A 114,992-nucleotide genomic window follows, 5' to 3' on the forward strand; every position below is an offset into this window, starting at 1 on the left:
ATATTGATTAGCGTCTCGTTGGGGCGCGGGGGCTCCGGTAAAAAGCATCTCTGGCCAGGGAGGGCCAGAGACTGAGCGGCCATGGATGGCTCGAGCGTCTTTTTACCGGAGACACCGTGAACCAGCGCGACGCTGAGCACCAATCACCCCAGCGCCCACACCCCGAGCCTTCCCCCAACTCTGACGATGCCGCGAGCCTTTGCCTAAGGCTGCAGTAAAGAATTCGCACTTTACGCAGGCACAAAAAAGCCCGCGGCTGCGGGCTTTTTTAGTGAAGGTTTGGCGACAATTTGGGTTAGTCGTTGTCGTTATGTACTTCGAGGTTGGCATCTTCGTGTTGGTCACGTTCGGCCTTGGCGGTATCGTTACGCGCGGCGTCTAGGCGGTCCAAGTATTCTTGGTTCACGTCACCGGTAATGTATTGGCCACTGAATACCGAGGTTTCGAATTGTTGAACGTTTGGGTTTTGTTCTTGCACTGCGGCGATCAGGTCTTCGAGATCTTGGTAAATCAGTCCGTCTGCTTTAATTAAATCGCAAATTTCATTGGCTTCACGGCCATGGCCGATTAATTCGTTAGCACTTGGCATATCTATGCCATAGACATTGGGGAAACGAATTTCTGGTGCGGCGGAAGCAAAATAGACTTTTTTGGCTCCGGCATCCCTCGCCATTTCAATGATTTGTTCTGAGGTTGTACCGCGTACAATAGAGTCATCTACGAGGAGCACATTCTTGCCTTTGAACTCGGCACTGATTGCGTTGAGTTTGCGACGCACGGATTTTCTACGCTGGGTTTGACCCGGCATAATAAAGGTTCGTCCAATATAGCGATTTTTAACGAAACCTTGGCGATACGGCAAGTCTAATACGTTGGCTATTTCTAGGGCGATATCACAACTGGTCTCTGGAATAGGAATCACCACGTCGATATCTAAATCGGCATAATCTCGACGAATCTTTTCGCCCAACTTTTTACCCATATTCACCCGTGACGCATAAACCGAAATGTCGTCAATGGATGAGTCTGGGCGAGCAAAGTACACATACTCGAAAATACATGGGCAGTGCTGGGGTTGGTCGGCGCACTGGCGCGAATAAAGTTGGCCATCATTGGTGATATAAATAGCTTCGCCTGGCTCGACATCGCGCACAAAGGTAAAGCCGGTACCGTCAATTGCGACACTTTCCGATGCCACCATATATTCTGGACCGTCTTCGGTTTCGCGCTTACCCAATGCTAACGGACGAATCCCCCACGGGTCGCGGAATGCCACCAAACCATGGCCAATCACCATTGCGACAACCGCATAGGCGCCTTTAACAAGGCGGTGGACCTGTGTCACGGTATTAAAAATATGGTCATCGGTCAGTTGCATCTCTGGGTGTTTGTCTAATTCGTTAGCAAACACGTTAAGCAAAATTTCTGAATCCGAGGTGGTATTAATATGCCGGCGGGCATTCCGGTACAGGGTGTTCTGTACTTCTTCGGCATTGGTCAGGTTGCCATTGTGCGCCATCGCTATACCGAATGGTGAGTTTACATAAAACGGTTGTGCTTCGGCTGAGCTTGAACTGCCTGCGGTTGGATAGCGCACATGGCCAATCCCGATTTGTCCCGCTAGGCGGTGCATATGGCGCGTATGAAATACGTCGCGCACCAAGCCGTTAGCTTTTCTTAACCGTAAGGTGTTGTTCTCAACCGTCATGATCCCCGCAGCGTCTTGACCGCGATGCTGGAGCATCGTTAAGCCGTCATACAATGCTTGGTTAACCGGTTGTTTACCGACAATCCCCACAATACCGCACATGCAAACTACCTCATTGACTGTTTAGGTCGTTATAAAGCTGGAGTTGCTTTGTAAAAATGTGAAAAACCACTGAATGATCACGCCAAAGTGAGGAATCAATACGGACTGCTTCCACCACAACGACTGCGAAAACGTGGTAAATGAATCTAAGAAAAACAGCACGGCACTTACAATTAGCACGCCGCGCAATGCACCAAACACCAAACCTAGCACGCGGTCGGTACCGGATAAGCCGGTGTGCTCGACGAGTTGTGCAAGAATATAATTGATGATGGCACCCAATATCAGTACGCAAACAAACAATATGGCAATCGCTGCTGCGTTGCGCACCATTGGGTCGTTTAATTGAGTAATGTAGGCGGCCAAGTCCGTGTAGAATTCGCTGGCGATAAAAAACGCCGCTATCCAAATGGCCAGAGAGACAGCTTCCTTGATGAAGCCTCTGACTAAACTGATCAGGCAAGAGATGCCGATTAACGCAATAATTGCGTAGTCAATCCATAGCATAATAGGTGCCGCTACTGTGCAAAAGACGCGCGAATTTTAACAGATGCAGAAATAAAATGCGTAGCTTTTTTGCGGAGTTTTACTGATCACCGGGTTCGAAACTCAATACCTGCCCCTTTAACCCAGTTAACTTTTCCAACTGTGTCAGTTGCTTTTTCAACGCTGCTTCAGAAGTATCCGGACCAACCATCAACTTGGTTAGGTTACCGGCTGGCTCTGCATAAGCGGCAAAACCTTTGTCTTGCAGTTGCTGAACCAATTTATCTACCGAGCCCTTTTGACTGAATGCTCCTAGCTGGATAACCCAAGCGTCGCCGGAGACAGTCGCCTCGGATGGTGTGCGTGGAGGTGCTTGCAGGGTGTTATCTGCGGCTATTGGCTGGGCTTCGTCGGCGGTCTTAGTTACAGTTTCCGTCGTACTTTCCGACGTTGCGCTGTTGTCGTCGCTGATATTCTGTTCACCCGCCAACTGCGGGTTTTGCATGGTTAAATCGGTATTAGGCTTTAACGGTATGGTTTCTTGGCGGTCGTCGTTACGTTGTTTTTTCCCATCCAGCACGTCAGGGACAATAATAATTGCCAACGCGACCAAAATAACGGTTCCCACTAAACGATTCTGAAACGAGCTAGACACCGTGCTGCCTCCGCTGCAATGCTTGAACTGAAGCCACAGTGTAAAACGAGCCGAATACCAATACTAGTGGTGCATGGGAAGAATCTTGTTGGGCTGCAATAACCGCTGCTTGATAAGCCTCTTCAACACCACTAAAGGTGTCAACATGTGCGGCTTTCAAACCGCTGGCGAGCTGCTCTGCCGTGGCACCCCGCGGCATTGCCAAACCGCCTAAATACCAGCGTTCGACCAAGCCAGTCAGTTCGGCAAAGGTGCCAGCAATGTCTTTATCACGCAGCATACCAACCACCGCGTAAATCGGCCTATCCGCTGCAATGGAGCGTAATTGGCTAGCTAAATACGCAGCAGCGTGAGGGTTGTGAGCAACATCGTGGAGTTGGGCCACACCGTCACAATGCAGCCGTTGCATGCGCCCCATTAACTGCGCTTGTTGCAGTCCCTGCTGAATATGCTCGGCACTCACGTTAAGTTCAGAGTGCTCTAGCGCAGCCAGAGCCGTCGCCACATTCAGTTGCGGCAAGCGCGGCAACGGCAATTCGGCGAGCTGCCATCTTTTCCCCTGATAATGGCCGGCGTTTTGCTGCCAACTAATGCTGAAGTCACGACCCAGAGTAAAGAGCTTGGCGCCCTTTTCGGCGGCAACCTTGAGTAATTTGGCGGGCGGCTCGGGATCACCACAAATCGCCACCTTGTCGGCGCGAAATATTCCCGCTTTCTCAGCACCAATGCTCTCGCGATCTGGGCCCAGGTATTCTACATGGTCGATACCGATACTGGTGACCACGGCAACATCTGCAGCAATCATATTCACGGCGTCCAAACGGCCGCCCAGTCCAACTTCCAAGATCACAACATCAAGCGCCTGCTGCTGGAACAATTTGAACGCTGCAAGAGTGCCAAATTCAAAATAGGTAAGGGACGTATCACCGCGCGCTTGTTCAATAAACGCAAATGCTTCGCTATGTTGGCGCTCATTGAGTTGTTTGCCATCAATTCGCACCCGTTCGGTATAATCGACTAAATGTGGCGACGTGTAAACGCCGACCCGATAACCCGCGGCACGTAATATCGCCTCTAGGTAGGCAACTGTGGAGCCTTTGCCATTGGTGCCGCCAACGGTGATCACGGTATCAGCAATATGTTCGAGCCCTGCTTGCCGTTGCACCTGTTGGCAACGTTCTAGGCCCATATCAATTTCGCTAGGATGTATCGCGGTGAGGTAATTTAGCCAATCGTCCAACGGGCTGTCGGACGCTGGTGTTAGCGGTTTTTGTTCACTCATTCGGCAACGATGGCATCATCGCTTGAGCTCACTGACGGTAGGTTCTGCATTTTCGCCAGCAACTGCGCCACGGTATCACGCATATCACGACGATCGATGATCATATCGATGGCACCATGGTCCAACAAAAATTCCGCGCGCTGAAAACCGTCAGGTAAGGTTTGGCGAACAGTTTGTTCAATCACTCGCGGTCCGGCAAAACCAATCAGTGCTTTCGGCTCGGCAATATTGATATCACCCAGCATCGCTAAACTTGCTGAAACACCACCCATGGTTGGATCGGTTAATACCGAGATATACGGCAAGCCCTGCTCACTCATACGCGCCAGAGCCGCAGACGTTTTTGCCATTTGCATCAAAGACATCAACGCTTCTTGCATCCGCGCTCCACCAGATGCCGAGAAGCACACCAGTGGGCAACGCATTTCTAGGCATTGCTCAACCGCTTTTACAAAACGCGCACCAACCACTGAGGCCATGGAGCCACCCATAAAGTTGAAGTCAAATGCCACAGCAACCACCGGGATACCTTTCAGGGTGCCTTTCTGGGCGATCAATGCATCTTTCTCACCGGTGCTCTTTTGTGCCGCGGCAATGCGATCTTTGTATTTTTTCGAATCGCGGAATTTGAGAATGTCCTTGGGCTCGAGTTCTTCGCCAATTTCTACCGCTGAATCGGTATCCAAGAATATTTCCAACCGTTTGCGACCAGTAATGCGCATGTGGTGGTCGCACTTGGGGCACACTTCTAAACTGCGCTCTAAATCTGCACGGTACAAAATTGCGCCACAAGCGTCACATTTGCTCCAAACCCCTTCCGGGATATTGCGACGCTTGTTTACTTTCGGTTTTGCAAGAATTCTTTCTATCCAGCTCATAACTATCCAATTATTCTGCGCGGCTTATTCGGCAAGCCGCTATGCTAGCATATTCTACCCATAAAAAGTGGTCTTAACTGTCATCACCTAGCCATAACGGACCAGGTACTGGTGTCGGCAGTTGCCACTGTTCAGGATAGGTTACACCCACTAAGTATAGTCCACCGGGTTTTGCTGTGGCCGCCGCTTGGGTCCTGTCTTTACTCGCCAATAACTCAGCCAACCAAGTGACTGGTGCCTGATGTTGCCCGATAACCAGCAAACTGCCAACAATATTTCGCACCATGTGGTGCAAAAAAGCATTCGCACCAATATCTACGACCACGAAATCGCCGTGGCGTTTCACTTGCAAGTGATGCACACAACGAAAAGGAGAATGGGATTGGCATTGTGCGGCACGAAACGCACTAAAATCGTGCTCGCCCAAAAGTGCTGGCGCCGCGGCCTGCATCGCGGCGACGTCTAACGGCTTATGATAATGGCTCACCCCATGGCCGTGAATACCTGGGCGCAATGCTGTGTTGGCGATAATGTAACGGTAACGGCGTGCTACGGCGCTGAATCGCGCACTAAAGTCCTCAGCTACCGGCTGGGCCCAGCGCACCGCGATGTCGGCGGGTAAATGTGCATTGACCCCAAGCGTCCATGCCGCTCCGCGGCGGTCGTTCGGGGTATCAAAATGCACCACCTGCGCTGTCGCATGCACTCCAGCATCGGTGCGCCCTGCACAGGTCACTTCAACCGGGTGGTCAGCGACTTTGGCTAACGCCTCTTCAACCCGCTGTTGAACACCCACCACTTCACGTTGTTTTTGCCAGCCATAATACTGGCTGCCATCGTATTCCAGCCCTACGGCTATACGCATTATAACTACCTACTACGAGCTGATTTGTTGACGTAATTGCTGCGCCTCTTGGGCGATATCGGCATCGTCAACATCAACCAATTTGTCTAATACTGCTCGCGCTTCATCATGGTCGCCCATGTCAATGTAGACGCGCGCTAAGTCTAATTGTCCCGCCGGATCGTTATCGTCTGGCGCACCCTCGCCATCAGCCCCATCACCGTCTGGCAATACCTCAGCGATAGCGGCTTCATCGTATTGGTCACTGTCCGCCTCACTATCTTCTGCACCGGCTTCGTCCAGCAATTCATCAATATCTTTGTAATCTTCTGGTTGATCGCTGATGCTTGGCTCTATACCAGCGTCATCTTGCTCGGTTGCGGCGTCTGCCTTATCTTCATCTTCGCCGAAGAACGCCGCTAGATCATCGTCCGCTTGCTGTTCAGCCTCGCGCAGCGTTTCGTCATCTTCCAACTGTTGTTCATCAAAGCTGATGTCATCGGTAAATTCTTCGTCACTGGCATTTAACCAAGCATCAATTTCATCTTGCTCTGCGTCATCTGCTATTGGCGTGGGTTCTGGTTCTGGTTCTGGTTCTGGTTCAGAAACCGGTTCATCGGCGTCTTCCGTATCTGGTGTTTCAGCAGCGACATCCTCTACGCTATCAATATCGTTGCTGCCAGACGCTTCGATGTCAGCGTCTGCTTCCGACGCAAGTGTTTCTGCATCATCACCGTCATCTATCGATTGCTCTATGTCTTGTGATTCGGCGAGCAACCGTTCAAGCTCTTGCTCTTCCGATTCTGCTGCTGGCGGTGATTCGCTATCGTCGTCATTATCGTCGACTCCAAGTTCGGCCAGCATTTCATCCAAATCGATGTCTTCAGCATTGACCTCGGTCTCTGGCTCCGCCGCTTGCTCTGCGTCATCCGCCGCGTCCGTCTGCGACTGTTGCTCAAAGTCGGCAGGCAATAACTCATCATCATCGTTGTCCGTTGCATCAGCCTCTGGCTCTTGCTCCGCATCTGAAGCTTGCTCGTCTTCTTCGGTTACGTTCAAATCAATGGCCGGGTCGTCATCATCCGACTCTGCCAATAACTGGTCCAGATCTGACTGCGACAATTCACCTGAACTGTCGTCTTCATCAGGCAATATCGCCCGATCTTCCTCACTCAGGCTGTCATCCTCGGGCGCGGATTGAGGCTTATCTTCAGTGTCGCCCATGCCGAAAATATCGTCGTCATGGTCTGCTTGGTCATCAAGCTGGATGGCATCGTCATCCGTATTAGACGCATTCTGGCCACCACTTTCAGCCTGTAGCAGTTCGTTTTCTAGCGCGCTTAAATCGTCGCCATCATCATCAAAACCGTCCAGGTCATCAAAATTATCATCATCTAAGCTAATCTGGGTGGAGCTATCGCTGAGCAATTCTTTATCAAGCTGTGCCGCGGCTTCTTCATCTGAAACATCTGTGGCTTTCTTCGCACCCATTTGGTTGCCACCCGCTTCTTCGATTTCGCGAGACTGGCGGCGAATAAACCACCAAAAGCCTAAGGCAATAATCAGCAGCGCCGGCAGCACTGACAGTAGAATCAAGTTAAAGGGTTTTTGCAGCCACTCAATAAAGCCGGAAGAGGCCTCTTGCTCTTGCTGTTGGCGCAACGCTTGTTGCTGTTGTTCCAAAATTTGCTGTAGCTGTTGGCCCAATTGCTGGCTATCGGCTAGCCCTTTACTCAGTGCGTCAATGCGCTGGGAAAGCTCGTCTAGACGCTGCTTAAGGTCATCGTTTTCGTTGCCAACGCGTTGCATTTGCTGCATCGACTCGGAAATTTGCTCACGGATTTGGGTCAGATCGGTTTGCGTCTTTGCTCGAACCTCGGCTACCGCTTGCTGGGCTTTATCGCCAGCCTCTTCTATCAGTTGTTGTTGTTGCTTACGAGTGGCCTCAGTGGCTTGTTCTGCAGATGCCAATTGCTGTTCTTTAGTGGTAAGTGACTGATCAACCACAACGCGGCGTCGTGCGGTTTCGGGATTGATCATGTCGATTTCTTGGACACTCGGAATACGCAGATAGAAGCCATCGAGCATGCGGTTCATGTTGCCATTCACAAACGCATCAGGGTTGGCTTGTAGCAAAGCCACCATGGTCTGGTATTGGGTCACACTTGAGTGCGGTTTGACCTTAGCCGCGATGCTCCAAAGCGTGTCGCTTGCCTTTATTGGACCATAGCGCTTGGTGCCGCGCCGCACATCCTCAGTCTCAGATCCTTTCGGGCCTTTAATTAAGACGCCGTCCTGGGCCACTGACGGTGGTTGATATGAGGCAAGAAGCACGAGACACAGAGCAACGACAGTCATAGTCTGCGTCATTGCCTTGCCAATCAATTTACCCATTTTTTGGTTTATCATCCGTCAACTCGCACTCTATCCGCTGCGTTTTTTTGTTCGCCTAAGGCCTTTCTTTTAACGGCATCAAATATAAAAACTTTATGATATTACACGTAAAAATTACCAGTAGTCACGAATTAAGTGCTCGGCAATTTGAATGCTATTGGTCGCTGCCCCTTTGCGGATGTTATCCGCGACAACCCACATATTAAGACCGTTTGGATGGCTAATATCGTTTCTGACTCGGCCCACAAACACTTCATCGTTTCCAGCCGCATCGGTGACTTGCGTCGGAAAGTCTTCACGAGCTTCCATCAGGGTTACTCCTGGGGCTTGCTGCAATAATTGTTTCGCATGCTCTGCGGTAATCGGCTGTAATGTTTCGATATGAATCGCTTCGGCATGACCATAAAACACCGGCACGCGCACAGCCGTTGCATTTACTCGAATATTGGCATCACCCAAGATTTTCTGGGTTTCCCACACCATTTTCATTTCTTCTTTGGTGTAGTCATTGTCTTGGAATGCGTCTATTTGTGGAATACAGTTAAACGCAATTTGGCGACTGAAGTTTTCTACGGTCGGCACCCGTGCGTTCAACAAGTCTGCCGTTTGCTTGGCGAGCTCTTCCATCGCTTCTTTACCAGCACCGGAAACCGATTGATAGGTTGCCACATTAATCCGATCAATACCCACTGCATCGTGAATAGGCTTAAGCGCCACCATCATCTGAATGGTCGAACAGTTTGGGTTGGCAATGATATTGCGATTACGAAAGTCGGCTAAGGCATAACCATTAACCTCGGGCACCACCAGCGGGATATCCGCTTCATAACGAAACTCTGAGGTATTATCGATAACCACACAACCAGCCTCGGCAGCCTTCGGCGCGTAAATTCTCGAGATACTGCCACCAGCAGAGAAAAAACCGATGTCCGCTTGCGACCAGTCAAACTTGTCGGCGTCTTCAACGGTAAGGTCTTCACCGTTAAACGCCACAGTCGTTCCAGCAGAGCGCTCACTCGCAAGAGGGTAAAGTTTTGCCACAGGAAATTTGCGCTGCTCAAGCACATCGATCATTTGCTGACCGACAACGCCTGTTGCACCTAAAACCGCTACGCGAAAGCCTTCCGACATGAACTCTCCTTACTATTTCTCTGCGAGTTGGGTGCTAAACCCTAACTGGCTTAGCCATTGCTGTTGTTGTTGATTACCGCAAATAACGGTCTGCGTGCTCAATTGCCGACGCGGTTGCTGAGCCCGATATTCGCGCCGCAATTGGTCAAAGCGTTCGCCATCGGTCGGCCCCGTCCGCAACAATTGGTCATCTTGTTTGATATCATAAATGCCGTGCACACAGGATGCCAGCCCTGTAACCGAATTAACCGCGGTTATATCCACCGCTGCGCGACTGACGTCAGGTAGCACGGCGTCCACCGTTAACCGTTGCGGATAACCAAAGGCCGTTGCTAACTGGTTAGCAACCAGTACGGCACCGCCTGCTTTGCCCTCTAAGCTGTGTCCCGCAATGTGGGGGGTAGCCAGTGCCAATTTGGCGATAGGTACCGCACGCAAGTCAGGCTCGTTTTCAAACACATCGAGTATCACCCTTGGACTATCAGGCTGCTGCAACCTTTGTTGTAATGCTGTGGCACTCACTACTGCGCCACGACTGGCATTAATTAACAAGCAACGTTGATGCAATGATTGCAGCGCCTCAGCATCAAATAAATGGTGGGTTGGGTGTTCACCACCGCGAGTCAACGGCACATGGCAGGAAATGACATCGGCATTGAGCACTCGCTGCCAATGGTCGTGCACGCCTTTGTCGCCGGTCTTTAGCAACGGCGGGTCGTAGTAGCTGACCTCACAGCCCAGCGCCGCTAGACGACTTCCCGCAGCTTTGCCGGTGTGCCCTGCACCAACGATTGCAACATCGAGCTCGGCGATAGCTTGCCAGTTATAACCTTGCGCCAACGCATCCACTAAAAAGGCACTGAGCACATATTCACCAACCGATTCAGCATTGCCACCAGCGGCATTAGTAAATGCTATTCCGCGGCGTTTGACACACTCAACATCTACATGTTCAACACCAATGGTTGCCGTGCCAACGAAACGTAACTTAGGCGCCTGCTCCAGCAACGCTTCATCGACTTGTGTAATCGAACGGATCAGCAGCGCATCAGCCTCAGCGAGCTGCTCTGGCATGGGTTGGCGTTGTGAAAAAACGCTGACCTCGCACCATTGCTGCAACCATTCAGCAATACCTGGAATATTTTCCGCCAATAAGACTTTCGGTTGTGCCATACACGCGACTCTCGATTGCGACCAGTAACATCAGCTAGCACTATACGCCAGCGACAAAAAAGGGCACGCCATGCGTGCCCTTTTTAGCTTAGCCGAAGCCTTAACCGTTTTCAGTATAACGGCGCATGATTAAGGTTGCGTTGGTGCCACCAAAACCAAAACTGTTTGACATAACCGTGTTCAAGCCAATGTTTTGAGGCTCGCGGACGATGTTCATGCCGTCGGCTTTTTCATCGAGGGTTTCAATGTTAATCGACGGTGCAACGAAATCGTTCTGCAACATCAGCAGTGAGTAAATCGCTTCATGAACACCGGCTGCCCCCAACGCATGCCCTGTCATCGCTTTGGTTGCGCTAATCAATGGCGTCTTCTCTGGGAAAACTTCACGAATCGCTTCCAATTCTTTGACGTCGCCGACAGGCGTGCTGGTTCCATGGGTATTAAGATAGTCAATGGGCGTATCAACGGTTTCCATTGCCATCTTCATGCAGCGGACTGCGCCTTCGCCGGAAGGAGCGACCATGTCGTAACCATCTGAGGTAGCGCCATAGCCGACAATTTCGCCATAAATTTTAGCGCCACGTGCCAACGCTGACTCGAGTTCTTCGATGACTAAAATACCGCCACCGCCAGCCGGCACAAAGCCGTCACGATCGGCATCGTAGGTGCGTGATGCCTTCTCTGGCGTATCATTGTATTTGGTACTCAAAGCACCCATGGCATCGAACTCCATGCCTAAGGTCCAGTGCAGCTCTTCGCCACCGCCCGCAAATACACGGTCTTGTTTACCGAATTGAATCAGTTCTAAGGCATGGCCAATACAGTGAGCTGACGTCGCACAAGCAGAGCTGATGGAGTAGTTTACGCCCTTGATTTTGAACGGTGTCGCCAAACACGCCGAGGTGGTTGATGCCATGCAGCGCGGTACCATGTAGGGTCCCACGCGTTTTACGCCGCGCTCACGCAGGATATCAGCAGCGCCTACCTGATGCTCACCCGATGCGCCACCAGAGCCAACAACCAGTCCAGTGCGTGGGTTTGAAACTTCTTCTTCAGACAAACCGGCATCTTCAATGGCCTGCTGCATCGCAATGTAGGCGAATGCCGCGGCATCACCCATAAAGCGCATTGCTTTGCGGTCAATGTGTTCTTTTGGGTCGAGTTTTAGGTTACCCCACACTTGGCAACGCAAACCCATCTCCGCAAACTGCTCAGAGTGAGTAATGCCCGATTTGCCATGGCGAAGCGAGTCTAAAACTTCCTGTTGATTGTTGCCGATACTAGACACAATGCCTAGTCCAGTGATCACTGCTCGTCTCATTCAATGTTCCCGTATTACTTTTTCACGCAGCGTATACTACCTGCGAAGTTGTTCTAATGTGGTCTGCTTTGTTCTCTACAGGTTAACACGAAGTTGTTACAATACCACGTGTCATCGTTTTGCGGAGTTTGACCGTGCATTCTACTACTGATTTACAGTATAACGAATTTGGCGTACCAGTTTCAGTGCATTTTGACGATGTCTATTTTTCCGTCGAAAATGGTCTGGCCGAGAGCCGATACGTATTTTTGCAACACAATGGATTACCCCAACGTTGGAATAGTGTAGCCGAGCATTATGACTTTTTGATTGCAGAAACTGGGTTTGGTACTGGGTTAAACTTTCTTGCTACCTGGCAAAGCTTTATTGAACATGCCCCTGACTCACTGCGACTGCATTTTGTAAGTTTCGAAAAATATCCACTGTCGCGCCAGCAGCTACGTGACGCTTTGGCCCATTTCCCTGAACTCGACGAATACGCTGAACAACTGATCGAAGCGTATCCAACGCCGAATAACGGGGCGCATCGTGTCAGTTTTGCGCAGCACCGCATCACGCTCGATTTATGGATTGGTGATATCGCTGATTGTCTCCCTGAGTGGCAACAGCAGGCGCAAGCACAGGTTGATGCATGGTTTTTAGACGGCTTTGCACCGTCAAAAAATCCGCAAATGTGGTCGGATACGTTATTTAACGCGTTAGCAACCACCGCTCATCGCGATACCACCGTTGCCACGTTCACCGCTGCTGGCGTGGTTAAACAAGGGCTACGAAAAGCCGGTTTTGAAATACAAAAAGTCAAAGGCTTTGGCCGCAAGCGGGAAATGCTTACCGCAACAACTAGTGACCGCCATCAACGCCTTAAGCCTGCACGGAAACGCCCACGGGTGGCGGTTATTGGCGACGGCATTAGCGCCCATTGCTGCGCCTTACAGTTAAGTGTACGTGGTTGTCCGGTCACCTTAGTGGGGCAGCAATGGGGAGCCGGCGCGTCCGGCAATCCGCAAGCCGCGGTTTATCCGTTGCTGCATTTAGAGCCGACACCGCTTAGCCAGTTTTACCTGCAAGCGTTCAGCCTTAGCCGCAGTTTTTATTCACAGTTCGCGCCGAGCGCTTGCCATTGGCAAGGGGTAAGTGAACTCAATATTAATGCCAGCAAACAGCAGCGCGCCGAGCGCTTAGCCGAAGCTCATTATGTGGCGGAAACCGTAATGCCGGAATCAGCCGCTCAAGCTTCGCAGTTCCACGGCTGTGAAGTGGCTCACGATGGACTGCGGCATCCGCGCGCCGGATGGTTGGAGCCACAACCACTACTTAGCGCTATGCGTCAAGCAGGACAGCACATTACCGCTATTGAGGACCGGCTGGTCAACGCTGTGCCCCGGACAGCAGGTCATGGCTGGCAGTTACAACTGCAATCCGGCAAAACCGTCGACGTCGACTACGTGATCATTGCAACCGGCGCCGGGATCCAGCAGGGCCTACAACAATTCGATAGCAAACTCACGATTCAAGCACCGAATGTGCGGGGACAAGTGACTTTTATTGCAGAACAGCCGCAATTGCCTCGCAGCGGCGTGCTGTGCGGCAAAGGCTACCTGACGCCGAGTTTGAATGGTCAACACTGTATTGGTGCTACTTTCCAGCGTAATAGCGACAGTCGCGAATGCTTCCCCGCCGATGATCAAGAAAATCTTGCACAGTTGCAGCAGTTGTTAGCACAGGATGTTCCAACCTCGGTGATGGGCCAACGAGCCAGTGTCCGTAACACCAGCGCCAATCATTTGCCATTGGTGGGCAAAGTGCCTCAGCAGCAGAGTCTCTATATGTTAGCGGGGTTGGGTTCACGCGGCTTTACCTCGGCGCCGCTGGCGGCGGAACATATTGCCTGTGAAATTTGTGGAGGTGTAATGCCGCAAACCATCGACATGCAGCAACGGCTGCAGGCAGTTCGCGCGTTTACGCTTGCTTAGCTTGCCGTTCTAAGCGCGCCAACATGTTTGCAATGTGCTGCTGATCCGCGGGAGCTAATTCATTTTTTGTGGCATCAACCGCTTGCTTAAGTTGTGGCAACAATTGCGCGCCGTCATCTTCGCCGGCCATTTCTAACTGCGCGACCACGAGGTCGAAATGCCCCCGTAAATAGCCACTGGCAAACAGCTCATCGTCATCGCCATCGACAACAGCCTCATCGAACACGGGCTCTAATTGGTTGACTAACTGATCTAATTGCATGCGCTATGAGTTCCCACAGATGAATGAAAGCGCGAGATTCTAACGTGAATTTTGTTACAATGCACCCATGGCTACAGTGATGAGGTATTTATGTCAGGAACTGAGGATAGCGGTTTAAAAATCGGACTTTTTTACGGTTCAACCACCTGTTACACCGAAATTGCGGCAGAAAAATTGCAGCAAGCCATCGGTGAGGACATCGTTGAACTGTTTGATATAAAAGACACCCCGCTAAGCGAAGCAGAGAACTTCGACATCCTGATTTTTGGTATTTCTACGTGGGACTTCGGCGAACTCCAAGAAGATTGGGAAAGTCACTGGGATGACATCACCCCACTCAATTTGGCAGGAAAAATTGTCGCGCTTTATGGAATGGGCGATCAGCAAGGCTATACCGATTGGTTTCAAGACGCCTTGGGTATGCTGCATCACGCCATCGCCGATAAAGATTGCCAGCGCATTGGTTTTTGGCCAAACGGCGACGATTACGACTTCGCCGCATCAAAAGCACTCACTGACGACGGCGAGTTCTTCTTCGGCCTGGCGTTAGACGAAGACAGTCAATACGACTTAAGCGATGATCGTATTGCCCAGTGGAGCACCCAGATTCTTGAAGAAGTCGCGGAATTACTGAGCGCCTAGCCGCCCGATTCCACCGCGATCGCCGGTGTAAGCCATTGACGTAACTGCGCCAGCCGTTGCTGCAAAGCGTCGGCAGCAAAAGGTTGCGCCGCAGAGTGTCCCCATACCGGCGCTGGCCATGCTGGATCGCCCTGATTTCTGGCGATATGGTGGATATGTAATTGCGGCACTATATTACCTAACGCCGCAACGTTTAACTTATCAGCCGCAGTTTGTTGCATAAGAATTTCACTCACGATTAGCGATTCTTGTTGCACCTCAGCTAGCTGTTGCGCAGGGAGCTGGTAAAGTTCGCGGCAGTTATGTGCCAGCGGAATCTGTAACAGCCAATAATAACGACTGTCGTTCATCACCCGCCACTGGCTGCTTTTACTATTTAGCAACCACTCACTATCTTGTGCCAAACGTTGATCCAGCTGAAACTCGAAGTTTTTCATGTTCAACCTCGTTAACCGTAAAGATTGGTAAATTAATCGCAGTGTACCGCCACAGCAGATGAAACGCGATGGCGCATCAGTTATAACTGGTTTTTCACTTTTGTCATTGTCTGCAAGGGACACTCATCATGCTAAAACAACTCGCCAGAGGTTTAGCGCTCGCTGCAGCGTTGCTGGCCACTGCGGCCTTCGCTAAGCAGCCGTCAACACTGCCCAGCATCGAGCAATTCACCCAATCTATGAAAGCCGAACAAGGCTTATTGACCTTTTATCAGCAACAACAACATATCTATTTAGCGGTGCCGAAAAAGTCGGCGCAATATATTTTCCAGAGCAGCCTGCCTTGGGGCCTCGGTTCAAACGATATTGGCCTTGATCGCGGTCAATTAGGCGCGACTCGCTTGGTGCATTTTGCTATCCATCCAAATAAGGTGTTGCTAGTGCAGGACAACACCCAATTTCGGGCCAGCTCTGATCGGCAAGAAGAAGTCGAGAGTGTTAATCAAGCGTTCGCTGATTCTGTGATTGCAGGTTTTACGCCTGTTGCAGAGTCAGACCAAGCATTGCTGATCGACTACACCGATTTTCTGCTCAGTGATATTCACCATGTCAGCGAAACACTGGCCAATACCGAGCAAGGCAGCTATCGCCTCGATCCACAGCGTTCAAGCATTTATTTACCGCGCTCAAAGGCGTTCCCGAAAAACACCGAGTTAGAAGCAGTATTAACCTATAGTGGTGATGCCAAAGGCCAGTACGTCAATCAAGTAGCAGCCGACGCGACCGCGTTAACACTGCATAGCCATCATTCATTTATTCAGTTGCCTGACGATAACTACCGGCCACGAAAATTTAATCCGCAAGCGGGGTTTTGGGCTGAGACCTACCAAGACTATTCGGTAGCATTAGATCAACCGATTCAACAACAGCGTATCCCGCGTCACAGACTGCGCAAAGCGGACCCTATTGCTTCGGTCAGCGAAGCCCAACAACCCCTGATTTACTACTTGGATCGTGGTGTGCCAGAGCCCATTAAATCGGCACTGATGGAAGGTGCGAGTTGGTGGCAACAGGCGTTTACCGCAATCGGTTTTGACAATGCCTTTCAGGTGAAATTGCTGCCTGAGGGCGCTGACCCTATGGATGTGCGTTATAACGTCATCCAGTGGGTCCATCGTGCTACTCGCGGTTGGTCGTATGGCTCGTCGGTGATCGACCCTCGCACTGGCGAAATTATTAAAGGCCACGTTACTTTAGGTTCTTTGCGGGTGCGCCAAGACATCAAAATAGCCACCGCATTATTGGCACCTTTTTATGACGACCGCGCGGAATTAGCACAAAAAGTGCAGGCGGTAGCGTTAGCTCGCATTCGCCAATTAGCCGCCCATGAGGTTGGACATACGTTAGGTCTAGCGCACAACTTTGCCGCCAGCACCGACCAGCGCGCCTCGGTCATGGATTATCCGCAACCGCTGGTGAGCCTCACCACCGACAATACCTTGGATGTTAGCCAAGCCTACACCGATGGCTTAGGTGTGTGGGATAAGCAAGCCATTGCTTATGGCTACAGTGACTTTGGCGGTATTGCCGAGGAGTCGCAGTTACTTGACAAGATTCTGGCAAAAAACCAAGCGCTTGGACTGCATTTTATCTCCGACCGCGATGCGCGTGCCGCTTCAGGCGCCCACCCTTTGGCGCACTTATGGGATAATGGCAGCGATCCAGTCACCGAGCTGCAACGCTTAATGACGGTAAGGAATACCGTTATTCAACGGTTTGATACCGAGCTCTTGGCGCCCGATCAACCGCTGAGCGATTTGATGGAGTATTGGGTTCCGGTCTACGCCATGCATCGCTACCAAATAGAGGCTGCCGTTAAATGGCTCGCGGGGGTAAACTATGATTACGCATTAGCCTCTGAATCCACCGCAAAAGCGACACCTCTAGCCGCCAGCCAGCAACGCAGAGCGTTACAGCAGTTACTGCAAACGCTAACCATAGACAATCTGCAAGTACCCGCCAGAATCAGGGAAAAATTGCTGCCGTTGGCCTATGGCCAAGCGGACAGCCGCGAGCGCTTCGAGGGGCGGACGGGTTTGGTCCCCGACCCTGTCAGCATGGCTGAGGCACTTGCTGAACATACCCTCAGTTTGATGCTTAATCCAGAGCGATTAAATCGGCTGTACCAGCAGCATGGCTATCAAACGAATATCCCATCCGTGGCAGAGGTTGCCAACGCGCTGTTGGAGCAAACACGAGTGACACAACAGCAGCAACCATTGAGTGAACGCTTACGTTTGTTAGTGGTGAATGACCTCATTCGTAGCGCCAGCGACCACAATACTGCGCCAGAAGTGCAGCTTTCTTTGCAGCAACAACTGCAGCGTTACGCAGTCGGTCTAGCAAATCAGGGGGCAGCGGCGGATAAACTCCTCGCGAGCGCTATTCAGCAGTACCTAGACTCTGGGCAGTGGCGCTATCAATTTACCCCTCGGACATTACCGCCAGGTTCACCCATTTAATCCGATAGCGGAGCAGAGACACAAAAAAAGCCAGCTGCGTTAACGCAAGCTGGCTTTTTATTTTCGCTAAAATTAGCGCTTAATCACGACCGAACTCTTTACCAAAGTAGGAGTCTTTCAACCACTGTGGACGCTGAGGATCGTTGGCAATTTCTTTACCAATTTCGTAGTTGATGTTGGTAAAGCGAGCACCTGCTTCATAATTGATCGGCAAGCTAGGCTCATCGCTCGGCTTGTGGTAGTGCTTGGCGAAGAATTCTCCCCAAACTTCACCGCCATCTTCACCTTCCGTACGAGACTCGAAACCTGTCATCAAGAATACCGCAGGAACGCCTTGCTTCACCAAAGTGTAGTGGTCAGAGCGGACAAAGATCGCTTGCTCTGGCATCGGGTCTGGGCTTTGTTTGGTGTCGTATTTCGCCGCAGCGCGAGTTACCACATCACCTAACGTTGAGTGCGAGGCACCGAACGCAATCACATCAGCAAAATCGTACAACAACACCGGCATATCCAAGTTCACGTTGGCAACGATTTGGCTCATCGGCACCGTTGGGTTATGAGCAAAGTAATCCGCACCCAATAGGCCTTTTTCTTCGCCTGTTACTGCCAAGAACATGATTGAACGGTCCGTTGGAGCGCCATCTTCAACAAACATGCGTGCAGTTTCTAGCATGACAGAAACACCGGCCGCGTTATCCATTGCACCATTGTTGATGTTGTCTTCACGGCTTAAGTCTTTTACCACACCAACGTGGTCCAAGTGCGCGGTATAAAGCACATATTCGTCTTTCAACTTCGCGTCTTTGCCCGGCAGAATACCGGCGACATTTGGGCTGGTGATTTTTTCATGCTTAGACTGGCGTGTAAGCGTAAGGCTCGCGTTCAATGGGAATCCTTTCGGACGTTCATTGTTTGCCGCTTGCTCATAAATTTTGTCTAAAGCTACTGGCGCGTTACTGAACAGTTTCTTCGCCGCATCAATATTGACGTACGCAGAGCCCATTAACTGCTGCTCTTCACCACCCGGTAAACCGTTTGGACCAACCCATTTCATCCGCGGCATGTTGGCGTAGTAAATGCTTGATTCGAATTTACGCACTTTTTCACGCTCAGGCGTATGGATTGTGACAATGCCGACCGCACCTTTTTCCCGCGCTATGTCGTCACGAGTGCTGGATAAATGCGCACCCTCTTCACTTGGAAGACCTTCTGGACGGCCTGCTAGCATCACCACAATTTTACCGTCGACATCCAAGCCTTCGTAGTCATTCATGCCAAATTCATCAGCAACAATGCCGTAGCCTACGAACACCATCGGTGCAGTGACTTCGTCTTTCTCGCTGTAATGGCTTGGGCCCGTGATGAAGTCTTTCGGGAAGTCGAAATCGACTTCTTTGCCATCAACGGTCATCGACATTGTCGCACTGTTTGGCACTAAGGTACTTTTCACGAATGGAATACGCTGAAAGTACGTACCGTCATCACCGCCAGGCTCTAAGCCTAGCTGTTTAAATTCTGACGCCACATAATTGGCGGCGATTTCATGTCCACGGCTACCCGTGTCACGGCCACGCATGTCGTCGTCGGCTAAAAACTCTAAGTGCGCCTTAATATTCGATGGTTGCGCTTGAATAGCCGCTTGCTGTTTCCCCGAATCGTTACCGTTACCACAGGCGACGAGCAAGCTCGCCATGGCAGCCGCTAACGCTAGCTTTGTTGTTCTCATGTTGATTTTCCTAAAGGTTGTTTTTAACAAACGTCATCAGTTTACCCGAGCTATCGACGAGTCACCAGTCAGGCGCGGCAAATAGCGCTTGCAAAACGACAAACGAAAAGATACGTTATAATATAACACCGCTATAGTATAACATTACTTAAGTCTGGAGCAGTGATGAAATGCAATAAAAAACAGCGACTTTCTGGCGCTTGTCTATCGCTATTAGCCATCAGTATTCAAGCGACTGCACAACAAGCTTCGCCATCAGACGCGGATAAAAAAAGTGTAACAGCTGATGAAATTATTCAAATTCAAGCCAGCCCACTAGCACGCACCAGTGTTGAGTCCGCCCAACCTATTTCGGTGCTGAGCGGCGACGAATTGCGGCGTCTGCAAGCAAACAGTCTCGGTGAAACCCTCGCCACCATGCCCGGCATCAACAACACGCACTTCGCGACCGTTGCAGGGAGCCCGATTGTTCGAGGACTATCTGGGGCCCGAGTCAAAACCACCCAAAATGGTCTGGATACCGGTGACGTATCCCGCGCAAGTCCTGATCATGCCATTACTGCTGAGGCATCTACTGCACAACAAATTGAAGTGTTGCGCGGCCCAGCCACCTTACTCTACGGCAGTGGTGCTATTGGTGGCGTGATCAATGTCGTCGACCAACGCATTCCTAGTGAACGCCCGGCAACGACCGAGGCAAGCATAGGATTATCAATGAACAGTGTTGCCAATCAACGCCAAGGTAACGCCGCGGTGACAACGGGCGCTGGGAACTGGGCATTCCATGCCGATGGCTTTATTCGAAAAAGTGACGATTACCACACACCGACATTTACCAATGATGAGGGTGAAACCCAAGATCGGGTGGAGAATACTTTTGTCGATGCCAAGGGCGCTACGGTCGGTACCAGTTATTTCTTTAATCGCGGCTATTTGGGCGTTTCAGCCTCTCGTTTAGCACAACAATATGGTATTCCCGGGCACCACCACGACGAGGGCGAAGACGTGCACGCGCAACATGACGAAGCCCTGCCATTCTCGGACATGAAGCAAAACCGCTTCTCGTTAGCCGGTGCTTACCTCCCCGCAAACGACCACTGGCAAAAGGTCGAATGGCGTTACGCTTACACCGACTACCAACATCAAGAAATTGAGGGTGACTCAGCGGGTACTGGATTCTTTAACGACCAACATGAACTGCGAGTGACAGCAACCCATAACGCGGTGCTGGGCTTTACCGGAGCGATTGGGCTGCAATTAGAAGATAAGCAATCCAAAGCACGGGGCGAAGAGGCATTTGCGCCCGATACCGCGCGCCAAACCGTGGGCGTATTTTGGGTGGGAGACCATGAGCAAGGTCCTCACCATTGGCAGCTCGGTGGGCGCTATGAGCACACGGCGTTGGATGCAGATTTGGAGGAACCTGGGAGTCAGCAAAACTATGGGACGCTTTCAGCCTCACTGGGCTATATCTTTCACGCCAATGAACACACTGCACTATCGTGGAACCTTACCCATGCGGAGCGAGCCCCCACAGGCACGGAAGTGTTTGCCAACGGCAACCACTTTGCCACGCGCACCTTTGAACTTGGCGCGCGCTATCGACTGCAGCAGCAAAATGATGGACGTTACAAACTCAGTGTTGCGCAAAACAAGCTGGATACCGAAGTGTCTAATAATTTAGACCTCGGCGCGCATATCAAACTTGACGACCTGCACCTGAAAGCCAACCTCTTTTACAACCACGTGAATCACTTCATCTATGAGCGTTTCACCGCTATCAACAGTGCGGAATTAGTCCAAAATGCTAACATGGCAGAGGGTCTAGCGGTGGTACAGTTCAGTCAGGCCGATGTGGACCTCTATGGTTATGAACTTGAAGCCGACTGGCAATTAAACGCCGCCGTTTCAGTGCACGCATTCAGCGACTACACTCGCGCTCAATTAACCGATGGGGGAAACTTGCCGCGTATTCCACCGCAACGGCTAGGCGCTGCGCTGCGTTATCAAACCGCGCACTGGGATAGTGCTCTGGAATACATCAAGTACTTTAGCCAAGACCAAGTAGCCACCAACGAAACCACCACTGACGGCTACAACATTGTGAACGTCTCGGTAAGCTATTACCCGACACTGGTCAGTGATAGCAGCTTAAGTATTTATGCCAAGGTCGAGAATTTGACCAATCAACTGGGCTTTGTGCATAGTTCATTTCTCAAAGAGGATGCGCCTGTCAGTGGTCGCAACGTTGCGTTGGGCGTACAAATCAGCTTTTAATCGTAAACCACAGAAATTCGTCACAGACTTTGGTAACCTAAACGTTTAGTCGATCACTAAGCGTTTAGGTTTTTTTATGGCTCACAACTTTCGCCGCCGACTTATTTCGGCAACCGTTGCGCTATCGGGGTTACTGCTACTCCCCTCCGCGCACGCAGAAAAACTCTCTATTGAACGAATCTTCTCCGCTCCTGCGCTGACAGGCGCTCAACCACGAGCGATGCGGTTCGCCCCAGATGGGCAACGTATCAGCTATCTAAAAGGTCGTGAAGACGCGCCATCGCGCTACGACTTGTGGATTTACGACATTGCCTCAAACACGCACCAACGTTTAGTCAATTCAGACGTTCTGCACAAAGGCGAAGAGCAGCTCTCTGACGAAGAAAAAGCACGTCGCGAACGCTTGCGCTTAAGCGGTTCAGGTATTATCGATTACAGCTGGAGTCGTGACGGAAAAGCCCTGCTATTCCCATTAAACGGCGACATTTACTATTATCGCATTGGTGCCGACAAAGCCCGCCAATTGACCCAGACAGACGCCTTTGAAACAGACGCTCGGTTGTCTCCGCAGGGTCATTATGTGTCGTTTATCCGTGAGCAAAACCTTTACATTATCAACCTTGCCAATGGTGAAGAAACCGCATTAACCCAGCAAGGCGGTGGTCCAATAAAATACGGGATGGCGGAGTTCGTCGCGCAAGAAGAGATGGACCGCATGACTGGCTATTGGTGGTCACCTGATGAGAGCCACATTGCCCTGACCCGGGTCGATGAATCGCCAGTGGACAATATCACCCGTAGCGAAATATACGCTGACCGCATAGAAATGATTCAACAACGCTACCCAAAAGCCGGTACCGCTAATGTTGACATCGATCTCGGCATCATGGATATCGCCAGCAAAAAAACCGAATGGCTGAATTTAGCGCAGTACGGCGACGGTTATCTTGCTCGCGTTAAGTGGTTGCACGACAGCCAGCGTCTCAGTTACCAATGGCAAAACCGTTCACAGCAGCAACTCGACTTGCATGTCGTTAACGTCAATGGCGAGAACGACAAGGTATTGCTCACAGAAACCAGCGATACTTGGATTAATTTAAACGACGACTTGTATTTCTTAAAAGATAACAAGCATTTCATTTGGGCATCCGAGCGCAGCGGCTATAAGCACCTGTACTTGTATCGCCTTGATGGCAGTTTGATTCGTCAGTTAACCAGTGGCGATTGGGTGGTTGATGAATTAGAAAGTGTCGACGAAGCGGCAGGCTTAGTGTATTTCACTGGACGCGCTAAAACCCCTATCGAACGTCACCTGTACCGCGTACACCTGAATAACTCGAGTGCCGGTGCCATGACCCAAATTAGCGAACGTGATGGTATGCACGATATTGTTTTTGCTAGCGATTCACGTGCGTATTTGGATACCTTTTCGTCGCCGAAACAACCGCCACAAACATCATTGCACGGGCCCACTGGCGAGCGTATCGCGTGGCTTAACCAGAACGTCATCGACGACCAGCATCCACTGAAGCCTTACTGGCGCGATTGGCAATACCCTGATTTTGGCACCCTCACCGCCGAAGACGGTCAAACCTTACATTACCAAATCACCAAGCCGTTAAACTTTGACGCCCAGAAAAAATATCCGGTGATGATCTACGTTTACGGCGGTCCTGGTGCACAACGTGTAACACGAAGCTGGGGTAACCCGTTCCTGCAATATATGGCACAACAAGGATTTGTGGTTTTCACCCTCGATAACCGTGGCTCCACTAATCGCGGTAAAGCCTTCGAAAACCCAATTTATAAAAACATGGGGCATCCCGAAGTGGCTGACCAAGTGCGCGGGGTCGAATATCTGCGTAGCTTGCCATACGTTGATGACCAAAGAATCGGTATCTATGGCCACAGCTACGGCGGCTACATGGCGTTGATGACGCTATTCCGCGCGCCAGACTATTTCCAAGCGGCTGTCTCTGGCGCGCCAGTAACAGACTGGAGCCTTTACGACACACATTACACAGAACGTTATATGGGAATGCCGAGCGATGGTAAACAATACCAGACCTCTGCGGTATTCCCTTATGCCAAGAACCTACAAGGTAAGCTACTCACCTATCATGGCATGGCAGACGACAATGTGCTCTTTACCAACAGCACAAAGCTTTATAAAGTACTCCAAGATCAAGCGTTGCCATTTGAGATGATGACTTACCCAGGCAAAAAGCATTCGATTCATGGCAAACAAACGCGGATCCATTTGTACTCAATGATTGCCGACTTTTTTAAACGGCAATTACAACAACCATCGCACTAAGGAGCAGGTATGCGTTTTCTGTCTCGAAGATTAGTGATGCCGAACGACCTCAACTTTGCAGGATCGTTGTTCGGGGGTCGCATTCTAGAATGGATTGACGAAGAAGCTTATATATTTGCCAGTTGCCAACTAGAAGCGAAAAGTCTAGTAACCAAACACATCGGTGAAATAAGCTTTGAAACTTCGGCATTTCAAGGCGACGTTGTAGAATTTGGGCTGGAAGCGAAAAAAGTCGGGCGCACATCGCTATCGATTGCCTGTGTGGTGCGCAACAAGCAGACCAAGCAAACCATCTGTGAGGCCGACGATATCGTCTTCGTTCACATTGATCCAGAAACGCGGCAACCAACCCCGCACGGAAAGACTAAGGAACAATTGGATAAGATTCCGATTGAAGCGCCTTAAACAAAAAAGCCGCTGTCGATTTCGACAGCGGCTTTTTTAATGGGCTATTTGTCGCCATGCCATTAACGGCGCAAATAACGCCCCGCTAAACAGGTTACCGGTGCTGCAGTTGGCTTACCGTGTTGCCAGTCACCGCCCTCGACGCCACTACCAGCAATATCCATATGCACATACGCTAGCGGTGTCGCTGAATCGGTTTCATGTTCAGCAAGGCCAGAAGAAATCGCCAAAAACGCCATGGGGAACTGATGTCCGCGCGCAGTGGTTGCTGACGGCCCGTTATTACTCGACAACAGGTCATCCGCTGGCGTTCGTGGTGCAACAAATTGATAGTCCTCGCGCCGCGCCCAAGAGATTTCTGCTGGATCGCCATAACGTTCACCAGCAGCAAACAACGCTTGCGGAATATCAGCAAGTGACGCTTGACGGTTTGGCACTAATGCAGTGTAAGGTCCTTTCGCTAGCGCGGCATGGCCAGTTAAGGTTGCCACAGTGAACAGCTCAGGCTGTTGCCACTTACCGTCAGCCGCTTCTTCCCGCAAGTGCGATAACATATCTGCCATCACCAAGCGCCCTTCAGCATCGGTATTACCAATCCTTACCCGTTTGCCGCTGTGTGCAGTAATGATTTCGTCAGCAACAAAAGCATCGGCTCCCACGCTATTACGCACGGCACCTAACTCGGCAACAACAGCAATATCATCAGGTTGTAATTCAGCCACGGTTTTGACAAAGCCAGCCACTGCCGCTGCCCCGCCTTTATCGCGACTCATACCCGCCATGTGGCCGCCGGTTTTCAGGTCTGCGCCACCGGTATCGTAAACCACGCCTTTACCCGCAAACATGAGTGTCCGCTGTGGATTAGCACCTTGATATTCTAACCGCACCACGCATGGACGATGACGCGCCACAGGAATCGACGCTCGTGCCACAGCAGACAACAACGGGTATTCATGTTGCAGTTGCTGCACGTCATCTTTAACAGTGACTTTTACCGCGGTATGGGCAAATGCTTGACGGCAATATTCGGCAAATTTCAACGGCGCCATACGCTCAGGCTCGGTCCCGGCTAAATCGCGCGCGACGCGTTTACCCGCTTCTACCGCCATTGCCCACTCAGCGTCTAATTGTTGACCCACAAGGGTGATTTGCTGCACGGGTTCAAGAATGTCTTCACCCACCGCTTCCCGCGCTTCAAGCCCTTGGTACAAACTTTGGCAAGCACCCAAATAAGCCGCCAATTCGGCTTCTTGGTAACGCGCTTCCGCAGGAATGCCATTTAACATGATCACTGGCTTAATTGCCCCAGCATCGCGAGCAATTGTTGCTGCCTTATGGGCTGCATCAAAAATTTCACGAACATCATCGTAGTCGCGGTTAAGCGGTCCCGTGGGAGCCAAAATCAAGCGGTGTCCCGGTGCCTGCACATGCTGCAGCAACAGCACTTGTTTACCAATGCGTGCATCGGTCTGCCGTGCCGACATCACATATTCGGCATAATGCTCATCATCAATCGCAGCAAGATTGCCGACCAAAATTAACGCGTCTGCTTGTTCTGCTGATACCTCAGACAATGATTTAACCACTGTCAGTTTAGGAAATGCCATGCATCCTCCGTTATGTTGTATTAACCGCGACGCCAGGTTGTGCCGTTAGCACTATCTTCTAGCACGACGCCGAGAGCAGCAAGCTCATCTCTGGCAGCGTCGGCGGTACTCCAGTCTTTCTCTTTACGGGCATTATTGCGCTTCGCGATCAATGCTTCGACCTTATTGGCAAAGTCTCTGTCGCTGTCGCCTGCGCCCTGTAAAAACTCATCAGGTTGGCGTTGTAGTAGCCCCAAGTAACCGCCGAGCTCTCGCAAAATACTGGCATATTGTCCCGCCAACTCAGGCTCATTGGCTTTCTCGCGATTGATGGCTTTAGCCAATTCAAACAATACCGCTAGGGCTTCTGGCACATTCAGGTCGTCGTCCATGGCGTGCTGAAATTGCTGCCAAAACGCTGCTTTAACGGCTTCCTCAGGCGCCACCAACTGCACTCCGCGGAGGGCAGTATATAAACGCTCAAGCGCAGCGTGCGCTTGCTCTAAGTTATCTTGGCTGTAGTTTAACTGCGAGCGATAGTGGCTGGTTTGTAAAAAATAGCGCACCGTCTCCGCATCATATTTTTGCAGTACGTCGCGAATGGTGAAGAAGTTACCCAATGATTTCGACATCTTCACATCGTCGACCTGCACCATGCCACTGTGCATCCAATAGTTCACGTAAGGGCTATCATTGGCACAGCAGCTTTGCGCCACTTCATTCTCGTGGTGCGGGAAAATCAGATCGGAACCGCCACCATGAATATCGAAATTTTCACCGAGATGACGCTTATTCATCGCCGAGCACTCAATATGCCAACCCGGGCGCCCCTCGCCCCAGGGTGACGGCCAAGACGGCTCACCAGGCTTGGCGTGTTTCCAAAGCACAAAATCTAACGGGTCGTGTTTATCTTGGTTCACCTCAACCCTTGCACCAGCCTGCAACTGTTCCAAGTCTTGGCGACTCAACTTTCCATAATCGGTAAACCCGGAAACACTAAACAACACATCGCCATCGGCGGTTTTATACGCCACTTCGCGTTCAATCAAACGCTCAATCATGGCAATGATGTCAGCCATGTGCTCCGACACTCGCGGTTCAACGTCTGGTTGCTGAATATTCAGTGCAGCAAAATCTTCGTGCATATCAGCAATGTATTGATCCGCTAACTGACGCGCAGTCATTCCACGTTGGTTAGCACGTTCGATGATTTTATCGTCAATATCAGTGATGTTGCGTACGTATTTTACCGGATAGCCCGCCGCCCGAAGGTAGCGCACTAAAGTGTCGAAAGCCACATAAGTGCGCGCATGACCGATATGGCAATGGTCGTACGTTGTCACTCCACACACATAAACACCCACTGAGTTCGGATCAATCGGGGTAAAGGTTTGCTTTTTACGAGTGAGTGTATTGAACAACGTCAATGCCATTGGTTTCTGGCTCCCATGCTAGGTAAATAGACTGCGTAACAGAACGAAATAATCGCCTATGATAGCACTCTCCCGCCACTCTGGCGACAGCCCTTCGGTTGGCAAAACCTACCCGTAGCTGTGCTTTCTGGTACAATGGCGCTTTGATTCGAATTGTTTTGAGGTTTAATCATGCAAGTTGTACTGCACACTAATCACGGCGACATCACGTTAGCCATGCACCAAGACACCGCGCCGAAAACGGTGGAAAACTTTTTACAGTATGTGCGCGACGGATTCTACGACGGCACATTGTTCCACCGTGTAATCAATAATTTCATGATTCAGGGCGGCGGATTCACGGCGGGTATGCAACAAAAACCGACCCGTGAAAACATTGAAAACGAGGCGCCAACCGCTAAGCCGAACAATGTTGGAACCGTTGCGATGGCACGTACCCCTGATCCTCATTCAGCGTCGTCTCAGTTCTTCATCAATGTCGGAAATAACGACTTTTTGAACTTCCAAAACGAAACGCCTAACGGTTACGGCTACTGCGTATTCGCGGAAGTCGTAGACGGTATGGACACTGTGAATGCGATTAAAGGTGTTAAAACGGGTAGTGCCGGCTTTCACCAAGATGTGCCAGTGGAAGATGTGGTCATTGAATCAGCGGAAATTATTGAGTAAATAATGACCACCTGCTTTATCGCAGACCTGCACCTCGGGCCTCAGCGGCCCGACATAACCGCCGCGTTTTTAACGTTTCTGGAACGCCCACAACGGCCGTTCCAGAAGCTGTATATTCTCGGTGATTTATTTGATGCTTGGCTCGGCGATGACGATACCAGTGAATTTGCACAAACTATTCAACGGGCGCTCGCGGCAGTCAGCCAGCGTGGGGTCGAGGTATACTTCATTGCCGGCAACCGAGACTTTATGGTCGGCGAACGCTGGGCTAAGGCCTGCGGCATAACGCTGCTAAACGACTCAACGACCATTGATCTTTACGGCACCCCAACACTGATCATGCATGGTGATACGCTGTGTAGCGATGATCTTGGCTATCAACGTTATCGCAAAATCATTCAGCACCCATGGGTGAAAGGTTTACTGGGGAGTCTGCCATTACGCCTACGAATGGCAATTGCCAATAAACTGCGCCAACAATCATCAGGGCAAGTTCGCCACCATAATGTTTACAGCTTGCGTAAGCTTGATGCGGTGCACCAAACGGTGGTGCAGAATATGCAGCAAGCCGGCGTCACGCAACTCATTCATGGCCATACTCACCGTCCCGCGATCCACACTTTTGCGCTAGCAAGCGGAGCTATCGGCCAACGGATTGTTCTAGGCGACTGGTATCAACAAAGCAGCGTGTTATACGTCGATGATACTGGTCCACGACTGGTTGCTAATCCCCTCCCCGCTCATCACTAAGGTTACGTTGTATGATAGATGAACGCTTAATTGCGCCTGTTAAAGCCTTTTTGCAATGCGAAACGCCAGAACAATGGGTGACACAGGCACTAAAGCCGGAAAATACCGAAACCTTATTGTTTGACCACCTGGTCTGTGAACTCAAAGCGGCACAATCGGCAATGATGTTGATCCGTAAATATGCGGTCGACGCTGATAGCGGTGAAGCGCTGTTACAGTGGTTAAAGCCTTACGAAGATTTTACCTATCGGCAGGTGGGCGATTGGCGCGCCTTGGCAAACCACAATCGCCTCAATAAGCGCATGGTTCCCAAATCTGGCAAGCCCTATAGCCAAGAACTTATTGATAAAATGGTGTTACTGATTAAAGAAGAGTTACACCACTTTTACCAAGTGCTAGAGATCGCTGATGAGTTAGGGTTCGAGTACGACAAGCTCACGTCCAGCCGCTACGCTAAAGGGATGCTCACCCATGTGCGTACCTACGAACCGGCAGCGTTAGTTGATAAGCTGATTTGTGGCGCCTACATTGAAGCACGCTCTTGTGAGCGCTTTGCCGCGCTGGCACCTCATGTTGATCCGCGACTCGGTAACTTTTACCTCTCCTTACTGCGTTCCGAGGCAAGACATTTTGAGGACTATTTAAGCTTAGCGGAACAAATTAGCCAGCAATCGATCGCCGAGCGGGTAGAATTTTTTGGTGCCATCGAGCGCGACCTCATCGTCTCAGCAGATGACGATTTTAAATTTCACTCAGGAGTGCCCGCGGCCTAGTAGCCATGGGCAGCCGCTACGTTCGGATGTGAGCGTACTCGCCCTTTAATCACATTTTCTCCCACCTGCCGAAGCAAGGGGTTATTCGGATCGGTAGAGACACCTTGCGAGCGCGCTTTCATCTCAGCGGGCAAGTCTAATACTGGCACTTCAGCGTCTAATTGTGCCGCCATAAAATACGCCGCAGAATAGCGATAAGTCCCAGGTTTTGGCACCCGCACGCGGTGCTTAGTCGCTTGTAAAAAGCCGTCCGACGCCAATTCCAGTAGCTCACCAATATTGACAACAAAAGAACCAGCAAGCGGCTCGACACTCAACCATTCGCCATCGTGTTCGACTTCTAAACCGCTTTGTTGGTCCTGCAGAACAAAGGTTAAATAACCTGGGTCCTTGTGCGCGCCAACGCCCTGGGTCGCACCTTCAACCCCAGGGTACTTGATGATCTTGGCATGGGTATAAGGGGCATCGCTAAAGGTATGGTCTAACGCATGAGCATCAACCCCCAGCGACTGACACAACGCCCGCAGCAACCCCACGGCAACCTGCGTTTGCTTTGCGGTTAATGCTAGTAATTGCTGGCGTAGCTGCGGCAGCGACTGCGGCCACTGATTAGGACCGATCAAACGCTGCCAAGGCTGCTGTGGGTTATCCAACGCCGTTGTTTCATTCATCCAATCGAATTGTTCGCGAGTATCGGCAGCGCCCGCGGTCTGCTCAGCGCCAACACCATTGTAACCACGAAAGTGCGGAGAGTTCTCCATATCCAGCGCCCGCTTTTGCGCGTCAGGCAAAGCAAAAAACTGCCGGCTTACGGCCAGCACCTGTTGCAATTGTTCAGTAGCTAAACCGTGATCAACCAAGTAAAAGAAGCCAACATCACTGGCCGCCTTGCGCAACCGGGTGCGTTCTTGTTCTGTATCCAATTGTGCAAACGAGATAATAGGTAACTGCGTTAACGTCATCGTTGCAACCTCTATAAATTTGATGGCAACGATGATAAATCCGATACAAAACTAAAAGAATGAACGATTTAATCTATCATAGGCAGGAATGGAATATCGTCAGTCAGGACAAAAATAAAAAGCGCTTGACTCTGATGAAAATCTCATCAATATAGAAGATAAACAGGGTGAATATTAATCGATTCAGTTGTCCCTTTCATTCGTTCACGAAGGCCGACAACAATGATAATAGGCCGGCCGTGAGAGAAGTATTACCAACACCGTTGGTATGTTACGACATGGGGAAGAGAGGTCGCTATGATTTTGAATCACATATGGGGTTTATACGCACACCCACAAGACGAGTGGAAAACGATCGACCAACGGCACGAGAGTTTTACCTACGCTTTTACACACATCCTGATTGTTGCGCTGTTACCCTGCCTAGCGGCATATCATGCTTCTGCCAATATGGGTTGGAGTATCGGTACACGCGATCCCATTCACCTCACGCAAAATAGCGCAATTATGCTAGCAGTTGCCATGTATGTCGGCATGATGGCAGCGGTATTTGCCTTGGCTTATCTTATTCATTGGATGGCAAAAACCTTCGGTGCCGACCCAACTTACACCCAATCGCTAGAGCTAGCGGCTTATACCGCCACCCCAGCGATCATGTCAGGAATCGCGGCAATCTATCCGGAACTCTGGTTCGTGACCCTCGCCTTCCTAGCCGGTGTGGCATACTCAGTGTATCTGCTCTATTCCGGAGTGCCCATTCTGATGCATATCCCAGAAGAACGTGGCTTTTTGTACTCCAGTTCAGTGGTGACCGCAGGGCTTATTTTAATGGTCATACTGATGGTGGCCTCAGCCATCCTCTGGACCAACGGCTTCGGCCCCGAATATATTGCCTAAAGCAGGCAAGCATACAAAAGCCCGCAGCCGCGGGCTTTTTTGTGCCTGCTGGCTTTGATGTTGCCAGTTCTTTACTGCGGCTTATGGTCTGGCTCGCGGCATCGTTAGGGTTGGGGCTGATTGTTCTCTACCACGGCGACTAGCTTGGGTGCGTCGGCATCGTGAAGGACTGGAGGGCGCTTGGTGTGTAGGCGCTCAGAGAGTCATTGCACGGCACCCCACCGGTTCACGAAGCTGGGGAAAAAGCCGCTCAAGCTCATCCATGAGGCGCTTAGTCTCCGGCCGTCCATGGCCGGAGATACTTTTTCCCCAGCTTCGCGCCCCAACGTTGTGCATTAAATATGGGAGAAGTCGCGCCTACACCCCAAGCTTAGGGCTACGGAGAAGCGATGCCGAAGCAACACCGAGCGCGCCGTGGCAGAGAACAACCAACCCCAAGCAGGCTGCCTGAAGCTGGTGGATAACGGCTAATAGATAAAGGCTGGTACTTCTTTACTGCGGCTTTCCTCGATGGTGGGCGGCATCGCTTCTCCGCACCTATTGGGCTCGGGGTGTGGGCGCGTTTTCCTCGATATTGATTAGCGTGTCGTTGGGGCGCGGGGGCTCCGGTAAAAAGCATCTCTGGCCAGGGAGGGCCAGAGACTGAGCGGCCATGGATGGCTCGAGCGTCTTTTTACCGGAGACACCGTGAACCGACGGGACGCTGAGCACTCACCACCCCAGCGCCCACACCCCGAGCCTTCCCCCAACCCTGACGATGCCGCGAGCCTCTGCTAATCGCCGCGGTAAAGAATTAGCGCTTTAGTAAGCGACTAGGCTAGGTAGCGGCGGCGCTTTTTCTCTTTGAGGCGGTGGATGTCTACCAGTACGAGGCCGTCGACTGAGTTAAATGCTTTATCTAGGCCGAAGCCGAGGAATTGGACGCCACCGGGTTCGCACAGCTCTGCATATTGTTTGTAGAGGGTTGGAATGCTCACGTGGTGATCTGTGCATAGTTGCTTGAGATTGGCGAAATCTTTTTGGTAGTCTCCGCTCACGCGATAGTCTGGATTTTCTTGCTGCAACAGGAACGGGGTGATTGGCATCACTGCAAGTTGTTGAGTCGGGAAATAATACTTATAAAACTGCACTATCGCATCTTGCACTGGGGCCGGAAATTCGCCACTCATACTGACCGCACCAAATAGGTAACGATAGTTTGGGTGTTTCCGTAAGAACGCACCGATGCCTTGCCACAAATAATCTAAGCTGCGTTTACCCCAATATCTGGGTTGCACGAAGCTTCGGCCAAGTTCCAAACCATTTTCAATGTATTGCTGCATGGCGTTTTGGTAAACGAAGAACGCGCGTGAGTATAAGCCTTGCTCTCCCTTCTCTGCCTGGATCTTGGCGCTGTCACCTAAGCGATAAGCGCCGACAATTTCTAACTGGTTAGGATCCCACAGGATTAACTGAAAATAGTAGGCATCATAATTATCTAAATCGCGGCGCTGCCAGGTGCCTTCGCCTACGGCCCGGAAAGCCAGTTCACGCAAGCGCCCAATTTCGCGCAAGATCGGCGAACTGCCTTGGTAACGGTATAAATAAATGGCTTTGCCGTCTGGCGTTTCGCCCAACCACTCGCAGGCTTCGACGGCATTTTTTAACGCTTGCCGCGACTCTGGTTTGGCAACAGCGGGCAAGGTAGGAAACACCAGCGACTTGTCGCGCCCCATGCGGTAAAGATGGCGGCGAAATCGCTGCACTTGGTTGGGTAGCGGTGCTGGGTCTTGGCCGAAGGCTTCATAAGGAATCACCTCACCAATGCGGAAGCTAATACTTTTTGCCTGTTGGCGGAACATTTCTTTTACTAATAGGGCTGTTGCAAGTGGCTTATAGACCATCGATGCGCCATAAAACCATGCCGAATTATGGGCATTGATGTATATGGGCAAAATAGCCGCTTTTGTACTGCGCGCGAAACGCAGAAAGCCTTTCTGCCAGCGTGTGTCGCGCCCCCCCTGTGGACGCAATCGCGACACCTCTCCAGACGGAAATACAATAACCGCACCGTCATTATTTAAGTGTTCAGCTACGGCATTCACGGTTTGCTTGGCGGTTTTGCCCGCAAAGGTATTTACCGGTAGCAGCAGTGGCTGCAACGGCGGTAGCTGCATTAGCCAGTCATTAGCGAGTATTTTCACATCTGACCGAATGTCACTGATCAATTTCAATAGTGCCAGACCATCTAACGAGCCGATAGGATGATTCGCAATAATCACCGTGCGACCGTGACTAGGGATACGCTCCAATTCACTGTCCCGCACGCTGTAGGAAAAATGAAAGAAGTCCAACACTTGCTCTACAAACTCAATGCCATCCAGCGCCGGATACTGTTGCTGGAAGGCTTGAATCTCGCGCTCGTGGAGCAAATGTTTTAACACCCACGATGCGGGTTTTCTCAGCCACGGTCGTTGTTCAAGCTTGGGCAAATTTTGTTGCATCACGTTGTCAACGGAGATCATGGTTTACCCCTTGGTGACGATTTTCTTATCAAGGTAGTTGGCAAATATGACAATTCAATGGCAACTTCACGGTATTTTCATGACACCCCAGCGCGCAAGGCTTTGGCAGTCAGGCAAACTCTGGTAGTCTTTAACCCTTTATTGATGGCTAAAACACCTAATAGGACGCTTTATGAGCGATAATAAAAAACGCAGCCTGACTAGCCGCATTGCCATAGGCATGGTGGCCGGTATTATTTTGGGCTCAATACTTCGATATTTCTTTAACGATGTGCAGTGGGTTGATGAATACCTTACCAACGGCTTGTTCCACGTCGTTGGCCAGATATTCATCACTTCATTGAAGATGCTGGTAGTCCCACTGGTTTTCATTTCTCTGGTAGTGGGTACCTGCTCACTCAGCGACCCCAGCAAACTGGGACGCTTAGGCGGTAAATCGGTCGGGCTTTATGTCGTCACCACCGCTATTGCTATCACTCTAGCCATTAGCGCTGCGGTATTGGTACAGCCAGGCTCCGGTATTGAGCGAGCTGCAGACACGAATTTCCAGCCCAGTGAAGCGCCATCATTGTCGCAAGTCTTCATCAACATGTTCCCTGACAACCCAATCAATGCCATGGCTGAAGGCAACATGCTGCAAATCATTGTGTTTTCATTGCTATTCGGCGTTTCAATGGCTTTGGTTGGTAAGCCGGGTGAACGCCTCAGAGGTTTTTTTGAAGACATCAACGACGTCATTATGAAGCTGGTTGTGATTCTAATGAATCTCGCCCCGTATGGTGTGTTTGCGTTAATGGCGAAGCTGTTTGCCGACATAGGCTTAGAGATGATTGGCAGTTTAGCCAAGTACTTTGTTTTGGTATTGGTGGTGCTATTTGTCCACGCCCTGGTAGTTTATCCGATCTTGCTGAAGTTCCTAGCTCGCCTAAACGCACGCCAATTTTTGCGAAAAATGCGCGATACTCAGCTCTTTGCTTTCAGCACCGCAAGTAGTAATGCCACTATTCCAGTAACCCTCGAAACTGTGACTAAACGCTTGGGTGTGAATAATAGTATCGGCTCTTTCACAGTGCCATTGGGCGCCACCATCAACATGGATGGCACGGCGATTATGCAAGGGGTGGCAACGGTATTTATTGCTCAGGTTTACGGTTTAGACTTAACCATGAGCAGCTATTTAATGGTTATTCTTACCGCCACCTTGGCGTCTATCGGCACCGCGGGTGTGCCCGGTGTTGGTTTAATCATGTTAGCCATGGTGCTGCAGCAAGTCGGTTTGCCGGTTGAGGGGATTGGCTTGATTATCGGCGTTGACCGTTTGCTCGATATGACTCGCACCGCAGTTAATGTGACGGGCGATGCAATGGTCAGTTGTATTGTCGCGCGCTCAGAGAATGCGTTCGATGAAAATACCTTTAATGACCCGGACGCTGGCAAGGATTTAGAAAGTTTATAACGAAAAAAAGCTCCCAACTCATGCCATGAGTTGGGAGCTTTACTTACTTTTACTGCGCGCTCTACTGTTGTGGCGGTTGCGTCAGTTGCGACTTCAGCGCGTTAACCACAATGCTTGCGCCCTTTGCGACGCGCTCGCTCAAGCTTTTACGTTGGCGGTAGCTAAGCTCTACCAGCGCATAGTTATCGAGCTGTTTCATTAACCAAGCATCACTGGTAATCAGTTCATCCACTAGACCCACCTCTTTTGCCTCTTGGCCAGTCCATACTTCACCGGTAGCCACTTTATCGATATCTAACTGCTCGCGATGTTGCTGGACAAACTGTTTAAATTGGCGATGAATCGCCTCCAAGTCTTGTTTAAACTTTCGCCGTCCTTCGTCTGTATTCTCGCCAAAGATCGTCAATGTGCGTTTGTATTCGCCCGCGGTGAGCATTTCGAAGTCGACATCGTGTTTTTTCAACCAACGGTGGAAGTTAGGCAGTTGTGCCACTACGCCAATTGAGCCGACTAACGCAAAAGGTGCAGCGTAAATATGGTGCGCCACACACGCCATCATATAGCCTCCGCTAGCCGCAACCTTATCAATGGCCACATGTACTTGCATGCCATGGTCTCGCAAACGTTGTAACTGTGCGGCGCCGAAACCGTAACCGTTGACGGTGCCACCACCGCTTTCTAATTTAACCAGTACTTGGTCGTTGTCGGTCGCCACACTCACAATAGCATTCACTTCGTGCCGTAACGCTTCAGTTTCCTTGGCATCCATGCTGCCTTTAAAGTTCAGCACGAATAATTTATGCTCCGGCGTTTGCTGTTGCTTATCAGCCTTTTTCAGTGCCTTCTGCGCCGCTTTGCGCGCCTTTTTATCTAGCAACGACAAATTCAATTCGTCACGCATATCGCGCCACTTTTCACTTAGGTCGGTAATATCTAAAGCATCTTTACTGCGCTTTTGGCGCTGCGCCGCCTGTGCAATTAAGCCAATAATAATGGCAATGGCCACCACAATGACGATCGCTTTAACAACAAACCCGGCTAACCCTAAAACAAACTCCATATTCGCTCGCCTCTTTACTTTTCTTCTGGCTAAAAAAAAGGCCAGCATAATTGCTGGCCTTTATCATCTGCTTAATGACTAACGGTTATTGTACAACATCTTCGTTACTGATCGGTAACCGCGTCATGCCAGAGCCAAACCACGAGTAAATCTCGGTTTGCATCTCTGTGGTCGATGCTGGTGAGGCCGATGGGTCAACGATAGAGCCGTGCGTGGCCTCTGGGAAGCGCACCGCACCTGACACTGGGGTACCATCTTCAGACTGAACCGTGGTTGATATGCTTGGCAGACCGAGCAAATTGATCAGTGGCTCAGTGCCGGCAAGTGGTTTGCCTTCTACGGCATTAGGAATCACGGAATCGCCGATGGCTTCAATTAAGTGAACTGGCGTACCATTAGCCACCACTTCATCGGCAAAGTTCACTGGGTCGCCCGAGTCAACCACTGCTTGTGCGGCAAATGCGAACTGTTCAAAGGTGGCATTAATTTGCGCCACTTCAGCCGCGCTTGCGCCAGCAATAAATTGCTCATAAACCGAAATCAACAGTTGCTGGAACTGCGGTGAGTTCGGCGCCACGCCCTGCTGTTCGGCGGCAGCGTTAACCGCTGCGGCAAAATCGGCATTGGCGGCATACAACAACTGGCTCTTGATAACTGGAGCAAAGGTATCTGAACTCAGCAAGAAGTTCGCAATACTGCCACCAGGCATCGCAAATGAGCTGGCTTGCACATCAAAATAGCTGTTCAGCGCAGCCAGTGGAGAGCTATCAGCAAAGGGTTCATCAGCAATCGCTGTCGCAGTAACCCCTGTAATGGCCCCCAACGAGTGCCCAACAAAGTAGACTTTTGAACCATCAATTTGTCTACCGTCGTCAGCCACGAAGAAGTTAAGGCTAGCACGCAAATCAACGATATCAATAATCGACTGGCGCAAGTTATCGCGGGTGGTCAACAAGCTCGCCAAGTTCATATAAGCGGTAGCACCTGCAGCACTTGAGGCATTGATTTCATCAGTGCCGTCGCCATCCAGGTCGAAGCCTCGTTCGCCATGTAACGGCTGGTCAATCGCTACGGTGGCGAAGCCCGCAGCCGCTAAAGAACCGACGATACCGTAGGCACTCTCTTTATTTGAGGTAATGCCATGCGAGAAAATGACCACTGGCCAGCCATTTGCAGGCGCAGCAGCTAGGGTCGACATGCCCCGACTCGCGCGGATCGCATTCACTGTCGCTAAATCGGGAATTGTGACCAACGCTTTTACGGTCATATCGGCTGTTTTCGCAGGAATCGGATTGTACTTGGTCAAGTGGCGTTCAGTATCGATACCTGGGAAGTCGTAACAGTTACCCGCTGGCGGCAGCAATAACGAAGGATCGCTCAACGCCTCTGGTGGAATGCCTACTTCCGCGGGATCAATAATGCCAGCTTCAATAGCACCCAAGATTGAGGCTGGGCTGTCGCACTGAGCCATCCAACGACCGTTCAACGGTGCGGTAGGATTTTCCGCCGTTGGTACCGGCAAATAGTACGGCAGCGTCACTTCGCCTTCATACACTCGAGCAGCACTCGCCGCCGCTAACGCGGTTGGGTCAGTCACCCCTAACTGATTCTGCAACACCACATCTGCAGTGTAACCTTGGAAGGTGGCATTCAACACTGGCTGAGCGCCAGCAGCAATTTGCTGTGCCATCAACGCTTTCGCGGTTTTCAGCACATCACCCGCCGACTCGGTAGTGAAGTTGGAGCTGTAGATAACCGTCGAGGTATCAACCCCAAACTCAGCTAACGCCGCTTCGTAACTGTTAATTAACGACTGCAACGCTTGCGCGCTTGGATCGGCAGAAACCGGATCGGTTGCCACAGAGCGCTTCATTAAGGTGTAGGTTTGCGATCCCTGAACATTACGACCTAGGCTATCTTGAATATTATTGGTTAAGGCAACAACATAACCTGTTTTGGGTTTCAACGGGTGCAGTGGCACAATGGCTACGGAATTTCCGGACGTCGCCTTCACCACGAAATCGGTGCCTTGTGTAAGCTCACCAGCGATGGCACAAACTGCTGCTGGAGAAGCCGTTTGACACGCTTCTGGGGTACCTGCAGTACCGCCTTGTACCGCTTCAAACACGCGAATTGCACCTTCAGCTTCTAGGCTGGTTGGGTCGACAGTTACTGTGTTGCCGTCTTCATCAACCGGTAAGTTAAACGAGAAGGTCATTGTCGGGTGAGTGCCCCAACCATCTAAACCATTCAACGCCACTTGCGGGTCGGAGTTATCGGTTGCATCAGCTACCGGGATGTTCAAGGTGCCATCCACACTGCCGCTGAGCAAAATATTCGTGGGTACGGGTAAAACACTGTTGCTTGGATCAAATGCAACTCGAGTTGCCGCAACATTGACTTCCTGCTCGGTCAACGGCGCCTCATCGCCACTGCCGCAGCCTACTAAACTGAGCGCAGAGCCTATCGCCAATGGGAGTAACAATTTTTTCATGAGGTTTCCCTAATCCTTGTTGTTCTGGTTGTTATCTGTTCAAAGCAACACACGCCATTGCTATTCAATTTTTTATACACCTGACTGGTCCAACTTGAAAGACCTTTTGCCGTATTTTTTAGTGTTTTGCTGAGAAATGCATCGATTATGAGTACAATAGCCCACACTACCCTAATGAGTCCAATACAAAGAATGGAAGACGTTTTGAAATCTGTTAAAGACTACCAAGCAGCCGACAATGCCCTCAGCGATAAAGTGATTTTGGTTACCGGTGCTGGAGACGGCATTGGCCGTGAAGCCGCACTGAGTTTTGCTCGCCATGGTGCCACAGTCATCCTGTTGGGACGCACAGTAAAGAAACTAGAATCGGTGTATGACCAAATCGTTGCCGCTGGCGGGGCGGAACCGGCGATCGTGCCACTCGATTTAAAGGGTGCGACGATGGAACACTACCAAGGCTTAAATGCTACCATCATGGACCAATTCGGGCGCTTAGATGGCCTGCTTCATAACGCTAGCTTGTTGGGTATCCTGTCGCCGTTTACGCATATTGAAAAGGACGATTGGGATGACGTAATGCAAGTTAACGTGCATGCGGAATTCTACCTCACGCAGGCGTTGATGCCGGCGTTAATGGCAGCACCGAAGCCTTCGCTGGTTTTTACCTCTTCGGGGGTTGGACGCAAAGGGCGAGCGTATTGGGGACCTTACGCAGTAAGCAAATTCGCCACCGAGGGATTGATGCAGGTCATCGCCGATGAATATGAAAACACCGGTTTACGGTGCAACGCCATTAACCCTGGCGCTACGCGCACTAAAATGCGCTCAAAAGCGTATCCGGCTGAAGACCCAATGTCGCTGAAAACGCCAGCCGAAATTATGCCGACCTACCTGTACTTAATGAGCGACGATAGCTTCGGTACAACCGGTCAGTCATTCGACGCGCAGTAACGCTGTCAACGGTTACAGGTTTTAGAAAAACGCCTGTAACCCCGTTAATGCCCGGCCCATAATTAACGCATGAATATCGTGCGTACCTTCGTAGGTATTCACCGTTTCCAAATTCATTACATGGTGCATCACACCGTATTCTGCGGAAATACCATTCCCGCCAAGGATATCTCGTGCGTTGCGAGCGATCTCTAATGCCTTACCACAGTTATTGCGTTTCATCATTGACACTAGGGTTGGGTCGGCTTGTTGTTGCTCAAGCAAACGCCCTACTCGCAAGCTACCTTGTAAGCCCAAGGCAATTTCGGTTTGCATATCGACCAATTTTTTCTGTACCAATTGCGTTTGTGCCAAAGGCTTGCCAAATTGCTTACGCTCCAAGGCGTAATCGCGAGCCGTTTGCCAACAGCTTTCTGCGGCCCCCATTGCTCCCCATGAAATACCATAGCGAGCCAAATTAAGGCAGCTAAAAGGCCCTTTCAAGCCGTCAATATTGAGCCTATTCTCAGCCGCCACCCAAACATCCTGCAGCACAATGGCGCCGGTGGTTGAGGCGCGCAAACTTAATTTATGCTGCAATTCCGGTGTCGATAATCCTTTAACCTGTTCTCGCTCAACCACAAAACCGCTGATTGTTGGCGCTTCACCGGCAAGCTCACTTATGACTTTTGCCCACACAATCAGCACATCTGCGTGCGGCGAGTTGGTGATCCACATTTTTTCGCCGTTAAGACGGTAGCCATCGCCATCTTTAACCGCAGTCGTGCGCATGCTACTCGGATCGGATCCAGCTTCTGGTTCGGTGAGGCCAAAACAGCCTATCGCTTCGCCACTGGCTAGCTTTGGTAACCAGCGTTCACGTAAGCGTTCTGTGGCGTACTGACGAATCGGATGCATCACCAATGATGACTGCACACTCATCGCCGAGCGATAGCCACTATCGATTCGCTCGACCTCTCGTGCTATTAAGCCATAGGCGACATAACCCACCGCTGGGCAGCCATAACCATCAATGGTTGCACCTAGCAATCCAGCTTCCCCCATGCGTTGCATCAGTTCGGGATTAAACTGACCTTGTTCATTCGCTTGTTGCACGGTCGGTGCAAGATGCTGCCGACAAAACTGTGCGGCAGAATCTCGGATAAGCCGCTCTTCCTCACTCAACTGCTGGTCCAACAGCAAAATATCCTGCCAATGTGATAAAACTGCCGATGATTTAGCCATAATGTCCTAATTCGCTAACCACATGATTGCTCGAGTATAGCATTGAACAGTCTGAAAAAAATCGTGCTACACTGGCGCAAATGCGAAATACAATCATGTTAAAAGGCTTCACATGTCACGTTGTTTGATGGTTCTTGCACTGCTGTTCAGCTGCGCAAGCTATGCCCTGCAAATGCCCAACGCAGAACGGGTTGAGAGTATTAAAAAGCAACAATGGATTGGTTTGAGCATTGTCAGCCCAACCACACTTTGGGTCAGCGGCGCGAATGGCACCATTGCCAGAACAATCGACGGCGGCGAAACCTGGAATTACTCGCAACCAGCCTCAGACCAATTGCAATTTCGTGACATTGAAGGCATTGATGATCGCCAAGCTTACGCCTTGAGTATTGGTAATGAGGGCCAATCGCGGGTCTATTACACGCGCGATGGCGGCGATAGTTGGCGCATGCTTTACCGTGCCGAAAATCACACATTCCTTAATTGTTTAGCAATGTCACCCAGTGGTGAAGCATGGATTTATGGGGATAGTATCGATGACCATTGGAGTATGGTTCGCAGTGCCGACGGTAAAAATTGGCTGGCCGTAAAAAGCGCGGTCGCCGAGCCCCCGCAAGCCAATGAGGGAGGCTTTGCCTCTAGCGGCAGTTGCCTCCGCTACGCCAACGACACGTGGATTATTGGTACGGGTAATGCTGACGTTGCACGGGTACTGGTAAAAAGTGCCTTTGGTATTCGTTACCAAACAATCGAGACGCCTATGCAGGCAGGTCCAGCGGCGGGTATCACCAGTGTTTGGCCCTACTCCGAACAGCACTTTCTGATTGCCGGTGGCCACTTATCGGTAGAAAAAAGCCAAGGCGCGCGGCTCTGGGAGTACCAATCAGGCGACTTCACCGCCTTACCAGAGCCGCCAATGGCGGGTGGCTTATACAGTCTAGCGGTCGCTGAACATGATGCGACTGAATGGTTACTAACATCCAATCCACAGGGTGCCGCCGCCTATAACCGTAAAACCCAACAATGGCATACGTTAGCCGATGATAATATTTGGACCATCCAGTGTCACGCCAAGCGCAACTGCTGGATGGTTGGTAAAGACGGTTATTTGGCTAAGCTGACTTGGCGTTAGATTGCTCTACTGCGCCCAGCAGAGCGACACCACCTTGTAGGTGTTCAACTTGGCTGAAGCCATGCCGTTGCAATACTTGGCTCACTTGCTCACTGCGCTTTCCTGATCGGCATAAACACACATAGTGCTGCGCTTTGTTGGCGCGATTTTGGTAGATAAACTGTGGCAAGCTGTTTAGCGGCACGTTAATCACCTCCGCGGCTGCTTGAATTGGATTTAACAGTGCCTCTTGGCTATCACGTACATCTAATACACAAATGCTTTCGTCATTTAGCCAAGCTTCGTTATGCGTCACTGGAATCAGTTTAGGCTGAGTAGCAGGTTCACAACCTTGCGTCCATTCGCACGCTGTTAACACTATTTGCCATTGACCATCTTCAGCAGGGCACACTAAGGGTTGTTGTGCCAATACAGGGGCAAGCCAAGGCGCTTCGGTAACTTTACCGGGAAACAAAAAGTCCGCCGCCAACGGTTGCTCAGTGACCGGTTCACTCAGCACATACCCACGCTGCTGCGTGCCATAACCCCACAACCGTCGTTGCCCGACTTTAATACAACCAGGTAGCGCTTGCGGTGCCGAGAGTGGTGCTTGGTCACACTGCGCCGCTGCGGATTCTGGCCATCCCAACGCATCTGTTGCCGATTGTGCGGTTAACAATGGGTTTAACCAAGTGGTGGCTGACGGCGTTTCGGAGGCTGCGGTAGAGAGCACCGCGTTGACGCTATAGCCGCGACACTTAACCAGATTTTCAATACGTTGCGCAAGTGCTGGATGGGGGTCGATGACCACCATCTCTTGTGCCTGTTGGTCAATCACCAAATAACAACACTGGTTCCCTTGGCGCAGTTGTACCACGCCGTTTAACGGCTGTTCGCTATCGGCATGGGTATCGGCAACCACTAAACAGGATTCGCGCAGGGCATTGCCAGCGGTCTCAATTCGCTGACACGCCAGTGCTAATTCGGCGTCGGTCATGGCCGGCCCAAACGACAGCCGAATCGCTGATTCGCTACGCCAGTTTTCTAGCCCCATTGCGTCTAGCACAAAACTGCGACTCACTCCGGAGCTACACGCAGAGCCAGAGCTAACCCTTACTTGGCATGCATCTAGGGTATTCATAATGTCCGTGGAAGAGAGCCCTGCCACGGAAAAATTCAGTGTCGTTGGCACTGAACCGTTCAACGGATGATTGACCACTAAATTCGGGAAAGCCTGCTGCAGTGCGTTCAGTAAGCGCTGCCGGTAATCTTCCAAACGTTGGTGCGTGGCCAATAGCGTTTGCTGCGGATCCAGCATCAGCTTAAACAATGCACGCAAAGCGGAAATGCCCGGCAAATTCTCTGTCCCAGAACGGTCGCCCGCCTCTTGTCCACCGCCGATCATTAACGGCGTGTACGGCGCTTGGTCGCGCACGTAAAGAAAACCAACACCCTTAGGACCATACAGTTTATGACCACTAAATGTAGCATAATCAATGCTCGTTTCGGACATCTGCAACGGCATTTTGCCTAACGCCTGCACACAGTCTACTAACCAAGGAACATCTGCACGGTGTTGCCGTATCAGTTGCTCCAGTGCGGTAAGATCTTGGTACACACCGGTTTCGTTGTTCACTGCCATCGTGCAGACCATTAAGGCTCGCGGCAGGTGCTGCGCTAACCACGAAAGGTCCAATAGACCTTGTCGGTTAACCGGAATCGCTACCAACTCTGCGTTAATATCGAGTAACTTATTCCAATGCTCTAAGGCCTGCGGCACAGCCTTATGCTCAGTTGCACCGTAAAGCAAGACGGGGGCTTCTGGCATCGGTTGCTGCTTAGCGTGAATCAACGCCGAAAGCACGGCGGTTTGAATACCTTCCGTTGCGCCACTATTGAACAGCAGTTTACCGCTGTCGGCAGCAATCACTTGGCGCGCTAAGTTTCGCGTATCTTCAAGAATGTAACGGGCTTTTAGACCGGTGATGTGACTACTACTCGGGTTACCAAATAGCTCGCGCATGGTACGCGACACAGCGTCGGCGATTGGCGCCAACACTGGCGTGGTGGCGTTACAATCTAAATAGCTTTCCGGATTTTTCAGTGGCTCCGCCATTGGATGCGGAGAAGAAGATGCGCCCATACGTCCTCGCTTCGATATTGGCTATATCGTTATGCCATAAATTTATAACGTATGGGCACTGCAGGTCAATGAATCTGCTGTTGTTTCCACTCAGCTTCTTTTTCCATGCGGGTCTTGCGCTTCTCGCAAGGTTCATCGCAATCGCAGGCTTTTTCCATGCCCAGTGCGCCAATACCTCCGCAGCTACCAGAGATGGTGCGGCGTTGCAGGATATAGCCCACTGCCATTGCTACAACAGCAATCAGGAATAGAACAAATACGAGCAAAAAGGTTTGCATAACCCCTCCTGTTGCTTTTACAAATACGGCTTGAACGCTTCACTAGCGTACGTCTCAAACCCGTCTTCAGTTTTGCTGATAAGGAAAATGGCTAGCTCGTGCTGTTCGGCGAATTGCTTGGCTTTTTCCGTACCCAAAACCATCATCGCTGTCGCATAGCCATCTGCCGACATGCAGTCTTCTGCAAGCACGGAAACCGAGACTAAACGATGCTGTATCGGCGCTTCCGTAGCGGGGTCGATAATATGTGAGTAACGTCGACCATTTTCTTCATAGTAATTGCGATAATCACCCGAAGTCGCTAGTGAGGCATTTTCTAATTGGACAATCTTTTGGACTGCTCGTTCAATACTCGCTGGCTTTTCAATGGCAATACGCCACGGTTGATCACCCGGCTTGTGTCCGCGCGTGCGAATTTCACCGCCAATCTCAACCAGATAGTGCTGAATGCCCATTTGCTCTAACAGCACGCCAACACGGTCTACACCGTAACCTTTGGCAATACTCGATAAATCAACGTAGACGTCCGGATTGGACTTCGCCAACTGATGATTTTTGAGCGTGAGCTTTTGGTAGCCAACGATGGGTCGAATGGCGGCAAGCTCAGATTCAGTGGGAACATCTTCTGGCCGCGCTTGCGGACCAAAGCCCCACAAATTAACCAATGGCCCCATGGTGATATCCAAAGCACCATCGGTTTCATCGGCAATTTCTAACGCACGGTTGACCACGTGCTCCAGCGCCCGAGAAACCACTTTCGGCTCAGTCGAGCGAGATTGGTTAAACTTAGACAGTTCTGAATTCGGGTCGTAGGTCGACATTTGCGCATTAACGCGTTCCAGCACAGCATCAACCGCTTGCTGCACATCTTTCGCCTGTACCGAAGGATCGTTGTGATAAAAGGTAATGTGATAGGTAGTCCCCATCGTTTTACCCTGCAACTGAATCGGTTCAGGTTGCTGACTACAGGATACTAAAAAGGCTAGCCCAAACAGGACTAGCCAGCGCAAATAAACCACTTTCATGTGCTTCATTAGCAATTAACCACCAAAGTCATCCAGCATGATGTTTTCGTCTTCAACACCTAAATCTTTCAGCATGTTGATAACGGCCGCATTCATCACTGGTGGACCACACATGTAGAACTCGCAATCCTCTGGGGCATCATGGTCTTTCAGATAACGCTCGTAAAGCACGTTATGGATGAAGCCAGTATCACCTTCCCAGTTATCTTCGGGTTGCGGATCAGACAGTGCGACGTGCCATTCGAAGTTATCGTTTTCTTCTTGCAGCATGTCAAAGTCTTCGGTGTAGAACATTTCTTTCAATGAACGCGCACCATACCAGAAGGTGATCTTACGGTCGGTATGAATACGACGTAACTGATCGAAAATGTGTGAACGCATGGGTGCCATACCTGCACCACCGCCTATGAAGACCATTTCTGCATCAGTTTCTTTGGCGAAGAATTCACCAAACGGTCCTGAAATGGTGACCTTGTCACCTTCTTTCAAGCTCCAGATGTATGAAGACATCTTACCCGCAGGCAGGCTTAAGTTGTTCGGTGGCGGCGTAGCAATCCGGACGTTCAGCATAATAATGCCTTTTTCTTCCGGATAGTTCGCCATTGAGTACGCACGAATGGTCTCTTCGTTAACTTTCGACTCAATGTCAAAGAAACCAAAGCGCTCCCAGTCCGCATGATACTCTTTAGGAATATCAAAATCTTTGTACTTGATGTGGTGCGGTGGAGCTTCGATCTGAATATAACCACCGGCGCGGAACGGTACTTCTTCGCCTTCTGGCAACTGCACCACAAACTCTTTGATGAATGTTGCGACGTTGTCGTTAGACTTAACCGTACAGTCCCACTTACGAATACCAAAGACTTCTTCTGGCAATTCAATTTTCATGTCTTGCTTAATATTTACTTGGCAAGACAAGCGGCAACCTTCTCGGGCTTCGCGTTTAGTGATGTGGTCAAGTTCGGTTGGCAGGATATCACCGCCGCCCTCTTTAATGACCACTCGACATTGCCCACAAGAGCCGCCGCCACCACAAGCTGACGACACGAAAATACCGGCATTAGCCAACGCGCCTAGCAATTTAGTACCAGGCTGCGTCGTAATTTTCTTGTCTTCGTCGTTGTTGATCAGAATTTCGACGTCACCGCTCGGTACCAGCTTAGATTTCGCAACCATAATAATTGCGACTAAAGCCAGTACGATGATGGTAAACATCGCCACACTGAGAATAATACCTTCAATCATGAAATCGTACCTTTACCTGAACCGATTGCACTCTATGTTATAGCGATACGCCTGAAAACGACATAAAGCCCAACCCGATAAGTCCTACCGTCATAAACGTAACGCCGAGACCTCGCAGGCCATCAGGAACGTCTGCATACTTCAGCTTTTCGCGCACTGCCGCCAAAGCAACAATAGCGAGCGCCCAGCCGACACCACTGCCGATGCCGTAAACGACTGATTGACCGAAGTTGTAATCACGCTCAACCATGAATGATACGCCACCAAAAATGGCACAGTTCACAGTGATCAACGGTAAGAAGATACCCAACGCGTTATACAGCGCTGGTACATATTTATCTAATGCCATCTCCAAGATTTGAACAATCGCCGCAATAACACCGATGAAGGTTAAGAATCGCAGGAAGCTCAGATCAGCATTTGGAAAGCCAGCCCAATCGAGTGCGCCAGGCGCCAAAATATTGTGGTAAACCAAATTATTTACCGGCACCGAAATTCCCAATACGACCGTTACCGCAACACCCAGGCCAAATGCCGTTTTAACTTTCTTAGAGACCGCCAAAAAGGTACACATGCCGAGAAAGAACGACAATGCCAAGTTCTCAATGAAAACGGCACGGACAAAAAGATTAATATACTGTTCCATCTCGTTTACTCCTTCGGCTCGACTTGTTCAGTGCGGAAGGTACGCAGTACCCAAATAAATCCGCCGATAATGAAGAATGCACTGGGTGGCATTAGCAACAAACCAACCGGCTGATACCAGCCTCCGTCAGACGCCAATGGTAAGACTTGCATACCAAATAGGCTACCTGAGCCGAACAATTCACGGATGAAGCCTACCACTAACAGTACCAACGAGTAGCCTAAACCATTACCGATGCCATCTAGAAACGACATCACTGGTGGGCTTTTCATGGCATAAGCTTCAGCACGTCCCATAACGATACAGTTGGTAATAATCAGACCCACGAATACCGACAGCTCTTTCGCAATATCATAAGCGTAGGCACGTAAAATTTGGTCAACCACAATTACCAAGCTAGCAATAATCGTCATTTGCACGATGATTCGAACGCTTGATGGAATATGATTTCGAATAATCGAAATAAATAAGTTCGAAAACGCCGTTACTGCCGTCAAGGCAAGGCACATCGCAAGGGTTTTATCAAGTTTCGACGTGACCGCCAATGCCGAACAGATACCCAATATCTGCAAAGCAATGGGGTTATTCGCTAAAATCGGTCCAAACAGGACGGACTTCATTTCTTTTGCGCTAGCCATTGATTAACTCTCCTTGACGAAGCTTGTCCAGCAAAGGACCGTAGCCATGCGGTCCCATCCAGAACTGGATCAGGTTAGTGACACCATTACTGGTTAAGGTTGCACCTGAAAGCGCATCGACTTGATGTTCACCTGAGGCACCACCTTTGACTAACTGGAACAATACTTTGTCGTTATCGTCGCCATAAATCTCTTTACCCTGCCAAGTCTGAACCCAGTTAGGGTTTTGAATTTCGCCACCCAAACCAGGCGTTTCAGAGTGCTCATAGAAGTTTACACCACGAACCGTGTTGTAATCGTCTTTCAAGGCGATTAAACCATAAATGGTGCCCCAAAGACCTTGACCACGGATGTGTAGAACCACTGATTGCGTCTGACCTTGTTCATCTTTAATGAAATAAATCGTCGTCAGGTTCTCTTGTGTACCTAAGCCGGCGATATCTTCGCTCTTCGGCACGTTGTGACTTAAAGCAGCGTCGTTAGCCGCTTTCCGCGCGCTTTCAAAACCACTTGGCACTTGGTCTTGAGGAATCACGCTGTAGTCTTGCAGACTCACGACTTTTTCTTCAACGCGTTGGTTGTAAAGCTCAGTAACATTGGTATCGGCCTGCAACAAGCCCGCTGCATCCAAAATATTACGTTGCATATCTAACGCCGCATTACGCTCCTGCATTGGACGCAGGCCGATGGCTGCGCCCGATACAATAATCGAGCACACCAAACATAACGCAATGACAACGCCAATCGTTTTGCCGAGGCTTTCGTTTTTCTTAGACATTGCGTGCCAACCTCCGTTTGATGTTTGCCTGAACTACGAAATAGTCGAAGAGTGGCGCAAAGACGTTGGAGAATAGAATCGCCAACATGATGCCCTCAGGGAATGCTGGGTTGATCACGCGAATCATCACGGTCATAAAACCAATCAGCAAGCCGTATGCAAACTTGCCTTTATTGGTAAATGCAGCAGAAACGGGGTCCGTTGCCATGAACATCATACCGAAAGCAAAGCCACCCAATACTAAGTGCCAGTACCAAGGCATTGCGAACATTGGGTTGGTATCGCTACCGATAAAGTTCAACAGACCAGAGAACAACACCATACCCGCGAATACACCAGCAACGATGCGCCACGATGCAATGCGGAAATAAATCAGTGCGAAGCCACCAATGAGGATCATCAAGGTTGATACTTCACCGATAGAACCTTGGATGTTACCCAAGAACGCGTTCCACCAAAGTTCAGTATTGCCATAATCAAGGTTACCCATTGCTGCAACACTCAAATTGGTTGCGCCAGAGAAACCATCAACTGCGGTCCATACCGAGTCACCCGACATATTTGTTGGGTAGGCAAAGTATAAGAATGCTCGACCGGTAAGTGCTGGGTTCAAGAAGTTGCGGCCCGTACCACCGAATACCTCTTTACCGATAACCACACCGAAAGTAATACCGAGGGCGACCTGCCATAACGGCGCAGTCGGTGGCATGATCAAAGAGAACAGTACGGACGTTACGAAGAAACCTTCGTTCACTTCGTGTTTCCGCACCGAGGCGAAAAGCACTTCCCAGAAACCACCGACAATAAAGGTGACCGCGTAAATCGGCAGGTAGAAACAGGCGCCGTACCACATTTTGGTACCCCAGCCTGCATCCGCCGCTGCCAAATCACCGCCAAACAAATGGAACAGTCCAACTTGCCACGCATCAGACAACGCATAACCGTTCGACAATGCCATCGCCGCTTGATTACCGACGTTGTACATGCCCCAGAACATTGCTGGGAAGGTCATCATCCAAACAAGGATCATGATGCGCTTTAAGTCGACGTGATCACGTACGTGCGTTTTTGCTTTCGTGGTGATGCCCGGGGTGTATAAAATAGTGGCAACCGCTTCATACAGCGCATACCACTTTTCGTATTTGCCGCCCTTTTCAAAGTTCGGCTCTATACGCTCGAGGTAATTTTTCAAGCTCATGGTTAGCCTTCTTTCTCAATCTTAGTGAGACAGTCGCGCAACACGGAACCGTACTCATACTTACCTGGGCACACGTAGGTGCACAGCGCCAAATCTTCCTCATCCAATTCCAAGCACCCTAATTGCTGAGCACTATCGGTGTCACCTGACAAAATGTCACGTAATAACATGGTTGGTAGGATGTCTAACGGCATCACTCGTTCGTAGTTGCCAATTGGCACCATGGCACGAGCAGAACCATTAGTTGAAGTATTCATGTTGAATAGCTTTTTCGGGCTAAAGTGGCCAGCAAACGCACGCGTAATCGAGTGTTGGTCGCTACCTGGACGAATCCAGCCCAAGAATTCTTTCTGGTCGCCTTCAGGAATCACGCTAATTTGGTTATGGAACCGTCCTAACCATGCATGAGCCTCGTCAACCCTCGTGCCATTAAGCACTGAACCGGAGATCATTCGGAACGACCCATCAACCAGCTCACCTGCGGTTAAGTCGTTGAGGTTTGCTCCCATACGAGTGCGCAATAAACGAGGCTGTTTAACCCCGGTTCCGGCAAGTGCAACAACGCGGTCGGTAAAAATCTCACCGCTGGTAAATAGCTTGCCGTAAGCAATAACGTCTTGGTAACCGATATGCCAGACATGCTTTTTCATGCTAACCGGCGACAAGAAATGAATATGAGTGCCAACCAGACCTGCTGGATGCGGCCCAGCAAAGCTTTCTACTTGAACATCAGCATCGCCAGTGTCAATTTCAGCATCTGCGGCTTTACCCACGAAAACTTTCCCTTGGGTCAAGTTTTGCAACACTTTAAGGCCATCGATGAACGCTTGCTTCTGTTCGTTTATAACCAATACTGGGTCGCCAGCAAGTGGGTTAGTGTCCATAACACTGACGAAGATAGCCGCGGCTTCTGCATCGGGTTTTGGAGATTTACTGAAAGGACGGGTGCGAAGAGCAACCCATTGGCCTGAGTCGATAAGTTGTTGTTGGACTTTTTCGCGACCTAAGCCAGCGAGTTCATCGCTGTTGAAGCTGTCGAATGTTACTTGCTCATCGCCATCGAGTTCGATGACAACAGCTTGTAAAACACGCTTAGCACCACGTGGAATATCTTTTACCACACCAGAGGCAGGAGCAGTGTATTTGACGCCAGGATTTTTCTTATCTTCAAAAATCACTTGACCCTTCTTCACACGGTCATCAACTTTGACGTGCATGGTCGGGCGCATACCCACATACTCTTCACCCAGGGTAGCTACCGTTTTCACGGCTTTACCGTCTTCGATTTTTTGCTGGGGAGCTCCCTTAATTGGGATATCCAGACCTTTCTTGATCGTAATCATACGCGTTTGCACTACTCGTTAGGGAAGATTGTTCACATCCAACCTTTCGGCTGGAAACCTGAAAAATCAATACGTTACGACAAAATATACACGTACGGAACGCGCGTTTTCGGCGCAACGAACAGATAGTCACTCTTCTGGAAACGGAATTTTAGCATTTTTCCCACAAGGGTTGCCATGCTAAAAGCCAAATTAATCTTAACAAAAGCAAGGGTATTTGAGAAAGAGGATCAATGGGCGACAGTTTACTGCCGCCCGTTGGGGGTATTACCAAGACACTTCAGGGTCGACATCGGCGTCATAATCGACGTTATCAAAGCCGAAACCGAATAAATGCAGAAAGTCGGCATGGTACTGTTGGTAATCCGATAACTGGTGGAAGTTATCTTGCGTGACTTGCTCCCACAACGCCTCAATTTTCGCCTGGGTTGCGTCGTTAGTCTCTTTACCATCCATGCGCAAACGGTTGGCCTCATCCAAGCTTGGATTGTCGGCATAAAGACCTTCGGTAAACAGGCGATAAATTTGTTCAATACAACCTTCGTGTGTGCCCTCTTCTTTCATCACCTTATAAATCAGTGAAATGTATAGCGGCATAACAGGAATAGCGGAACTGGCTTGCGTCACTAACGCCTTCAGTGAGGAAACATAAGCACTCAGGTTGATGTCAGCATACTGACTATTTAACGCGCGTGCGGCACGGTCCAAATCTTCTTTGGCACGGCCAATGGTGGCATGACCGTAGATTGGCCAAGTCAGTTTCTTACCGATGTAGGTGTAGGCTGTAGTTTGGCAGTTATCTGCCAACACGCCAGCGTCGTGCAAGGCTTTGATCCAGCGTTCCCAATCTTCACCACCCATCACTTTAACCGTGTTAGCGATTTCTTCCTCGTTAGCTGGCGCTAGAGTGACCTCATGCACCAAGTCTTTATCGGTATCGTAGGTTTTCGTGGTGTAGGTTTCGCCCACAGGCTTGAGGGTTGAACTGTACACGGTATCCGACTCGGGATCTTTGCGCTTTGGCGATGCCAAACTGTAAATCACCAGGTCAATTTTGCCCATGTGTTCACGGATGTACTCAATAGATTCCGCTTTTATTTCGTCAGAAAAGGCATCACCGTTAATTGAGTGAAACGCCAACCCCGCGTTTTCGGCGGCTTGGTGAAACGCTGCGGTGTTGTACCAACCCGCTGTACCAGTGCGTTTTGCCGTTGGTTCGCGTTCAAAGCACACACCCAGCGTGTGCGCCCCACAACCAAACGCTGACGTAATTCTCGATGCTAATCCGTACCCAGTAGAACAGCCAACGACCAGCACATTCTTCGGACCATTGTCCGGCTTCGGTTGCTGTTTGATGTAATCGATTTGGCGGCTGACATTCTCAGCACAACCTACGGGATGAGCATTCGTGCAGATAAAGCCCCGAATTTTCGGCTTGATCACCATAATACGTTTTCCTATTGCTAGTGGAGATAAGGCTATGATGACCTATTGTAACCAAGACTACCACCGCAACACATCAGACGAGCACATTCTTCGGGGCTGAAGGAACGATTTAACGCTGTGCTGAAGCTAAACTGCCACCCAAGCAACGCGGCGATAATGGCGCACCGTCGAACAAATGCTCCCACTCGTTTTGGGTGTAAGTGTGTAACGCCAGTGCGTGGATGTGATTCATCAGTTCATCCGCTAGCACTTTATTCACCGCTCGATGACGGTTAATCAGACGTTCGCCAGAAAAGCTAGGACTGACTAACACCACTTTAAAATGCGATTCGCGAGCACTACCGCCATGCTGATCACTTTCGTTAAGTACTTCAAGATGGGTAGGAGCGAACGCGTCGCGAAGCTTCTGCTCAATTTGTAAATGAATAGACATAGTCAACCTCACTGTGGTTCGCTTTCTTTCACTTTAGCTTGTGCGCAGCAATGACTCCTTGTCATTCGTCGCAACTCGCGCTAAGTAGTGGAAACGATTATGGATTCTTTTTCTAGGGTTGGACGTAACGAAAGGTTAGGTTGATCCGACCCTGTTGTACTCGCCGTTGTTTGGGTACTTGATGTTGCCAATAGCGTTGGGTCTCACCCCGCATTACCAGTAAACTTCCGGCTCCTAGCGTCAGTTCTTGCGAGGCAGGAACCGATTTATGCCGCATTTGAAAACGCCGATCGGCGCCCAAACTGAGTGACGCAATCACTGGCTTATTGCCCAGCTCTGGTTCATCATCGCTGTGCCAACCCATGCTATCATTACCGTCTCGATACCAATTCACCAGTACTGAATTAAATCGCGCCGCCGTGAGAGCCTCGACTTGGTCTTTTAGTTCGAGTAACTCTGGCGTCCACGCTTTCGCCACCAAATCTAATCCTGAATACCGGTACTTAATACCCGCAGCGCCATACCACGCTTGTAACCGTGGAATTTTGACTTCACGGCCAAACAAACGAATGGTGTCTTGTTGCCACGCCAGCGTTTGCTGCAGTCGCGCCTGCACCTGATCGGCCTGTTGCGGTTGTAACCATTGTGGAAATAGGGTTACGTCGGCATCAGGCATCGAGATGTAACGCTGGCTTGTGTTAATGCTGTGATATTTTACGTCCATGCTAGGTTTTACGCGTAAGGCAAAGTTTCCGATCAGTCTTCGACCTTGATGTGACAGATGTCGTCACGTTGTCCCAACGAAGCAACAGCAGGGTAAACGGCATCTGCAACCGCGCCTTTTGACCAACTTGCCGGAGCGACTAAATGGTAACGCTGAGCACTGACGGTGCCAGCTACTTGCCACAACAATAATTGTTGTTGCTGATAAAGCTGCGCCAATTTTTCCAAGCCTTCCTGTCGGTAGGGCGGAAAAGCACTCGGCTCACCCAACAAACGCCAGCGGTTTAATTCTCCGGGCTCGGCCAGTAGTGCCTCATTGATACGATCACGGCAAAAACTGATCTCAATAGCCGCATGACTCAACTGCCATTGCTGATTCGGCAACTGGCGCATATCAAGTCGAGTGACTTGGTCAAATTCGCTCGTTGTTTGGCGCTCAGCAGCAGGCTGACAAGCACTCAACGCACTCAATAACATTGCGATGATAGGCACAAAAATTCGCCGCATATTTTCCTCAACCAAATTCGTTTTTCGGTGGCAATCTCATAGTCGCCTAGTTTATCATGCTCAGCAAAGTTTGAGCGAAAGGATTGCCAGCAGTGCCCAGCCACCGAGCTTCTGTATTAAAAAAACGCCTTAAAAAATCTTTTACCACCACTGCGATGATGGTGGCGTTGGTTGCCTATTACTTCCCTGCCGCAGATGCCTCGGTATGGGTAGAAAGTGACGACCAACGACTGCGCCAAAGTCTACAAGTGTTAGTGAACGGTGGTTGGGTTGACACACCAGTACAGCAATTTCCTTTCCCTTGGCGCGCTTTATTAAATGAATTACACGCTATCAACGTGAGTGCATTGAATGTCCATGAACGTTATGCCTATGACTTTATCCGTCATCGTTTGCAGTATGCCGAACATGGTCCTCGAACTCGCTTAGTGGCGAAAGCGGCAACAGATAACGCACTGTTCGTAAACAACGCCTTTGCTGACGCGCGTTATGAGCAAGCCAGTCTAGCGGTTAGGCAATCTTTTGTCGGCGACCATTGGGCCGCAGGACTGCAAATCACTCGCCGTTATCACCCATTCGAAGGGCATCATGACACGGTTTTAGACGGTAGCTATATTGCGTTCAATTTGGCTGACTGGTCGTTCAGCCTTGACACGTTGCCGATGTGGTGGGGACCATCACAACACAGCGCGCTATTATTCTCAGAGAACGCGCGCCCCTTTACCAAACTACGAGCGACCTATGCGCCAGCCGCAGCAGTGGATTGGTTAGGGCCAATGCAAGCCAGTGTATTTGTCGGCGAACAAAGCAATACAGCAAGGATCGATTCACGCACCATCGCTGGCGCACGTTTGGCATTTACGCCGCTGACACAGCTCAACCTTGGGTTGAATTGGGTTCAGCAATCAGCGACCAGCGAACGTGGTTCGCAACAACAGGTTTCCAGTAATCAACTGGCGAGTATCGACTTTCGCGCGGCATTGCCGCTAGGGACGCAGTCACTGGCGGTTTATGGCGAATTTGCCATCGAAACAAGCACTTCTAAATTTGATGATAGCGCCAAAAACACTGGTATACAGTGGAGTTTTGGCGGTCGCCAACAGAGCCACCAAGTCACCTTGGAGTTCAGCGATACGCGCACCGCAACAGGCGCATCGTTTTACCAAACCTACCAAGGTTATCAGCAGTTTTCCCAGTACGGCCGTAGCATGGGTAGCAGCTATCCCAACAATAGCAAAACCTGGTCGTTGACGTACCAAGCACAGCAAGCCAATGGTCAACAATGGGGAGCAACGCTATTGAAAAGCCAGCAACAAGCGAGCCAAGACGACATTGAGTGGCGCTTGGCCGGCGTAAGTTATACCCATCCGGTATTATCGGGTCTAGCAACCCTGACCGTGGAATGGCAACAGCGTGAGCAACTCGGCGCGTCGAAAAATGAGGTTGTCGCTGGGTTGCGTTGGGAGTGGCGTTATTAATTCGGCCTATTAGTAGTTTTGCTGGATCTCAGTTAAGGCGCGCTGCCAAGCGTTATCTAGGGCATCAATAAGTGCTGGATAGCCATCATTTGCTAGTGCTTCACGCGCATAAAACGGTCCTTGTTGCCACTCACTGGATGCGCTCGCGCGATACTTCCAACTGCCGGCAACAACGGCATGTTGCCGATTGTCGGCGTAAAAGTCAGTCACCACCAGGCGCAACTCTCCCTCGCACGACGCTTGTCGCTGCGCAATCCGTTTCAATTGCTCTGCTAATGGCATCACCCAGCGATGGCGTTTAGCCGCTTGCCACTGGCTGCGGCTTAACTGGAAAAAGATGCCAGAGGTCTGTAAGTAAGGGCTTAGCTGTAACTGCACTGCAGCGTCTGAACACAGGTGCTGAGGCGCTGGGTTAAGGCTTGGCAAACGATAGTACTCAACCTTGGTCGGCTGGCTGCTACAAGCGCCTATCAGCAACCCCAATAGCGCTAAAGCGTAACCGCGATAATTATTCTTCATGAGCTTTCGGAGCCGGGTCCGCCTCCTCTGCAGCATCAAAAATCAGCGCGTTCGGTTGCCGTTCTAACGTATCGAAGAATGGCGTCGCCCGCTCCAGCAGTTCGTTCATCCTGTGCAGCAGTTGCTGCAGATTCTGTGATTGCCCATCAGCACCTGACAGTTGTTGCAAAACTTGCTGCAATGATTCTAGCGTTTGGTTAAGTTCGCTCGGCATTTGTTGTGCTTCGGGCTGCGCTAACCAGCGCTTGAGCTGCTCGGCTAGCGTTTCGACACTGGCTAACGAGCGGTCAGACTGCTCCAGCGTTTGTTGCAAACTGGCAAAGGTTTCTGCCATGGGGATGGCGTTCAATTTGTCTAACAAGCCAGTGAGTTTGTCTTCCAACCGAGCAACGTCGCTAGCCACCGTGGGAAACAGGGTAATATCATTAAAGTGTGACGCATCCAACTGCGGCTCTGTGCGGCTGGCCTCGGGATAGAAACCCAATTCAATGAACAAACTACTGGTTAGCAAATTTGCCGACTGAACGCTGGCACTCATGCCACGATCAATCAGCCGTTGCATCCGCTCGCGCCACAACGCCATATCGGCATCGGCGACCAAACCATGTAAACGATCCGGCTCGAAGCGTATTTTTACCGGCACTTGTAACAGCAGCGACTTGCTGTTTTTCTCTGGTTGCCAACGGTAAGGCACGGCGGTTACCGTCCCTACCCGAATCCCCTTATATTCTACCGGCGCACCTACTTCTAGACCTCGTACCGACTCATTCAACAGCAACACATAGTCAATCCCACGCGCATAACCCTGCTGGCGTGCCTGCTCGCGATTATCAAACAACTCAAATTGGTGCTGTGGGTCAATCACCTCGCCAGCAACTTGCCCCTCTGGCACATCAAAGGTCACGCCACCACTGAGTAGCGACTCTAAGTTACCGAGGTTAACGTCAACGCCATTCGAACCGAGCTTCAGCGATACCGCACTTTCCAGCCAAAAGCGGGTGTTTTCCGTCAATAAGCGGTCATAAGGGGATTCTACAAATACTTGGTATTCAATTTCACGACGTTCAACTGAGAACGTCGATTTTTCTATCCTGCCTACAGTAAAACCGCGGTATAACACGGGGTCGCCAACCCCAACAGTACCCGCATTCTCACTCACTAAGGTAAAACGCAACCCCGGGGTTTGCTGCGAGGTTACTGGCGGACTTTCCAGAGCGGTAAATTCTGTTTGTGCTTCGCCGCCATCCAAATCGGGTTGCAACTGTATATAAGCCCCAGAGATGAGCGTGTTTAAGCCGCTCACGCCTTGTCGCCCAATACGCGGTTTGACGACCCAAAATTGGCTATCCGTGGTGAGCATACGCTCGGTATTCGCCTGCATTTCGAGCGTCATAATGGCATGCGCGAGGTCATCGGCTAAGCGCACATCGCTGACTCGGCCTACCGTCACATTGCGCACTTTCACCAACGTTTTACCGGGCTCTATACCCTCGGCATCAGTGACAGTCAGTTGCACCGTAGGTCCTAGGCCTTCATCGCTACTGAAGGTCATCCACAAACCAATGGCGACCGCCAGTATGGGAATCAGCCAAATGGGCGAAAACCAGGTGCGTTTGCTCACCTTAGCGGAACTTGCGTCAGTCACTCTTTGCCTCCTCAGCGGCCCACCAGATGCGGCGCCGATCAAAACTCATTGCCGCTAACATGGTCAGCACCACCACACTAGCAAATGCCAGCGCTGCAGCACCAGAGTAAATACTCATTAATGCCCCTAAGCGAACTAAGGCAATCAATATAGCGACCACAAAAATATCAATCATTGACCACCGCCCCACCCATTCAGTAAGACGAAACACTCGCATACGCTGTGAATAGGGTGCCGTCGGTGCTGACCGTTTTGACCAATACAACAGCCCTAATAGCAGCAAAATTTTGGCTATCGGAATCACTAAGCTGGCAATAAAAATAACCGCGGCTATGGGTTGATCACCCTGTTGCCACAACTGAATGACACCGCCCGTTATGGTTGCTTGACTCAGTTGTCCTAGGCGCAAGGTCTCGATCATCGGTAACACGTTTGCTGGTACTAGGAATGCGGTAGCAGCCAGAAGTAATGCTAAGGTAAGCAACGGGTGACGCCAGCGTGACAACGCTAGCCACTCACCGCAGCGCCAACAATAGCGCTGATTATTGCGGTTAAACGCGTGACAACAAACGCAGCCTACGCCCTGCTGTTGATGTGCGGTTTTAGCGCTAACCGCTGCAGGTTCGGTGCCCAGCGGAGGCAATTGCTGCCACAGCCACGCCTCATCTAATTGCGCCCTAATTAACAGCAGCACCACCACAAAGCCACTGAAAAAGTAAAATGCCGGCTGCAAGCTCACGCTGGCATAACTGGATAATTTAACGATACTAATTAGCGCGCCAATTAGAAACACATCGGCCATCAGCCAGCGGCGGAGCGACACCAGCACACGTGCTAAATAGCGAACCCAAGGAATCGCGCGTTGCAGTAGCATTAATGCCGTCATCATCAGCGCCGCTAACAGGTACAATGCCGGCAAAACCAGAGTGGTTAATAACACCAGAATGCTCAAAAGCGAGCGCTGCTCACTCACCAGTTCAGTCACGCTATCTAACAGCCACATTTGCTCATGCAAGCCACTGCGATGCAATGCCAAAAAGGGAAACTGCAGGGCAAATACCAGCAACACTAATGCCGTGATGCTGTACGCCAACAAATGCATTAGCGGCGCACTACCTTGCTTGGTAATGACATGCTGACAACGAGGACATTGCGCTTGCTGCCCGGCAACCAAGCTCACCTCGGTTACGACCCAGTCGCAGTCCAGACACACCCAGTGTTGTGAGCTCGTTGCTGTGGCCATTGCGGTTCCTTATGCAGCGCTCTCTTCTTGCTCAGGAGAGACCAATCCGATAACTTGCCAACCGGATTGTGGTAACAGCTCTTTTTCGGTGGTAAACAAGTGGCAACGCCCCTCCGGGTCGAGTGCAAACATCGGTAACGCGCGCGCACCATACTGCTGTTTGTATTCTTCAAAACTGAAGTTATCGGTGATCGGCGTAGTTTTAACCTTGGCTCCTTGGAAGTAAAGACTCGCTAACTTCGAGTAAGTAATTCCCTCACCAAAGAGGTTCAGTTTGTTCTTGTAGCTCTCGGACAATTGGTGTGAAGCGCGATAATCCTGTTCACCGCCATTTAGACCGTGAACCTTAGGCTCGCCAAACCAGTCTTTGTAATACATGGCGACAATTGGGTTTAACTGCTTGTACGGCGACATAATCAACAGCCGTCCAATACCGGTAAGGTCCATGTTATTCGCCGCGTGTTCTGAAGCGGGGTTACCGAAATACACTGGCAAATTATCCATCCGCGCCAAGCGGATATTTTCCCAGTTGGTATCAGCCAAGCGCACCGGAATATCATGTTCCTGAAGCGTTTGTGCAATTGCACGAGTAACTTGGTTTGCGCCAAAAATCAAAAAGCCCTTGGCTGGAGGTTCGGTGAGCTTGAGTAACCGCGCTAATGGCTTAGCGGTTAAACTTTGCAACACCACGGTAGTGATGATCACTAAGAACACCAATGGCACGATGGCGCCGGCATTCTCCCAACCCGATTGTTCGAGTTTCAACGCAAATAGCGCAGATACCGCGGCGGCGACGATACCGCGAGGAGCAATCCACGACAGCAGCAGTTTTTCTTTAAACTTGAGGTCGGTACCCAGTGCTGATAGCCAAATACTTAACGGCCGCACGACAAACAAAATAATCGCCAGTAAAATAACCGCTGCAACTCCCAAGGCCTCAATATCAGACACATTCAGCCGTGCTGCAAGAATGATAAACAACGCCGAAATCAGCAGCACGCTAAGGGTTTCTTTAAACTCGAGAATTTCTTCTAAGTTCAGGTTGCGGGTGTTTGCCATCACAATCCCCATAACCGTTATCGTTAACAAGCCAGATTCGTGCTGCAACGCATTCGATAAAGCAAACACGCCTAACACGATGGTTAGGGTGGCAACGTTTTGCAAATAATGGGGGAACCAGCCGCGTCCCAGCGCCAGCCCCAACAACCGAGCAGCACTCCACCCCAAGGCAAAGCCCACTGCAATAGTGGTTGCAAAGGCTTGTAAAGCGTGCAGGAACGCCACTGATTGGCTAGCAATGATGAACTCATACACCAAAACCGCTAATAACGCCCCGAGCGGGTCGATAATGATCCCTTCCCAGCGCAGAATATTGGCGAGCTTTGCGGTCGGTCTGATAGAGCGGATCATTGGCGCAATCACTGTTGGACCTGTAACCACCACCAACGCCCCAAACAGTGCGGAAATATCCCAGCCGTAATGCATCAAATAATGAGTCGCGACACTGATGGTCAGCCAAGTGACCAGCATGCCAATGCTGACCAAGTGCGTCACCATTCTGCCGTGCCCCTTTAACTCGTTAAATTTCAGCGTTAACGAGCCTTCGAACAGAATCACCGCTACCGCCAGAGAGACAAACGGGAATAATAGGTGCTGAAACAGGTCATCAGGGGCTAACCAACCAAGGGTTGGTCCCAACAACAATCCACACAACAGTAGCGGCAAAATGGCGGGGGTTTTGATCCGCCATGCAATCCACTGGCAGAAAATCGATAGCACGCCGATTAGCGCCAGCAAGGATAAATCCGACATAGTCTCTCCGTTAATCACTTACAACGCCGTAAGCATAGCACGACAATTTATTGAATCTGCCGCAGTTTTTGTAAAAACAGTTTATATAAGTAGTAGCACAGCTAAAGGATCGCTTATGAAATTAAAACACTGGGGTGGCGCGGACACGGTTACTGGCTCTTGTCATCAGCTTTTTATCGATGCAAACACCAGCGTACTGATCGATTGTGGCGCTTATCAAGGCGAACAGCCGCAAACCGAAACCATTATCTGGGGCGCGGTATTAAGAACCTTGAAAGCGGTGTTTATTACTCACAGCCATTTTGACCATATTGGGCGACTTCCCGAATTACTCGCGAAAGGTTTCCGCGGCCCTATTTATTGTAGCCAAGCTAGCGCTGCTCTGCTGCCTATCATGCTGGAGGATAGCCTGCGGCAAATGACCTCGGAGGCGAATGTACAACAAGCCCTGTTGCACCAGTTAACGCGACAACTGCATGGGCTGCCAGAACAACAATGGTTAAGCCTACCGCAATTGACTGGGGTACAAGTCCAGTTATTACCCACCGGGCATATTTTGGGCGCAGTCGCCTGGCAAATAATAACCGTGGCGAACAATGATTGCTGGGTCTTCTCTGGTGATGTTGGCCAGTATGATATGCCGCTACTGGTTGACCCTGTCTCGCCAGCGCGCGCCGACCGACTGATCTTAGAGAGCACCTATGGCGGTCGTAATCATGAATCCCACGCCACCCGTGTCAACCGCCTCAAAGTCGCAATTGAACGCGCAGTGGCTGACGGTGGTAGCCTGTTAATTCCGGCCTTCTCGTTAGGGCGCACGCAAACCTTACTGTACGACTTAGAACAGCTCTATTTCCAACAAAGACAGCAACCAGATAACAGCTGGCACGCAGTCCCGGTTATTCTCGATTCACCGCTCGCTGAACGAGTCACCGCCTGTTACGCAGAGCAACAAGGACGCTGGGATAGCGAAGCGAAGCAGCGCCTTTCGCAACAACGTCACCCCTTCACGTTTGCTGAAATCGAACACGTCACACATCACGAACAACACTTGGCCTTGGTCAATTTTTTACGCTCGACCGCCGCACCCTGCATCGTTATCGCCGCTGGCGGAATGTGTGAAGGCGGCAGGATTGAAAACTATCTTAAGGCGCTGTTACCCGATGCTCGCACCGATGTGCTATTGATTGGTTATCAAGCGCACGGAACGCTGGGAGCACAATTACAACAAGGCGCGAACGCAGTAACCATTCAACAACAGTCTATTGAAGTGAAAGCGGGAATTAACACCCTCGATGGCTACTCTGCCCATGCCGACCATAGCCAACTGTTACGCTATGTTCGGGAAATGCCAGAGCGCCCACGCAGTATTCAATTGGTGCACGGCGACGCACAAGCACAACAGGCTTTGAAACGCGCCCTACAAGAAGAATTCGGCTGCCCTGTCAGCACCAGCTTCGAGGTTCCAGCCGATGTTTGATCACCAGAACTTCAATCGTCTTAGCAATAAGAACTCAATAACGGCGATACCCCCTAACGACCAACAGAACCATTCAAAGGCTTTCGGTTCTTCGGTACCTGGCATTCCGGCAATATTAATACCAAACACCCCCGTTAAGAAACTCAATGGTAAGAAAACGCCGGCAATGACTGATAACCAGTAGGTATTGCGGTTCATTTTTTCAGCAACTGCTTGTTGCATGTGCTCGCGCAACATCCACGCTTGATCTAACATCATGTCGATTTGCTCTAACAAACGTTGGACTTTGTCACGTTCATTCAACAACCATTGGTGGAGCTCTGCATCCAGCCACTTTTCAGAATCCACAGAGAGCTTGTCCAACGCTGTGCCTTGCGGACGAATAAAGCGATTCAAACGCAACAGACGCCGATGCAGCAACGTCAAAGCTTGTAGGCTTTTAGAGGTGTTGTCTAATTCCGCCGTTTCAAGCGCTTCTAATTCATCTTCAACAACATCTAAAACGTCTTCTATACGAAGGTTAAGTTGCTCGATAATCATCACAATTAAGTCATTAACCGAGTCGGGGCCGTCGCTATTTGAGAGCTTTTCGCGAATTTGTTGGAGCGCTTTAAAAGAACGTTTGCGAAAACTGTAGAGTGCGCCTTTGTAGTACAAAATCCGCAAGCTCAACATATCCTCCGGCACCGCTCCTTCGTTGAGGTTAACACCGCGTAGAATCAACAAAAAACCATCCGACAGACGTTGAAAACGAGGGCGTGTGTCTTCTTCCAATACCGCACTAACAATGGGCTCTGGCACTCCGGATTTGAGCAACCAAGATTCTAGGTTGCTGTCATCACGTTGAAAATGAAACCATGTATTAGACTTTGGCATGCCCTCAGCAACAATCGATTGCGCCGGAGATTCGTTAAAGTCCCAAGCATCGATAATAAACGAACGTTCTGCCATGCGCTGCGCTCCTCTGCGTTAGCTAATCCACCAGTTGGCAACCGCCATAGTGCCAAGATAGCCGATGCCATACGCAAAGCAAAGTGGAATCAATTGGCGCAGATAACGACCAAAGGTGAGTCCACCAATTTTACTCATCGCCACAATCCCTGCAGCGGAGCCAATAATCAACAGTGAGCCTCCGACACCGACCGCGTATGTCAGCATCAACCACTGGCCTTCGCTCATATCAATTCCAGATTTTAGCAGCGCCGCAGTCAGTGGCACGTTATCGATAACCGAAGACATAATACCCATAGCAAGATTAGCCCACTCAACCGGCAAAATTTGGTACACGGTTAACAAGCCATTTAACACACCAATCTCTTTCAACATGCCGACTAATAGCAATACCCCTAAAAAGAACAGCAAAGTGTCAAACTCAATTAAGCGAATGTAGTCAAGAATTGGATCTTCTTCTTTTTCACGGTCAAAGGCATGAGAAACGAGGAACATTAACGCCAGGCCCGCCAGAAAGGTTAGTACCGGCGGAATACCATAGATCGCGTTGCCGATAATGGTTAACAAAATGGTACTGAGGAAAATAACAGCAATAGCAACATCAACACCACGTGCCGCTGATGGCCGATACTGTAACTGAATGGTACCGTGCATCTGGCGCGAGAGTAACATCGACAACACTAACACCGAAAAACCCGCGGGTATTGATAAAATTAATAAATCAACAACCGACACTTTCCCTGCCAAGAAAATCATTAACGTGGTCACGTCGCCGGTGATCAAGGCGACTCCACCGGAGTTCACTGCAAACACTACCAAGGCGGCCAAGCGGATCATTTTCCGACGTGGCAAATTCAGGCTCATAATCAGGGTTACCGACACCAGCGTGGCGGTAATGTTGTCGGCTAATGACGAGAAACAAAAACAGAAAATACCGGTTAAGTAAACCAACCGCCGTTCAGACATTTTACGTGGCAAAATCCAGTAAATCATATTTTGGATCATGCCTTTCTTATTGAGATAAGCGACAAACGTCATGGCGGCAATAAGGAACAGCCATAGTTGCGAAATCTCGGTTAACGACTCACTGAATTGTTCCTTCACAGCATCGGCATCGACGCCGCTTTGAAAGATGAACAAGAATAGCCAAGAGAGGGTTCCGAAAAATAACGTGACTTTGGCTTTATCAAGGTGGATAACATCTTCGAAAATAACGCCAAGCAATGCCAGAGCGGCAAAAACGATCAGTAGATAATGGATGGATACGGGCAACATGACTTATTAGTAGTGAGCAGTAAGATGCCGCGTATTATACGAGCCCAGCAAGGAAAACCTAGCGCCTTTAAATTATTGGTTAGGCGCTAGTGTTAAGAAATTATTACATCTGCCGTTGCAGGTACAACGCCTCGCCTAAACGGTCCATCAAACCTAGCTGAATGCGTAGCCAATAGGCGTGATCTTCCTCAGTATCGCGAAGGATCCTAACCAGCATATCGCGACTCACAAAGTCACCATGTTGCTCGCAATAATCAATCACCTCTCGTAACGTTTTGGCGTTGTTACGCTCGAGAGCTAGATCATTGGTTAGCATCGCTCGCACGTTATCGCCAATATTCAACGGTTCACGGCGTTTCATATCGGGCTTACCTTCTAAAAACAGAATACGGCGAATCAATAAGTCCGCATGGCCGCGTTCATCATCAATTTCGTGATTGATCCGCTGGTAGAGCTTTTCAAACCCCCAATCTTCGTACATCCGCGAGTGTGCCGTGTATTGGTCGATAGAGGTTAGTTCAAAAGCCAGCAGCCGATTGAGCTGCGTAACCACTTGATTATCATCTTTCATGGCTTACTCAGTCTCCAATTTGGTCTGCAGATAGGTTTGATTGCCCAGCGTTTGCATTAAATGTAATTGCGTTTCGAGCCAATCTAAATGTTCTTCTTGCTGGTCGAGGATGCTAGCCAGCGTGTCACGGCTAACATAATCTTGTTGCTTTTCGCAGGTCTTGATGACATCACCAATGGCGTTGCAATCGTTAAACTGCACCTTGTGATCAAGCTCCATCATTTCGCGCGGCTCTTCACCGACGTACAACTTGCCGAGCTCTTGTAAATTGGGGAGGCCTTCAAGAAAAAGAATACGCTCGATCAGCGCATCCGCATGCTTCATTTCTGCAATTGAGGCTTTGTAAACCGGTTGATTTAATGCTTCAAAGCCCCAGTTGCGATACATCCGCGCATGCAGAAAATATTGGTTTACTGCTGTCAGTTTCAACGTCAGCACTTTATTAAGTGCCTGAATCACATCAGGATCACCTTTCATTGAGCATAATCTCCTTTAAAACATGGAACTAGCTCAAGTGTAGCATACTGAGACAGGAACGGGCGTTTCGCCACTTCGCGGCGTGCTCCCTTGCTCTGCCAAGGCCTCTGCCAAAACCTGCTTTGCACACTGCTTGCAACAACCACACTGTGACGCCACACCGTATTGCTGGCGGAGTTCGCGAATAGAGGTTACGCCATCCTCGGCAACCGCCTTACGGATGGTTTTGTCAGTTACCCCTTTGCACAAACAAACATACATCGTTGAAATCACCTCACTAAGTTGATCTACAGATTAAACTAAATGAGAACAATTTTCAATTGCATGATGTAATTAGAACCCAGTTTTTAACAAATACAAGGTATAAGCCAAGTAGCACAGCACCAAGACCCCGCCCTGCCAACGTTGAATTTTACCTTGCCCGCGACGGCTAAAACCAAAGCCAAACACTAGTAACGTCAGCAACATCATTGCCGGCCAGTCGCGATAAAGTACAAGGTCTTCCAGCGTCATTGGTTTAATCACTGCTGCTAAACCGACAACGGCCAAGGTGTTGAACATATTTGAACCAAGCACATTACCCAGAGCTAAATCATGCTCATTCTTGCGCGTAGCGGCGATAGCCGACGCCAACTCAGGAAGCGAGGTGCCAATCGCAACAATGGTCAAACCGATGACCAAATCACTAACACCCATGGCTTGCGCAATATTAACGGCCCCCCAGACCAATGCTCGCGAACTGACTATGAGCAGCGCCAAGCCGACTAATAACCAGAATACGGCTCGCCCTGGCGACTGTTGAGACTGCTCAAGCTCAGCACTGTACTCCTGCTCCAATACGTCATTTTTATTCTTCATTCCCGTATAAATTGACCAGCCCATATAACCACTAAACACGGCAAGTAATATCACCGCATCCCAGCGGCTGACAGTAAAATCAAGTAACAGTGCGGCGGTTAATAACGTCACACCTAATAACCAAGGGATTTCCTGCCGAAGAACTTGGGACTTTACTTGAATAGGTGCCAACAGGGCTGTAATGCCGAGAATTAGCGCAATGTTAGTAATATTTGAACCGTATGCATTACCGAGAGCGAGCGATGGATTGCCATCCATACTGGCAAGTACTGATACCACCATTTCAGGTGCTGAGGTACCAAAACCAATCACTACCATGCCGATTAACAACGGCGCCATACCGAGATGTTTCGCTAAACCAGCAGCCCCATCAACAAATCGATCGGCACTCCAAACCAATACTATCAAACCTACTACAACAGCAATGATAGACAACATCATAAATAACGGTTCTCCCTTAGAGATTTTTACAATTCTTGCGCGGCATCATTGACCGGCTTGCTAATCGATTCATTTTTTGCAGTGCCATCGGCTGTCTTATTACTCTCGCCCTCTGCAGGTGGCTTAGCTTGTGGCGACCAACTGCGAACGTGGATATCGCGTTGAGGGAATGGAATCGGGATGCCGGCGTTGTTTAACGCCGTATGAATCTCCCACATTAGCGCGGCGTGCACGGCAGAGGGGCGTTTAACCGCGTCCGGGGTCAGCCATACCACCAACTCGAAGTACAAGGCGCTCTCGCCAAACTCAACCAGCCATACTTGCGGCTTCCGCGCATCATCATCGACTAACGTATGCGGCACGTTTTCAGCGGCTTTAATCACCGCTTCGCGGACTTTTTCTTTGTCACTGCCGTAAGCAACGCCAAACTTCACTTTTACCCGGCGATAGGTGTCGCGCATGGTCCAGTTCGTCACTCGGCCATCAACAAACTGGGAGTTGGGTACCACGATATCAATATTATCGTTGGTGGTGATGATGGTGGAGCGAATATTAATTTCCTTTACTTCGCCGGTTACGCCTGATTCCAATTCAATAAAGTCGCCAACTTTCAGGGTCTTTTCAAACAACAACATCAAGCCAGCCGTGAAGTTACTGATCAAGTTCTGCAAGCCAAAACCGACGCCTACCCCGAGGGCGCTGGCGAATAACGCAAATTTGGTCAGGTCAATGCCCAAACTACTGATCGCAATCATCACACCGATTAATAGCAAGGCGTAATGCATCAGCCGCTGCAAGGTGTAGAGACTAGAAGAAGAAAACGACTCTCGATGACGTGCATAACGAGCTAACGTACTTTGCAGCACGCGTGAAACAAACCAAGCCAGCAGAACAATGGCCACCACCCGTAACATGCCACCTACAGTAAAACCGGTTTCTCCCACCTTGAACAGTTCGTAAGACATCCAAGAAACCACTGCCGTGAGTACCGAATGAACGGATTCCATTGCCGCAAACCCCATTAAACCAAAACGCCAAGAGTACCTGAGATTGTTAAGCAGATCGAGGATATCCTGATGCTTGCCAAAGTCATTGACTCCCTCGGCGCTTTCCCATAGTATACGCGGCTTGTAGAGGAGAGGTGTCCGAGTGGCTGAAGGAGCACGCCTGGAAAGTGTGTATACGGCAACGTATCGAGGGTTCGAATCCCTCTCTCTCCGCCAGATACCAAAAAGCCGCCCATCGGGCGGCTTTTTTTGTATCCGGCGCTGCTAGCCAGTCTTTTTCAGGTTTTCAAATTCTTTGTTGAGGGTGTACTTATTATCGGTAACAATTTCTTCCAGTACCTGTACACGCTCGCGCAAGCGGTCCACTTCGGTTTCCAACGACTTCACTTGGTCGGAACTGGTCGTTTGACGTAAGTATTTGATGAGGCTAACAAGTGAGCCTGCAAGAATAGCGACGATCGCCACTGCGGTTACGTTCATGGTAGTGCCTGTTTCGTTATGGTTCTTCAGTCACTATAGCGCGCAGCGTCTGGCAAAACCAGAAGTTGAAAGATAATGTAACAATAATTACCGTAGCAAGGCGCTGTAGCCTTCTCGATAACTGGGGAAATCCAACACTATACCAAGCTCGCGCAGGCGTTGGTTACTGCAACGTTTGCCCAATTCTTGCGCAGTTTGTTCGGTCCAGTTTGCGCAATCAACACCCTGTTGCTGAGCCAACCAACGATAAACGTTGGCCTGTCGGCTGGGTTGATTGTCGGTAACTAACAACGTATCTGGCAGCGCCTGCTGCCTATGCAGCAAAGCGACAATAACCTTGGCAACATCCTCGGAGTGAATACGATTGGTCCACGCGTCTGTGACACTCAGATCCGTTTGTTGGCTGCGCTTGAGTGCGTAAGTGCGCCCCGGTCCGTATATGCCACTGCAGCGAAGTATGGCGGTTTCCGCGGCAAACGACGCCACTAAACGCTCCGCTTCGAGTAAACGCTTTGCGGTCGCTTTCTGCGGCTGGGTCGGCGTATTCTCGTCCACCCATTCTCCAGCTTGGTGCTGGTAAACACTGGTACTAGAAATATAAAGCAGCCGTTGGATATTGGGGTGTTGGTGAAGTGCCATCTGGAGGTGGCGCATGGGCACCACATACCCTTGGCGGTAACCTTCATCAGAATATTCGGCTGGCGTGAGGGTAACAACGGCAACATCCCAGTGCTGGTTTTGCAGTAGCGGCTTGAGATCCTGCTCGTTGCTAATATCAGCGGCTTGTAAAGTCACTCCTTGGGGGGCTGACTTATGCTCGGGATTGCGGCAGATGCCGACCACCTCAACGCCGGCTTGTGCGGTCAAACGCCGCGCCACGCGGCTGGCAATATCACCGTATCCAAGCAATAGCACCCGCACAGCGTTAACCTTTCAACGAAGCGGCAAAATCCAACATACGGTCAAGTGGCTTCAGCGCTTGTTTACCGAGTTCTGCATCAACAAAAATTTCATGCCCTGCGCCCGTTCCACTCAATGCCGTAGCAATGGCCTCGAGGCCATTCATTGCCATCCACGGACAATGCGCACAACTGCGGCAGGTCGCACCGTTGCCGGCAGTCGGTGCTTCAATAAAGGTCTTATGTGGCTGCAACTGTTGCATCTTATAAAAGATGCCGCGGTCAGTCGCAACAATAAAGGTTTCGTTTGGCAGTGTCTGGCTGGCTTTAATCAACTGCGACGTTGAACCCACTGCATCAGCCATATCGACGATATTAGCGGGTGACTCTGGGTGCACAAGGATAGCCGCATCAGGGTATACCGCTTTTAAGTCTTTGAGTGCTTTGGCTTTAAATTCGTCGTGAACAACACATGCACCCTGCCACATAATCATATCAGCGCCGGTTTGCTTTTCGATATAGGCGCCTAAGTGACGGTCTGGTCCCCAAAGAATCTTCTCGCCTTGAGCATCTAAATGGTCCACTAACTCTTGTGCCATGCTCGAGGTAACCACCCAGTCGGCACGCGCCTTCACCGCTGCGGAGGTATTGGCATACACCACCACAGTGCGATCAGGGTGTTGGTCACAAAAGGCAGAGAACTCGTCTGCTGGGCAGCCCAAATCTAACGAGCAAGTCGCTTCAAGCGTTGGCATTAGTACGCGTTTATTCGGCGTCAGAATCTTCGCGGTTTCGCCCATAAAGCGAACCCCCGCGACAATCAACGTTGAGGCGTCATGGTCACGCCCAAAGCGTGCCATTTCTAGCGAGTCTGCTACGCACCCACCCGTCTCCTCAGCCAACGCTTGGATTTCGTGGTCGGTATAATAGTGGGCAACAAGTACCGCGTCCTTTTCTTTCAGCAATTGCTTGATTTGCGATTTATATTCGCTTTTTTGCTGATCCGTTAGCGGCTTAGGTTTCGCTGGAAACGGATAGTCCAACGTATCAATTACGGGTATTTCAGTCATAGTTTGGTACAGTTCTGTTACGACAGGTGCGTCTGCTTATTATAATGAAGATTGCAAAGATTTTATAGCAAACGGCTTGCTTTACTGAACAGATCACTTAGGGATGAAATGGTGGGTCGTGCAGGATTCGAACCTGCGACCAATTGATTAAAAGTCAACTGCTCTACCAACTGAGCTAACGACCCATTTCAAGGGAAGTAAAAAAGTGGTGGGTCGTGCAGGATTCGAACCTGCGACCAATTGATTAAAAGTCAACTGCTCTACCAACTGAGCTAACGACCCACTCTGCGTTAAGCCTGATATTCTGTGGCTTAACGGCGGCATAGTTTACTGATTTACGGAGATGATGCAAGGTAAAAATGTGAAAAATAAAGCGTTTGCCTAATTTACCGTCGATTGTTGCTAAGATGTAAGCAAAACGCCCGTATTTTGCACCAAATTTATGCCGTTTACTTCAAGCGCTTTTTCGCCAAACCCGCTTCCGTCGAGTCTGGATATTGCTCTATCACTTTTTGAAAAATCGACTGAGCGGTGGCATTATCACCTTTTTCTTCAGCTATAACGCCTAACTTTAATAGGCTCTCGCCGCGCTTATTAGAATCAGGAAATTTATCGACAACCGCAGTAAAGTGTTGCTTTGACTCATCATACTTGCGCTGCGCGAACAACAGTTGGCCCAGCCAATAGTGTGCGTTTGGTGCATAAGTCGAGTCAGGGAATTTTTCTAAAAATGCCTTGAACTGCGGAATCGCCGCGTCATAACGCTTATCTTCCAAAACCAACTTAATGGCTTTGTCGTAGGCATCATTCTCACTCAAGTTGTTCGAATATTGTGAGGCTTGTTGCGAGCCGCTGTCGTTCGAAGACGTAACTGGGACTGTGTTTAAGTTACTAATATTAACGTTCGCGGTGGCAGTTGAAGCACCCGAGGTGTTGAGTTGCTGCATACGCCGATCAATTTCTTGATAGAGCTCTCGTTGGCGTTGCACCAATTGCTCTAGTCGGTACGCGTGCTCCTCGGTCACACCACGCAACTCACTAACATCTTGCTGCAATGCTGCAAGTTGTTGTGTCATCTCAATTTGTGCATCCGTTCGCGCTTGAACAATACGCTCCAACTGTGCGATACGCTGTTCTAACGATGAACTGGAGACGCTAACAGAAGACACTGGTGCTTGGGCATAGACTGCCCAAGCACTCAGAGCTGATAACGCAATGAGGGTCTTTTTCATACTCATACTTCAGTGCGTTGCTTAGCTTAGTATACTAAAACCGCGCGACGGTTCTTCGCATACGCTTCTTCGGTGGAAGCTTTCACCAATGGTTTTTCTTCACCGTAAGACACCACTGACATCTGCGACTCCTGTACACCAAGGTTCTGCAAATATTGCATAACCGCTTTCGCACGGCGCTCGCCCAATGCGATGTTGTACTCTGGGGTACCGCGCTCGTCTGCGTGGCCTTCGATAACAACGCTGACCGATGGATTTTTCACCAAATAATCAGCGTGCGCTGCTAAGAGCTCCGCATACTCGGAACCAATGGTTGAATCATCAAACGCGAAGAAAATCATATGCTCTTTACGCAGCTCTTCGAATTTCTCCTGGCGAATTTCCTCAGGGGTTTTAGTGCGCTCCATCGAGCCCACTTGAACGCCAGACTGTTGGCCTTCAGAAGGCATGTTAGTCTGCTGTTCAGAGCCTGCTCCAGAGTCAGTTTGTTGGTTCGAGCTACATGCCGCCAGAGTCATCATTGGCAAGGCAATAGCCAGACTTTTAAGAAGTTTATTCAGCTGCATCCTTTTGTTTCCTTATATTGCGTCTGTAACATTTCGGCCTCGTTGCCGTTACAAAAACGGTGACCAAGAAGGCGACTTCACATCGCCATCTGTAGCCGGCAAACGTGCTTTAAAGCGACCGTCCATAGAGACTAACGCTAACACCTGCTTGTTGTTATACGTAGTACTATAGATGATCATACTCCCATTTGGTGCAAGACTTGGCGACTCATCCAAAGCGGTTTCAGTCAGCACTTGCATTGCGCCGTTCGGAAATTCTTGTTTTGAAATATGGTAATTGCCCTGCGTTCGGTTCACCATAATCATCTGTTTGCCATCGGGAGCAACGGTACCACCGAGGTTCTGCTCACCCTCAAAGGTTAACCGACGAACTTGCCCTGAGGTTAAATCTACGCGATATAACTGCGGTCTGCCACCTCTTTCTGAGGTAAACACCAAAGATTTCCCGTCGGGCGTCCACGATGGCTCGGTATCAATAGTACGATTACGAGTAATTCGTTGCAAATCACGTGTTTGCAAGTCCATTACATACAATTCTGGATTCCCATCGCGCGACAGCACCATCGCTAATCTATCACCATCTGGCGAGAACACGGGATTACCGTTAATACCAGGGAAAGAGGTTATCTTTTCGCGCTGGGTAGTATAGATGTCCTGAATATAAATTTCAGGTCGTTTGTGCTCAAAACTGACGTACGCTAGCTTGTTTCCATCGGGAGACCACGATGGAGACATTAACGGTTCATTACTGCGTAACAGCACTTTTTCATTATAGCCGTCGTAGTCCGCGACCATAAGTTTGTAGGGATACTGGTCGGCATAATTGACAGCGACGTATGCGATGCGAGTCATGAAGGCACCGCGTTCCCCTGTAAGCGCTTGATAGACCACATCTGAAATACGGTGTGAATACTGGCGAAACTGTGAACCATCTATCACACTTTTGCGTGCATCAAGGATATGGTCATTACTTTCAACCAGTTGTCCATTTTTCAATATTTGTGCATGACCGCCAGTAATTTGTCCACGCAACACGTCCACTAAAGAAAAAGAAACCATGTATCGATCGACAGAATATGGCTCAATAGTCCCTACTAAAATAGCTTCTACGCCCATTTTCGCCCAGACCGAGTAGTCGATTTCCTCAACCGTTGAAGGTTGCTGTGGCATTCCCTCGAAAGGTACTGGATTAAACCGACCTGAGCGCGTAAGGTCAGCCGCGATAACCTTGGTTAGGTTACCCGGAGCAGGGCCTTCGCCTTTCCATTGGAACGGCACTACTGCAATCGGCCTAGCGCTGTTGATACCCTCAGTAATCACAATTTCAAGTACACCCGCCTTGGCTACTTGCGATAACAACATCAAGGCCGCCACTAAGGCCCACCCTATTCGCTTCATCTTGGCACTCATCATAATTGTGGTTTCACCGTTAACTTAATTGTACTCATTTGTTGATAAACGTCTGGATCGTCGGATACCGGCAATTCGCCAGCTTTTAACACCGCATTTTGCGCAGATCGACAAACACTAGGATCACCATCGCCAGTTGTCACGGATTTAACAAATCCGCTTGGCGCGACAGCAATGGTTAATTCACACGACTTACCGCTCATTGACGAATCAATCACCCAGTTGCGCTGGATCGTTTGTCGAATCAGCGCCGTATACTTTTCAATTTCGCTCATAAGCTGTTGACGTCGCGCGGCCTGCCGGCGTTCCATCTCGGCTGCCATTTCCCTCTGCAACTGCGCTTCGCGCTCAGCTTGCTCGCGCTGCTCTTGTTCGCGCCGCTTACGTTCTGCTTCTTTGCGTTTACGCTCTGCTTCCGCTTGCCGCGCTTTTTCTTCTTCACGTTCCCGCTTTTCTGCGGCTTCTTTTGCTGCTTGTTCGGCCGCGGCGCGTTTCTGCTTCAACCGTTCCGCTTCAAGCTTTGCTTGCTCTGCTTCTTTTCTTGCTTCAGCAGCCTCACGCTCTTGTTGCTCTTTGGTCTGTTGCAATTCGCGTAAGCGCTGTTGTTCACGTTCGCGAGCGCGGCGAGCATCGGCCGCCTTCTGTTGTAATTCTTCAATGCGTCTTTGCTCGGCCGCCTTTTCAGCGGCCTTTTGCCGTTGAATACGCTCAACCTGTTGTTGCAGTGCTTGTTTGTCTATCGTAACCGCTTTAACAATCTCTTCTTGTTGTGCTTGCTCGGCAAAATCACTGTCCTCTAAACTCACTTGCAGTTGCGGTTGCAGCTCTGGAGTAAATTCAAAGCTAACCAACAATACTGCAGCAATGGCTCCGTGCACAGCTATTGACTTTAACCAAGCCGCCGCCGAACCAGGTGACGCAGATTTATTGTGCTGTTGCTTCGACTGCTCTACCACTACTCTTCTGCCCCATCCGTCATCAACCCTACCGAAGGCACACCCGCTTTTTGCAACAATACCATGAGTTGCACCACTTGGTTGTACGACACCGTCCCATCGCCGTTCACCATAACCGGGGTTTCTGGTTCCACTTGCAAATGTGCGGCCACTAACGTCGCAACTTCTTGCGCGCTCATTGGGGTATCTTTACTGTCACCCAAATTCAAAAAATATTGCCCCTCGGCGTTTACCGACGCGACAAGAGGTGGCTTAGAATCTTTTGCCAAAGGCTCTGCGGTCGCTTTCGGTAAATCCACTTTCACCCCTTGAGTGATCAATGGTGCGGTTACCATAAAAATGATGAGTAGCACCAACATCACATCAATGTAGGGTACCACGTTAATTTCGGCTACCGGACGACGGCGCCGTCTGGGCATTACCATCATGCCTGGATATCCTCACTTTCAGTCGATTTCTTGCTCGCTTTAGAGAGCGACTGACGCTGTAAAATTGCCACAAATTCTTCGATGAAATTGATGTACTGGTTATCAATTTTTTCTACTCGATGAGTAAATCGGTTATATGCAATAACCGCAGGGATTGCCGCAAACAAGCCCATTGCCGTCGCGATCAATGCTTCAGCAATACCGGGGGCTACCATCGACAAGGTGGCTTGCTGCACTGCACCTAAAGCGATAAAGGCATTCATAATGCCCCATACAGTGCCAAACAAACCGATATAAGGGCTAATTGAACCGATGGTAGCTAGGGTTGAGAGGTTGGCTTCAAGCTTGTCAGTTTCCCGGGAGTGTGCGACTCGCATAGCACGAAACGAGGCTTCAGTAATGGCTTCCGGCTGTGCGACAGGATTATTGCGCAATCGGGCGAATTCTTTAAAGCCAGCATGGAACAGCAATTCCATCCCACGACTGTTTTTTGCTCGCGCGGAAATTTCTTGGTAAAGCCGTGCTAAATCGACTCCGGACCAAAAGCGATCTTCAAATTTCAACGCGTCTGATTGCGCTTGCTTCAAAATCTTACCGCGTTGAAAAATTAGCATCCAGCCAACGACCGACATGGCTAACAACAATAGCATTACTAGCTTTACTAGAAGGCTAGCCTGAAGAAATAAGTCCAGAAATGATAATTCAGCTTGCACTCGTTAATACCTCTTTTATCGGTGCCGGAATTGCAACGGCCTTGCCCCGCTTGTGATCCACACAAGCCGCAAGAATGGTTGCTCGACAACAACATTCGCCATTGGCGCGTCGGACTTCTTGTTCAAAGCTCAGCGACGCATGCTTCAATCGAGAGACCTTGACGGTAACGGTAAGTTCCTCGTTAAACCGAGCCGAACGTTGCAGATCTAAGTCTACATGGCGAACCACAAAGCCTATATTCTGATCTAACCATTCATCTTGTTCAATGCCAAGATGTCGCAACCACTCAGTGCGACCACGTTCCAAAAACTTGAGATAGTTGGCGTAGTAGACTATTCCACCAGCGTCAGTGTCCTCGTAATACACGCGTATCGGCCACTTGAAAGGCGCATCCTTCATTAGTGAGTTATCCCCAATTGATATCATGTAAAATATTCGCAAAGGTTTATTTTTGCTTTTCGCAACACGCAATAAAAAATAATGTCGGCTTTTCGTTGTTAGCGACTTTTCGCCAACTGATTATTTTTACGTCAGACTTTTTTTTATGCGTTCAAATAAACAGCAAATATGTTAACAGTTTGATTTTTAAGGCTTATCAGTAAATGTTATTAATTTGTTGTGTGTTTTTTTGCGTCCAATTTTAACTTTCGAATTAGATTTTCTAATGAATAAAACAATTTTTCTCGTTTGATAGAAAGTCCGCGCGCCGTATAATACGCCCATATCGAAATGACGAAGAGATAGGTTGTCACTTCTTCTGAGATATTGTTCCCTGGATTTAACTTCCTTCTTGTTGTTCTGTTTGCCCGCGTTTTTCGCGGGCTTTTTTTTTGCCTAAGATTCAGGCTCAGCATTATCATCCATGGTTAAACCAAAATGCCGATACGCATGCGGCGTCGCGATTCGACCGCGCGGTGTACGTTGTAAAAAACCTTGCTGAATTAAATAAGGTTCCAATACATCTTCAATGGTGTCTTTCTCTTCACCAATCGCCGCGGCTAAATTATCCAGCCCAACCGGGCCACCTAAGAATTTTTCCATTATCGCTAACAACAGCTTTCGGTCCATGTAATCAAACCCGGCTTCATCAACGTCGACCATGGTCAACGCTTCGTTTGCCACTTCTGCAGTGACTGTGCCATCGGCTTTGACTTCGGCAAAATCGCGCACCCGGCGCAACAACCGGTTCGCTATTCGTGGCGTTCCTCGAGCGCGACGCGCGACCTCTTTGGCACCGCCGTCGCCGAGGGTTAAATTCATAAAGTGTGCGGAGCGTTCAACAATTTTGGTCAGCTCTTCCACATCGTAAAACTCTAACCGCTGAACGATACCAAACCGATCTCGTAACGGTGATGTCAAAGCACCCGCTCGGGTAGTGGCGCCAATCAGCGTAAATGGTGGTAAATCTAATTTAATAGAGCGTGCCGCGGGGCCTTCACCGATCATAATGTCCAGTTGGTAATCTTCCATTGCTGGATAGAGTATTTCTTCAACCACGGGACTCAAACGGTGAATTTCGTCAATAAACAGCACATCATGGGCATCTAAGTTGGTCAGTAATGCCGCCAAATCGCCAGCTTTTTCTAATACTGGGCCAGATGTCGTCTTGATATTCACCGATAGTTCGTTGGCAACGATATTCGCCAGTGTGGTCTTGCCCAAGCCTGGGGGGCCGAAAATCAATACGTGGTCCAACGCTTCTTGGCGTTTGCGGGCAGCCTCAATAAAAATTCCCATCTGCTCGACCACATGCTTTTGGCCCGTGTATTCAGACAGGTGTTTGGGGCGAATAGCACGATCAATCGCCGCCTCATCAGATTGCGCTGACGGCTCTATTATGCGCCCACCTTGAATGGCATCGGCTTCAATCATGTTGGCTCCCCTCCAGCATACATGGGCTAACTAAACGACTTCAACGCGTCGCGAATTAATGCTTCGCTGGTAGCGCCCTGTTGATGAACTTTTTGCACCGCTTTTTCCGCCTGCGCCGCTTTATAACCCAATGCGACTAAAGCACTCACCGCGTCCGCTTTCGCGTCACTGACCAGTGTATTACTATCGCCTTGATTTTGCACGGGAGCCGCATCGGTAAACGGCGAGTCACTCCCTAACGCACTGAGCCTATCGCGCAACTCGACCACCAAGCGTTCGGCGGTTTTCTTGCCAACCCCAGGCAGTTTCACCAACAGACTCACGTCGCCAGCATTAACGGCTTGCACAAATTGTTGTGCCGACATCCCCGACAGAATAGTCAATGCTAACTTGGGTCCAACCCCCTGCGCTTTAATCAGTTGTCGGAACAGTGTGCGTTCGTGCAATGAGGTAAAGCCAAACAGCAGTTGCGCGTCTTCACGCACCACAAAATGCGTGACCAAGGTTACATCTTCGCCCAACTCTGGGAGCTGGTAAAAACAACTCATCGGTACTTGCACCTCATAGCCCACCCCCTGCACATCAATAACCACTTCGGGGGGTTGCTTGGCGAGTAATTTGCCTCGAATTCTTCCTATCAACGCTGTATCCTTGCTGTTGTTGTTATGCGCTTAACGGCGTAAACGGCCACGCACTATCTTGCTTGCCGCGCCGCCTAAAGCGGTTAAATATTGCTGACTGTGAGCATGACATAAAGCCACCGCTAATGCATCTGCGGCATCAGCTTGGGGCTTCTTATCTAAACCCAGCAATGCCATCACCATATGCTGAACTTGGCTTTTATCGGCCGCGCCCGTTCCTACTACTGCTTGCTTTATCTGCCGAGCTGAGTATTCGGCCACGGGCAATTCTGCGCGCGCTGCAGCAACAATGGCCGCGCCACGTGCTTGCCCAAGTTTCAATGCGGAATCGGGGTTATGTGCCATAAACACTTGTTCAATGGCAAATTGCTGAGGTGAGTACTGGGTAATCAGTTCGCTGACACCGTCGTGAATCAAGCGCAGCTTTTCTGCCAAACTCAGCGGTTGCTTAGTGCTCCCGGTTAACCGGATACAACCACTGCCGAGGTATTGTAATTGCCGGCCTTGCTGTGCAATCACCCCGTAGCCGGTAAGGCGTGAGCCGGGGTCAATGGCCAGAATCACGTTCATTCAGAAAGTTGCTCCCAAAGCTCGTCGGCAATGTCAGCATTGTGGAAAACGTTTTGTACGTCGTCGAGATCTTCCAACGCATCTAACAGTTTTAGAAAGGTTTTTGCGCTATCTAATTCTAGGCTAACGCGATTTTGCGGCACTTGGGTGACCTCGGCATTCGTGGCAGTAAAGCCTTTAGTGTCGAGCGCGTCTTTAACCTTACCGAAACCTTCTGGCGTGGTCATGATATCCAGACTGCCGTCAGCGTGCGTGATGATATCTTCAGCACCCGCTTCCAGGGCTGGCTCCATCACTTGCTCTTCGGTTACATCCGCAGCAAAACTGATCACACCACGCTTATCAAACAAGTAGGCCACCGAGCCATCGGTGCCTAAATTGCCGCCAAACTTATTAAAGGCGTAACGAACTTCCGACACGGTTCGGTTTTTATTGTCGGTCATGCATTCCAGAAGCAACGCAACACCATTGGGGCCGTAGCCCTCATAGGTCAACTCTTCGACATCCATGCCCTCGAGTTCACCCGAGCCGCGTTTTACCGCGGTATCAATAGTATCGCGCTTCATGTTGTTTGATAGCGCTTTATCAATGGCAGCACGTAAACGCGGATTGGTCTCGGGATCGCCGCCACCGTGTTTCGCTGAAACGGTGATTTCCCGGATCAATTTAGTAAAAATTTTACCGCGTTTGGCATCTTGTGCCGCTTTGCGATGTTTAATATTGGCCCATTTAGAGTGTCCTGCCATAGATCTCCTCCGCTGTTCCGAACGTCGCTTACTCCGCCTTTGCTTTCGCCTTAACGTTAATACCCAGCTCGTCTAATGCTGCGGGGTTAGCGACACCTGGGGCGTCAGTTAACAAACATGCCGCGGTTGTGGTTTTAGGGAACGCAATCACATCACGAATTGAACTAGCCCCTACCATCAACATGACCAGCCGATCTAAGCCAAATGCCAAGCCAGCGTGCGGCGGGGTTCCATACTTCAATGCCTCAAGTAGGAAACCAAATTTCTCTTGTGCTTCAGCTTCGCCAATTCCCAGAATATCAAAGGCTGCCTGTTGCATTTCGCGCTCGTGGATACGCACTGAACCACCACCCACTTCAACCCCGTTTAACACCATATCATAGGCGTTAGACAAGGTACCTGTTGGGTTTTCGCGCAATTGCTCTGGCGTTACCCCAACCGGCGCAGTGAACGGATGGTGCAACGCGGCTAAACCGCCCTCAAATTCTTCGAACATTGGGAAGTCGACCACCCACAGTGGCTTCCATTCGTTGCTGACAAAGCCGAATGCTTCGCCAACTTTCAGGCGCAACGCACCCAGCGCTTCGGCCACAACCGTTGCACTGTCAGCAGCAAAGAATAAGATGTCGCCCACTTGAGCTTCGGTACGGGCAATAATTTGCTCTACCACAGGTTCTGGCAGGAACTTCAAAATTGGCGACTGTAGTCCGTCTTCGTTGACTTTGATCCAAGCCAAACCTTTGGCGCCATAGATGCCCACGAATTTGGTGTACTCATCGATGATCTTGCGCGAGATATCAGCCGCTTTACCTGGCACTTTCAATGCCGCGACACGACCTTTACTGTCATTCGCCGGGCCAGCAAATACTTTGAATTCCACGTCTTTTACCAAATCGGCAACATCGACCAATTCCAGCGGGTTGCGTAAGTCCGGCTTATCGCTACCAAAACGCCGCATCGCTTCATGCCAAGTCATTTGCGGGAATTCCCCAAGCTCTACCGATAGCAGCTCAGAAAACAACTGACGAGTCATGTTCTCAGTCACTTGCATCACCTGTTCGGCGGTCATAAATGACGTCTCGATATCAATCTGGGTAAACTCAGGCTGGCGGTCGGCACGCAAATCTTCGTCACGGAAACATTTAACGATTTGGTAATAGCGGTCAAAGCCAGACATCATCAACAACTGCTTAAACAACTGCGGCGATTGCGGCAAAGCAAAGAACTGACCTTGGTGCGTTCGGCTTGGAACTAAATAGTCACGAGCACCTTCAGGCGTCGCTCGCGTTAGCATCGGTGTTTCGATGTCGAGAAAACCTTGCGTATCAAGGAAACGCCGCACACTGCTAGTGACCTTTGCCCGAAATTGCAGGTTGTCGCTCATTTCTGTGCGCCGCAGATCTAAGTAGCGATAGCGCAACCGAGCTTCTTCGCTGACATGCTGGTTAAAGTCAATGGGTAGTGCTTCTGAACGGCTTAGAATCGTCAATTCAGTGGCTAATAACTCGATTTCACCACTGGCCATCTTGCGATTAATTTGGCTCTCTGGGCGCAAGCTCACTTTACCGGTTAGCTTTACACAGAACTCCTGACGAAGCTTATTGGCTTGCTCAAACAACGCCTTTTGATCCGGATCAAATACCACTTGAAGCAAGCCAGAACGGTCACGAAGGTCAATAAAAATCAAGCCCCCAAGGTCACGGCGGCGATTAACCCAACCGCAAAGGGTGACTGTTTGCTCTGAGAGAGAGGCATTGAGCTGTCCGCAATAATGGCTGCGCATGTCGGTTTTCCTACTGCAAGTGCGTGGTCAATTAAAGCCGACCATTATAGCGGACTGGCGCTGAATGTCATCCGTCCAACGTGGCTAACTGGAAGCCATCTTTACCATTCGATTTTGCGGTATACATAGCGGCATCAGCGAGTTTCAGTAATTGCGCTTCAGTTTTCGCGTGCTCTGGGTACAGCGAGATACCAACACTAACGCTCACCGCCAAGGTTTGACCATCAATGTGGTAAGGCTGGGCCAGTGTTTTGATGAGCTTTTGTGCCACTACACAGGCGTGCTCAGCACTCTCGATATGCGGCAATAACACCACGAACTCATCCCCGCCCATACGGCACACCGTATCAGATTTACGCAACATATCGCGCATCCGTTGCGCCGCTTCTACCAGCAGCCTATCACCATAGTCATGGCCGTGTTCGTCATTGACTTCTTTAAAGCCATCGAGGTCTAAAAACATCAGCGCAAAGGCAGCGCGTTCGCGCTCATGTTGGGTTAACATCACACTCAAACGATCACGGAACAGGTTGCGGTTGGGTAACCCAGTAAGTTCATCGTGAGTCGCAATGTAGCGAATTTGTCGTTCGGCGGCTTTACGACGTTCAATTTCGCGCCGTAAGCGGCTATTCCAAATCAAAAACGCCAACACCACCACCAACACCGCGGAGCCAGCCTTCAAGCCAATATCCAACAGTTCTTCGTCGCTCCACCCTTGTTCCAACTCAAAGCTGTACCACTTACGCCGAATGTTCAGCTTTTCTGCGGGATCAATATCGGTAATCGCTCGGTTGAGTAGCATAACCAGCGGTTGCCAGTCGTCGCGCACGCCAAAGAATAACTGTTCTCCAGGTGCCCCTTCGAGTAATTTCACATTCGCTTGCGGAATCGGCCGTTGTTGAATGGCGTAAACCAGTATTGGCAAGGCGTCGACGTAGGCTTCAATTTCCCCCCATCGCAACGCATCAAGCCCTTCACTGACGTTATTCACTACCAATAACGGAATTTGGGTTTCGTCGCGCAGCGGCTCGACAATAGAGTAGCCCTTGACCACGCCCGTTGGTACCAGCGGCAACGAAGATAATGTCACCACGTGGTTGTCGTCGGTTTGACCGGTGTCGTCGACATAACCCCAAGGCATCTGCCAATAGCCTCGAGTAAATTGTGCGTATCGGTTTCGTTCAATCGAGTACGACATCGAGGAAAGCAGGTCGATATTACGTTGTTGCAGGGCCTCCAAACATTGCTCCCATGAACCACAGGGAACCCAGCTCCAACTAACACCTAAATGTTGCTGCACCAGACGTAACATGTCGACATCAATACCCACTGCTTGCCCATCTTGCATGCCAATGAGCGGCATCAACCCTTGCGGCACACCAACACGAACCACTTGGTGCTGATGCAACCATTGGTCGACTTGATTAGCAAGTGATACTGGGGTGTAGGCCGCGAGCAGTAGCACCCAGACTCGCAAGAGCTTGGACAATGTAACTTCTCCGTCTAAGAATATCGCCATAGCAACGATGATCCGCGCATTTTACCCTAATCATAGCTGTCAGAAACTATTTTTCTCGTTAAAATAGCGAATTATCGAAAGTTTTTGGGAGTGCAGGGTGTCATCTCGCGACAATATATTTTCACAGCCGCTGGCGAGCGTTCAGGACTTTTGCTTCGATCAACAAGTGGTCGAAGTGTTTCCGGACATGATCAATCGCTCAGTCCCCGGCTACGCCAGTATTTTGCAGACTATTCCGCAGCTCACCCAACGGTTTGTGCAGGACAACACCAAACTCTACGACTTAGGTTGCTCACGTGGTGCTGCAACGCTCGCCATGCGACAGGGTTGTGAACAACAGTCTGGCTGTGAAATTATCGCAATTGATAACTCACCAGCGATGGTTGAACGTGCCAAACAACACATCGACAGTTTTAAAACGACCGTGCCGATTACCGTTCGTTGTGAAGACATCGTCGAGAGTGAGGTCGACAATGCCTCGGTGGTAGTGATGAATTTCACCTTGCAGTTTGTTGCGCCAGAATTGCGCCAGCAAGTGTTGGAAAAGGTCTTCAATGGGCTACGACCGGGTGGCGTATTAATTCTGTCGGAAAAAATTCGCAGCGAATCCGCCGCCATGAATGAGCTACTGATTGATCTACACCATGACTTTAAACGCGCCAATGGCTATAGCGATTTAGAAATTAGCCAAAAGCGTGCCGCTATCGAAAACGTCATGCGTATCGACTCGCTTGAGACCCATCAACAACGCTTAACCAACGTAGGTTTTAGCCAGCAAAGCGTGTGGTTCCAATGTTTCAACTTTCTCTCCATGGTGGCGGTGAAATGAAAGAGTTTAGCGATAGCCTCGCGGCGCTAATAGCAAGCCCGCATCAACAATGGATAACCACCTTGCCGCAACAGCTCCAACAGCTCTATCAACAGCGCCATCCAGACAGTAAAAAATGGCTGCGAGCCGTCGCACAACTGCCAGACTTGTCGTCTGAAGACGTCGCGCTGGCAGACACGGTACGGATTGGTAACGAACAGCAAGCAACTGACGCCCAGCGGGCACAGCTCAAAGGTTTACTGTCGCAATTAATACCCTGGCGCAAAGGCCCGTACAACCTATTTGGCTTAACCATTGATACCGAATGGCGTTCCGATCTGAAATGGCAACGCTTGGTCAACGGCATCACTTCGCTCCAAGGTAAACAAGTGCTCGACGTCGGGTGTGGCAGTGGCTACCACCTTTGGCGCATGCTTGAGGCAGGTGCCGAACAGGTTTGGGGTATAGACCCAGGCGACCTATTCTTACAGCAATTCCGCGCAATAAAGGGTTTTATGCCAAAAGCTTTGCAGCAGCGCGCTCACTTTTTCCCGGTCGGCGTTGAGACATTACCGCCATTAGCGAGCTTTGACAGCGTGTTTTGCATGGGCGTGTTATACCATCGGCGCTCACCCATTGACTGCTTAGAGCAATTAAAGTCAGTGCTCAAACCCAGCGGCGAATTAGTCCTAGAAACCTTGGTGGTGACTGGCGATAAAAATACCGTGCTGGTGCCAGGGGAACGCTACGCACAAATGCGTAATGTGTGGTTCTTACCAAGCACCGCTGCGCTGTGCCATTGGTTATCTCGACTCGGCTTCAAAGACATTAAGGTCATCGACGAAAGCCAGACCACCATCGAAGAGCAACGTGCAACCGAATGGATGACTGGTGAATCTTTAGCAGACTTTCTTGATCCAAATGACCATAATTTAACTATTGAGGGGTATCAAGCACCCATCAGGGCGGTGGTGACAGCAAAAAAATAACCCCTTAGGTTAACCTTCATGAGTTTATACCGACCGAAAACTACGCTAGAACAGTGGCGCATCTTGCAAGCCGTTGTAGATTTTGGCGGCTATGCGCATGCAGCCGAGAAGCTCAACAAAAGCCAGTCATCGTTAAATCACGCGGTAGCCAAACTGCAACAAACCCTAGGAATTCAGTTACTCGAAGTCCGTGGCCGCAAGGCACACCTAACCGAAACCGGCGAGGTGATGTTACGGCGCTCTCGACAATTAACCCAAGGAGCGCAAGAACTGGAACAATTGGCGAACAACCTGAATGAGGGGTGGGAGCCAGAAATTAGGCTCGCTATCGAAATGGTTTACGACCGTGAACCGTTACTCCCTATATTGCGCCAGTTTGAAGATCACAGCCGCGGTAGCCGCCTAGTCATTGAAGATACGGTATTAACCGGAACGGTTGAATACATCGTTAACCGCTCTGCCGATGTTGTTATCACCCACCAAGTGCCAAAAGGTTTTGTCGGCGAACCGTTGGGTGAATTCTCCATGGACTTGGTCTGCCATCCTAACCATCCATTAGCCCAGTTACCGCAACCTATTGCCCAACAAGAGCTGTCGCGCCACCTTCAAATCGTTATTCGCGACACTGCCGCTCAGCCGATAGAAACGGACGGCTGGCTCAAAGCTGAACAGCGCTGGACAGTGAGCCATTTTGATGAGGCGTTACGGTTGGTGAAGTCCGGCTTAGGATTTTGCTGGATGCCAAGTTACATTTCCCAAGCAGCCATGCTGAATGGCGAATTGAAAAAGCTTATGCTAGAGGGTAGTAGCTGCCGCAAGGGCGCTTTGCACTTGGTGTTACCTAAAGGCGAGCAGACCGGCCCTTGCGCCCGCCAGCTCGCCGACCTGATTGTTACTCGCAGTCGCCAGCAACACGCTGCTGCAGCCACGCCTGCATTTCCTCACCCAGTTGAGGGTGGCGCATAGCGTGCTCTACGTAGGCTTTAGCGTAACCTAACTTATTACCACAATCATGGCTGCGACCTTTCATGTAATACGCAGCCATTGGTTGTTGTTCCAGCAACATCGCCATCGCATCAGTTAGCTGAATTTCATTACCTGCACCGACTGGCGTGCGTTTTAGTAACGCCCAAATCGCGGCAGGGAAAACATAACGCCCGACAACGGCAAGATCCGAGGGTGCAGTTCCCACAGCAGGCTTCTCTACCAACTGTTTAATATTGGCTTGTTGGCCCGGTTCAATTTTTGCGCCGCTGATGTCGGCAATACCGTATTGGTCGACCTGATGTTCCGGTACCTTTTCCACCATCACTTGAGCGTTGCCGCTGTTGCGATAGTTTTCTACCATTTCGGCCAAGTTATCGGTTTGCAGATCGCAGCTCGCCTCGTCGATCAGTACGTCTGGCAACACCACGGCAAAAGGTTCATCACCCACTAACGGCTTAGCGGCTAGTACCGCATGGCCAAGGCCCTTAGCGACGCCTTGACGAACGTGCATGATAGTCACCCCAGGTGGACAAATCGACTGCACTTCTTCGAGCAACTGACGTTTTACCCGCTTTTCTAGCGTCGCCTCTAGTTCAAAGCTGGTATCAAAATGGTTTTCTATCGAGTTTTTACTCGAATGGGTGACCAAAATGACGTCAGTGAGTCCCGCTGCGGCACACTCCTCCACAATAAACTGAATGAGTGGTCTATCGACCAGCGGTAACATTTCTTTTGGAATTGCCTTGGTTGCCGGCAGCATCCGTGTTCCTAACCCAGCAACGGGAATTACCACTTTCTTGACCATGATCGTTCTAATCCTTGTTTTTCAATCTCCAGCCTATGTTAACATAGCATTCTGGATTTTTAGATGGTCGTTTTGCATGTACTTTTCACCAAGAAGCATCCCACAACTCGCGCCCTATTCACTGATTGAACGTGCCACGATTGTCCGTTTAGCCAACGAGATGATGCCAGTGCCACGGCGGTTTGTTGCCAACATGAGTAAACTGGTGTTACTCAGCGCGCTTTTTGTGTTACTGGTAAGCATTGATAACTGGGGCGCGCGTATCGTCGCGCTGTTGGCCGTTGGTTTATGTTATCCGCTGATATTGCAGCCGATCGCACTCAACCTTAGCTTGCCGTACTTGGATGCGGCGGTGAAACGTTTTGAAGCGGAGCGTTCAAGCGCGGTCGATGACGAGCTCAGCTGAGTCCAGCTTTAGTTGTAAATGACTATGCGGAGGCAGGAACGCTCGATGCGTGCGGTATTGCGCATGTTGCCAAATTCCGAGGGCTAAATCCGGTTTACCCTCGCTAGAACTGACAATTTTATCCCCGGCTTGTGCCCAGCACCACTCATGCTGTTGGGTTTTAACAATGCCACAGACCACATCGAAAGCACTACGAATTTTGGAATGACAAAGCTCTAAATTAACGTGCGTGAGCAGTTGTTCAGGGTAAAGAATGGTGTGGTCGGTTCCTGCCAAATGCTGCCTTATTAGCGGGTCAATCAGGGTTTTCAGCACCAACAGCGGTAACAGTTTTTGCTCAGCCGGCGCATTAACACTGGCAATAATCACCAATACTTGACCGTCCAGCAGTGGGCGATACTCAATCCACAGCCCACGGCTCAGCGGATCAAGCTGTTGCTGCGAAAAGCGATAATCTCCCACTTGTAATGGGCCTGAGGGCACTAGCTCTTGCGACAACCGGTCAATCATGGCGTCATCCTGATAAATCACGTCTATATGGTCGTCTAACTCCCACACTTCAGATTCATAACTTTGTTCAAGATGGTGGCGATGCAGGCAGTTTTCGATGGCAAAATCGAGCACGTGCAGATCATTAACCGGTTTAACCAGATAATCCCATGCGCCTAATCGCACCGCTTCGCGAATATCAGACATTTCCTCAGAGGCAGAAATAACAATAATCGGCGCATCGCTGGCATCGCCTAACAACTGTTCAATGACTTGCAGGCCGTTGATATCTGGGAGCATCAAGTCACACAGCACAATATCTGGCTCTGACTCGCGACATAACCGCAAGCCCTCTTCACCGGTGCTTGCCGCAATAACGGTAAAATCTAAATTTGCCAGATACTGTTGCAGTAGTGATTGAAAAACGGGATCGTCTTCAATCACTACTATCGTCGCCCGACTCATGCTGTCGCCCTAAGCTAGAGAATTTCTTACAAGCATGGGTCAGCTTTTCAACCCCGTCAAATTAGTTATCAACGCTTTCATCAGGCTCGTCATCAGCGCCCGAGAAGTCGTCACCCATTTCATCGTCTGGTACTTGGCCGTCGTAAACACGGTTACGCCAGTTCTGGAAATAGGCTTCTTTAACGAAGGTATAAGGGTCGAGCGCATTATTTAACACGCGTTCTTGTTTGCGGAGCTCAATCCGCGCATCCAACCCTTTGATGGTGTAACGCGCAAGATCAATCGGCCAAGACAACAAAGGGAATGGAAAGTATTGACCATCAGCGACATCACCGCCGCGGTCGGTAGGCACTGTAGGTCCTATTACCGGCAGCATCAGATAAGGTCCATTGCCAACGCCCCAACTTGCCAGAACTTCACCAAAGCCTTCTTGACGCTTATCCAGCCCCAAGGGCGTAGCCACATCAAACAGTCCCAACAAACCCACGGTACTGTTTAATAAAAACCGCCCTAACGAAATACCGGCGTCAGCAACTTTGCCTTGTAACAAGTTATTCACCATTGAGCTGGGCTCATCTAGGTTATCCATCATGGTGTATAGCGAGCGCCTCACCGGCTCTGGAATTTCGTCGTAGACATCTGCCGCTGGTTTGATAACCGCTTCATCTAAGTCGCGGTTAAACTCCCACATATCACGGTTAACGTCCTCAAACGGGTCACGTTGATCAACGTACTGATCGTCAGGAGTGGACGAACAAGCGGAGAGCATTACCACACCCAGAATAATCAAAAATTTCTTCATTACTTCACTCGCTCACTAATCTGCAGGTCAACGGTGCCTTTTGCGCTGGCTTTAGTAATGATCGGTGCGGCAAATAGATCACCCGGCTGCCGAGTAATTTTGGCATCTTGGGAAATAACCGCTTCGACCTGCCACTGGGCAAGCTGGCTCATGGCGTAATCGGCCAACATTGCGTTGTCGTCACTCAATGTCACCGTGATGGGGAATTCAGTTACCGGCTGCCGAACCACCGCCGCTGGCATTGGTGGTCCATCCGGCTGTTTAATAAAAACGAACAAGGTTGCATGTTCTGGAATGGCGTTGGCTAAATCAGCCGCTAAGCTTACGGTAACCTGGAGTTGCCTATCTGCTTGCTGTTGCCGTTGTTTGGCATCGGCGATAGCCGTTTTAACCGATTCGACACGCTGCGGGTCAACCCCCTGTTGTTGCAGCATGCGCTGCCAAGCCGTTATCGCTTGTTGCCAATCGCCACGCTGGTAGGCAACGTATCCAAGCAAACTCAGCGCTTCGACGTTGTTCGGGTTTTGCTGCAACAATTCGGCAAGCATTGCCGCGGCACGCGCTTGTTGCTCTGGCCCACCTTTGGTTAACAAAAAGCGGCTGAAACTGATTTTTAAGTTATCATTATCCGGGGCAAGCGCAATCGATTTCTCAAACGCCTGCAGTGCATCGTTAGGGCGGTTCAGGGCATCCATGAGTCCCGCATAAATCCACCAACCCTGAGCATCATCATCGGTCAACGATAATTTGTAGCGCAAGCCCTCGGCTACCGCCTTTACACTCTCGCCGTCATTGACTTTACCGGTCAAAACTTGGGCGCCTTTTTCTCGCAATATACTGAGGCTGGCATCTGCCTGTTGCTGTTGATGCCAACTGTTGCCGGCCAAGTATGCAAGCGCTGCAATAAGCACTAGACCAAGTGCAGGAATGATCACACTCCGAGGTTGCCAATCGATGTCTTCGTCACTTTGCTGATCGTGTAAATAGGTCTTTTGCAACGCCAACAACTCGGTTTCATAGACCTGCTCGCCCAGTTCCTCGCGCTCTGCTTGTAATTTTTGCTTCTGCTCGTCGTACCAGCGCCGATTCATTTCGCTGCGCTGGGTTGAACGGTACTGGCGGATCCGTGAAGCCAGCAACAGCCACACCGCAGCTAACAACAATAGCAGCGCAATTCCCCACCAAAAGCTAATCATCTTTACCACCTTCTAACTGCTGCAATCGTTGCCGTTCTTCTTCACTCAACGATAAATTCTGTCGGCGCCGTCGCGCGAGTGAGATCATCACACCTAAGCCAATCAGAATCACTAACGCGGGTGCCCACCAAAGAATACTGGTAGAGGCCGTTAGTTGCGGCTTATAGGTGACAAATTGCCCGTAACGGGCAACCATGTAATCGACAATTTCTTCATCGCTGCGGCCGGCCATGACCATTTCATAGGTCTTGTCGCGTAAATCTTTCGCAATGCCAGCATGAGAGTCTGCAATATTTTGATTCTGACACTTAGGACAGCGTAACTGCTCGGTTAAACGCTGAAATTGTTGCCGCTGTTGGTCATTTTCAAACGGATATGGGGTGATTTGTGCGTGGGCTAACGGGAGCAGCACTAACACCAATAGTACCGAAGCCAGGAACGCTCTCATTGTCGCTCCTCGCTCTCATACTGTTGCATGAGCTGCTGATATTTTGGCCCCAAGTCTTGCTCCCAAACTCGCGGATTAACATCGCCGACATGGCGATAACGCACAATGCCATCGGAATCGATCAAGAAGGTTTCGGGCGCACCATAAACGCCCAAGTCTAGTGCCACCTGACCAGACAGGTCCATCAGGTTTAACTGATAGGGATCGCCGAGCGTGTTCAACCAGTCGATCGCCTTCGCGCGCGAATCGTCTTTATAATTCAAACCAACAATGTAGACGCCCTGCTGCGCCAGCTTATTTAGGTATTGATGTTCGGCACGGCAGGTCGGACACCAAGTTGCCCAGACATTCAGTAGCATCGGGCGTCCCTGCAACACGCCTTGGTCGTGTAAAATATCCGGCTGGTACAGGTCGGGTAGCTGAAACGCGGGTATCGGCTTACCTATCATGGTTGATTCCAGCTCTCGCGGGTCGCTTCCCAAGCCCCGTAACAGCACCACTACCATGACCGTAAATATTGCCAACGGCACGAACAAAATAAGCCAGCGCCACTTAGTCATGGGTACGCTCCTGAGTCTGTTTGCGGCGACGATAGCGCTTATCCACTAAGGAAATAAGCCCGCCAATAGCCATAATCACAGCACCAAACCAAATCCAACGCACGAACGGTTTCACATAAACGCGAATGGCCCAGCGCTCGCCCTCTAAAGGCTCTCCTAAGGCAATATACAGATCACGGGTCAATCCCGGGTCGAGGCCGACTTCGGTCATGCTGGTGCGTTGTACCGTATAGAACCGTTTTTCACTGACAAGTTTAGTCACCAAGTCACCTTGATGAGTGACGGTGAATTCGCCGTGGTCAGTTTGGTAGTTCGGCCCTTGTTTGCGGCTGAGCGCGTCGAAATGAATGTCATAGCCTGCCACTGCAACGCTTTCACCAGGTGCCAATGCCACATCACGCTCTTGCTCGTAATGGCTAACCAGCACAATACCGGTTAAGCTTACGGCGAAGCCAATGTGGCCGAAAATCATCGCCCAGTGGCTTGCCGATAGGCGCCCTAGACCACGCCAGTTAAGACGCCGTTGTTGCAACGTTGAGCGTGTTTCATTAACCGTGTTCAATAATACCCAAATCGCCATCAGCAACCCAAGTACAACCATAGCAGGAACGTGATCAGCCCAAATGGCCGGTAAAGCCCAGGCTAAAACCACGCTTAAGCCGAGTAATAGGCCGAATTGCGGTAGCAATAAACGAATATCCTGACGCCGCCAACGCAGCATCGGGCCCATTCCCAACAGCAGTACGAAAGGCACAATTAACAGCGTGAACATTTGGTTAAAAAACGGTTCCCCAATAGAAATAGAACCTAATCCGAGCTGCTTATGTACCAACGGTAACAGCGTACCTAAGAGCACCACTGTCATTGCCGCCATCAGCAACACGTTATTGCCCAACAAGAAGGTTTCCCGTGACCAAAACTGGTACTGGCCATAACTACGGATGGTTTGTCCCCGCACTGCATATAGCAGTAATGAACCACCAGTAACAATACCGAGTAAGGAGAGAATAAACAGTCCGCGCGCTGGATCAGTGGCAAAGGCATGCACTGACACTAATATCCCAGAGCGCACCAAGAACGTCCCTAGTAGGCTTAAGCTGAAAGCCGCAATTGCCAACAGCACGGTCCAAGATTTAAACGTGCCACGTTTTTCCGTCACCGCCAACGAGTGAATCAATGCTGTGCCTACCAGCCACGGCATGAAACTGGCGTTCTCCACTGGATCCCAGAACCACCAGCCTCCCCAGCCAAGTTCGTAGTAGGCCCACCAACTGCCCAACGCGATACCCGCGGTTAGAAACATCCATGCCGCCATGGTCCATGGCCTTGACCAGCGCGCCCAAGCGGCATCTAATCGGCCCGAGAACAATGCAGCAATAGCGAATGCAAAGGCCACCGAGAAGCCCACATAGCCCATGTACAACATCGGTGGATGAATGATCATTCCAGGATCTTGCAGTAATGGATTTAGATCGTTGCCATCAACCGGAATCAGTGGCAAAGAACGGTCGAATGGGTTCGATACCGTTAGCATGAATAAGTAAAAGCCAACACTGATGATTCCCAATACCGCAAGTACCCGCGCGATCATCGGTAATGGAATAGAACGGGAGAACCGCGCCACCGCCGCTAGCCACAATGATTGCATTAACATCCACAATAAAAACGAGCCTTCGTGTGAGCCCCAAACTGCGGTAAACCGATAAATGGCCGGTAGTTGGCTGTTGGAGTTAGCGGCAACATAAGCAATGCTGAAATCGTTGCTTAAAAAGCCAATTGCCAGCATCATGAAGGCCACTAAAGTAAAGAGAAACTGACCGTAAGCCAGTGGCCGCGCCATTGCCATCATTGGCCCAGAACGCTTATACACACCAACGCTGGGGTAAACTGCCAGTAACGCGGCAAAGGCTAATGCAATGGCTAACGCCATATGTCCCATTTCTGCAATCATTGCGCGTCCCCAGTTGTCGCGTTTTCCGGCTTCACATGGCGAATGCCTTTCATTTTTTCCGCCAAATCTGGGGGCATATAGTCTTCGTCGTGTTTAGCTAACACTTCACTGGCTTCTATGCTTGTGGGGCCGGTCAATACGCCCTGTGCCACTATGCCTTGTCCCTCGCGAAACAAGTCCGGCAGAATGCCCTGATAATGCACGGTCACTAATGGTCCGGTATCGACTAATTGAAACGTCACCTCGAGGGTTTCTGGGTCACGTTCAACGCTGCCTTCAACCACCATGCCACCGACGCGCAAGCGCTGACCCACACTGGGTTTTTCACCACTGTCATGGCGCCCCTGGACAATTTCACTTGGGGTATAAAACAAATCGATGTTTTGGTTTAACGCATACAACATCAGCAGCGTGGCCCCTACTACACCGGCCAATAATAACACCACGATGCCTAAACGGCGTTGACGACGCGGATTCATGACTTTACTCCTGCGGCTTTGACGACTGTTGGCGACGCTTTAATCGTGAGCGACGTTGCTGCAACCGCTCGCTTTGTTGGGCTAACCCTTTGCGCACCCAAACAGCATGTATTGCAAGCCCAGCCAACAACAAAAAGGTGACGAAGAAGGCGCTCCAAACGTAGACTCCGTAGCCTCCCATATGAAGCCACTGTAACAATTTATCCATTGCTCGGCTCCCCGTGTAATTCTTTACTCACCCAAGGTTTACCCAGTTCTTGGCGTAAAATTTCGTTCTTTAAGCGCAGTAGCACCAAGGCAACACTCAATAGCGCAAATCCCAACAGGGCGAGCAGTAACGGCCACAACATGGATGGTGCAATGGATGGTGCTTCGAACTTGGTAATGCTGGCACCTTGGTGCAGGGTATTCCACCATTCAACGGAAAAGTGAATGATGGGCAAATTTACCACCCCAACTAGGGCTAAAATTGCCGCGGCCTTCATGCCCTTTTTACTGTCTTCAAAGGCGTAATAAAGTGCCAACACGCCAGCATACAAAAATAGCAAAATCAGTTCTGAGGTAAGGCGTGCATCCCAAACCCACCAAGTTCCCCACGTCGGCTTTCCCCAAATAGCTCCTGTGATCAGCGCGATAGCCGTCAGCACAGCACCGACCGGAGCAGCAGCTTGAATAAACCAGCCAGAAATTTTCCACTGCCAAACCAGCACAATAAACGCCGCAGCGGCCATGGCAAAATAGACACTCATAGAGAAAATCGCCGCTGGCACATGAATGTACATAATGCGGAAGCTGTCACCCTGCTGGTAATCTGCAGGCGCAAACACCAAGCCCCAGACCAATCCGATGCTCAATACCAAAACCGCGAGGATAGAGAACCACGGCAATAATTTGTCCGCCAACCGGTAACTGGTTTCAGGTTTTGCTAATGGATGTAACCAACGCCACATAATTATCTAATACTCATTCTGATAGCGGCCGCCATAGCTAAGGGCGACAGCGTTAATGCCAAGACACTCATGGCAGCGATAATAGCGAGCTGACCATTGGCCGGCAAACCCATCGCTGCGGCTTCAATTGCCGAGGTCGCAAAAATTAGTAACGGGATCAGTAACGGTAATAAAATCAAACTGACCAAAGTTCCACTGCGTCTGGCCTGTAAGGTCAGCGCTGCACCAATAGCGCCAAGTGCGCTAATCATTGGCGTCCCCAGCAGTAAGCTCAAGGTCAGAACCCACCATGCCGATACTGGCACGCTCAGCAATAGGCCAAATAATGGCGCTAGGATCACCAACGGCAATCCAGACAACAGCCAATGCGCAACAATTTTTCCCAAGCCGGTCATGCTCAGTGACACCGGCTGCAATACCAATTGTTCTAGACTACCGTCTTCATAGTCTTCGCGCAGCAGCCGGTCTAAGCCCAATAAGCCCGACAATAATGCCGCCACCCAAATAATTCCTGGTGCTATCCGCGATAGGATTTGTTCGCCCGGTCCCACGCCTAACGGAAATAGCGTGATCACCATTAATAAAAAGATTAGCGGATTCAACCACTCACTGCGTTGCCGATTGGCAACTCTTAAGTCGCGCCGAATCACCCACATAATCAGCGACAGACTAGACAGCTTCATGCCACCCCCTGCGCTTGCAAGGTTAGCGTGCGATAGTTTTGCGGTTGCCACAGTAATGGCTGATGCGAGGTTAACACCACACAACCGCCCGCCGCTAAATGTTGGTCAATACGCTGATGCAATAATTCAATGCCTGCTTGGTCTAGGGCGGTAAAAGGTTCGTCCAGAATCCACACCTTTGCTGGTGAACTCCACAGCCGACATAGCGCTATGCGCCGCTGTTGGCCGGCCGATAACTGTGCCGCAGGTAACTCTTCAAGCCCAAGTAAATCAAGCTGTGCCAGATTATCCCAGTCCTGTTCGGTCGGCGCCGGCTGACTGTCACCGCAATCCAACTGCCGTTGCAATGCGACATTTTCTAACGCCGAAAGCGATGCCTTAACTGCCGCTTTATGGCCGAGGAATAGTAAATCCTGGTAAAATGCTTCGCGGTGGGTCGTCAACGCTTGTTGTTGGTAATACACTTGCCCTTCGTCAGGACTGGCGAGACCCGCCAGGATACCCAACAAGGTCGATTTACCCGAACCATTTTGGCCAACGACTTGTAATAGCTCTCCGCCACTCACAGCGAAAGACAAACCGGCGAACAAACATCGTTCTGCGCGGATTGAGGTCAGCTGCTCTGCGTGCAATAGTGGAGGCATATCGATACTATGTCTGTTAACCGTTTTTTGTGGCGCAATAATACCACAGCCAAACCGTAACTGACTACGCGAGGCGGGAATTTGCATGGCAATTTCAAGTAACACTCTGACCCAACTGGTGCAGCAGTCGCTGAACCAGAGCGCGCTGCCGAAGGAGACGGCGCAAGCGCTAAAGCAGTTGGTCATGGCGTCACTTGAACAACGCCTGCCCATTGCTTTGAGCCCTGCCCCCAGAAGCTCCTCTGGCAGCCGCGATGCAACCGCCACAGCGGTGCAGTTACAACTCAGTAACGGTGGCGCTCAGCCAACCTCAACAAACCGCGTAAACGTGGTGCTGGAGCAACTCCCTAAGGCCTGGCAACAATTACTCGCACCGCTGCTACAACGAAGCGTCAGTGAAGCTGTGCTGATGCCCAGCAACCAGCGGCTAAGTGGCAGTCAACTGCAACACCAATTGTTACCCTTGCAACAGAACCTAGAACTGACCGTGCGGATAGTCCCGAGTAACCGGGTTGGGGAGCCGGCGCAGATTCAGTTATTGAACGCAAAGGGCGACAGCCAAGTTTGGCAAAACCCGCCGCCAGCGTTGCAAAAACTACTAGCGCCGGTATTCCAGCAGGTATCTCGTAGTAGCGCAGGCGCAGCACCACAGCCGTTCTCGTTACAATTACAGATAATGCTCAGTAGCGACAAGCCCCTGCCGCAAACCGCGATGGGCTCCAATAAAGCACCACAGCTACAATTACAATGGCAGCTACCGGCGCAAACCGTGAATTCTGCCGATACCCGCAGCCATATCGCTCCGCAAACGGTAAAGGTGATGTTGAGTACTAAGGTATTTGAAAATTTGCCAGCACCGATCAAACAGCAATTACTGCAAACGCTGGTTAGCGATAGTAAATCACCGGTAAAGTCCGAAGCCACGGCGCCAACCTCGCCGGTCTCAAACACCAAGCCAGCGTTATTTGCCAACCGTGCTGCGCCCCCTGAATTTTCTGGCTTGCGCTTGCGACACAGCCAACAACAACCGCTGCAAATGACGATAAAGGCGCTCACGCCACTGCTGGAACCTCAGCAACCGCTGCGCCCACTGATAATAAATCTGTTGCCGTTAATACTGCGTTCCAGTAGCTGGAACCAACCGGCTAACCTACAACAGTGGACTAACCAATGGTTTGCCGCCAAACCGGTCAGCTTTGGTGAGAATAGTCCACATCAATTGGGCGGCATTGGTACCCTGCTGCAACTGCTGTTGGGGGCGAAAACCACGCCTACAGCACGAACCGAAAACCCACTCCAACAAGTATTTAACCAGCTACAACAACAATTGGGTGAGAGCGGGGTGCAACGATTGTTGCAGCAGCTCAGCGGTACTCTAGCGAGCGCCCAGCTCAGCCAAGCACGACTGCAAGACTCCGCTGGCAATCAGCCAGAGTACTACTTGTTGCTTCCAGCGGTGAACAGCAAAGCGGAGCACGACACTGAGCTACTGATTCGTCGTGACGGCGGCAGTGGTAAAGATGATGACGAGCAACGTAACGCTTGGCTATTCACCCTGCGCTTTGAACTGGCCGAAATGGGACCGTTACTGGTTAAAGGGCGCTACCAAGCGCAAGGAACGCGCATCGATTTCTACGCCTCTTCGGCGCTGGCTCAACGCAAGTTAGAAGCGCAATTAACGCAATTCGAGCAACGCTTGCAGGCGCTTGAAGTCAACAGCGTGGCGCTGCGTGTGCAGCAAGGACAAATTCCTGAAACCTTGGCGACCCAGCCGAGCGGTATTGTGCGGGTGACGGTATGAGTGATAACCACAAAGAAAAGCAAGCCATCGGCTTAGCCTATGATGGCATCAATACACCCAAGGTTATCGCCCGAGGCTTCGATGAGTTAGCCGAAGAAATCATTGCCGTAGCGCGAGAGCATGGCGTATTAGTACATGAGGATCCACTACTTTCCGATAGCTTGGCGCGATTAAACGTTGGCGATGAGATTCCCCGCGATCTTTATATCATCATCGCTGAGATCATCGCCTTTGCCTATCTATTGGAGGGAAAATTCCCGGCGAGCTGGCACGGTGAGGATGAAGCCTAGCTCGGCTGTTTGTTGAGCGACATCAGTAATTCGACTTCCGCTTGCGGCAATTCACAGGCATCCATAACTTCTTGCAGTGATGCGCCCTCGGCAATCAGTTTTGCTGCCTTCTGGTAGTAACGCATTTCTGGATCTTGGTTAGCGACTTCAGCAATCTGTTGCTTGACCTGGTCGAGTTGCTCGGCCAATTGCTGCTGCCGTTCAGCCAGCGCCTGCAGTTGCTGCGAATGCTGTTCAATCAGTGCCTCTTCCGAGCTGTCTTCAGCCATTCTCTCAGCTAACCCGGACAGCTCTTGCGAACGGCTGTGCCATTGCGCTTCGGTCTGTTGCTGATAGCCCTGCAAACGCTGATGCAGGCGTTTCATAACCACCGCTTGGCGAGCGATAATAAAAAGCACCGCCAAGGATAAAATCACTGCGCCAATAGCAATCAGTAACGCCGTAGTCGCTAACATCGATTACCCTAACCGTGAGATCTCGTCCCACTCGTCATCGGTGAGCATTTTATCAAGATCAACCAGAATCAATAATTCGCCGTCGCGGTTACTGACACCCTGAATGAATTTCGCGCTCTCATCCGTGCCCACGTTTGGCGCACTATCGATTTCAGAGCTCTTCAGGTACACCACTTCTGCCACGCTATCGACCAAAATACCGATCACTTGCTTGTCGGATTCAATGATTACGATACGCGAATTGTCCGACACCTCTGTTTGCGGCAAACCAAAACGCAGGCGGGTATCAATAACTGTTACCACGTTACCGCGCAAATTAATGATGCCGAGCACATAGTCCGGTGCACCGGGTACCGGGGCGATTTCGCTATAACGCAGCACTTCCTGAACCTGCATCACGTTGATGCCATAGGTTTCCTCTTCCAGTCGAAAAGTCACCCACTGCAATACTTCATCATTGGCTTCAACGTCTTTATCTCGGTCCTGCTTGCTTGTTTGCTCTTTTGCCATAATTTCCTCACTCCACGTCTTTGGTGTGGCCCAGTCCGTTATTCAGCAGTGTAATCAACTCGGGCACATCCAGCAATGCACACATTTTTTCCCGTACCACACCAGCAAGCCACGGCCGTCGATTAGGCCCAGGCTTACGCCACTGCACCTGCTGCGGTTGCAGTGGCGTACTGGTCACTAAATCCTCACATGCCAAGCCCCAAGAGCTGTCGTTGAGGGTAATGACGTATTGGTATTCAATCTCACTTTCACGCTGTTCAGTCAGCTTCTCCGGCATCACCCAACGGGCGGTGTCGACGACCTGAATTTGTTCACCACGTTCAGTCATCACCCCTTTAAACCATTTCGGCCGCCCGAACAAAGTATTGAGTTTTCCGAGGTTATGAATTTGCCCTAAACTTTTTAATGGCACGGCTAAGGTTAAGCCGGCAACGGTAAAAAACAATGCTTGAAAGTCGTCCCGTTGGTATTCCGCCATCGGATCTTCTGGCGGCGTTCCCGCAGCTTCAATGTCATCAACAGCGCTATCTTGTTCTATCGTTTGCTCAACAGGCTCGGTAGGTGCGAGTGCTTCATCGGTCTCTGTTGGTTCAACGGGCGCTTCTTCAGCCGGCGTCTTTGCAGCCAGCGGTTCAGGTATTGCTGCCGGCTCACTCGGTGGCGTTTCGACCACCGGCGCTGAAGCTTGCGACAACAGTTTTGCCACAGGCTCATGATCAAACTCTGCCGTATCCACCTGCTGTTCTTCGAACAACGCGTCGAGATACTCGCGCATGGCTTTATCGGTATTGCCCGCCATTATTCGTCCCGCCCCTTAAATTGCAGCAAATAGGTCAACAGCGACTGGTACGCAAACACACCACGGGCACGGGGCTCGTGAATAGACGGTGGCTGGTGAGCATGGCTGGCATCACGAAATTTGGTATCGATGGGGATCATCCCACTCCACACCGATTTACCGTATTGCTTAACCAACTCGTCATAGGCCTGCATCGACGCATTAGTGCGTTTATCGTACAGCGTCGGGATAATCGTATAGGGGTTCTCTTGTCCGCGCGATTGTTGGATTAACTGCAGCGTTTTCATCATCCGTTCAAGGCCTTTAAGGGCCAAAAACTCGGTTTGCACCGGAATGAGTACCCGTTCACAGGCGGCCAACGCGTTTACCATAAGTACCCCTAGCACCGGCGGCACATCAATAATAACCACATCGTAAACGTCAGTGACATCGCGTAACATCTTGCGCAATACCAGCCCCATTCCACCTTGGCTACCGAGTTTACGGTCTAAGGTCGCGAGCGCCATTGATGACGGCAACACGTCAAGGTTGGCAAATCCTGACGGCACCACCGCTTGCATCAATTGCTCACCACTGGCCTGGTGGCCGAGCTTGAACAAATCATAAGCGGTCAGTTCTAGGGCTTCGGTATCAATATTGAAGTAGTAGGTCAGCGAAGCATGAGGGTCGAGGTCGACTAACAGCACGCGTTGCCCACGTTCAGAGAGCAAGCCCCCTAAACTGACAGTGGTTGTGGTTTTTCCCACACCACCTTTCTGATTGGCAACGGTCCATACTTTCACGGCACATCCTAAGGGTTAGCGGCCACTTTCATAGCCAACTTCCCGCATCATTTCGCTGGCCATATCATCCAGACTAATGCTGCGGCTTGAAATACCTGCACTGGCGACAGCCTGTGGCATTCCGTAAACCACACAGCTAGCCTCATCCTGCGCCCAAATTGTCGCGCCTTTCTGTTGCAACATCCGTGCCCCTTCGCGACCATCGGCGCCCATTCCGGTAAGGATCACGCCCAACACTTTGCCGCCGTAGCTTTTTGCCACCGAGGCAAATGTCAGGTCGACACTAGGGCGGTAGGTGATCCGGGCATTTTCATCATTACGAATACGCAACCGCGCTCTACCATAGCCCTCAACCAGCATCTGCTGCCCGCCCGGCGCCAAATAAGCATGACCTGGGGTGAGGATGTCGCCGTCTTCCGCTTCTTTAACCGTCACTTGGCAGAGGCCGTTTAAGCGCTGCGCAAAGGCCTTGGTGAAAGCCGCCGGCATATGCTGCACCATAATAATCGGGTACGGAAAGTTACTCGGTAGCTGCGTTAAGATTTTCTGCAACGCCACTGGCCCACCGGTTGAGGTGCCAATTGCTAATAGCTGATATTGGCGATTGGTGGTTAAGCGTGGTGCAGCGGCAGCAGGCTTGTTTGCACTGGTGCCCGTTTCTTGGCGCTGCTGAGAACGTTGCCGCATCCGTTCGAGTGCACTGTCAGCAGCTCGTGGTCGCGGCGCGATTGGTGTAGACGGCCGTGCGCTAAAGCTTGAGTTGGGCCGCGCCTGTGGCTGCTTGGCAATGGCCAATACGCGTTGCTGCAACAACGCCACCGCCTCATCACGGTTGCGAGCAATATCCTCAAATTTTTTCGGAAGGAAATCAGCAGCACCTGCGTCTAAAGCATCGAGTGTCGCTTGCGCGCCCTCATGAGTTAACGAGCTAAACATCAGAATAGGCATCGGCTGGCGTGCCATGATCTGCTTCACCGCATCAATGCCGTTGAGTTTTGGCATTTCGATATCCATGGTGATCACATCAGGACGCAGTTCACGGGCTTTAGCAACAGCCTCTTCCCCGTCATTAGCACTGCCAATAACGTCTATTTGATCGTGTGCCGATAAGATCTCTGTAACCCGGCGGCGGAAAAAGGCCGAGTCATCAACTACTAAAACTTTTACCGTCATTAAAGGCTCGTTTTAATGCTTTTTAGAATAACGCTTCAGTAAACTTGGAACGTCGATGATCAATGCGATGCCGCCATCACTGGTAATTGTCGCTCCCGCCATCCCCGGCGTACCTTGCAACAATTTATCCAAAGGTTTTATCACAACCTCTTCTTGGCCGACCAAACCATCCACCACAAAGCCTACTTGTTGGTTGCCGATTTGTACGACCACCACATGGCCTTCTTCGTTGCGTGTCGAACGGTCTGGGTTGCGTACTAGCCAATGCTCCAAGAAGAACAGCGGTATGGCGCGCTCACGAACAATTAGGGTTAACTGGCCATCAACGGTGTTGGTGCGTTTCATGTCTAAATTGATAATCTCGCTGACACCCGCCAAAGGTAAAGCAAAGGTCTGCTCTTTCACCAACACCATCAGAGTTGGCAAAATGGCTAAGGTCAGCGGCACTTTAATCAGGAGTTCGGTGCCTTTACCCAACTCTGAGTCAATTTTAATGGTGCCGTTAAGTTGGCTGATTTTGGTTTTCACCACATCCATGCCAACACCGCGACCAGAAATATCGGAAATTTCCTGCTTGGTAGAGAACCCTGGTGCGAAAATTAAGTTATATGCATCTTCATTACTCAACCGCGCGGCGGCATCAGTATCTAGAATACCTTTATCAATCGCGATGCTTTTCAGCTTTTCAGGGTCCATACCAGCGCCATCATCTTTTATCGACAACAAGATATGGTCACCCTCTTGCGAAGCCGCCAAGCGCACAGTACCGCTACGTGGCTTGCCTTTTTTCTGGCGTTCGTCAGGCATCTCAATGCCATGGTCAACGGAGTTGCGCACCAAGTGCACCAATGGATCGGCCAGCGCCTCGACCAAGTTTTTATCCAGATCGGTCTCTTCGCCTTCCATTTCCAAATTGATTTCTTTTTTCAAGCTCCGCGCTAGATCACGCACCACGCGAGGGAAGCGGCCAAACACTTTCTTAATCGGCTGCATCCGGGTTTTCATCACCGCTCCCTGCAGGTCACCGGTGACCACATCAAGGTTAGCGATGGCTTTACTCATTTCTTGCTGATTTTCGCTGTCACTCAAGCTCAACAAGCGGTTACGCACCAATACCAACTCGCCCACCATGTTCATAATGTCGTCGAGACGTTTGGTATCAACACGGACGGTGGTTTCCGCGGCCGGCGCTGGTGCAGGAGCCGGTTTCTTCGCCGCTGCAGGCGCCGGTTTCTCTGCCGCTTTCTGGGGCTGGCTATCGCTAGCTTTAGCCGCAGCAGCAGGCTTTTTCTCAGCCGCTGCAGGTTTCGCTGGCGTTGCCTTTTCTGCTGCTTCGTCGCTTTTCTTCGGCGCTTGGCCAGAGCCATGCAGCTCGTCTAGCAACGCTTCAAATTCGTCATCGGTAATCTCATCATCACCGTTGCCATCGACTTTCGCCGAACCGCTCTGTTTGTCGACAGGCTTAGGCGCCTTACCGTTACCATGAAGTTCATCTAATAAGGCTTCAAATTCATCATCGGTAATTTCGTCATCAGCACCGCTACTGTTGCTTGCCGGCTTGTCCTCAGCAGCATTCGACTCGGCCGCAACTTTTGGTGCTTTGCCCTTGCCGTGCAACTCATCCAGCAGCGCTTCAAATTCGTCTTCATTAATTTCGTCGATGGAGCCCTCACCAGCAATTGATGGCTCTGCCGCGTTGGTGCTTTCCTCATCAGCCGGCGCTGGTTCTGATTCTGCTTCAGCCGCCGTGGCCGTTTGCTCATCTTCAGTTGCCGGTTTAGCAAGCTTTTCTAATTGTTCGAGCAATGCAGGCGTCGCAGGTTCAGGTTCTTCACGGGCTTGTACCGCGGCAAACTGGCTATTGATGGTATCCAATGCTTGCAAGATAACGTCCATCAAGTCTGAGGAAACAGCGCGTTGGCCATTGCGCAAGGTATCGAACACATTTTCTGCGCCGTGGCAGGTGTCGACCAACGCATTCAACGAAAGGAAGCCGGCGCCGCCTTTGACGGTGTGGAAACCGCGGAAAATCGCATTCAACAGATCTTTGTTTTCAGGATCGTTTTCTAACTGAACCAGTTGCTCTGACAATTGTTCCAGAATTTCACCGGCCTCGATGAGGAAGTCCTGTAAAATGTCTTCATCCATTTCAAAGCTCATCAGAATGCTGCTCCTAAAAACCTAAGCTGGACAATAAGTCGTCCACTTCGTCTTGGCCGTCAACCACGTCATCACGACTCTCAGGATCGATGATGGGGCCCTCTGGCTCGCTGCTCGTCGTCGACTTTTTCTTATCATCGGCTGCCGTCGCAGAATCTTCAGATTTTTCTGCATCTAAATCGCCGAATAATTTCAGCAATTCAATTAAATTTTTCTCAACGTCCTGCACCAGCTCAATCACTCGGCGTATCACTTGCCCAGTGATATCTTGATAATCCTGTGCCATTAACACTTCGGTCATCAAGCCGTGCAGATGGGAGGCATTTTGGCCGGATTCGGTAATGAACTGGTCGACTTGATGGCATAACGCTTTGAACTCTGAAAGTTCAATTTCACGATTCATCAAGCGTTCCCAAACGGGCTGAATTTCGCTGACTTTGGCATGCATATCATCGGCAATGGGCAAACTTGCCTCAACCGCATCCATGGTGCGGTTAGCCGCATCCTCAGTTTTCGAAATCACATACTGCAAGCGGTTTTTGGCGTCAGGCAACTCGTCTTGCGTCAGCTCTAGAATGCGCGGATCGACTTGAAAATCTTGCAAGGCATCGTGGAGATCGCGCGTTAACTTACCCACCGAAGTGAATAACTTATCGTTACGATGGCTATTGAGTTGGTCCATTAACTCGTTCGCGGCGTCGTTGTTTCCCGCTTCAAGCAATGCGACAAGCTCTTTGGCCTGCTCAATAGAGATCGGTGGGGCAGTTTTAGACATGGTTTATCCCACCTTGTTATTGCAGGCGTTCGAAGATTTTATCCAACTTCTCTTTTAGGGTAACTGCCGTAAAAGGTTTTACGATGTAGCCGTTTACACCTGCTTGGGCCGCAGCAATAATTTGCTCACGTTTGGCTTCAGCGGTTACCATTAGCACAGGAATATTGGCAAGGTTCTCATCTGCGCGGATCTCACGCAGTAAGTCAATGCCTTGCATCCCTGGCATATTCCAGTCAGTTACCACAAAGTCGTAGTCACCGTTTTGTAGCATCGGTAACGCGGTACTACCGTCATCGGCTTCCGATACGTTCTGGAAACCCAAATCACGTAGCAAGTTCTTGATGATTCGTCTCATTGTCGAAAAGTCGTCGACAACAAGAATTTTCATGTTTTTATCCAAAGCACCCTCCACTGAGGCTTTCGTTTACTACTCTTATCGACTATTCGACCCAGTTCTGCATCCGCGATTTTAATCGCAGCATCGCCTGACTATGAATCTGGCTGACCCGAGATTCACTGACGCTTAACACTTCGCCAATTTCCTTAAGGTTAAGCTCGTCATCATAATACAATGACAACACCAAAGCTTCACGCTCTGGCAACGAGGCAATGGTTTTCACCAATGCAGACTGAAAGGCGGCTTGTTCGATATCTCGCAGCGGTTCATCCTGACGTTGGTTCATCTGTTCTGGCATTAACGCATCTTCCGACACGCCCAGATCTTCAATCCCCACCATTCGTCCTGAACTCACATCGTGCAGAATATGATGATATTCCTCTAACGTGATATCAAGTTTACTTGCCACTTCTTGATCTCTGGCATCACGCCCGGTCTCGTTTTCGACCTGGCGGATAGCATCTAATACTCGCCGGTGATTCTTGTGTACTGAACGAGGCGCCCAGTCACCACGGCGTATTTCGTCTAACATTGCGCCACGAATCCTAATACCCGCGAAGGTCTCAAAACTTGCACCTTTGCTGTTATCAAAGTTTCGCGCTGCTTCGAGCAAGCCAATCATGCCCGACTGAATTAAATCGTCAACCTGCACACTCGCTGGCAAGCGAGCCATCATATGATGAGCAATACGTTTCACCAAGCCAGTATGCTGTTCAATGATCTGCTGGCGATTGTCCGCGGTTGCCGCGTAGGCTGCTGCTTTATTCATTGGCAACATCCCTCTTTTGAGAGTTATCGGCAGGTTGAACCAATTGTTCAATAAAAAATTCTAAATGCCCCCCCGCTTGCGCAGGAATCGGCCAGTCTATCGCTTTATTAGCCAGCGCTTTCATCGCTAATGCCGCCGGCGATTTCGGGAAAGCGGTAACAATCGGTTGTTGTCGACGCACGGCCATCCGCACATTGTCGTCTTGCGGTATAATCGCTGCTAATTCTAGTGCCACATCCAAGAACCGGTCGGTGACCTTGGTTAACTTATTAAATAAAATTTGCCCTTCACGCAAGGTTTTAACCATATTGGCAACCACACGGAACTTAAACACCTGCTGTTCACGGCTGAGGACTTTTATCAGTGCGTAAGCATCGGTGATTGAAGTCGGCTCGTCACAGACCACCATTAGCACATCTTGTGATGCACGGGCAAAGCTCAGCACGCTATGGCCGATACCTGCGGCGGTATCAATAATGAGCACATCAAACTGGCGTTGTAAGGAACTGAAAGCGCGGATGAGGCCCACATGCTCTGCTTCGGTAAGCTCCACCATCGAGCGCGTGCCCGAAGTTGCCGGCACAATTTGGATACCTGCGGGCCCTTCAACAAGAATGTCATCGAGTTCACATTGGCCGCTGAGCACATGGGAAAGGTTTTTTTCCACTCGCAAGCCGAGCATGACGTCAACGTTGGCAAGCCCCAAGTCGGCATCGAGCACGAGCACTCGCTTACCCTGTTGTGCCATCGCTATCGCCATATTCAGCGATACGTTGGTTTTGCCAACACCACCTTTACCACCGGTAACGGCAATGACTTTGACCTTGGTTTGTTGCATCTTGCGGAGACCGCTTGCTTGATCCATTTCTACCGCTCTTCTTTGATTCGATTAGGAAACCGAATGATTCCAATACGATTTTGTCACGTCTGAGACGTTCGAACAAATGCTTTTATCGTATAGGCGCTCTGTTTCGGCGACCAAGTAGCCTGCTTCTGCAGGCCGAATGTCCTCTGGCACTTGTTGGCCATCGGTTAAATAGCTAATTGGTAGTCCATGCTCAATGGCAGCACTGATCGACTCCCCTAAGCTTAGACATTCATCGACTTTAGTAAAAATACAACCCGCCAACGGCAGCTGCTTGAACTGCTTGACCGTGTCATTTAGCACTCTCGTCTGTGCTGTCGCCGCTACCACCAAATAAGGTCGAATGGCTAAGCGTGAGCTATTCATCAGTTTGGCGAGTTGCTGGTTCAAGCGTTGATCACGTTGCCCCATACCCGCAGTATCAATTAACACTAACGATTTATCCCGCAATTGTAGCAGGGCATCCGCTAATTCTCTGCCATCACGCGCAACTTTCACCGGACAGCCAATAATGCGTCCATAAGTTTGTAATTGCTCACTTGCGCCAATACGGAAAGTATCAGTGGTCACCAGCGCCACCTTGTCCATCCCATGGCGTTGCACATAACGCGCAGCCAGCTTGGCAATCGTTGTGGTTTTGCCGACACCGGTGGGGCCAACTAATGCAACAATGCCGCCGCGTGTCAAAATATCGTCTTCGGTGGTCGCAATTTGACCCTGTAACAGGTGCAGGCTTTGTTCCCAGGCGGCATCATCATCTTCGCCTTCAGGAATAAAACACGCAATTTGGTCGGCCACGCGCTCCGACAAACCCATTTTCATCATTCGGCTCATCAGCATGCCGCGTAATGGTTCGCGCCGGTCCATTTCCTGCGCCATTAGGCCCGAAAGCTGATGTTCTAATAGTTGGCGAATACCATTAATCTGGCTTTGTAAACTGCGAATATCGTCGCTACTTTGCGTCGTTTCAGCGTGCGCCGTTTCAGCAGCCTTCTGCAGGCCACTCACCTGTTCTGGAAATGGGCTCTGTGGTTCGCTGTCAGCGGCAGCGGCAGGTTGCGCTGCTGCTTGACCCTGAGGCTGCTGCCGAGAGAGTAATTCAGTCAACGATTGAGCCGGCTGTTGTTCGCTAGCCTGTGCTTCCGCAGTCGGCTGTTGCAATGCTTGCGGTTCAGATTGTTGTGGCGCAGCGGTCTTAGCATCAGGGTCAACGGCTGCAACAATTTCTACGCCACCATTGACACGCTTATTCGACATAATTACCGCATCTGCGCCTAAGGTCTCTTTCACCTGTTGTAAGGCTCTGCGCATGTCCTCTGCAAAAAAACGTTTAATCTTCACCAGCAACTCCCCCTATCGCCGTTAACCACCGACAGCCTGTTGACCGCCTATCGAACTGACAATGCGTATCTGTTTGTCGTCCGGAATTTCTTGATAAGACAGTACTCGCATACCATCCGCTGCGTGGCGAGCAAACCGAGCCATGGTGCCGCGAAGCAGTCCTGAAGTGAGCAATACTGAAGGCTCACCATTCATTTCTTGCTGTTGATGCGCATCGCGCATCGACTGCTGCAGCCGCTCTGCTAGACCTGGTTCAATGCCTGCGCCTTGTTGCGCTTGGCCATCATTCCCCGCCATCTGTAGTGACTTATGCAACATCTGTTCCAGCTCTGGCGCCAAAGTTATGACAGGCAATTCCTGCTGGCCACCAGTAATATCTTGTACGATCAGTCGGCGTAGTGAAATTCGTACAGCGGCGGTCAATACTTCAGGATCTTGGCTGCGACCGCCGTATTCCACGAGCGTCTGCACAATAGTTCGAATATCGCGAATCGCAATGCCCTCATCGAGAAGGTTTTGCAACACTTTAACAAAGGTACCCAACGACAAGATGTCAGGTACTAAGCCTTCCACCAATTTCGGATGGGTTTTCGCTAGGCGGTCAAGCAGTTCTTGCGCTTCTTCGTGGCCCAGCAACTGTGCCGCATGGTTGGTCACAATCTGACTCAAGTGGGTTGCCACAACCGTTGCGGCATCAACCACGGTATAGCCAAGCGTTTGCGCATGCTCACGTTGTTCAGGACGAATCCAAATAGCGTCTAAACCAAACGCCGGGTCTTTGGTTTTTTCGCCCTCTAATTCACCAAATACTTGCCCAGGATCAATCGCCATTTCCCAATCGTGACGGATTTCCGCTTCCCCCATGGTCACTCCCATTAAGGTAATGCGGTAATCATTTGGGCCTAAATCAAGGTTGTCGCGAATATGAACCGCCGGCACCAGAAAGCCAAATTCCTGTGAAAGCTTCTTGCGGATACCTTTAATGCGCGCCAATAACTCGCCACCTTGGGCTTTATCCACTAACGGAATTAATCGGTAACCCACTTCCAAGCCAATGGTGTCGACTTGGCGCACATCGTCCCAACTCAGTTCTTTCGGTTGCTTTGGCGCGTCGTCTGGGAGTTCGCCATCGACCAACTCACCGGCGCCAGTGCCGTCTTTACGTAATTTCCAGTAAGCCGCGCCAGCAATAATGGCTGCCATACTTAAAAACGCAAAATGCGGCATCCCAGGCACAATGCCCATGGCGAACAATACCGCGCTCGAAATCACCAAAACGCGTGGATTATCGATAAGCTGGAAGACCACCTGCTCACCCATATCCTTGGTGTCATTTTCCCGGGTGATAATAATCGCGGTAGCCACTGACAGCAGTAATGAAGGGATTTGTGCAACCAAACCATCACCGATGGTCAGCAAGGTATAGACTTCTATCGCTTGGGAGAAGCCCAAGTCGTGCTGCACCATACCAATAACTAAACCGCCGACGATATTAATAAATAGGATCAAGATGCCAGCAATGGCATCACCCTTAACGAATTTACTCGCACCGTCCATTGAACCGTAAAAGTCTGCTTCGCGCGTTACGTCGCTGCGTCGCGCTTTCGCCTCTTCTTGATTGATCAGCCCGGCATTCAAATCGGCATCAATCGCCATTTGCTTACCTGGCATCGCATCCAAGGTAAAGCGCGCAGACACTTCTGAAATACGTCCAGCACCCTTAGTAATAACCACAAAGTTGATAATTACAAGGATCGCAAATACCACCAAACCGACGGCGTAATTACCGCCAATAACGACCGAGCCAAAGGCTTCAATCACCGCACCAGCGGCCCCGGGACCATTATGGCCTTCAAGCAACACCACGCGGGTAGAAGCAATGTTAAGGCTGAGCCGCAGTACCGTTGCGATCAGCAACACCGTAGGAAACGAGGCAAAATCCAGTGGCCGCTTGGTGTAGACTGCAACCAGCATGACCAGCAATGAAAGACTGATGCTGAACGAAAAAAGGATATCGAGAACGAGCGGAGGAATGGGCAAAATCACCATCGCCAAGATCGCCATAACGGCTAATGGTGTGCCAAAACCCTTGGCTAGGTGCGCGTTCGCTTGAGCGTACTGCTTTATTCCCAGCAAACGTTGACCCGATGTCGCCATACTACTCCCCACAGTGTCAAATTGGTGTCAAAATTTGGACATTCAGAAGAGAGTATTCAAGAATCAAGCCAACCTGAAAATCCGCAGCAAAGCGAGTAGCAACAGTATTTCAACGGCAGTCGCGCGGGGATTCGGTGGTGGCAGAACGACGATAGGTTAACGTCAGTTCTGCGTCGATATGTTGTTGCTCAGCCAGTTGCTGCTGCAACCGTAACTGGCTACTACGCAGCTCTACCCACTGCTGCAATAAGGCCACCTGCCATGCCAAAATTGCCAACATCATCAGCAGCACTTCAAGCAGTGATTGGCCGGCTACTTGGCGTTGCATTGCAACCACTGTGCGGCGGTGACGTCACGCTGCTGTTGTAGCTGTTGTATATGTTGATGAGCCTGCTGCCACTGCAACCGTAAGCGCTGATTGGCTTGCGATAACAGTAGCAAACTGAGCGTCATCAGCGCCCCCAGCATCAGCAATAGCGCCCAACCCGATTGCTGATTCACGGTTGTAAAACCTGTTGCCGAGTGAATACAAAGCGGTGGTTTTCGCGGGTCTTTATTGCTAAACGCCAAAGTAATAACGGTGCGGTATTCGCCGTTGCAGTTAAATAATCCACGGCGACGTCTTCAACCCAATAATGCAGGCTGGAGCTCATGGTTTGCCAACCTCGTTGCTGGCAATTACGGGCATATTTTTGGCGCTGAATTTGGTGGCTTTTTATCCGAAAGCCCAAAGTTGTGCCGTTCTTTTGCGGTAGCAACACACATTGCTGTTGTTCGCCGCTTGTGAGGGTTCTGGTGTCGGTGTTTTCAGCATCCTGTAGTAGCTGCTGCAGTAACTTAGACGCATCTAACCATGCGGCATTATCCGTGACGCTTTGGTAGTGCATCGCCGCCTGCCAAAACCACAGCCGCTCCACTGCCAAAAGCAATAATGTTCCGCACGCGAGCGCAACGATGAATTCGAGCAGGCTACGACCTTGCATGCTGGTCGCTAACATGGTGCCAACTCCTGCAAAGTCGGGCCTTGCCGTTGGCAAACACGAATACGGCCCAAGCTACTAATAATAATATCCACCCGCAGCTCTGTGCCTGCCGCAGTGATCTCCCAATGGCCCGCGCGAGCGAAGCCTTCGCGGCTAAACTGCAATGGCAAACGCGCGCTGTAGGTGGAAGAGAGCTCGATAGCCGAAGGCGGTTGCAGACGTGCGTCAGGTACCGCTTGTTGCGCTGTCACTAACTGACCCTTTTGTGCGTAACTGGCAGTCGCCACGTTACTGCCCATAGCGGCGACTTGCTGTTGCTGTAGCCACTGTAGCAATAGTCGCTGATAGGCCAGTAATTGCTGACGCTGACCCATTCCGCGCCAATTCGGTACAGTTGCGGCCAGGACGATCGCGGTTAATACCATCACCACAATCGCCTCTACTAAACTAAACCCCTTCATTTGCGTGATCCCCGAATCTTTCGAGGCTTGAGTATGGGAAATTCATCAGCACCTGGCAGTCGCAGAAACGCTTACCGCGGTGTCAGTTTAGTGGAGTTACTGGTGGTACTGCTGATCACTGCGGTGCTGGCAGTCATCCGTTACAGCATCGTTCAGCCGTTGCAGCAACAGCAGTTGTTACGTGCTGGCCAGCAGGCATTGTACCGCTGGCAGACTGCCATTGCAGAGCAGGCATTGGAAAACACAGAGTTAAGCGCAATGGCAGCGCTTGCGAGCAGATTTGAAACAGCTTCAATGCGACTTCACGCAACTCAGCAAAGCCAGCAGGTGTGGTTGATTGTCGAATTTAATGCGCCAGTGGGCACAGGCTGCGAACAGCTATCACTGTCGATGCTGGGGCAGCAAATGCCACCCCACTGTTGGTCGCGCTAACGCTCAACCACGCGCAGCTCAGGGGGAATGGAAAAGGTGATATTTTCTTCTCGGCCAGCACGTTCTTGCACCGTTTTGCCCCCCCATGCCTGCAACTGTGCTACCACTTCTTGTACCAACATTTCCGGTGCTGAAGCGCCAGCGGTTACTGCAACGCGGTCTTTGCCCTCTAACCATGCACGCTCAATCATACTGGCATCGTCGATAAGGTAAGCGGGTGTGCCAATTTTTTCTGCCAGTTCACGCAAACGGTTTGAGTTAGAGCTATTACGCGCACCCACGACTAACATCACATCAGCATCACCGGCTAAATCGCGCACGGCATCTTGGCGGTTCTGGGTTGCATAACAAATATCGTCTTTGCGCGGCCCGTTGACCTCGGGGAATTTGGCTCGCAACGCGTCAATCACGTCGGCGGTATCGTCAACCGATAACGTAGTTTGGCTCATATAGTGTAAGTTCGATGGGTTCTTGACCGTTAAGGCATTAACATCATCTACGTTTTCGACTAAATAAATGCCGCCATCAGCATTATTATACTGCCCCATAGTGCCTTCGACTTCTGGATGCCCGGCATGACCGATCAACACACACTCATGGCCTTTGCGGCTGGCGCGCGTGACTTCCATATGCACCTTTGTCACCAACGGACAGGTCGCATCAAACACTTTTAAACCGCGGCACTTAGCCTCTTGCCGAACCGCCTGCGAAACACCGTGCGCACTAAAAATCACAATGCTGTCGTCGGGCACTTCGTCTAATTCATCTACGAACACCGCGCCGCGATCGCGCAACGAGTTCACTACATAGCGGTTATGAACCACTTCATGGCGCACGTAAATGGGCGGTTCGAAAATCTCTAGTGCCCGCTCAACGATAGTAATTGCGCGGTCTACTCCCGCACAAAAACCTCGTGGATTTGCCAATAAAATGTCCATAACCTCTCCTTTACGGCTCTACGCTAATAATTTCAACATCGAAAATCACCGTTTGCCCGGCTAACGGATGATTAAAGTCGATGGTTGCAGTAGGCCCTTCAATTTTGCGCACAATGCCTGGCAATTCAGTGCCATCAGGTTGGGTAAAAGCTAAAATCGCCCCGACTTCTGGTTTCACGTCTGGCGGGAACTTGCCCGTATCAACATAGTGAAAGTTATCGGGGTTAGGTTGCCCAAACGCGTCTTCTGGCGCCAGCGTAAAGCTCCGCTCAGCACCGGCTCTCAAACCGATCAGGCATGCCTCAAAGTTTTCTGTAAGGCTACCATCGCCCATTCGAAACTTGGCGGGTTTACCGGACATTTTGGTACTGTCGGCGACAGAATCGTCGGTCAATTTAATGGTAAAGTGCATCACCACTTCGCGCCCGTCTTCAATCGGCAAACGACTCACGATTCCGCCTCCTCTTTCGCCCGGCGCTGATCCACGAAAGCTTCTAACAGCATCAATGCGGCGCCAATGGTTATTGCCATGTCGGCAATATTGAATGCCGGCCAGTGCCAATTTTGATAATACACATCAAGAAAATCGATCACATACCCATGAATCAAACGGTCAACCACATTACCCGCGGCACCAGCCAGTATCAGTGAAAATGCGGTGTTTTGACGCCACAAACCTACTGGGTTGCGTGCCAACCAAATAACCAATACCACGCTAACAATAATCGCAATGGCGGTGAACAACCAGCGCTGCCAACCGCCGTGATCGCTTAAAAAGCTAAAAGCAGCACCGTAGTTATGCACGTAGGTAAAATTGAACCAGCCAGAGAATACTTCGCGGCTTTCATACAATTCAAAACTCCCCGCCACCCACTGCTTAGCCAGTTGGTCGCATACCACTAGCAACAAGGTTAGCCACAAAAACCGCAGTCCCGATGGACGATGCGGACGGGTCATTAAATCAGGCAAAACGGCGCTCCTCTCCATCACCTTCAATATTAGTCACGCAACGCTTACATAAGTTCGGATCGCTTAGCGTGCCAACTTCTTCGCGATGATGCCAACAGCGCTCGCACTTTTTGTGCTCGGTGCGAGTCACGCTAACTGCAACGTCATCTAACTGCACCGCATCAGCCGGTTTATCGGCAATTGGCTTGACCGTGGCTGCCGACGTTAGCAGTACAAAACGCAGTTCATCGCCCAAGCGGGTTAGCTGCTCAGCAACTTCACCTGCTGCGTATAAAGTGACCTCTGCTTGCAATGCGCCACCGATTTTGTCATCCCGCCGCGCCTGCTCTAACGCTTGGTTGACTTGATCACGCACCGCTAGTATCTGCATCCAATAATTGTTATCGGCTTGGCTAACACCCGCGAACGGCGTTAAGCCGCTATACCAGGTTTCGGTGAACACGTAGTCGCTGCGCTTGCCAGGCAACAACGCCCAGATTTCTTGTGCGGTAAAGCTGCAAATAGGCGCCATCCAGCGCACCAAGGCCTCAACAATGTAATACAACGCGGTCTGGCACGAACGACGCGCCAAGCCATCGGCTTTGGCGGTGTATTGCCGGTCTTTAATAATGTCTAAGTAGAAGCTCCCCAACTCAATCGAGCAGAAGTGCATAAGCTTTTGCACCACCACATGGAATTGGTAATCGTCGTAGGCTTCCAGTAATTCTTTCTGTAAATCCGCTGCTCGGCCGACAATCCAGCGGTCAAGTTCGACCATATCGTCCGCTGCCACTAGATCGGATGCTGGGTCAAAACCGTTGAGGTTCGCCAACAAGAAACGTG

At 50.4% G+C, this 114,992-nt stretch carries 114 protein-coding genes and 3 tRNA genes (1 of these 117 running past the window's edge); 23 read left to right on the forward strand and 94 right to left on the reverse strand.

Going from position 1 to position 114,992, the window contains the following annotated elements; genetic code table 11:
- Positions 1-295: 295 nt before the first annotated feature.
- The 10 genes from purF to fabB all read right to left on the reverse strand — a co-directional run bounded on the left by purF (position 296) and on the right by fabB (position 11,974).
- The gene (gene purF, locus CWI84_RS08725; protein ID WP_126842216.1) at positions 296-1,810 is read right to left on the reverse strand and encodes an amidophosphoribosyltransferase; all 1,515 of its coding nucleotides are present in this window, start codon (positions 1,808-1,810) and stop codon (positions 296-298) included.
- Positions 1,811-1,831: 21 nt separating this feature from the next.
- Positions 1,832-2,317 carry a CvpA family protein gene (locus CWI84_RS08730; protein WP_126842217.1) on the reverse strand — a complete coding sequence of 162 codons (486 nt, stop codon included), beginning with the start codon at positions 2,315-2,317 and terminating at the stop codon, positions 1,832-1,834.
- 79 nt (positions 2,318-2,396) lie between these two features.
- On the reverse strand, positions 2,397-2,951 hold the full coding sequence (locus tag CWI84_RS08735; RefSeq protein ID WP_126842218.1) for an SPOR domain-containing protein: 555 nt from the start codon (positions 2,949-2,951) through the stop codon (positions 2,397-2,399).
- A complete protein-coding gene (folC, locus tag CWI84_RS08740; protein ID WP_126842219.1) occupies positions 2,944-4,233 on the reverse strand; it encodes a bifunctional tetrahydrofolate synthase/dihydrofolate synthase in 1,290 nt (429 codons plus the stop codon). Before folC ends, CWI84_RS08735 begins: the two co-directional genes overlap by 8 nt.
- Positions 4,230-5,111, reverse strand: coding sequence for an acetyl-CoA carboxylase, carboxyltransferase subunit beta (accD, locus tag CWI84_RS08745; protein ID WP_126842220.1), 882 nt, complete (start codon positions 5,109-5,111; stop codon positions 4,230-4,232). Before accD ends, folC begins: the two co-directional genes overlap by 4 nt.
- Before the next feature lie 73 nt (positions 5,112-5,184).
- Complete coding sequence (gene truA / locus CWI84_RS08750; protein WP_126842221.1) at positions 5,185-5,976, reverse strand: tRNA pseudouridine(38-40) synthase TruA; 792 nt, start codon at positions 5,974-5,976, stop codon at positions 5,185-5,187.
- A gap of 12 nt (positions 5,977-5,988) precedes the next feature.
- Positions 5,989-8,364, reverse strand: a complete 2,376-nt coding sequence (locus CWI84_RS08755; RefSeq protein WP_126842222.1) for a FimV/HubP family polar landmark protein — start codon at positions 8,362-8,364, stop codon at positions 5,989-5,991.
- Positions 8,365-8,463: 99 nt separating this feature from the next.
- On the reverse strand, positions 8,464-9,480 hold the full coding sequence (locus tag CWI84_RS08760; RefSeq protein ID WP_126842223.1) for an aspartate-semialdehyde dehydrogenase: 1,017 nt from the start codon (positions 9,478-9,480) through the stop codon (positions 8,464-8,466).
- 12 nt (positions 9,481-9,492) lie between these two features.
- Positions 9,493-10,653, reverse strand: coding sequence for a 4-phosphoerythronate dehydrogenase (locus CWI84_RS08765; RefSeq protein ID WP_126842224.1), 1,161 nt, complete (start codon positions 10,651-10,653; stop codon positions 9,493-9,495).
- Positions 10,654-10,753: 100 nt separating this feature from the next.
- Positions 10,754-11,974 (reverse strand): beta-ketoacyl-ACP synthase I, encoded by a 1,221-nt coding sequence (gene fabB, locus CWI84_RS08770; protein ID WP_126842225.1) that lies wholly within the window; start codon positions 11,972-11,974, stop codon positions 10,754-10,756.
- A 134-nt stretch (positions 11,975-12,108) separates the two neighbouring features.
- Between fabB and mnmC the strand changes: the two genes are divergently transcribed.
- Positions 12,109-13,947, forward strand: coding sequence for a bifunctional tRNA (5-methylaminomethyl-2-thiouridine)(34)-methyltransferase MnmC2/FAD-dependent 5-carboxymethylaminomethyl-2-thiouridine(34) oxidoreductase MnmC1 (gene mnmC, locus CWI84_RS08775; RefSeq protein ID WP_157981012.1), 1,839 nt, complete (start codon positions 12,109-12,111; stop codon positions 13,945-13,947).
- Here the strand turns inward: mnmC and CWI84_RS08780 are convergent.
- Positions 13,934-14,209, reverse strand: coding sequence for a YfcL family protein (locus CWI84_RS08780; RefSeq protein WP_126842227.1), 276 nt, complete (start codon positions 14,207-14,209; stop codon positions 13,934-13,936). The genes mnmC and CWI84_RS08780 overlap by 14 nt on opposite strands.
- Positions 14,210-14,299: 90 nt before the next feature.
- Here CWI84_RS08780 and fldB point away from each other — a divergent pair, with 90 nt between their 5' ends.
- A complete protein-coding gene (gene fldB, locus CWI84_RS08785) occupies positions 14,300-14,851 on the forward strand; it encodes a flavodoxin FldB (RefSeq protein WP_126842228.1) in 552 nt (183 codons plus the stop codon).
- On the opposite strand, the gene CWI84_RS08790 is transcribed toward fldB, so the two are convergent.
- On the reverse strand, positions 14,848-15,288 hold the full coding sequence (locus CWI84_RS08790; protein ID WP_126842229.1) for an HIT family protein: 441 nt from the start codon (positions 15,286-15,288) through the stop codon (positions 14,848-14,850). The genes fldB and CWI84_RS08790 overlap by 4 nt on opposite strands.
- A gap of 128 nt (positions 15,289-15,416) precedes the next feature.
- On the opposite strand from CWI84_RS08790, the gene CWI84_RS08795 reads away from it, so the two are divergent.
- Entirely contained in the window at positions 15,417-17,810 is a 2,394-nt protein-coding gene (locus CWI84_RS08795; RefSeq protein WP_126842230.1) for a zinc-dependent metalloprotease, read from the forward strand.
- 79 nt (positions 17,811-17,889) lie between these two features.
- Here CWI84_RS08795 and CWI84_RS08800 read toward each other — a convergent pair whose 3' ends face one another.
- A complete protein-coding gene (locus tag CWI84_RS08800) occupies positions 17,890-19,536 on the reverse strand; it encodes a M28 family metallopeptidase (RefSeq protein ID WP_126842231.1) in 1,647 nt (548 codons plus the stop codon).
- Positions 19,537-19,701: 165 nt separating this feature from the next.
- On the opposite strand from CWI84_RS08800, the gene CWI84_RS08805 reads away from it, so the two are divergent.
- The 3 genes from CWI84_RS08805 to CWI84_RS08815 all read left to right on the forward strand — a co-directional run bounded on the left by CWI84_RS08805 (position 19,702) and on the right by CWI84_RS08815 (position 24,535).
- Positions 19,702-21,813 carry a TonB-dependent receptor gene (locus CWI84_RS08805; protein WP_126842232.1) on the forward strand — a complete coding sequence of 704 codons (2,112 nt, stop codon included), beginning with the start codon at positions 19,702-19,704 and terminating at the stop codon, positions 21,811-21,813.
- 76 nt (positions 21,814-21,889) lie between these two features.
- Positions 21,890-24,130 carry a S9 family peptidase gene (locus CWI84_RS08810; protein ID WP_126842233.1) on the forward strand — a complete coding sequence of 747 codons (2,241 nt, stop codon included), beginning with the start codon at positions 21,890-21,892 and terminating at the stop codon, positions 24,128-24,130.
- 9 nt (positions 24,131-24,139) lie between these two features.
- Positions 24,140-24,535: an acyl-CoA thioesterase gene (locus CWI84_RS08815; protein ID WP_126842234.1), complete on the forward strand. Its 396-nt coding sequence runs from the start codon at positions 24,140-24,142 to the stop codon at positions 24,533-24,535.
- A gap of 62 nt (positions 24,536-24,597) precedes the next feature.
- Here CWI84_RS08815 and CWI84_RS08820 read toward each other — a convergent pair whose 3' ends face one another.
- Together CWI84_RS08820 and cysS are read right to left on the reverse strand one after the other, a co-directional pair.
- On the reverse strand, positions 24,598-26,142 hold the full coding sequence (locus CWI84_RS08820; protein ID WP_126842235.1) for a M17 family metallopeptidase: 1,545 nt from the start codon (positions 26,140-26,142) through the stop codon (positions 24,598-24,600).
- A 20-nt stretch (positions 26,143-26,162) separates the two neighbouring features.
- Positions 26,163-27,554, reverse strand: a complete 1,392-nt coding sequence (gene cysS, locus CWI84_RS08825) for a cysteine--tRNA ligase (RefSeq protein ID WP_126842236.1) — start codon at positions 27,552-27,554, stop codon at positions 26,163-26,165.
- Between the two features lie 171 nt (positions 27,555-27,725).
- Here cysS and CWI84_RS08830 point away from each other — a divergent pair, with 171 nt between their 5' ends.
- Genes CWI84_RS08830 through miaE form a run of 3 tightly spaced genes read left to right on the forward strand, consistent with a single transcriptional unit; the run spans position 27,726 to position 29,746 of the window.
- A complete protein-coding gene (locus CWI84_RS08830) occupies positions 27,726-28,223 on the forward strand; it encodes a peptidylprolyl isomerase (RefSeq protein WP_126842237.1) in 498 nt (165 codons plus the stop codon).
- A gap of 3 nt (positions 28,224-28,226) precedes the next feature.
- Positions 28,227-28,973 (forward strand): UDP-2,3-diacylglucosamine diphosphatase, encoded by a 747-nt coding sequence (locus CWI84_RS08835; protein WP_126842238.1) that lies wholly within the window; start codon positions 28,227-28,229, stop codon positions 28,971-28,973.
- 11 nt (positions 28,974-28,984) lie between these two features.
- Complete coding sequence (gene miaE, locus CWI84_RS08840) at positions 28,985-29,746, forward strand: tRNA isopentenyl-2-thiomethyl-A-37 hydroxylase MiaE (RefSeq protein ID WP_126842239.1); 762 nt, start codon at positions 28,985-28,987, stop codon at positions 29,744-29,746.
- On the opposite strand, the gene CWI84_RS08845 is transcribed toward miaE, so the two are convergent.
- On the reverse strand, positions 29,743-30,708 hold the full coding sequence (locus CWI84_RS08845; RefSeq protein WP_126842240.1) for an isopenicillin N synthase family dioxygenase: 966 nt from the start codon (positions 30,706-30,708) through the stop codon (positions 29,743-29,745). The genes miaE and CWI84_RS08845 overlap by 4 nt on opposite strands.
- 297 nt (positions 30,709-31,005) lie before the next feature.
- Between CWI84_RS08845 and CWI84_RS08850 the strand changes: the two genes are divergently transcribed.
- Entirely contained in the window at positions 31,006-31,605 is a 600-nt protein-coding gene (locus CWI84_RS08850) for a Yip1 family protein (protein WP_126842241.1), read from the forward strand.
- A gap of 812 nt (positions 31,606-32,417) precedes the next feature.
- Here the strand turns inward: CWI84_RS08850 and olsF are convergent.
- Positions 32,418-34,109 (reverse strand): bifunctional ornithine lipid synthase OlsF, encoded by a 1,692-nt coding sequence (olsF, locus tag CWI84_RS08855; protein WP_126842242.1) that lies wholly within the window; start codon positions 34,107-34,109, stop codon positions 32,418-32,420.
- A gap of 172 nt (positions 34,110-34,281) precedes the next feature.
- Here olsF and CWI84_RS08860 point away from each other — a divergent pair, with 172 nt between their 5' ends.
- Positions 34,282-35,565: a dicarboxylate/amino acid:cation symporter gene (locus CWI84_RS08860; RefSeq protein ID WP_126842243.1), complete on the forward strand. Its 1,284-nt coding sequence runs from the start codon at positions 34,282-34,284 to the stop codon at positions 35,563-35,565.
- Between the two features lie 61 nt (positions 35,566-35,626).
- On the opposite strand, the gene sohB is transcribed toward CWI84_RS08860, so the two are convergent.
- Together sohB and CWI84_RS08870 are read right to left on the reverse strand one after the other, a co-directional pair.
- A complete protein-coding gene (gene sohB / locus CWI84_RS08865) occupies positions 35,627-36,625 on the reverse strand; it encodes a protease SohB (RefSeq protein WP_126842244.1) in 999 nt (332 codons plus the stop codon).
- Between the two features lie 85 nt (positions 36,626-36,710).
- Positions 36,711-39,119 (reverse strand): VolA/Pla-1 family phospholipase, encoded by a 2,409-nt coding sequence (locus tag CWI84_RS08870; RefSeq protein ID WP_126842245.1) that lies wholly within the window; start codon positions 39,117-39,119, stop codon positions 36,711-36,713.
- Between the two features lie 192 nt (positions 39,120-39,311).
- Between CWI84_RS08870 and CWI84_RS08875 the strand changes: the two genes are divergently transcribed.
- Positions 39,312-40,070, forward strand: a complete 759-nt coding sequence (locus CWI84_RS08875; RefSeq protein ID WP_126842246.1) for a YciK family oxidoreductase — start codon at positions 39,312-39,314, stop codon at positions 40,068-40,070.
- 21 nt (positions 40,071-40,091) lie between these two features.
- Here the strand turns inward: CWI84_RS08875 and CWI84_RS08880 are convergent, their stop codons facing one another.
- Positions 40,092-41,294: an acyl-CoA dehydrogenase gene (locus CWI84_RS08880; protein WP_126842247.1), complete on the reverse strand. Its 1,203-nt coding sequence runs from the start codon at positions 41,292-41,294 to the stop codon at positions 40,092-40,094.
- Positions 41,295-41,406: 112 nt separating this feature from the next.
- On the opposite strand from CWI84_RS08880, the gene CWI84_RS08885 reads away from it, so the two are divergent.
- Positions 41,407-42,426 carry a WD40/YVTN/BNR-like repeat-containing protein gene (locus tag CWI84_RS08885; RefSeq protein WP_126842248.1) on the forward strand — a complete coding sequence of 340 codons (1,020 nt, stop codon included), beginning with the start codon at positions 41,407-41,409 and terminating at the stop codon, positions 42,424-42,426.
- On the opposite strand, the gene CWI84_RS08890 is transcribed toward CWI84_RS08885, so the two are convergent.
- From CWI84_RS08890 to CWI84_RS08950, 13 genes are all read right to left on the reverse strand, one after another.
- Complete coding sequence (locus tag CWI84_RS08890; protein ID WP_241968764.1) at positions 42,407-44,548, reverse strand: aminotransferase class V-fold PLP-dependent enzyme; 2,142 nt, start codon at positions 44,546-44,548, stop codon at positions 42,407-42,409. The two genes, CWI84_RS08885 and CWI84_RS08890, sit on opposite strands and share 20 nt — an antisense overlap.
- Positions 44,549-44,613: 65 nt before the next feature.
- On the reverse strand, positions 44,614-44,826 hold the full coding sequence (nqrM, locus tag CWI84_RS08895; protein ID WP_126842249.1) for a (Na+)-NQR maturation NqrM: 213 nt from the start codon (positions 44,824-44,826) through the stop codon (positions 44,614-44,616).
- A 17-nt stretch (positions 44,827-44,843) separates the two neighbouring features.
- Positions 44,844-45,860, reverse strand: a complete 1,017-nt coding sequence (locus CWI84_RS08900; RefSeq protein WP_338034263.1) for an FAD:protein FMN transferase — start codon at positions 45,858-45,860, stop codon at positions 44,844-44,846.
- A gap of 6 nt (positions 45,861-45,866) precedes the next feature.
- Positions 45,867-47,096, reverse strand: a complete 1,230-nt coding sequence (gene nqrF, locus CWI84_RS08905) for an NADH:ubiquinone reductase (Na(+)-transporting) subunit F (protein WP_126842251.1) — start codon at positions 47,094-47,096, stop codon at positions 45,867-45,869.
- A 37-nt stretch (positions 47,097-47,133) separates the two neighbouring features.
- Entirely contained in the window at positions 47,134-47,742 is a 609-nt protein-coding gene (gene nqrE, locus CWI84_RS08910) for an NADH:ubiquinone reductase (Na(+)-transporting) subunit E (protein WP_126842252.1), read from the reverse strand.
- A 5-nt stretch (positions 47,743-47,747) separates the two neighbouring features.
- Positions 47,748-48,380: an NADH:ubiquinone reductase (Na(+)-transporting) subunit D gene (locus CWI84_RS08915; protein ID WP_126842253.1), complete on the reverse strand. Its 633-nt coding sequence runs from the start codon at positions 48,378-48,380 to the stop codon at positions 47,748-47,750.
- Positions 48,373-49,158, reverse strand: coding sequence for a Na(+)-translocating NADH-quinone reductase subunit C (locus tag CWI84_RS08920; protein ID WP_126842254.1), 786 nt, complete (start codon positions 49,156-49,158; stop codon positions 48,373-48,375). The genes CWI84_RS08915 and CWI84_RS08920 overlap by 8 nt, the downstream gene beginning before the upstream one ends.
- Positions 49,151-50,356 carry an NADH:ubiquinone reductase (Na(+)-transporting) subunit B gene (locus CWI84_RS08925; protein ID WP_126842255.1) on the reverse strand — a complete coding sequence of 402 codons (1,206 nt, stop codon included), beginning with the start codon at positions 50,354-50,356 and terminating at the stop codon, positions 49,151-49,153. The genes CWI84_RS08920 and CWI84_RS08925 overlap by 8 nt, the downstream gene beginning before the upstream one ends.
- Before the next feature lie 2 nt (positions 50,357-50,358).
- On the reverse strand, positions 50,359-51,699 hold the full coding sequence (locus CWI84_RS08930; protein ID WP_126842256.1) for a Na(+)-translocating NADH-quinone reductase subunit A: 1,341 nt from the start codon (positions 51,697-51,699) through the stop codon (positions 50,359-50,361).
- A gap of 267 nt (positions 51,700-51,966) precedes the next feature.
- Entirely contained in the window at positions 51,967-53,145 is a 1,179-nt protein-coding gene (fabV, locus tag CWI84_RS08935; protein WP_126842257.1) for an enoyl-ACP reductase FabV, read from the reverse strand.
- A gap of 109 nt (positions 53,146-53,254) precedes the next feature.
- Complete coding sequence (locus CWI84_RS08940) at positions 53,255-53,578, reverse strand: BolA family protein (RefSeq protein WP_126842258.1); 324 nt, start codon at positions 53,576-53,578, stop codon at positions 53,255-53,257.
- Between the two features lie 112 nt (positions 53,579-53,690).
- Entirely contained in the window at positions 53,691-54,302 is a 612-nt protein-coding gene (locus CWI84_RS08945) for an alpha-ketoglutarate-dependent dioxygenase AlkB family protein (RefSeq protein ID WP_126842259.1), read from the reverse strand.
- A gap of 32 nt (positions 54,303-54,334) precedes the next feature.
- Positions 54,335-54,808 carry a hypothetical protein gene (locus CWI84_RS08950; RefSeq protein WP_126842260.1) on the reverse strand — a complete coding sequence of 158 codons (474 nt, stop codon included), beginning with the start codon at positions 54,806-54,808 and terminating at the stop codon, positions 54,335-54,337.
- A 92-nt stretch (positions 54,809-54,900) separates the two neighbouring features.
- On the opposite strand from CWI84_RS08950, the gene CWI84_RS08955 reads away from it, so the two are divergent.
- The gene (locus tag CWI84_RS08955) at positions 54,901-56,286 is read left to right on the forward strand and encodes a capsule assembly Wzi family protein (protein ID WP_126842261.1); all 1,386 of its coding nucleotides are present in this window, start codon (positions 54,901-54,903) and stop codon (positions 56,284-56,286) included.
- Between the two features lie 9 nt (positions 56,287-56,295).
- Here CWI84_RS08955 and CWI84_RS08960 read toward each other — a convergent pair whose 3' ends face one another.
- The 4 genes from CWI84_RS08960 to CWI84_RS08975 are packed head-to-tail and all read right to left on the reverse strand — an operon-like array spanning position 56,296 to position 61,505.
- Positions 56,296-56,805, reverse strand: a complete 510-nt coding sequence (locus tag CWI84_RS08960; RefSeq protein ID WP_198674504.1) for a PqiC family protein — start codon at positions 56,803-56,805, stop codon at positions 56,296-56,298.
- Positions 56,795-58,450 carry an intermembrane transport protein PqiB gene (gene pqiB, locus CWI84_RS08965; protein WP_157981013.1) on the reverse strand — a complete coding sequence of 552 codons (1,656 nt, stop codon included), beginning with the start codon at positions 58,448-58,450 and terminating at the stop codon, positions 56,795-56,797. The genes CWI84_RS08960 and pqiB overlap by 11 nt, the downstream gene beginning before the upstream one ends.
- Positions 58,443-59,693 carry a PqiA/YebS family transporter subunit gene (locus tag CWI84_RS08970; protein WP_126842264.1) on the reverse strand — a complete coding sequence of 417 codons (1,251 nt, stop codon included), beginning with the start codon at positions 59,691-59,693 and terminating at the stop codon, positions 58,443-58,445. Before CWI84_RS08970 ends, pqiB begins: the two co-directional genes overlap by 8 nt.
- A 9-nt stretch (positions 59,694-59,702) precedes the next feature.
- Positions 59,703-61,505, reverse strand: coding sequence for a cation:proton antiporter (locus tag CWI84_RS08975; RefSeq protein WP_126842265.1), 1,803 nt, complete (start codon positions 61,503-61,505; stop codon positions 59,703-59,705).
- A 115-nt stretch (positions 61,506-61,620) separates the two neighbouring features.
- On the opposite strand from CWI84_RS08975, the gene CWI84_RS08980 reads away from it, so the two are divergent.
- Positions 61,621-62,985, forward strand: a complete 1,365-nt coding sequence (locus tag CWI84_RS08980; protein WP_126842266.1) for an MBL fold metallo-hydrolase RNA specificity domain-containing protein — start codon at positions 61,621-61,623, stop codon at positions 62,983-62,985.
- Here the strand turns inward: CWI84_RS08980 and CWI84_RS08985 are convergent, their stop codons facing one another.
- The 7 genes from CWI84_RS08985 to CWI84_RS09015 all read right to left on the reverse strand — a co-directional run bounded on the left by CWI84_RS08985 (position 62,986) and on the right by CWI84_RS09015 (position 68,565).
- Entirely contained in the window at positions 62,986-63,936 is a 951-nt protein-coding gene (locus tag CWI84_RS08985) for a CorA family divalent cation transporter (RefSeq protein WP_126842267.1), read from the reverse strand.
- A gap of 18 nt (positions 63,937-63,954) precedes the next feature.
- Complete coding sequence (gene nhaD, locus CWI84_RS08990) at positions 63,955-65,211, reverse strand: sodium:proton antiporter NhaD (protein ID WP_126842268.1); 1,257 nt, start codon at positions 65,209-65,211, stop codon at positions 63,955-63,957.
- Positions 65,212-65,314: 103 nt separating this feature from the next.
- Positions 65,315-65,782, reverse strand: a complete 468-nt coding sequence (gene bfr / locus CWI84_RS08995; RefSeq protein WP_126842269.1) for a bacterioferritin — start codon at positions 65,780-65,782, stop codon at positions 65,315-65,317.
- A 3-nt stretch (positions 65,783-65,785) separates the two neighbouring features.
- Positions 65,786-66,259 (reverse strand): bacterioferritin, encoded by a 474-nt coding sequence (gene bfr / locus CWI84_RS09000; protein WP_126842270.1) that lies wholly within the window; start codon positions 66,257-66,259, stop codon positions 65,786-65,788.
- 33 nt (positions 66,260-66,292) lie between these two features.
- Positions 66,293-66,520, reverse strand: a complete 228-nt coding sequence (locus CWI84_RS09005; protein WP_126842271.1) for a bacterioferritin-associated ferredoxin — start codon at positions 66,518-66,520, stop codon at positions 66,293-66,295.
- Between the two features lie 72 nt (positions 66,521-66,592).
- Entirely contained in the window at positions 66,593-67,558 is a 966-nt protein-coding gene (locus tag CWI84_RS09010) for a calcium/sodium antiporter (RefSeq protein ID WP_126842272.1), read from the reverse strand.
- Positions 67,559-67,584: 26 nt separating this feature from the next.
- Entirely contained in the window at positions 67,585-68,565 is a 981-nt protein-coding gene (locus tag CWI84_RS09015) for a mechanosensitive ion channel family protein (protein WP_157981014.1), read from the reverse strand.
- A 128-nt stretch (positions 68,566-68,693) separates the two neighbouring features.
- Here CWI84_RS09015 and CWI84_RS09020 point away from each other — a divergent pair.
- Positions 68,694-68,781 (forward strand) — tRNA-Ser (locus CWI84_RS09020).
- Positions 68,782-68,829: 48 nt separating this feature from the next.
- Here CWI84_RS09020 and CWI84_RS09025 read toward each other — a convergent pair.
- The 18 genes from CWI84_RS09025 to CWI84_RS09110 form a co-directional block, all read right to left on the reverse strand.
- Positions 68,830-69,045, reverse strand: coding sequence for a hypothetical protein (locus CWI84_RS09025; protein WP_126842274.1), 216 nt, complete (start codon positions 69,043-69,045; stop codon positions 68,830-68,832).
- An 87-nt stretch (positions 69,046-69,132) separates the two neighbouring features.
- Positions 69,133-69,966: an SDR family oxidoreductase gene (locus tag CWI84_RS09030; protein WP_126842275.1), complete on the reverse strand. Its 834-nt coding sequence runs from the start codon at positions 69,964-69,966 to the stop codon at positions 69,133-69,135.
- Positions 69,967-69,970: 4 nt separating this feature from the next.
- The gene (nadA, locus tag CWI84_RS09035) at positions 69,971-71,014 is read right to left on the reverse strand and encodes a quinolinate synthase NadA (RefSeq protein WP_126842276.1); all 1,044 of its coding nucleotides are present in this window, start codon (positions 71,012-71,014) and stop codon (positions 69,971-69,973) included.
- A 109-nt stretch (positions 71,015-71,123) separates the two neighbouring features.
- Positions 71,124-71,199 (reverse strand) — tRNA-Lys (locus CWI84_RS09040).
- A gap of 21 nt (positions 71,200-71,220) precedes the next feature.
- A tRNA-Lys gene (locus tag CWI84_RS09045) sits at positions 71,221-71,296 on the reverse strand.
- A gap of 167 nt (positions 71,297-71,463) precedes the next feature.
- The gene (gene ybgF, locus CWI84_RS09050; RefSeq protein ID WP_126842277.1) at positions 71,464-72,246 is read right to left on the reverse strand and encodes a tol-pal system protein YbgF; all 783 of its coding nucleotides are present in this window, start codon (positions 72,244-72,246) and stop codon (positions 71,464-71,466) included.
- 26 nt (positions 72,247-72,272) lie between these two features.
- On the reverse strand, positions 72,273-72,812 hold the full coding sequence (gene pal / locus CWI84_RS09055) for a peptidoglycan-associated lipoprotein Pal (RefSeq protein ID WP_126842278.1): 540 nt from the start codon (positions 72,810-72,812) through the stop codon (positions 72,273-72,275).
- A gap of 48 nt (positions 72,813-72,860) precedes the next feature.
- A complete protein-coding gene (gene tolB / locus CWI84_RS09060; RefSeq protein ID WP_126842279.1) occupies positions 72,861-74,210 on the reverse strand; it encodes a Tol-Pal system beta propeller repeat protein TolB in 1,350 nt (449 codons plus the stop codon).
- A gap of 11 nt (positions 74,211-74,221) precedes the next feature.
- The gene (tolA, locus tag CWI84_RS09065) at positions 74,222-75,178 is read right to left on the reverse strand and encodes a cell envelope integrity protein TolA (protein WP_241968765.1); all 957 of its coding nucleotides are present in this window, start codon (positions 75,176-75,178) and stop codon (positions 74,222-74,224) included.
- Complete coding sequence (gene tolR, locus CWI84_RS09070; RefSeq protein ID WP_126842280.1) at positions 75,178-75,606, reverse strand: protein TolR; 429 nt, start codon at positions 75,604-75,606, stop codon at positions 75,178-75,180. Before tolR ends, tolA begins: the two co-directional genes overlap by 1 nt.
- Entirely contained in the window at positions 75,603-76,319 is a 717-nt protein-coding gene (gene tolQ, locus CWI84_RS09075) for a protein TolQ (RefSeq protein WP_126842281.1), read from the reverse strand. The genes tolR and tolQ overlap by 4 nt, the downstream gene beginning before the upstream one ends.
- A complete protein-coding gene (ybgC, locus tag CWI84_RS09080) occupies positions 76,309-76,719 on the reverse strand; it encodes a tol-pal system-associated acyl-CoA thioesterase (RefSeq protein ID WP_126842282.1) in 411 nt (136 codons plus the stop codon). The genes tolQ and ybgC overlap by 11 nt, the downstream gene beginning before the upstream one ends.
- A gap of 435 nt (positions 76,720-77,154) precedes the next feature.
- On the reverse strand, positions 77,155-78,192 hold the full coding sequence (gene ruvB / locus CWI84_RS09085) for a Holliday junction branch migration DNA helicase RuvB (protein WP_126842283.1): 1,038 nt from the start codon (positions 78,190-78,192) through the stop codon (positions 77,155-77,157).
- A gap of 26 nt (positions 78,193-78,218) precedes the next feature.
- Positions 78,219-78,833: a Holliday junction branch migration protein RuvA gene (gene ruvA, locus CWI84_RS09090; RefSeq protein WP_126842284.1), complete on the reverse strand. Its 615-nt coding sequence runs from the start codon at positions 78,831-78,833 to the stop codon at positions 78,219-78,221.
- A 30-nt stretch (positions 78,834-78,863) separates the two neighbouring features.
- Complete coding sequence (gene ruvC / locus CWI84_RS09095) at positions 78,864-79,403, reverse strand: crossover junction endodeoxyribonuclease RuvC (protein WP_126842285.1); 540 nt, start codon at positions 79,401-79,403, stop codon at positions 78,864-78,866.
- Positions 79,400-80,149, reverse strand: coding sequence for a YebC/PmpR family DNA-binding transcriptional regulator (locus CWI84_RS09100; protein ID WP_126842286.1), 750 nt, complete (start codon positions 80,147-80,149; stop codon positions 79,400-79,402). The genes ruvC and CWI84_RS09100 overlap by 4 nt, the downstream gene beginning before the upstream one ends.
- Before the next feature lie 28 nt (positions 80,150-80,177).
- Positions 80,178-81,932 carry an aspartate--tRNA ligase gene (gene aspS, locus CWI84_RS09105; RefSeq protein WP_126842287.1) on the reverse strand — a complete coding sequence of 585 codons (1,755 nt, stop codon included), beginning with the start codon at positions 81,930-81,932 and terminating at the stop codon, positions 80,178-80,180.
- 67 nt (positions 81,933-81,999) lie between these two features.
- The gene (locus CWI84_RS09110; protein ID WP_126842288.1) at positions 82,000-83,451 is read right to left on the reverse strand and encodes a diguanylate cyclase domain-containing protein; all 1,452 of its coding nucleotides are present in this window, start codon (positions 83,449-83,451) and stop codon (positions 82,000-82,002) included.
- Positions 83,452-83,548: 97 nt separating this feature from the next.
- Here CWI84_RS09110 and cmoA point away from each other — a divergent pair, with 97 nt between their 5' ends.
- Genes cmoA through CWI84_RS09125 form a run of 3 tightly spaced genes read left to right on the forward strand, consistent with a single transcriptional unit; the run spans position 83,549 to position 86,214 of the window.
- Positions 83,549-84,280, forward strand: a complete 732-nt coding sequence (cmoA, locus tag CWI84_RS09115; RefSeq protein ID WP_126842289.1) for a carboxy-S-adenosyl-L-methionine synthase CmoA — start codon at positions 83,549-83,551, stop codon at positions 84,278-84,280.
- A complete protein-coding gene (gene cmoB, locus CWI84_RS09120; RefSeq protein WP_126842376.1) occupies positions 84,277-85,248 on the forward strand; it encodes a tRNA 5-methoxyuridine(34)/uridine 5-oxyacetic acid(34) synthase CmoB in 972 nt (323 codons plus the stop codon). Before cmoA ends, cmoB begins: the two co-directional genes overlap by 4 nt.
- A gap of 18 nt (positions 85,249-85,266) precedes the next feature.
- Entirely contained in the window at positions 85,267-86,214 is a 948-nt protein-coding gene (locus CWI84_RS09125; protein ID WP_126842290.1) for a LysR family transcriptional regulator, read from the forward strand.
- Here CWI84_RS09125 and galU read toward each other — a convergent pair.
- Positions 86,141-87,040 carry a UTP--glucose-1-phosphate uridylyltransferase GalU gene (gene galU, locus CWI84_RS09130; protein WP_126842291.1) on the reverse strand — a complete coding sequence of 300 codons (900 nt, stop codon included), beginning with the start codon at positions 87,038-87,040 and terminating at the stop codon, positions 86,141-86,143. The genes CWI84_RS09125 and galU overlap by 74 nt on opposite strands.
- Positions 87,041-87,116: 76 nt before the next feature.
- On the opposite strand from galU, the gene CWI84_RS09135 reads away from it, so the two are divergent.
- The gene (locus CWI84_RS09135) at positions 87,117-87,446 is read left to right on the forward strand and encodes a DUF6170 family protein (protein WP_126842292.1); all 330 of its coding nucleotides are present in this window, start codon (positions 87,117-87,119) and stop codon (positions 87,444-87,446) included.
- Here CWI84_RS09135 and CWI84_RS09140 read toward each other — a convergent pair.
- The 11 genes from CWI84_RS09140 to ccmA all read right to left on the reverse strand — a co-directional run bounded on the left by CWI84_RS09140 (position 87,417) and on the right by ccmA (position 96,113).
- Positions 87,417-88,400, reverse strand: coding sequence for a response regulator (locus CWI84_RS09140; RefSeq protein ID WP_126842293.1), 984 nt, complete (start codon positions 88,398-88,400; stop codon positions 87,417-87,419). The two genes, CWI84_RS09135 and CWI84_RS09140, sit on opposite strands and share 30 nt — an antisense overlap.
- Before the next feature lie 61 nt (positions 88,401-88,461).
- A complete protein-coding gene (locus CWI84_RS09145) occupies positions 88,462-89,202 on the reverse strand; it encodes an MlaA family lipoprotein (RefSeq protein ID WP_126842294.1) in 741 nt (246 codons plus the stop codon).
- Positions 89,202-90,398: a c-type cytochrome biogenesis protein CcmI gene (gene ccmI / locus CWI84_RS09150; RefSeq protein ID WP_126842295.1), complete on the reverse strand. Its 1,197-nt coding sequence runs from the start codon at positions 90,396-90,398 to the stop codon at positions 89,202-89,204. The genes CWI84_RS09145 and ccmI overlap by 1 nt, the downstream gene beginning before the upstream one ends.
- Positions 90,391-90,846, reverse strand: a complete 456-nt coding sequence (locus tag CWI84_RS09155; RefSeq protein WP_126842296.1) for a cytochrome c-type biogenesis protein — start codon at positions 90,844-90,846, stop codon at positions 90,391-90,393. Before CWI84_RS09155 ends, ccmI begins: the two co-directional genes overlap by 8 nt.
- Positions 90,843-91,406, reverse strand: a complete 564-nt coding sequence (locus tag CWI84_RS09160) for a DsbE family thiol:disulfide interchange protein (RefSeq protein WP_126842297.1) — start codon at positions 91,404-91,406, stop codon at positions 90,843-90,845. The genes CWI84_RS09155 and CWI84_RS09160 overlap by 4 nt, the downstream gene beginning before the upstream one ends.
- The gene (locus CWI84_RS09165) at positions 91,399-93,357 is read right to left on the reverse strand and encodes a heme lyase CcmF/NrfE family subunit (RefSeq protein ID WP_126842298.1); all 1,959 of its coding nucleotides are present in this window, start codon (positions 93,355-93,357) and stop codon (positions 91,399-91,401) included. The genes CWI84_RS09160 and CWI84_RS09165 overlap by 8 nt, the downstream gene beginning before the upstream one ends.
- Positions 93,354-93,836: a cytochrome c maturation protein CcmE gene (gene ccmE, locus CWI84_RS09170; RefSeq protein WP_126842299.1), complete on the reverse strand. Its 483-nt coding sequence runs from the start codon at positions 93,834-93,836 to the stop codon at positions 93,354-93,356. Before ccmE ends, CWI84_RS09165 begins: the two co-directional genes overlap by 4 nt.
- A gap of 4 nt (positions 93,837-93,840) precedes the next feature.
- Positions 93,841-94,044 carry a heme exporter protein CcmD gene (gene ccmD, locus CWI84_RS09175; RefSeq protein WP_126842300.1) on the reverse strand — a complete coding sequence of 68 codons (204 nt, stop codon included), beginning with the start codon at positions 94,042-94,044 and terminating at the stop codon, positions 93,841-93,843.
- Complete coding sequence (locus CWI84_RS09180; protein ID WP_126842301.1) at positions 94,037-94,786, reverse strand: heme ABC transporter permease; 750 nt, start codon at positions 94,784-94,786, stop codon at positions 94,037-94,039. The genes ccmD and CWI84_RS09180 overlap by 8 nt, the downstream gene beginning before the upstream one ends.
- Positions 94,787-94,788: 2 nt before the next feature.
- Entirely contained in the window at positions 94,789-95,469 is a 681-nt protein-coding gene (gene ccmB / locus CWI84_RS09185; protein ID WP_126842302.1) for a heme exporter protein CcmB, read from the reverse strand.
- Positions 95,466-96,113 (reverse strand): cytochrome c biogenesis heme-transporting ATPase CcmA, encoded by a 648-nt coding sequence (gene ccmA / locus CWI84_RS09190; RefSeq protein WP_126842377.1) that lies wholly within the window; start codon positions 96,111-96,113, stop codon positions 95,466-95,468. The genes ccmB and ccmA overlap by 4 nt, the downstream gene beginning before the upstream one ends.
- An 85-nt stretch (positions 96,114-96,198) precedes the next feature.
- Here ccmA and fliK point away from each other — a divergent pair, with 85 nt between their 5' ends.
- A complete protein-coding gene (gene fliK, locus CWI84_RS09195) occupies positions 96,199-97,914 on the forward strand; it encodes a flagellar hook-length control protein FliK (RefSeq protein WP_126842303.1) in 1,716 nt (571 codons plus the stop codon).
- Complete coding sequence (locus CWI84_RS09200) at positions 97,911-98,204, forward strand: EscU/YscU/HrcU family type III secretion system export apparatus switch protein (protein WP_126842304.1); 294 nt, start codon at positions 97,911-97,913, stop codon at positions 98,202-98,204. Before fliK ends, CWI84_RS09200 begins: the two co-directional genes overlap by 4 nt.
- On the opposite strand, the gene CWI84_RS09205 is transcribed toward CWI84_RS09200, so the two are convergent.
- The 16 genes from CWI84_RS09205 to CWI84_RS09280 form a co-directional block, all read right to left on the reverse strand.
- Positions 98,201-98,659 (reverse strand): DUF2802 domain-containing protein, encoded by a 459-nt coding sequence (locus CWI84_RS09205; RefSeq protein WP_126842305.1) that lies wholly within the window; start codon positions 98,657-98,659, stop codon positions 98,201-98,203. The two genes, CWI84_RS09200 and CWI84_RS09205, sit on opposite strands and share 4 nt — an antisense overlap.
- A 3-nt stretch (positions 98,660-98,662) precedes the next feature.
- Positions 98,663-99,169, reverse strand: a complete 507-nt coding sequence (locus tag CWI84_RS09210; protein WP_126842306.1) for a chemotaxis protein CheW — start codon at positions 99,167-99,169, stop codon at positions 98,663-98,665.
- 7 nt (positions 99,170-99,176) lie between these two features.
- On the reverse strand, positions 99,177-99,968 hold the full coding sequence (locus tag CWI84_RS09215; protein ID WP_126842307.1) for a chemotaxis protein CheW: 792 nt from the start codon (positions 99,966-99,968) through the stop codon (positions 99,177-99,179).
- Positions 99,968-100,750, reverse strand: coding sequence for a ParA family protein (locus CWI84_RS09220; protein ID WP_126842308.1), 783 nt, complete (start codon positions 100,748-100,750; stop codon positions 99,968-99,970). The genes CWI84_RS09215 and CWI84_RS09220 overlap by 1 nt, the downstream gene beginning before the upstream one ends.
- A gap of 15 nt (positions 100,751-100,765) precedes the next feature.
- Positions 100,766-101,923: a protein-glutamate methylesterase/protein-glutamine glutaminase gene (locus tag CWI84_RS09225; protein WP_126842309.1), complete on the reverse strand. Its 1,158-nt coding sequence runs from the start codon at positions 101,921-101,923 to the stop codon at positions 100,766-100,768.
- 12 nt (positions 101,924-101,935) lie between these two features.
- A complete protein-coding gene (locus CWI84_RS09230; RefSeq protein ID WP_126842310.1) occupies positions 101,936-104,083 on the reverse strand; it encodes a chemotaxis protein CheA in 2,148 nt (715 codons plus the stop codon).
- A gap of 13 nt (positions 104,084-104,096) precedes the next feature.
- Positions 104,097-104,858: a protein phosphatase CheZ gene (locus CWI84_RS09235; protein WP_126842311.1), complete on the reverse strand. Its 762-nt coding sequence runs from the start codon at positions 104,856-104,858 to the stop codon at positions 104,097-104,099.
- A 16-nt stretch (positions 104,859-104,874) separates the two neighbouring features.
- The gene (gene cheY, locus CWI84_RS09240; protein ID WP_126842312.1) at positions 104,875-105,258 is read right to left on the reverse strand and encodes a chemotaxis response regulator CheY; all 384 of its coding nucleotides are present in this window, start codon (positions 105,256-105,258) and stop codon (positions 104,875-104,877) included.
- Positions 105,259-105,298: 40 nt separating this feature from the next.
- Positions 105,299-106,024 (reverse strand): RNA polymerase sigma factor FliA, encoded by a 726-nt coding sequence (locus CWI84_RS09245; RefSeq protein WP_126842313.1) that lies wholly within the window; start codon positions 106,022-106,024, stop codon positions 105,299-105,301.
- Positions 106,017-106,889: a MinD/ParA family protein gene (locus CWI84_RS09250; protein ID WP_126842314.1), complete on the reverse strand. Its 873-nt coding sequence runs from the start codon at positions 106,887-106,889 to the stop codon at positions 106,017-106,019. Before CWI84_RS09250 ends, CWI84_RS09245 begins: the two co-directional genes overlap by 8 nt.
- Positions 106,890-106,913: 24 nt before the next feature.
- On the reverse strand, positions 106,914-108,230 hold the full coding sequence (gene flhF / locus CWI84_RS09255) for a flagellar biosynthesis GTPase FlhF (protein WP_126842315.1): 1,317 nt from the start codon (positions 108,228-108,230) through the stop codon (positions 106,914-106,916).
- A gap of 21 nt (positions 108,231-108,251) precedes the next feature.
- Positions 108,252-110,387 carry a flagellar biosynthesis protein FlhA gene (flhA, locus tag CWI84_RS09260; protein WP_126842316.1) on the reverse strand — a complete coding sequence of 712 codons (2,136 nt, stop codon included), beginning with the start codon at positions 110,385-110,387 and terminating at the stop codon, positions 108,252-108,254.
- 109 nt (positions 110,388-110,496) lie between these two features.
- The gene (locus CWI84_RS09265; protein WP_126842317.1) at positions 110,497-110,715 is read right to left on the reverse strand and encodes a hypothetical protein; all 219 of its coding nucleotides are present in this window, start codon (positions 110,713-110,715) and stop codon (positions 110,497-110,499) included.
- Positions 110,700-110,888, reverse strand: a complete 189-nt coding sequence (locus CWI84_RS09270; RefSeq protein ID WP_126842318.1) for a hypothetical protein — start codon at positions 110,886-110,888, stop codon at positions 110,700-110,702. Before CWI84_RS09270 ends, CWI84_RS09265 begins: the two co-directional genes overlap by 16 nt.
- Positions 110,885-111,385: a hypothetical protein gene (locus tag CWI84_RS09275; protein WP_126842319.1), complete on the reverse strand. Its 501-nt coding sequence runs from the start codon at positions 111,383-111,385 to the stop codon at positions 110,885-110,887. The genes CWI84_RS09270 and CWI84_RS09275 overlap by 4 nt, the downstream gene beginning before the upstream one ends.
- A complete protein-coding gene (locus CWI84_RS09280) occupies positions 111,379-111,831 on the reverse strand; it encodes a prepilin-type N-terminal cleavage/methylation domain-containing protein (protein WP_126842320.1) in 453 nt (150 codons plus the stop codon). The genes CWI84_RS09275 and CWI84_RS09280 overlap by 7 nt, the downstream gene beginning before the upstream one ends.
- 33 nt (positions 111,832-111,864) lie before the next feature.
- On the opposite strand from CWI84_RS09280, the gene CWI84_RS09285 reads away from it, so the two are divergent.
- A complete protein-coding gene (locus tag CWI84_RS09285; RefSeq protein ID WP_126842321.1) occupies positions 111,865-112,263 on the forward strand; it encodes a prepilin-type N-terminal cleavage/methylation domain-containing protein in 399 nt (132 codons plus the stop codon).
- On the opposite strand, the gene ispH is transcribed toward CWI84_RS09285, so the two are convergent.
- The 4 genes in view from ispH to ileS are tightly spaced (at most 10 nt apart) and all read right to left on the reverse strand, a layout consistent with a single transcriptional unit that may run on beyond the window.
- Entirely contained in the window at positions 112,260-113,201 is a 942-nt protein-coding gene (gene ispH, locus CWI84_RS09290; protein ID WP_126842322.1) for a 4-hydroxy-3-methylbut-2-enyl diphosphate reductase, read from the reverse strand. The two genes, CWI84_RS09285 and ispH, sit on opposite strands and share 4 nt — an antisense overlap.
- 10 nt (positions 113,202-113,211) lie before the next feature.
- Entirely contained in the window at positions 113,212-113,652 is a 441-nt protein-coding gene (fkpB, locus tag CWI84_RS09295) for an FKBP-type peptidyl-prolyl cis-trans isomerase (protein WP_126842323.1), read from the reverse strand.
- Positions 113,649-114,158 (reverse strand): signal peptidase II, encoded by a 510-nt coding sequence (gene lspA, locus CWI84_RS09300; protein WP_241968768.1) that lies wholly within the window; start codon positions 114,156-114,158, stop codon positions 113,649-113,651. The genes fkpB and lspA overlap by 4 nt, the downstream gene beginning before the upstream one ends.
- Before the next feature lie 4 nt (positions 114,159-114,162).
- A protein-coding gene (gene ileS / locus CWI84_RS09305; protein WP_126842325.1) for an isoleucine--tRNA ligase crosses the window boundary here: on the reverse strand, positions 114,163-114,992 show its 3' end. 2,011 nt of this gene lie beyond the right edge of the window; only the last 830 of its 2,841 coding nucleotides appear in the window; its start codon lies off the right edge, out of view; its stop codon occupies positions 114,163-114,165.

The organism is Idiomarina tyrosinivorans, from assembly GCF_003987475.1.
Taxonomy (GTDB): Bacteria; Pseudomonadota; Gammaproteobacteria; order Enterobacterales; family Alteromonadaceae; genus Idiomarina; species Idiomarina tyrosinivorans.

Bases quoted from the DNA above. Each gene is read 5' to 3' on its own strand.
- CWI84_RS08890 (WP_241968764.1), bottom strand. From the start codon at position 44,548: ATGGGCGCATCTTCTTCTCCGCATCCAATGGCGGAGCCACTGAAAAAT.
- CWI84_RS08875 (WP_126842246.1), top strand. From the start codon at position 39,312: ATGGAAGACGTTTTGAAATCTGTTAAAGACTACCAAGCAGCCGACAAT.
- olsF (WP_126842242.1), bottom strand. From the start codon at position 34,109: ATGATCTCCGTTGACAACGTGATGCAACAAAATTTGCCCAAGCTTGAA.
- CWI84_RS08755 (WP_126842222.1), bottom strand. From the start codon at position 8,364: ATGATAAACCAAAAAATGGGTAAATTGATTGGCAAGGCAATGACGCAG.
- nqrE (WP_126842252.1), bottom strand. From the start codon at position 47,742: ATGGAACAGTATATTAATCTTTTTGTCCGTGCCGTTTTCATTGAGAAC.
- aspS (WP_126842287.1), bottom strand. From the start codon at position 81,932: ATGCGCAGCCATTATTGCGGACAGCTCAATGCCTCTCTCTCAGAGCAA.
- ruvB (WP_126842283.1), bottom strand. From the start codon at position 78,192: ATGATTGAAGCCGATGCCATTCAAGGTGGGCGCATAATAGAGCCGTCA.
- CWI84_RS08765 (WP_126842224.1), bottom strand. From the start codon at position 10,653: ATGGCACAACCGAAAGTCTTATTGGCGGAAAATATTCCAGGTATTGCT.
- ispH (WP_126842322.1), bottom strand. From the start codon at position 113,201: ATGGACATTTTATTGGCAAATCCACGAGGTTTTTGTGCGGGAGTAGAC.
- CWI84_RS08835 (WP_126842238.1), top strand. From the start codon at position 28,227: ATGACCACCTGCTTTATCGCAGACCTGCACCTCGGGCCTCAGCGGCCC.
- nadA (WP_126842276.1), bottom strand. From the start codon at position 71,014: ATGACTGAAATACCCGTAATTGATACGTTGGACTATCCGTTTCCAGCG.
- CWI84_RS09015 (WP_157981014.1), bottom strand. From the start codon at position 68,565: ATGGAATCCGTTCATTCGGTACTCACGGCAGTGGTTTCTTGGATGTCT.
- CWI84_RS09235 (WP_126842311.1), bottom strand. From the start codon at position 104,858: ATGTCTAAAACTGCCCCACCGATCTCTATTGAGCAGGCCAAAGAGCTT.
- nqrM (WP_126842249.1), bottom strand. From the start codon at position 44,826: ATGCAAACCTTTTTGCTCGTATTTGTTCTATTCCTGATTGCTGTTGTA.
- ccmI (WP_126842295.1), bottom strand. From the start codon at position 90,398: ATGATTAGCTTTTGGTGGGGAATTGCGCTGCTATTGTTGTTAGCTGCG.
- CWI84_RS08950 (WP_126842260.1), bottom strand. From the start codon at position 54,808: ATGCGGCGAATTTTTGTGCCTATCATCGCAATGTTATTGAGTGCGTTG.
- fldB (WP_126842228.1), top strand. From the start codon at position 14,300: ATGTCAGGAACTGAGGATAGCGGTTTAAAAATCGGACTTTTTTACGGT.
- CWI84_RS08970 (WP_126842264.1), bottom strand. From the start codon at position 59,693: ATGGCCACAGCAACGAGCTCACAACACTGGGTGTGTCTGGACTGCGAC.
- fabB (WP_126842225.1), bottom strand. From the start codon at position 11,974: ATGAGACGAGCAGTGATCACTGGACTAGGCATTGTGTCTAGTATCGGC.
- CWI84_RS08930 (WP_126842256.1), bottom strand. From the start codon at position 51,699: ATGATTACGATCAAGAAAGGTCTGGATATCCCAATTAAGGGAGCTCCC.
- purF (WP_126842216.1), bottom strand. From the start codon at position 1,810: ATGTGCGGTATTGTGGGGATTGTCGGTAAACAACCGGTTAACCAAGCA.
- CWI84_RS08940 (WP_126842258.1), bottom strand. From the start codon at position 53,578: ATGTCTATTCATTTACAAATTGAGCAGAAGCTTCGCGACGCGTTCGCT.
- CWI84_RS08760 (WP_126842223.1), bottom strand. From the start codon at position 9,480: ATGTCGGAAGGCTTTCGCGTAGCGGTTTTAGGTGCAACAGGCGTTGTC.
- galU (WP_126842291.1), bottom strand. From the start codon at position 87,040: ATGGTCAAGAAAGTGGTAATTCCCGTTGCTGGGTTAGGAACACGGATG.
- CWI84_RS08810 (WP_126842233.1), top strand. From the start codon at position 21,890: ATGGCTCACAACTTTCGCCGCCGACTTATTTCGGCAACCGTTGCGCTA.
- CWI84_RS09010 (WP_126842272.1), bottom strand. From the start codon at position 67,558: ATGATGTTGTCTATCATTGCTGTTGTAGTAGGTTTGATAGTATTGGTT.
- CWI84_RS09125 (WP_126842290.1), top strand. From the start codon at position 85,267: ATGAGTTTATACCGACCGAAAACTACGCTAGAACAGTGGCGCATCTTG.
- ccmD (WP_126842300.1), bottom strand. From the start codon at position 94,044: ATGGATAAATTGTTACAGTGGCTTCATATGGGAGGCTACGGAGTCTAC.
- bfr (WP_126842269.1), bottom strand. From the start codon at position 65,782: ATGAAAGATGATAATCAAGTGGTTACGCAGCTCAATCGGCTGCTGGCT.
- CWI84_RS09205 (WP_126842305.1), bottom strand. From the start codon at position 98,659: ATGTTAGCGACTACGGCGTTACTGATTGCTATTGGCGCAGTGATTTTA.
- CWI84_RS09275 (WP_126842319.1), bottom strand. From the start codon at position 111,385: ATGTTAGCGACCAGCATGCAAGGTCGTAGCCTGCTCGAATTCATCGTT.
- cmoB (WP_126842376.1), top strand. From the start codon at position 84,277: ATGAAAGAGTTTAGCGATAGCCTCGCGGCGCTAATAGCAAGCCCGCAT.
- CWI84_RS08830 (WP_126842237.1), top strand. From the start codon at position 27,726: ATGCAAGTTGTACTGCACACTAATCACGGCGACATCACGTTAGCCATG.
- CWI84_RS08925 (WP_126842255.1), bottom strand. From the start codon at position 50,356: ATGAGCTTGAAAAATTACCTCGAGCGTATAGAGCCGAACTTTGAAAAG.
- ccmE (WP_126842299.1), bottom strand. From the start codon at position 93,836: ATGAATCCGCGTCGTCAACGCCGTTTAGGCATCGTGGTGTTATTATTG.
- CWI84_RS09135 (WP_126842292.1), top strand. From the start codon at position 87,117: ATGTACTTTTCACCAAGAAGCATCCCACAACTCGCGCCCTATTCACTG.
- CWI84_RS09145 (WP_126842294.1), bottom strand. From the start codon at position 89,202: ATGAAGAAATTTTTGATTATTCTGGGTGTGGTAATGCTCTCCGCTTGT.
- CWI84_RS08985 (WP_126842267.1), bottom strand. From the start codon at position 63,936: ATGGCAGAACGTTCGTTTATTATCGATGCTTGGGACTTTAACGAATCT.
- CWI84_RS09140 (WP_126842293.1), bottom strand. From the start codon at position 88,400: ATGAGTCGGGCGACGATAGTAGTGATTGAAGACGATCCCGTTTTTCAA.
- CWI84_RS08815 (WP_126842234.1), top strand. From the start codon at position 24,140: ATGCGTTTTCTGTCTCGAAGATTAGTGATGCCGAACGACCTCAACTTT.
- CWI84_RS09215 (WP_126842307.1), bottom strand. From the start codon at position 99,968: ATGGCGGGCAATACCGATAAAGCCATGCGCGAGTATCTCGACGCGTTG.
- CWI84_RS09225 (WP_126842309.1), bottom strand. From the start codon at position 101,923: ATGACGGTAAAAGTTTTAGTAGTTGATGACTCGGCCTTTTTCCGCCGC.
- tolR (WP_126842280.1), bottom strand. From the start codon at position 75,606: ATGATGGTAATGCCCAGACGGCGCCGTCGTCCGGTAGCCGAAATTAAC.
- fliK (WP_126842303.1), top strand. From the start codon at position 96,199: ATGGCAATTTCAAGTAACACTCTGACCCAACTGGTGCAGCAGTCGCTG.
- CWI84_RS09025 (WP_126842274.1), bottom strand. From the start codon at position 69,045: ATGAACGTAACCGCAGTGGCGATCGTCGCTATTCTTGCAGGCTCACTT.
- CWI84_RS08915 (WP_126842253.1), bottom strand. From the start codon at position 48,380: ATGGCTAGCGCAAAAGAAATGAAGTCCGTCCTGTTTGGACCGATTTTA.
- CWI84_RS09250 (WP_126842314.1), bottom strand. From the start codon at position 106,889: ATGGATCAAGCAAGCGGTCTCCGCAAGATGCAACAAACCAAGGTCAAA.
- CWI84_RS08920 (WP_126842254.1), bottom strand. From the start codon at position 49,158: ATGTCTAAGAAAAACGAAAGCCTCGGCAAAACGATTGGCGTTGTCATT.
- CWI84_RS09100 (WP_126842286.1), bottom strand. From the start codon at position 80,149: ATGGCAGGACACTCTAAATGGGCCAATATTAAACATCGCAAAGCGGCA.
- CWI84_RS08980 (WP_126842266.1), top strand. From the start codon at position 61,621: ATGAAATTAAAACACTGGGGTGGCGCGGACACGGTTACTGGCTCTTGT.
- ccmB (WP_126842302.1), bottom strand. From the start codon at position 95,469: ATGAAGCTGTCTAGTCTGTCGCTGATTATGTGGGTGATTCGGCGCGAC.
- folC (WP_126842219.1), bottom strand. From the start codon at position 4,233: ATGAGTGAACAAAAACCGCTAACACCAGCGTCCGACAGCCCGTTGGAC.
- CWI84_RS08790 (WP_126842229.1), bottom strand. From the start codon at position 15,288: ATGAAAAACTTCGAGTTTCAGCTGGATCAACGTTTGGCACAAGATAGT.
- CWI84_RS08880 (WP_126842247.1), bottom strand. From the start codon at position 41,294: ATGGCTAAATCATCGGCAGTTTTATCACATTGGCAGGATATTTTGCTG.
- flhA (WP_126842316.1), bottom strand. From the start codon at position 110,387: ATGGCGACATCGGGTCAACGTTTGCTGGGAATAAAGCAGTACGCTCAA.
- CWI84_RS09280 (WP_126842320.1), bottom strand. From the start codon at position 111,831: ATGAAGGGGTTTAGTTTAGTAGAGGCGATTGTGGTGATGGTATTAACC.
- ccmA (WP_126842377.1), bottom strand. From the start codon at position 96,113: ATGCCTCCACTATTGCACGCAGAGCAGCTGACCTCAATCCGCGCAGAA.
- CWI84_RS09110 (WP_126842288.1), bottom strand. From the start codon at position 83,451: ATGGCGATATTCTTAGACGGAGAAGTTACATTGTCCAAGCTCTTGCGA.
- tolB (WP_126842279.1), bottom strand. From the start codon at position 74,210: ATGAAGCGAATAGGGTGGGCCTTAGTGGCGGCCTTGATGTTGTTATCG.
- nhaD (WP_126842268.1), bottom strand. From the start codon at position 65,211: ATGTTGCCCGTATCCATCCATTATCTACTGATCGTTTTTGCCGCTCTG.
- CWI84_RS08845 (WP_126842240.1), bottom strand. From the start codon at position 30,708: ATGACGTTAACGCAGTTACCTATTATCTCGTTTGCACAATTGGATACA.
- CWI84_RS08960 (WP_198674504.1), bottom strand. From the start codon at position 56,805: ATGAAGAATAATTATCGCGGTTACGCTTTAGCGCTATTGGGGTTGCTG.
- CWI84_RS08805 (WP_126842232.1), top strand. From the start codon at position 19,702: ATGAAATGCAATAAAAAACAGCGACTTTCTGGCGCTTGTCTATCGCTA.
- CWI84_RS09180 (WP_126842301.1), bottom strand. From the start codon at position 94,786: ATGTGGCGTTGGTTACATCCATTAGCAAAACCTGAAACCAGTTACCGG.
- CWI84_RS08945 (WP_126842259.1), bottom strand. From the start codon at position 54,302: ATGGACGTAAAATATCACAGCATTAACACAAGCCAGCGTTACATCTCG.
- CWI84_RS09265 (WP_126842317.1), bottom strand. From the start codon at position 110,715: ATGCAACGCCAAGTAGCCGGCCAATCACTGCTTGAAGTGCTGCTGATG.
- sohB (WP_126842244.1), bottom strand. From the start codon at position 36,625: ATGGAGTTTGTTTTAGGGTTAGCCGGGTTTGTTGTTAAAGCGATCGTC.
- CWI84_RS09285 (WP_126842321.1), top strand. From the start codon at position 111,865: ATGGGAAATTCATCAGCACCTGGCAGTCGCAGAAACGCTTACCGCGGT.
- CWI84_RS08975 (WP_126842265.1), bottom strand. From the start codon at position 61,505: ATGTCGGATTTATCCTTGCTGGCGCTAATCGGCGTGCTATCGATTTTC.
- CWI84_RS09165 (WP_126842298.1), bottom strand. From the start codon at position 93,357: ATGATTGCAGAAATGGGACATATGGCGTTAGCCATTGCATTAGCCTTT.
- CWI84_RS08780 (WP_126842227.1), bottom strand. From the start codon at position 14,209: ATGCAATTAGATCAGTTAGTCAACCAATTAGAGCCCGTGTTCGATGAG.
- CWI84_RS09155 (WP_126842296.1), bottom strand. From the start codon at position 90,846: ATGAGAGCGTTCCTGGCTTCGGTACTATTGGTGTTAGTGCTGCTCCCG.
- CWI84_RS09245 (WP_126842313.1), bottom strand. From the start codon at position 106,024: ATGAATAAAGCAGCAGCCTACGCGGCAACCGCGGACAATCGCCAGCAG.
- CWI84_RS09200 (WP_126842304.1), top strand. From the start codon at position 97,911: ATGAGTGATAACCACAAAGAAAAGCAAGCCATCGGCTTAGCCTATGAT.
- CWI84_RS08820 (WP_126842235.1), bottom strand. From the start codon at position 26,142: ATGGCATTTCCTAAACTGACAGTGGTTAAATCATTGTCTGAGGTATCA.
- CWI84_RS09005 (WP_126842271.1), bottom strand. From the start codon at position 66,520: ATGTATGTTTGTTTGTGCAAAGGGGTAACTGACAAAACCATCCGTAAG.
- CWI84_RS08850 (WP_126842241.1), top strand. From the start codon at position 31,006: ATGATTTTGAATCACATATGGGGTTTATACGCACACCCACAAGACGAG.
- CWI84_RS08900 (WP_338034263.1), bottom strand. From the start codon at position 45,860: ATGAAGCACATGAAAGTGGTTTATTTGCGCTGGCTAGTCCTGTTTGGG.
- pal (WP_126842278.1), bottom strand. From the start codon at position 72,812: ATGCAGCTGAATAAACTTCTTAAAAGTCTGGCTATTGCCTTGCCAATG.
- CWI84_RS08870 (WP_126842245.1), bottom strand. From the start codon at position 39,119: ATGAAAAAATTGTTACTCCCATTGGCGATAGGCTCTGCGCTCAGTTTA.
- ybgF (WP_126842277.1), bottom strand. From the start codon at position 72,246: ATGAAAAAGACCCTCATTGCGTTATCAGCTCTGAGTGCTTGGGCAGTC.
- CWI84_RS08860 (WP_126842243.1), top strand. From the start codon at position 34,282: ATGAGCGATAATAAAAAACGCAGCCTGACTAGCCGCATTGCCATAGGC.
- CWI84_RS09160 (WP_126842297.1), bottom strand. From the start codon at position 91,406: ATGACTAAGTGGCGCTGGCTTATTTTGTTCGTGCCGTTGGCAATATTT.
- ybgC (WP_126842282.1), bottom strand. From the start codon at position 76,719: ATGAAGGATGCGCCTTTCAAGTGGCCGATACGCGTGTATTACGAGGAC.
- CWI84_RS09210 (WP_126842306.1), bottom strand. From the start codon at position 99,169: ATGGCAAAAGAGCAAACAAGCAAGCAGGACCGAGATAAAGACGTTGAA.
- CWI84_RS08795 (WP_126842230.1), top strand. From the start codon at position 15,417: ATGCTAAAACAACTCGCCAGAGGTTTAGCGCTCGCTGCAGCGTTGCTG.
- accD (WP_126842220.1), bottom strand. From the start codon at position 5,111: ATGAGCTGGATAGAAAGAATTCTTGCAAAACCGAAAGTAAACAAGCGT.
- nqrF (WP_126842251.1), bottom strand. From the start codon at position 47,096: ATGATTGAAGGTATTATTCTCAGTGTGGCGATGTTTACCATCATCGTA.
- cysS (WP_126842236.1), bottom strand. From the start codon at position 27,554: ATGGCATTGACGTTGTTCAATACACTCACTCGTAAAAAGCAAACCTTT.
- bfr (WP_126842270.1), bottom strand. From the start codon at position 66,259: ATGAAAGGTGATCCTGATGTGATTCAGGCACTTAATAAAGTGCTGACG.
- CWI84_RS08885 (WP_126842248.1), top strand. From the start codon at position 41,407: ATGTCACGTTGTTTGATGGTTCTTGCACTGCTGTTCAGCTGCGCAAGC.
- CWI84_RS08800 (WP_126842231.1), bottom strand. From the start codon at position 19,536: ATGAGAACAACAAAGCTAGCGTTAGCGGCTGCCATGGCGAGCTTGCTC.
- ruvC (WP_126842285.1), bottom strand. From the start codon at position 79,403: ATGAACGTGATTCTGGCCATTGACCCCGGCTCACGCCTTACCGGCTAC.
- CWI84_RS08730 (WP_126842217.1), bottom strand. From the start codon at position 2,317: ATGCTATGGATTGACTACGCAATTATTGCGTTAATCGGCATCTCTTGC.
- lspA (WP_241968768.1), bottom strand. From the start codon at position 114,158: ATGACCCGTCCGCATCGTCCATCGGGACTGCGGTTTTTGTGGCTAACC.
- truA (WP_126842221.1), bottom strand. From the start codon at position 5,976: ATGCGTATAGCCGTAGGGCTGGAATACGATGGCAGCCAGTATTATGGC.
- CWI84_RS09230 (WP_126842310.1), bottom strand. From the start codon at position 104,083: ATGAGCTTTGAAATGGATGAAGACATTTTACAGGACTTCCTCATCGAG.
- fabV (WP_126842257.1), bottom strand. From the start codon at position 53,145: ATGGTGATCAAGCCGAAAATTCGGGGCTTTATCTGCACGAATGCTCAT.
- miaE (WP_126842239.1), top strand. From the start codon at position 28,985: ATGATAGATGAACGCTTAATTGCGCCTGTTAAAGCCTTTTTGCAATGC.